The organism is Shimia sp. (genome assembly GCF_965227725.1).
Classification (GTDB): Bacteria; Pseudomonadota; Alphaproteobacteria; order Rhodobacterales; family Rhodobacteraceae; genus Shimia.
In genome coordinates this window covers 1350134-1463468 of the sequence record NZ_CBDDGH010000005.1, presented here as the reverse complement: position 1 = coordinate 1463468, position 113335 = coordinate 1350134, and the positions used below count along the sequence as shown (strand labels likewise).

The following is a 113335-nucleotide window of genomic DNA, read 5'->3' as shown; positions in this document are numbered from 1 at the left end:
AGAGTTCAGCTTGTCCCGAGCGGTCTGTTGGCCAACCGTTTGGGTTGGCATTGAGCGGTTCAATGTCGCGGAAACTGAGAGGGCGTTCGCCGGTCTCTTTGAAAAATCGAATGTCAGAATAGGCCGACTCGGTCATGGTGCCCCAGAGTCCATCAGCCGGGCCTGGATCAAACTCTGCGTCTTTGCAAATCAGTTGAAAGGCGGCGACCCGTTTGCGGGCCGCGCTCCAGTCGTCGGGCGATTTGCTCAAGTCGCTTTTGCGCGCTTCAATAAGGCCGCCGACGGATTTGTCGAGCGCTGCGTTGAGAGTACCGTTGATAGGGCCGGTATACTTTCCAGCCCGATCCAATTCGTCTTGCAATATGCGAATGGCGCCTTGTTTCATAAGCGTTCTCCCAAAATAACTTGTCTGAAATTGGGAGGATCATAGCACAAAGCGCCCTGAGTTTTAAGCGACGGGGCTGAGGACTCGCCCGGCCACTGCGTTGAGTTTCTCGACCATGGCCAGGTCGCGTTTGTCCGGGGCTGTCAAAATCGCAAATTCCAGCGCGCGGTCACAGCCGTGCTCACAAGGTGCTCGCTCGGCACTCAGAAGGGCGGGGAGGCGGCGCACCATGTTGCGGCCTTTGTCGGCGTTGCCCATCAGGATCTTGATGATCTCGGACACATCCACTTCGCCGTGCTCGGGATGCCAGCTGTCATAGTCGGTGACCATGGCGACGGAGGCGTAGCAGAGCTCTGCTTCGCGGGCGAGTTTGGCTTCGGGCATGTTGGTCATGCCGATCACATCCGCGCCCCAGCTTTCGCGGTACATTTTGCTTTCCGCCAAGGTGGAGAACTGTGGGCCTTCCATGGCGAGATATGTGCCGCCTTTGTGTACATTGATGCCTGCGTCCTTGGCGGCGGTGAAGCAGGCTTCTGAGAGGCGCGGGCAGGTTGGGTGCGCGACGCTGACGTGCGCCACCAGGCCGGGGCCAAAGAAGGATTTTTCACGTGCAAAAGTGCGGTCAATGAATTGATCTACAACAACAAAATCGCCCGGTGCCATCTCTTCGCGGAAAGAGCCTGTGGCGGAGACAGAGATCACATCGGTGGCGCCAAGGCGTTTGAGTGCGTCGATGTTGGCGCGGTAGGGCACGGAGGAGGGCGTGTGGACATGGCCGCGGCCGTGACGCGGCAGGAATGCCATTTTGACGCCATCCAAACGACCGGTGAGGATTTCGTCAGACGGGGTGCCGAAGGTGCTTTCGACCGCCTGCCATTTGGCGTCTTCCAGCCCGTCGATGTCATAAATTCCGGAGCCGCCGATCACGGCGATCATGGTCTCTTTGGTGGCCTCAGTCATGGCTGTCTCCCAGTTCCAGATGTTGGAGGCAGTCTTGGGCGGCGGGCCGCGGAATTGCAAGGAAAAGGCGCGGGTGTCACCGCTCTGTCAGAGGCTTTGCTTCGCGGGCCATCACATGGCGCTGTTTATGGCGTTTGCAACCCGCGCTCAGACAGCTGGGCGACATAGTCCGTATAAGCGGCTTCAAACCCTGTGAGCGGCCATGTCAGATCCTGCGAGGTGCCGTGGCGGTCACGGAAGGTGAAACGCAGGTCGCCGCCGGTGCGCATTTCCTGAACCAGCGTATCGGCCGCCGCGCCGTCAAAGCGACAGCCAGCCGCGGTGAGGCAGCCCACGCGGTTGGTGTGCCAGACGGAGGTTTGGTCGCGTTCAATCCGGAAGTTGCCGGGGGCGGTCAGGGTGCCGAGTTCCATGCCAAATTCGATGTCATAGCCGCTCTCAGCCCCGGGGGTGAGGAAGAAGAACTGCGCGGCAAATTTCGGCTGTGGGGAGAAGACATCGACGCGACGGATGTAGCAGCGCTGGGCGAGGGTGCCGCTTTCGTCGCGCTCGTCACAGATGGTGTTCCAGATGTCGTGGATCTCATGATGGGTGACGCGCCAGTTGGAGGGGCGGTCGTTGCCGTCCTGATCTTGAGCGGCCAGGGGGGAAGCGGCGAGTAGCAGTGCGATGAGCCAGCGCATGGTGGGTCCTTTGGCAAGACGGGGAGGGCGTGAGTGGTGGCGTGTGAGTGGTGGGGGCGTGAGTGGTGGCAGCGTGAGTGGGCGAAACTGGCGACAGCTTCTCCCCAAAGGCGTGCATTGTCCAATCACGTGACAACAGGAGTTTGTGATGAGGACCGGGCTGCGCGCCAGAGGGGATGCCGGTTTTGGCAGCAGAGCCAAGCCTATGTGCCCATAAGCGTTGTGGAAATGCCCACCCGAGCCTGCGCCACAGGTGCCTGCTATTGTTTGCAAGGCTCAAACCCGTTAGGGAGGCCACAACAGCGAACATTCCCTGACAGACGTAGGTAGCCATATGAGACGCGCGGCGTTGGCCATGCTGGCCAAGAATATTTCTCCTCCCAACCTTTCCATCATGCAAGATGAGGGGTTCACCCCGAGCCGGATCAAGACCGAGGTGCTTTCGGGCCTGACGGTTGCGCTGGCGCTGGTGCCTGAAGCGGTGGCCTTTGCCTTTGTGGCAGGGGTGCACCCGCTGGTGGGCCTTTATGCAGCCTTTCTTGTGGGCCTGATCACCGCGCTGATCGGTGGCCGACCGGGCATGATCTCCGGTGCGACCGGCGCGTTGGCCGTGGTGATGGTCGCCTTGGTGGCCGAACACGGCGTGGAATACCTCTTTGCGACCGTGATCCTGATGGGGATCTTGCAGGTCTTTGCTGGGGTGATGCATTGGGGCAAGTTCATCCGGCTTGTGCCGCATCCGGTGATGCTGGGCTTTGTGAACGGTCTGGCGATTGTGATTTTCCTCGCGCAGCTGACACAGTTCAAGGATCCGGACACCATCGTGAACACCGGCCATGGGGCTGGTGGCGGCGAGTGGCTGGCCGGGCCGCAGCTGTTCATGATGCTCGGGCTGGTGGCGCTGACCATGGTGATCATCTGGGGTTTACCCAAACTGACCAAAATTGTTCCGGCACCACTGGCGGGCATTGGCATCACGGCGATCCTGGTGATTGGTCTTGGCATTGATGTGCCAACCGTGGGCGATATGGCCTCTATCTCCGGTGGTCTGCCAAGCTTCCACATCCCGTTTGGTGAGGGCGAAGGCATTTACCCGCCTGCGATGCTGGCACCGTTTAACCTCGAAACGCTCTATATTATCCTGCCTTACGCGGTGATCCTTGCAGCCATCGGCCTGATCGAGAGTCTGCTGACCCTGAACCTGGTGGGCGAAATGACCGGCAAGCGCGGTGGCGCGAGCCAGGAATGTATCGCGCAGGGGACAGCCAATGTTGTGACCGGCTTCTTTGGCGGCATGGGCGGCTGTGCGATGATTGGTCAGTCGATGATCAACGTGAAATCCGGTGGCCGCACTCGGATTGCCGGCATCGCGGCGGCGCTGTTCCTGCTGGCCTTCATCGTGGTGGCAAGCCCGCTGATTGAACGTATTCCGCTGGCCGCACTGGTGGGCGTGATGTTCATGGTGGTGATTGGCACATTTGCCTGGAACAGCTTCAAGATCATGCGCCGTGTGCCGCGTATGGATGCTTTTGTGATCGTGCTGGTGACGGTTGTGACCGTGCTCGAAGACCTCGCCGTGGCGGTGGTTGTTGGGGTGATCGTGAGCGCGCTGGCCTACAGCTGGCAGAACGCGCGCCGCATCCATGCCCACACGCGCGAGAGCGAGTCTGATCCCGGTGCGAAGGTCTATGAGATTGAAGGGCCGCTGTTCTTTGGTTCTGCGGATGGCTTTGCCGAGCTGTTTGAGATCGAGAACGATCCGGCGCATGTGATCGTGGACTTTGCCCGCTCCCGCGTGGTGGACCAATCGGCATTGCAGGCGATCGAGGCCGTGGCGGCAAAGTATGAAGAGGCGGGCAAACAGCTGGTGCTGCGTCACCTGAGCCGGGATTGTCATGAGCTGCTGAGCAAGGCAGGCCACCTGATGGTGGATAGCGATGACGACCCGGAATATGAGATCGCCGTGGATTACTCGGTGCGCACGGGCGTGCTGAGCGGCGGGCACTGACCGTTTCTGAGCAAGAAAAGAAGAAGGGCTGGCCAATGGGCCAGCCCTTTTTGTTTGGAGAGGCTTTGATTATGCGGCCTGAAGATCGCCACCGGCAGAACCGCCGAGTGGGTCCGGGCCGTAGCGGTTGTCGCCCTGGGTGCCAGGGACAAACAGAAGCGCGAGGGCAAACAGAATGCCGATGCCCGGGATGATGGTGATCAGGATGGCCCAGCCGGTCCAGCCGAAGTCACGGCAGCGCTGGCTGCCAACGGCCCAGCTTGCCACGAAGAGCGGCAGGATCAGGACCAGCAGGATGAGGCCAAGGCCTGCAGTTGCCGTGGCCAGAGCGGCAATAACGGCACTCAGAACCATGGAGATGATCACCATGGTCAGAACGAAAAGGAAGTAGCTTTTGCGGTTGCGGCGACCGGAAAAGGAAAAGATATCTTGAAAGACGGGCTTGGACATTTCTGCTCCTAATAGTTGAATATTCTGGTCATTAATATTTTTCTAATACCTGTGCTAGTGCAAATTCCCGTAAGTAAAACGCTCTAAAATCCGCTACACAGCTCGGGTAGGTCTTGGGAGGCATGATGCCGTTTTTTGCTATTCTGATCGGGCTGTTGCCGTCGTTTCTTCTGGTGGTTTTGGGCGGTGTGGTGCGCGGGCGTCTCTCGGTGAATGCCTGGCAGGGGCTGGACAGGCTCAACTTTGAAATCCTCTTTCCGGCGCTCTTGTTTGTGGCGGCCAGCCAGCGCCCGCTTGAGCTCGCGCAGGTGGCGGCGATTGCGCCCATCGTCTGGGGGCTGCTGGCGGTGGCGCTGGGCGTGGGCTATCTGGTGCGCCCGTTTGGGCCGGAGGCCTTTCGGGATTTTGCGGCTGGGTGGCAGACCTCCTGGCGGACCAATACGGCTCTGGCGTTTATCGCGGTGGCCACCACCGACACGGCGGGCGTGGGCGAAATGGCCGTGGTGGTGGGCATGGGCGTGCCGATGGCCAATGCGCTGGCGGTGATTGTTCTGAGCCGGGGCGGCAGCCTTGGGCTCTGGGGAACGCTGCGCAAGGTGGCGCTGAACCCGTTTCTGCTGGCGTCGCTGAGTGGCGTGATCGTGGGCTTGTCTGGATTGCGCATTCCGGGGCCGGTGCTGGCACCATTGGAGTTGCTGGCGGCGGCGGCCATTCCGATTGCGTTGATTTCAGTGGGCGCGACGATGAATTGGGGGGCGCTGGCGCGGTTGGACCGGTTCAGCGGAGCGATATGTGCCACCAAGCTGGTTGTGATGCCTGCAAGCGCGCTGACGGTCGCTTTGGCCTTGGGGCTTGAGAGTGGCGTGGCCGCAGCGATGGTGATCTGGGCAGCTCTGCCGACCGCAAGCGCGGCGCATGTTCTGGCGGCGGGCTTTGGGGCGGATCGGGAGCTGGCGGCCACATTGGTGGCGCAGACGACGCTACTGGGCGCGATGAGCCTGACGCTTTGGATCACCTTGGTGGAGGTGGTGTTTTAGCCCGCAAACAGAGACGCGCCTGACCCTGGGTGGGGGCTGAAAGCGCCCTCCCGTGGGGAGGGTCGGGCGCGGCTCGGCGGTGCCGAGCATGTCCTCAGAGACGTTCTAGCGCCTCAACATCTCCCGCCATGATCGCGGGGACGGCGGCCTCGATACGGTCCCGTGGCCAATCCCACCAAGCGACCTCCAACAGGCGGGCAATTGTGGCCTCGTCAAAACGCTTGCGCACAACGGCGGCGGGATTGCCTGTCACGATCCCGTAGGGCGGGACTGTGCCACGCACCACCGCGCCTGCGCCAATGATCGCGCCATGCCCGATCTGCGCGCCGGGCAGCACCATCGCGCCGTAGCCGAGCCAGACGTCATGGCCCACAATCGTGTCACGCTTATCGGGCTGATAGCCTTCTGGCACGGTTTCACCAAAAATCGGGAAAGGATAACAGCTCAGCCCATCCATGGCGTGATTGGCCGAGGAGGTGATGAAGCGCACCCCATGGGCGATCTGGCAGAATTTGCCGATCTGCAGCTTTTCCTGCGAGAAAGGAAAGAGGTAAGGGGCCAGATGGGTGGCCCAATCCTCAGGCGGCGCAAAGTCGGAGGCATAGGTGAAGTCTCCGACAATGAAGTTGGGCTGTTCTATCACAGCGGAGAGCAAAACCGTGCCGGCGTGGCGTGATCCATCCGGGAGCACGATCGGGTGCGGCTGGGTTGGATCGGGCAGGGGCATGGGGCTCTCCGTGTGTTGGGGTCAGCTTTGGCCGGGGCGGGCCAGCGTGAATGTGTTGTCGACCACCGAGTAGTCCTTGTAGCCAAGGCGGGCGAGGGGGCGGAAGGTGGTCACGTCAAAGATGCCGTCCACAAGGCAGTCGTCGCGCAGATGCACGCCGGTGACTTCGCCCAGCACCATAAAGTTGTTTTCCCCCAAGAGCGGCACGATCTGGGTCATGCGGCACTCGAGCGAAGCCGGTGCGCCGATGAGGCGGGGGCAGGCGATGGTGTCGCACTCTGCGGCCTCAAGACCGGCTTTCTCAAACTCGTCCACGTCTTTGTCAAAGCCGTCGGTGGAGATGTTCATCGCATCGCGCATGTCAGAGGCAACAATGTTCACACAGAACACCTCGGTGGCGCGGATGTTGGAGAGGCTGTCTTTGCCCTCGGCCTGATCGGGTTTCGCCCCGGTGGAGGCAAACATCACCTGCGGCGGGTTGTCCGCGAGGCCGTTGAAAAACGAATAAGGCGCGAGGTTGCGCACGCCGTTGGCATCTTGCGTCGACACCCATGCAATCGGGCGCGGGGTGATGATCGCTTTGAACGGGTTGTGCGGCAGGCCGTGGCCGTCCTTTGGCTGATAGAACATGAGGTTTCCCTTATTGGTTTGCAGGAAGTCGTAGCGCCATGTTAGGGGCGAGGGAACCGTAAAAAGACGTCACAATCGGGCAGGGAGCGGGCGGTGTTCACGCTGGCAGTGGAGACAGGTGAGGATTGGTGGGAGGTAGAGGCGCTGTATGACCTCTGCTTTGCGCCGGGGCGTGAGGCGCTGAGTTCTTACCGTTTGCGTGATGGGGTGGACCCTGTGGCCGGGCTGTCGCTGGTGGCGCGGGATGTGGATGGCATTCTGGCGGGGGCGATCCGGTACTGGCCTGTAAAGATTGGCAATATGAAGGCCTTGCTCTTGGGGCCGGTGGCTGTGCACCCGACCCATCAGGGCGAAGGATTGGGCGGTTTGCTGATCGAAGACAGCCTGAGCCGCGCCGCCCCCTTGGGCTGGGAGCGGGTGATGCTGGTGGGCGATGCGCCATACTACCGCCGCTTTGGCTTTGAGAAACTTGCAGATGTTGTGATGCCGCCGCCGACCAACCCGGAGCGGGTGCTGGGGCGGGCGCTGGTGGACGGCGCTTGGGAGGACATCGCGGGGGATGTTGAAAGCGTGGCTGGCTGAGGCTCAGGAAACGCGCTGTTGGGGCCAAAATAGGGGGTAAACCCATGTCAAATGAGCTGACCACCAAGCAGATTGCAGAGCTGACCTCGCTGCGCCACGCGCTGCATGAGACGCCTGAAATCTCCGGTGAAGAGGCGCAGACCGCCGCGCATATTGCGGAGGCGCTGCGCCAAGCGGGGGCTGATCAGATTTGGACCGGTCTTGGTGGGCATGGGGTGGCCGCAGCCTTTGAGGTCAAGGCGACAGGCCCCACGGTGATGATCCGCTGTGAGCTCGATGGCCTGCCGATCCATGAGGTGTCTGATCTGCCTTACCGGTCGCGGATTGATGGCAAAAGTCATGTGTGCGGGCATGACGGGCATATGACGATGGTGATGGGCTGCGCGCTTGCGCTGGCCCGCCGTCCCGCGCGCGGCCGCGTGATTTTGCTGTTTCAACCCGCTGAGGAAACCGGCAGGGGCGCGCCTGCGGTGGTGGATAATCCGCAGTGGCCCGCGCTGAAGCCGGATTATGCTTTTGCGATTCACAACCTGCCGGGCTTGGCGCTGGGCACGGTTGGGCTTTGTGCGGGCACGGCCTGTTGCGCCTCACGGGGGATGCAGATCAGGCTGGCGGGAAAAAGCTCTCATGCGGCCATGCCGGAGGACGGTGTGTCTCCCGCGGGCGCCATGGCGGAGCTGATGACCGCATTGCCCGCGCTGAGCCGTGGGGACGCGCTGGATGAAGCCTTTCGCCTTTGCACGCTGACCCATTGCAGCCTCGGGGAGCCGACCTTTGGCATTGCGCCGGGGGATGGGGAGATCCGCTGCACGCTGCGCTGTGTGAGTGATGCCACCATGCAGGGGCTGATCACAGAGGCGGAAACAGCTGTGACGAATGCGGCTGCGCGCCACGGGCTTCAGGCGGAGATCACCTGGCATGATGTTTTTGCCGCGACGGTCAACGCGGATGAGGCGGTTCAGCTGACACAGCGGGCCGCGCAGGCGACGGGGCTGGCGGTGGAGATGTTGCCGGAGCCGATGCGGTTTTCTGAGGATTTTGGCTGCTTCGGACTGGATGGCGCGACCGCGGCGATGATTTTTCTGGGCTCCGGAGTGGATCAGCCGCAGCTTCACAATCCTGATTTTGATTTCCCCGATGCGCTGATCCCGCGCGGCACGCATCTGTTTCTCAACCTGATCACACAGCTTCTGGACGCTTGAAGCGGCGAGGCGGCTCTGTTCAGGTTGAAGCGCCGGGTAGGATGCCTACCTAGTCTTTATGACCAAAGTAGAGATTTTGCCGGACGCGCCGGTGCGCGAGATTGATCTGGAACGCGAGCTGGATGCGTTGGCCAAGCGGTATCAGGGCGCAAGCGGGCTGGGGATGAAGGTGCTGGGTGTGCTGGGCATCCCTGTCGGCGGCTTGTTAAAATCGCTGCCGCAAGAGGTTCAGACCGGGCTTGGCGGCGCCACGGAATTCGCGCTGACGCAGGCGGTGAAATGGGCCGATGGCAGCCGTGGGGTGATCAAGGATCAGCCGGATTGGATCAACGCCTCGATCACTGCGGCGCTGGGCGCGGCGGGCGGCGCGGGCGGTGTGACCTCATCATTGGCGGAGTTGCCGATCACGGTGACGGTGCTGCTGCGCGCGATCCAAGGCGTGGCGGTGCAGCACGGGTTTGATCCGTCAAAGGAAAGCGTGCGCTTTGATTGCGTGCGTGTGCTGGCGGCCAATGGGCCGTTTGAGGAAGACCGCGGCGCGGATCTGGCGATGTTGGAGCAGCGCGCCGGGCTGGCGGTTGGCGGCGCAAAATGGGTGACATCGGTGATTGTGCCCCGTCTGGCGCCCGTGCTGGGGCAGAAGCTGGCAGCGCAGGCGGTGCCGGTGATTGGCGCCGCTGCTGGTGCGGCGACGAACTACGCTTACACCAGCTACTATCAAGACATCGCCCATGTGCATTTTGGCCTGCGCAAGCTGGCTGTGGAGGCGGATGTTGCACCGGACGTGCTGGTGGCTGGGATGCGGAAGCGGCTGGGGACAGAGTAAGGCGCGCCTTTGCTCCGAACCTAGCCCTTAATTTCCGTTCCGCAGGTACTCCATCACGGCAGGGCGGACGGATTGGTCACCCTGTTCGCGCGCCTGATGGATCACGCGGCGCACCTCGCTGAGGTCCACGCGGCGCAGCAGGCTTTTGACCGGACCGATGGAGGCCGGGCGCATGGAGAGGTGGCGCAGACCCATGGCGGCAAGGCACACCGCCTCGATGGGGCGGCCTGCGTCCTCGCCACAGAAGCTGAGCGGTGTTCCGGTGTCGATGCAGCGGTTCACAATGCCTTCAAGGAAGGTCAGGAAGCTCACATTCAGCGTGTCATAGCGGCGGCGGACCCGTTCGTTTTCCCGGTCTGCAGCGAAGAAGAACTGCTTCAGATCGTTGCCGCCGATGGAGAGGAAGTCGACCTCCTCATAGAACTTCTTGGGGGCAAAGCCGAGGCTTGGAGTTTCCAGCATCGCGCCCACTTCCAGCGTTTCCGGCAGAGGGTGGCCAAGGATGCGCTCGCGCTCCATCGCTTTGTCCACCTCAGCACGGGCTGCGGTGTATTCCTCATATTGGGCGATGAAGGGGAACATGATGGTCAGCGGGCGGCCATTGGCACCGCGCAACAGCGCCTGAAGCTGCATGCGCATGACGCCGGGCTTATCCAGCGCAACACGCACGGCACGCCAGCCAAGGGCCGGGTTGGGCTCATCTTGGGGCGCCATATAGGGCAGCACCTTGTCAGAGCCGATGTCCAGCGTGCGGAACACCACGCGCTTGCCCTCCGCTGCATCCATCACGCGGCCATAAAGCTGTGCCAGTTCGGTGCGTTTGGGCATCTGGTTGCGGATCAGGAATTGCAGCTCGGTGCGGAACAGGCCGACCCCTTCCGCGCCGGAGGTGGGCAGGGAGGGCAGATCGGCCATAAGGCCTGCGTTCATGTGCAGATGCACCAATTGGCCGTCCCGGCTTTCCGCATCCTTGTCGCGGATCGAGGCGTAGCGTTCCTGGGCCTGGGTCGCCATGGCGATCTTGTCGCGGAAGGCGGTGACCACGGTGTCGTCGGGGCGCAGGTGCACAATGCCCTGATCGCCGTCGACCATAATGTGGTCGCCATTGAGCGCTTCGGTCGTGATTTTGTCGGCGTGAATCACCAGCGGGATCGCCAGAGCGCGGGCCACAATGGCGGCGTGGCTGCCAACAGAGCCCTCCTCGAGCACGATGCCCTTGAGCTTGCGGCCATATTCCAGCAGTTCGCCGGGGCCGATGTTGCGGGCGATCAGGATCGGGTCAGAAGGCATTTCCGCGCCGGTTTCGCTGCCCTGACCGGTCAAGATGCGCAGCAGGCGGTTTGAGAGATCATCGAGATCATGCAGGCGTTCGCGCAGGTAGGCATCGGTCACCTGCTCCATGCGGGACCGTGCGGCGGATTGCTCCATCTCCACAGCCGCCTCGGCAGAGAGACCGCGGGAGATGTCCTGCTCCATGCGGCGCATCCAGCCTTTGGAATTGGCAAACATGCGGTAGGCTTCGAGCACGTCGAGCTGTTCTTTGTCGCCGCGGGCCGCCGTATCAAGCATCTTGTCCACGCCCACGCGCAGTTCTTCGACCGCATCATTCAAGCGCTTCAGCTCGACCTCGGGATCATCGGCCACAGGGTTGGTGACCACCACGCGGGGCTCATGCAGCCAGACATGGCCCTCAGACGCCCCCTCCTGACCGGAAGTGCCGCGAAACATCTCTGATTGCTGGTGCAGGGCACTCATGGCCGCGCCTTCGCCGATGAAGGCGCCAAGCTCGGTCATTTCCGCAAGCACCATGGCGACAACTTCCAGCGCGTAGACTTCGTCCAGCGAGAAGGTGCGCTTTTCTTTGGATTGCACCACCAGAACGCCAAGGTTGTCGCCCAGTCGTTGCACCGGCACACCGCAGAAGCTTGAAAAAATCTCTTCGCCGGTTTCCGGCATATAGCGGAAGCCCTTGGCGTTGGGCGCGTCGTCGGTGTTGACCACGGAGGAGGCGCGGGCCACGCGGCCCACAAGCCCTTCGCCCACGCGCATGCGGGTCTGGTGCACCGCTTCGGGGTTCAGGCCTTCGGTGGCGCAGAGCTCAAGCGTTTCATCATCGCGAAACAGATAGATCGAGCACACCTCAGTGCCCATCGAACTGGCGATCAGGCTGGTGATCTTGTCGAGGCGTTCCTGACCGGCACTGTCTTCGGCCAAAGCGTCTCTGAGCCGCCCCAGCAGTTTGCGGCTTTCCGTCTGGGTGTCTTGCGCCATAAACGGTGTGGTCCTTGGTTGTCGCTCATCTTGCGAATAGACCACAACCGATGCGAATGCCAAATGGTTTATAGGCGTTCCCAAGCGGCAAATCGCTGCTGCGCCGCAGCAGGCAAATATGTATTTCGCTCAGATATTTGATGCCGATGCAGCTATTGCGCGCCTGAGAGCGGCGCTGAGCGTAGAAAACGCATGGATCAGGGGCAATGCTGCAGTGAAGCAAGTGACGCGGTGTAAGGGCGGGCAGGGCGTCAGGTTAACGTGATTGTTTTTTGTGCAACACGTCCATTTGGTGCGCAACTGGCCCTTGGGCGCATGGGCCTGCGGCAAAAGAAAAGGCCACGCCGGAGGGCATGGCCTTCTGTAATGTCTGGGAGCGCTTAGCCTTAGGCTTTTTCCAGCTCAAAGGCGTCGTGCAGGGCCTGCACGGCCAGTTCCATGTATTTGCGCTCGATCAGCACGGAGATTTTGATCTCGGAGGTGGTGATCACTTTGATGTTGATGCCTTCGTCAGACAGCACTTTGAAAGCCTTGGCGGCCACGCCGGACTGGCTGCGCATGCCGATGCCGACAACAGAGACCTTGGCCACTTCTTCGTCGATGACCAGCTCGGCAAAGTTCAGGCCACCGGAGGATTTCAGCGCGTCCAGCGCGGCTTCGGCGCGTTTCACCTGATCGGTGGGCAGCGAGTAGGTCATGTCGGTGCGGCCATCTTCAGAGATGTTCTGCACGATCATGTCCACATTCACGCCCGCATCAGACAGGCAGCCAAAGATGATGGATGCGATGCCGGGGCGGTCGGCCACAGACAGCAGGGTCATTTTGGCTTCGTCGCGCGAATAGGCGACACCGGAGACGACGTTGGATTCCATAATTTCCTCCTCATCGCAGACCAGCGTGCCTGCTTCATCGGATTGTTCTTCAAAAGAGCTGAGAACCCTCAGCCGGACTTGGTTGCGCATGGCCAGTTCCACGGAGCGGGTCTGGAGGACCTTGGCGCCGAGGCTGGCCAGCTCGAGCATTTCTTCAAAGGCGATCTTGTCGAGTTTGCGCGCCTTCTGGCAGATGCGCGGGTCGGTGGTGTAGACGCCGTCCACATCGGTGTAGATGTCACAGCGTTCCGCCTCAAAGGCGGCGGCAAAGGCCACGGCTGTGGTGTCAGAGCCGCCACGGCCCAGGGTGGTGATGCGGCCTTCCTCAGAGATGCCCTGAAAACCTGCCACAACGGCAACACGCATGCCTTCGCCAAATTTGGCGTTGATGTTGTCGGTCGGGATTTCCTCGATGCGTGCCTGGCTGTGCGCCGAGGTGGTCTTGAGCGGCACTTGCCAGCCCTGCCAGCTGCGCGCCGGTACATCCATTTCCTGCAGGGTCAGCGCCATCAGGCCTGCGGTGACATTCTCACCGGAGCTGACCACGGCGTCATATTCGCGTGCGTCATAAAGCGGGGAGGTTTCGTCGACATAGCCCACAAGCTTGTTGGTTTCCCCGGACATGGCAGAGACGATGACGATGACGTCATAGCCTTTGGCCACTTCCACGCCGACGCGTTTGGCGGCGCGGCGGATGCGGTCAAGGTTGGCAACAGAGGTGCCGCCGAATTTCATCACAAGTACGGGCATGGCGCGTCCTTAAATCGTAAGTCGGAGGGGGTTTACGCGGTTGGGGGGCGAGAGGCAAGCTTGATTGACTTTATCGGCCCTTGAGGTGGGAAAGAGAGGCGGCGGGGGCGGCATGAGGGGCCAGCCCCTCTGGCGCAGCTGGCTGCGCCATTCACCCCGGGATATTTTGTGAATGAGAAGTTTGTGAATCAGAAGACTGGCGCGCTTAGTAGGCGTGGGCGCGGCCGTCCCAGGTTTCAAAGCAGCCGGTGGTCTCAAGAGACAGGGCGTCAAACCGGTTGATCAGGCCGGAGGCGCTTTCCTCCAAGGTGATGTCTGCCTGTGTGCCGCCCATATCGGTCTGCACCCATCCGGGGTGGTAGATGCCAACGGCAATGCCGATGTGGGCCAGATCGGTCGCCAGATTGCGCCCCAGGTTCAGGGCGGCGGCTTTGGAGGCGCGGTAAATATAGGAGCCCCCCGGCGCGCGGGTGTGGGAGGCCATCTGCGAGGAGATGATTGCGATTTTGGGCGCTTCGGAGAGTTGAAGGTTCGGCAGCAGGTTCTGCACAGTTAAGAAAACGCCGGTGACATTGGTGGCAAAGCTGTCCGCCCACATGTCGGTCGGGTAGCCGTCTGCGAGGTTTTGGCCCTTGTCCAGATAGACGCCGGCATTGCAGATCAGGAGGTCGATGGGCTGGGCATCCAGTGCGGCGGCCATGGCGGCCTGACTGCTTGCGTCGCGCACATCCAGAGGCAGGAAATCCCCTCCGGCGCGGCTGGTGCCGGTGACCTTGTGACCTGCCTTGCGATAGTGATCAGAAAGCGTTGCGCCAATGCCTCTGTTGGCGCCGGTGATCACAATGTGCATGGGAAGGTCCTCTCTGCGTGTCAGTTGGTTTTGCGGCCGATGGAAAAGGGCAGGGGCGCGACCGGCACGCCTTCTTCGATCAGGGCCTTGGCCTCTTCGGGCTTGGCTTCGCCGTAAATGGCGCGCTCCGGGGCGCTGCCTTCATGCATGGCGCGGGCCTCGGAGGCAAAATTCTTGCCGACATAATCGGAGTTGGCCTCAACATGCTGGCGCAGCTCGCGCAGGGCCTGCTCTGCCGGGGAGGCCGGAGCGGAGAGGGCGCCGGGGTTGGGCTTGGGCGCCTCGGCCGGTTGTTCCTGCGGTGCCGGGGCGCTGGCTGCTTTGCGCGCCGGGCGCACGCGGGGTGCCATCATCGCCTTGGTGACATCGGTGTTGCCGCATAGGGCGCAGGCGACCATGCCGCTGGCCTGAAGTTTGTCGAAGGCTTCTGCGGATTGAAACCAGCTGTCAAACCGGTGGTCGTTGGCACATTTTAAGGTGTAGTTGATCATCGCGGTGGCGTGTCTTGGTCAGCTCTTGGGTGGCGCGAACATATGGTGCGTGTTGGGGGTGATCAAGCTTGGCGCGGCTGTTCGGCCCTATGACCTTGCGCGTTTTTTGAGCTGTTTGGTGTCAAAGTTGCGCACGATCTCTGCCAGTTCCGGAATGCGGATGTGTTTGGCGGCCTTTTTCGGGCGCATCCATTTGCGGCGGCGCTGGCCTGCTTCGGGGTAGTGTTTGGCGAGTTTGTCGACCTCCAGAGCAAACACCATCACGCGGATTTTCTGGCCGCGCAATGGGCCGCGGGTTTTGCGGTAGCGGAACTGGCCGATGCTGTGTTTGCCGATCGTGCCGGTGATGCCGGCCTCTTCCCAGGCTTCCTGTGCCGCAGCTTTGTGGGGTTTCATCCCATCCATGGGCCAGCCCTTGGGGATGATCCATTGCTGGGTGCCGCGGGAGGTGACCATCAGGATCTGTGGTTTGCCCTTGCGGATGCGGTAGGGCAGCGCGGCAAATTGCAGGTTTTTCCCGGTTTTGCGGGCTTTCTGGATCATGGCCTCAAGGGCCGAGGGGGCGAGGAGGCTCATCAGCCAACTCCTTGGTTCACGACACGCGCATGAGAGCGTTTGTGAGGAAGGTAGCGCAGATTGGGGAGGGGGCAAGCGCATAGTCGTCGCAGCCCGCGATTTCTCGTGGAGGGTGTGGTTTGGGTCGCGTTTGGGAATTCATGGGGCGCGTGGCCGGTGAAATGTGGGAATGAATGGGATGGATGGCGATTTTCATGGGAACTCACTGCGAATCACGTGGGCGTGACGGCGATTTGTGAGGGTGGTGTGGTGCGTTTTGAAGCAATTTGAGTGCTGGGTGGAAATTTTTTGGGATTTCTTGGGAAGTCGATTTCTGTGGATAAATCACACATTATTTGGTGTTCAGAAGTAAATATCTGTGGATATGTGGTGCTAATCGAATCGATTGGCATCAATTCAGCGCGATTTTTGAGGTGCGAAAATCGTGTATATAGACTCTGTGGGGCAAAATTTGTGTTGCCTTCCATAAATTCCCATGGCATCCCTAAACCCACGATGAGGACGGGAACAAACGAGGCGCTAAGACCTCAAATCCCAAGTCAGGTTTCATACAGGCACCCGCTTTCATCGAAAAAAAAGAGATCCGGTGCGTGGGCGAGCAGAACATCCCCCCAGGTGGCACGCGCAACTGGACACCCGCACAAGCGGGACGAGGGCGGCGGATTGATCAGTGGCAGCAGATCAATCCGCCGTTTCGCTTCCACCGGACCCATTCCGGGTGGTGGGGCAGGCAGAGGTTGAAAGGGGCCATAGGCAGTGGCGCTTATGTTTCGCGGCGAGAGCCGTAACAAGGTGGATACGAAGGGACGGATGTCGATTCCGGCCAAGTTCCGCCGTGTGCTTGAAGCAGGCGACCCAGACTGGAAAAGTGGCGCAAACCCCAACCTCGTGATCGTATACGGCGGCAAGACCCGCGATTATCTGGAATGTTTCACGGTTGAGGCGATGAATGATGTGGTGGCCCGCATCATGAAAATGCCCCGTGGCAGCAAGAAGCGCCTTGCGCTCTCCAATCTCTACCTCACCCTGTCGATTGACGCCTCGGTGGATGACACCGGACGGATCGTGTTGCCCAAAGAGCAGCGTGACAAGATCGGTCTTGCGGACATGGCGGTGTTTGCCGGTAAAGGCGACACCTTTGAGATCTGGAACCCGGAGACCTATGAAGCCACCCAGGCAGAAGCGCTTGAGGCGGATGACGATTTTGATCCTGATGCCGATCCTTCGATTTACCTTGATGGCGACGAGGGGTTCTAAGGATGGCGACCCCTGAAGATCCCGCCGCCAAACGCCCTCACATTCCTGTTCTGCTTGCGCCTTTGCTTCGCGCGGTGGCACCTGTTTCGGGGCGCTGGCTTGATGGCACATTTGGCGCGGGTGGCTATACCCGTGGGCTGATCGAGGCCGGGGCCAGCAAGGTTTACGGCGTGGACCGTGATCCGCTGGCGTTTGAGATGGCAGCCCCGTGGGTGGGCGGCTATGGCGATCAGATCGAGCTGGTGGCCGGTGTGTTTTCCAAAATGGATGAATATGCCGAGGATCTGGATGGCGTGGTGCTCGACCTTGGGGTCAGCTCGATGCAGCTGGATCTGGCAGAGCGCGGCTTTTCCTTCATGAAAGATGGTCCGCTAGACATGCGGATGAGCCAGGACGGGCCCTCGGCCGCAGATCTGGTGAATGAGGCCGGTGAGGCCGAGCTGGCGGATATCATCTACCAGTACGGGGAAGAGCGGGCGAGCCGTCGGATTGCCAAGGCGATTGTGCGGGAGCGGGCGGCTGCGCCGATCACCACCACATTGCGTCTGGCGGAGATTGTCGAGAGTTGCCTGCCGCGCCCGAAGCCGGGGCAGAGCCATCCGGCGACACGCAGCTTTCAGGCGCTGCGGATTGCGGTGAACGATGAATATGGCGAGCTGTTCCGTGGGCTGATGGCGGCAGAGCGGGCGCTGAAACCCGGCGGGCTTCTGGCGGTTGTGACCTTCCATTCGGTGGAAGACCGCATGGTGAAGCGGTTCTTGCAGTCGCGCGCGGGCAAAACCGGCAACGTCAACCGCTATGCCCCTGAGACAGAACAGGAAAAGCCTGCGTTTGAGTTGATCACCCGCAAGGCGGTTGGACCTGATCCGGAAGAGCTTGAAGACAATCCGCGCGCGCGCTCTGCGAAGTTGCGGGTGGCGCGGCGCACCGATGCGCCAGCGGGTGAGATTGCGGGCAAAGCGATTGGTATGCCAACCCTTGGAGGGCGGAAGTAAATGCGGACGGTGTTGTTTGTTTTGGCGGCTGGTATGGTGATTGCGCTGTCCGTGTGGGCCTATCAGGAGAACTATCGCACCCAGGCGATGATCGGCGAGACCGAACGTCTGCAGCGTGAGATTGGCGAGGCGCGGGCGCGTCTGTCGGTGCTGAAGGCGGAGTGGGCCTATCTCAACCGTCCTGACCGTCTGCGCGATCTGGCCGAGATCAACTACAACGATCTGCAGCTTTTGCCGCTGCGCCCCAACCAGTTCGGGCGCGTGGAGCAGGTGGCCTATCCGGCCAGCGGCGTGCTGTTTGACATTGAGAATGCAGTTGAGGTCTCCGCTGAGGAGGTCACGCCATGACACGCACACCGCTGAGACCGCTTGCGTCGATCCTGCGGGCGCGGGATGTGGGGGAGAACCCGGACAGCATTGAACGCGCCAACCTGCGCGCACGCCATGAGGAAATGCGCAGCAAGGGGCGTGCCCGTGCGGAAGGGCGTCTGCTGATCATGGCGGTTCTGTTCACCGGAGCGTTTATCACTGTGGGCGCGCGGATGGGTGTGGTCAGCATGTCTGAAGCCACCGAGCCGCGCACAAGCTATGCCGGGAGCCGCATTCAGGCGGAGCGTGCTGATATTGTCGACCGGCATGGGCGCATTCTGGCGACCAACCTTGAGACCCACGCGCTTTATGCGCAGCCACATCACATGATCGACAAGGAGCGCGCCGCAAAGGAGCTGGTCGCGATCTTTCCGGATCTGGATGAAGAACGTCTGGTTAAGGATTTCACAGGAAAGAGAAAATTCCTCTGGATCAAGAAGAAGATCAGCCCTGAGCAGCAACAGGCTGTGCATGATATCGGCGAGCCGGGGCTGCTGTTTGGCCGCCGCGAAATGCGGCTGTATCCAAACGGGCGTTTGGCGGCGCACATCCTTGGCGGGGCGAGCTTTGGCAAGGAAGACGTGCATGACGCCGAGCTGATCGGCGTCGCGGGTGTTGAAAAGTACTTTGACGATGCGCTGCGTGATCCAGCCAATGGCGACAAATCGCTGACCCTGTCCATTGACCTCACCGTGCAGGCCGCGGCCGAGCGCGTGCTTTGGGGTGGCATGAAGCTGATGAATGCCAAGGGCGCAAGCTCTGTGCTGATGGATGTGAAAACCGGTGAAGTGATCTCCATGGTCAGCCTGCCGGATTTTGACCCCAACAACCGCCCGCGCCCTCCGGTGCAGGGGCAGGCGGCGGACAGCCCGCTGTTTAACCGCGCGGTGCAGGGGCTTTATGAGCTTGGCTCCACCTTCAAGATTTTCACCGCCGCGCAATCCATCGAGCTGGGGATTGCTGCGCCTGAGACGCTGATTGACACCAAAGGGCCGCTGCGCTGGGGCAAATTCCGCATTCGGGATTTCCGCAACTACGGCGCGCAGTTGACGCTGACCAAGGTGATCGTGAAATCCTCCAATATCGGCACCGCGCGAATTGCGCAGCTGATCGGGGCGGCGCGTCAGCAGGATTTCCTGCGCAACCTTGGCTTCTTTGAGCCGACACCGGTTGAGGTGGTCGAGGCGCGTGGCGCACAGCCACTGCTTCCGCGCAATTGGTCTGAGCTGTCGACCATGACAATTTCTTATGGTCATGGCATGTCTGCCAGCCCGCTGCATCTGGCAGCTGGCTATGCGGCGATCGCCAATGGCGGCACCAAAGTCACGCCAACCCTGCTGAAGCAGGATGATGTGGAGATTGGCCCGCGCGTGATGAGCGCAGAAAGCGCCGAAGCCGCGCGCACCATGTTGCGCAAGGTGGTGAGCGAGGGCACGGCCTCCTTTGGTGAGGTGCCGGGCTACGCGGTGGGCGGCAAGACCGGCACGGCTGACAAGCCGAAAGAAAACGGGCGCGGGTACTATGAGGACAAGGTGATCGCCACCTTTGCGGCGATGTTCCCGACCCATGATCCGAAATATGTGCTGATCCTGTCGCTGGATGAGCCGGTGGAAACCACAGGCGATGAGCCGCGCCGCACAGCAGGCTGGACGGCAGTGCCGGTGGCGGCTGAAATGATCGCGCGCGTCGCGCCGCTTTTGGGGCTGCGTCCCGAAGTTGAACCCACGGAGTTGGCTGATATAACGCTGACATCAAACTAAGCCGAGCAAAGGCGGGGCACGGATGGCAGTGGGCGCAAAACATCTTTCTGAATTGGGCCTGACGGCCATTGGCGGGGCAAATCCGGCGATCACCGGCTTGGCGGTGGACAGCCGCGACGTGAAAGAGGGCTTTCTGTTCGCAGCGATGCCCGGCACGCGGGTGCATGGGGGCACTTTCATTCAATTTGCTTTGCGCATGGGCGCGTCTGCGATCCTGACCGACGCGGCGGGCGCAAAGATTGCGGAGCAGGAGCTGGCGGCAAGTGATGCCGCTGTGGTGATTGCGGAAGACCCGCGTCAGGCGCTGGCCTATACGGCGGCGCTGTTTTTTGGCGCACAGCCCGGCATTATGGCGGCCGTCACCGGCACCAATGGCAAAACCTCTGTGGCAACCTTCCTGCGGATGATCTGGCAGGAGATGGGGCTTGAAGCGGTGAACCTTGGCACCACCGGTGTGGAGGGCGATTTCACCGCTCCGCTGCATCACACAACGCCCGAACCAATCACCCTGCACCGCACCTTGGCGGCTGCGGCGGAGGCAGGCATTGGCTTTGCTGCGATGGAGGCCTCTTCGCACGGTCTGGCGCAGTGCCGACTGGACGGGGTGCAGCTGAAGGCGGCAGGCTTCACCAATTTCACGCAGGATCACCTCGACTACCACGAGACCTTTGATGAGTATTTCAACGCCAAGGCCGGGCTTTTTGCGCGCGTCTTGCCGGAAGACGGCACGGCGGTGATCAATGTGGATGACCCACGCGGCATGGAGATGGCGCTGATCGCGGGCGGGCGTGGGCAGGGCGTTCTGACCGTTGGCAAAGGCGATGCAGACCTCGCGCTCACAGCCCAGCGGCTGGATGCGACCGGGCAGGATGTGCGCTTCACCTTCCGGGGCAAAAGCTATCAGACGCGGCTCAATCTGCTTGGCGGGTTTCAGGCGGAGAATGTGCTCTTGGCGGCTGGTCTGGCTGTGGCCTGTGGGGCGGAGCCGGAACGGGTGTTTGAGGTGCTGCATGAGCTGAAAGGCGTGCGCGGGCGGATGCAACTGGCGGCAACGCGGGCCAATGGGGCGGCGGTTTACGTCGACTATTCCCACACGCCGGACAGCGTGGCGACGGCGCTCAAGGCCCTGCGTCCCCATGTGATGGGGCGGCTCATCATTGTGGTTGGCGCAGGTGGGGACCGCGACAAAACCAAACGCCCGCTGATGGGGCAGGCGGCCGCAGAACACGCCGATGTGGTGTTTGTCACCGATGATAATCCGCGCAGCGAGGATCCTGCGGTGATCCGTGCGGCCGTGATGGAGGGCGCGCCCGAGGCCACCGAAGTGGGTGACCGGGCTGAAGCCATCCTGCGCGCGGTGGATGCTTTGGGGGCGGGGGATGCGCTGTTGATTGCCGGCAAGGGCCATGAGACCGGGCAGGAAATCGGCGAAGACATCCTGCCGTTTGATGATTGTGAGCAGGCCAGCGTGGCCGTGGCGGCATTGGATGGAGGTCTGGCATGACGCTTTGGAGCTCTGTCGCTGCTGCAGAGGCAACCGGTGGGCGCAGTACGCGCGATTGGACCTGCAACGGTGTCTCGATTGACACGCGCACCCTTGAGGAAGGCGATCTCTTTGTGGCCCTCACCGCGGCGCGGGATGGCCATGAATTTGTGGCGCAGGCTTTGAAAAAAGGGGCCGCCGCCGCTTTGGTGAGCCGCATTCCGGACGGCCTCACGGAAGATGCGCCCCTGTTGATTGTCGACGATGTGCTGGAAGGTCTGGAGGCTTTGGGCTGTGCCGCACGCGCCCGCACAGAGGCGCGGGTTGTGGCGGTGACCGGCTCCGTTGGCAAAACCTCGACCAAAGAAATGCTGCGCGCCATGCTTGCGGGGCAAGGGCGCACCCATGCCTCCGTGGCGAGCTACAACAACCATTGGGGCGTGCCGCTCACCTTGGCGCGCATGCCCGAAGACACCGAATTTGCGGTGATTGAAATCGGGATGAACCATCCCGGCGAAATCTCGCCGCTTGCCAAAATGGCACGGCCACATGTGGCGTTGGTCACGACCGTCGCCGCTGTGCATCTGGAAGCCTTTGAGGATGTCGCGGGCATCGCGCAGGAAAAAGCGGCGGTGTTTGACGGGTTGGAGCCGGGTGGCATCGCCATCGTGAACGCGGATATCGACACCGCAGATGTGTTGCGCGCTCATGCGGCAGCCCTGGGCTTTGCCAAGCAGGAGTTTGGCGAGAGTGCTAAGGATTGGCAGCTGGGCGAGATCAAGCTGCAGGGCAATGTGACTGTGGCGCGCGCCACGAAGGGCGACGAGGCGTTGCTCTTTAAAGTGCAAAGCGCAGGGCGCCATTTTGCGATGAATGCACTTGGCGCTTTGGCCTCGGTCGATGCGATGGGCGCAGATCTGGCGCTGGCGGTGGCCGATCTTGGCCGCTGGACCCCGTTTGTGGGACGCGGTGCACGCGAAACGCTGGTGCTGGATCCGGTGGAAACCGACCGCACTCTGGAGCTGATTGATGAGGCTTATAATGCCAATCCCACCAGCCTTGGTGCCGCGCTTGAGGTTTTGGCCGCAGCAGAGCCCAAAGATGGTATTGGCCGCATCGGCAAAGGCCGCCGGATCGCCTTTGTCGGGGACATGAAGGAACTGGGGGCGGATGAGGTGGCGATGCACGCGGAGCTTGCCAAACATCCAGCGATGGCGGAAATCGACATTGTGCATTGCGTTGGTCCGCTGATGCAGCACCTGCACGCCGCGCTGCCCGATGAGAAACGCGGGCTTTGGGCTCAGACCAGCGCGGAGCTGGCGGCAGAGGTGCGTCGGCTGGTTGATGCCGGTGATGTGGTCATGGCCAAGGGCAGCCTGTCGATGGCGCTGGCGAAGGTGGTTGACGCCATCCGCAAACTGGGCCATCCCGCCCCGCAATCCAAAAACGAGGACCTGTAATGTTCTATTGGCTGACCGCGCTGTCGGATGGCGGTGATTTCTTCAACCTGTTCCGCTACATCACCTTCCGCGCGGGTGGTGCCTTCATGACGGCGCTGATCTTTGGCTTTCTGTTTGGCCGCCCGCTGATCAATGTGCTGCGCCGCAAGCAGGGCAAAGGCCAGCCGATCCGTGATGACGGCCCCGAGGGGCATTTCGCCAAGGCGGGCACACCCACCATGGGGGGGCTGCTGATTGTGGGCGCTCTGGTCACCTCTACCCTGCTTTGGGCGCGTTGGGACAATGGCTTTGTCTGGCTCGTGCTGTTTGTCACGCTGGCCTATGGCCTCATCGGGTTTGCCGATGACTATGCCAAAGTGTCCAAGCAGAACACCAAAGGTGTGTCGGGCCGCGTGCGCCTGTTGCTGGGCTTTGTTATTGCAGGGATTGCAGGGGTTTGGGCGACATTCTTGCAGCCCGACACGCTGCAGTTTCAGCTCGCTGTTCCGGTCTTCAAAGAGGTGCTCATTAACCTCAGCTGGGCCTATGTGCCTTTTGCCATGTTTGTGGTTGTGGGCGCGGCCAATGCGGTGAACCTGACTGACGGTCTGGACGGGCTTGCCATCATGCCGGTGATGATTGCCGCAGGCGCGCTGGGTGTCATTGCCTATGCGGTGGGCCGTGTCGACTTCACCGAGTATCTGGATGTGCACTATGTGCCCGGCACCGGTGAGATCCTTATCTTTGTGGCCGGTCTGATCGGCGGCGGTCTTGGCTTTCTGTGGTACAACGCCCCGCCCGCAGCGGTCTTCATGGGTGACACCGGCTCGCTGGCGCTTGGTGGCGCACTTGGCGCCATTGCCGTGTCCACCAAACACGAGCTGGTGCTGGGCATCATTGGCGGCCTCTTTGTGGTTGAGGCGCTCAGCGTGATCATTCAGGTGCTCTACTTCAAGCGCACCGGCAAGCGGGTGTTCCTGATGGCGCCGATTCACCACCACTACGAGAAGAAGGGCTGGTCGGAGCCGCAGATCGTGATCCGCTTCTGGATCGTGGCTGTGATCCTCGCGATGATTGGTCTGGCGACGCTGAAGCTGCGCTAAACGGACCCTGCAGTTGAGACAATGAGAGGCGTGCCGATTTTGGCGCGCCTTTTTATTTCTCATTCCCCAAATATCCCCGCCGGAGGCACCCGACGTCTGCGGCTTGTGCCTCCCTCCCGGTCGGGGCACTGTTGGCGCGGAACTTTTTGGGGGTGTCAGATGATTCCAGTACAGGGCTTTGAGGGCGCGAAGGTCGCCGTTTTGGGCTTGGGGCGCTCAGGTCTTGCCACAGCGCGGGCGCTGCGTGCGGGCGGGGCGGAGGCGATCTGTTGGGACGACAACCCCAAAGCGCGCGAGACCGCCGAGGGCGAAGGGTTTCTATGCGCCGATCTGCTCAAGCAAAACGCCTTTGATGGCATCACCAGCCTGATTGTCAGCCCCGGTATTCCGCATCTCTACCCAACCCCCAATCCCGTGGTGGCTGCGGCTTTGGAGGCCGGGGTTGCGGTGGACAATGACATCGGGCTGTTTTTCCGCTCCTTTGCCAATGGCGGCTGGGAGATGTTTGAGACCATGCCCAAAGTGGTTGCGGTCACAGGCTCCAACGGCAAATCCACCACCTCTGCATTGATCCACCATGTGCTGAGCGAGGCCGGGCGGCGCACGCAGCTGGCGGGCAATATTGGCCGTGGGGTGCTGGATCTGGATCCGGCGGAAGATGGCGATGTGATTGTGCTGGAACTGTCCAGCTATCAGACCGATCTGGCGCGCAGCCTCACGCCGGATGTTGCCGTTTTCACCAACCTCAGCCCCGATCATCTGGATCGCCATGCGGGCATGGGGGGCTATTTCGCCGCCAAGCGCCGCCTCTTTGCCGAAGGTGGGCCGGATCGCGCCATTGTGGGCGTTGATGAGATCGAAGGGCGCTATATGGCGGGGCAGCTGTCTGAAGGCCCCTCTGACGACCGGGTGATGCGCATCTCGACCGAGCGCAAACTGACCGGGCCGGGGTGGAACGTTTTTGCCCGCAAAGGATTTCTGAGCGAATACCGCAAGGGGCGGCAGGCCGGCTCGATTGATCTGCGTGCCATCAAAGGGCTGCCCGGTGCGCACAACCATCAGAATGCCTGCGCCGCCTATGCGGTGTGCCGTGCGTTGGGCCTTGCGCCGCGTGTGATTGAAGCGGGTTTTGCCAGCTTTGGCGGCCTGCCGCATCGCAGCCAGATTATCGCGGAGGCACATGGCGTGACCTATGTGAACGACAGCAAGGCCACCAATGTGGATGCGGCGCAAAAGGCGCTGGCGGCATTCAAAAAGATCCGCTGGATCTGTGGCGGGCTGGAGAAAGAGGGCGGTCTGGGCGATCTCGCTGAAAGCGCGGGCGAGGTGGTGAAGGCCTATGTCATCGGGCGTGAGGCGGCCAATTTTGCCATGCAGCTCAAAGGGGTTGAGGCCGAGGTCTGCACAACGATGGAACAGGCGGTGGCGCGCGCCGCCGCAGAGGCGCAGGAAGGCGACACCGTTCTGCTGGCCCCGGCGGCGGCGAGCTTTGACCAGTACGACAGCTTTGAAAAACGCGGTGAGGATTTTGTGGCGCAGGTGCAGGCGGCGACGAAGAAAGCGTCGGGCATCAACTGATGGTTTCTTTTTAGAGACATCCTTGAGGTTTGATCCTCGCGGGCGGCGAAGCCGACCAGCCCCCGACCCTCCCCCAGGGAGGGGGCTTCACCCCCACCCAGGATCGGGGGCTGGCCTATGGGGCTGATTACGGGCGTTGCAGATTTATTGGCGGGGCTTAACCCCGCTTTGCCGCGATCGCCTGACCTGCGGCCCAGCCCGAACTCCAGGCCCATTGGAAGTTGAAGCCGCCGAGCCAGCCTGTCACATCCATGGCTTCGCCGATCACATAGAGGCCGGGCACGGCTTTGGCTTCCATGGTTTTGGACGACAGCCCGCCTGTGTCGATCCCGCCAAGGGTCACTTCGGCGGTGCGGTAGCCTTCGGTGCCGGAAGGCAGTAGCTCCCAGTTTTGCAGCCGATCACAGAGCGCTTGCAGGGCAGCGTCGGACTGATCGGCGAGATTGCCGGACAGATCCATGGTCTCGCTGAGGTGGTCCACCAGACGGGAGGGCAGCAGCGTGGCCAGCTCCGTGGTGAGATTGCGGCGGCCCTGTTCCTGACGGCGGTTGCGCAGGGTGTCAAACGGGCTGCTGTCCGGAAAGAGGTTCACGGAGATCGGCTGACTTTCATGCCAGTAGGAGCTGATTTGCAGCATGGCGGGGCCGGAGAGGCCGCGATGGGTGAACAACATGGCCTCTTCAAAGCTGGTGCCATTTGCCGCCGCGCGCACCGGATGCGCCACGCCGGAAATGGCTTTGAAGCGCCCATCAGAGAAGGTGAAAGGCACAAGGCCCGCGCGGGTGTCAGTGACGGTCAGGCCAAACTGGCGCGCAATGTCATAAGCCAGCCCCGTTGCGCCCATTTTGGGAATGCTTTTGCCACCGGTGGCCAGCACAAGGTTGGTGCAGGTCAGGCTCTCGCGTTTGCCGCTCTTTTCGATCTCCACACTGAAGGTCGTGCCGTCATGGGAGACGCTGACGATCTGGGTTTCAAGCCAGAGCGCGGCACCCGCCTGTGTCATCTCTGCCTGCAGCATCGCGATGATGTCTTTGGCGCTGTTGTCACAGAAAAGCTGTCCGAGGGTTTTCTCGTGATAGGCGATGTTATGGCGCGCCACCATGTCGATGAAATCCCATTGCGTATAACGGCTGAGCGCGGATTTGCAGAAATGCGGGTTGGCGGACAGGAAGTTTTCGGGGCCTGCATACATATTGGTGAAGTTGCAGCGCCCGCCGCCTGAGATGCGAATTTTCTCGCCCGGTGCCTTGGCGTGATCCAGCACCAGCGTGCGGCCGCCGCTCTGTGTGGCGCACATCATGCCCGCCGCACCGGCGCCGAGGATGATACTGTCCCAATGTGTCTGTTTGCTCATGCTGGCGGGGTGCCTGATGATGCGGCCCTGGTCAAGAGGGGCGCTGCCCCTGCCACATCTGCGATGTGGCGACCCCGAGATATTTTGGGAATGAGAAATCCCTGAGGGCTCTCTGGAGCTCAGAGGGCGGGTAAATCGGCCATCTCTATACTTTTCATAAAGCCTGTTGGGTGTTAGACTTTCACCCAGACCCGGAAAACGGGCGTTTTGAGGCAGAGATCGGCGTATTTCGATGACAGAGATGGTTTATGGCGCGTTGCCCGTTCGGGCGCGTGAGCCCGTGCTTCCGAAATGGTGGCAAACACTGGACAAATGGACGATGACATCCATTGTGTTGCTGTTTGTGATTGGCTTGATGCTGGGCATGGCGGCAAGCCCCCCTTTGGCGGCAAAGAACGGGTTTGAGCCGTTTCACTACGTCAAAAAACAAGCTTTCTTTGGCGGATTGGCGATGGTGACCATGGTTGTCACCTCGATGATGTCCCCCACATTGGTGCGCCGTCTTGCGGTGGTTGGCTTTGGCGTGTCCATGGTCGCGCTGGCGCTGTTGCCGGTGTTTGGCACGGATTTTGGCAAAGGCGCGACGCGCTGGTATTCGCTTGGGTTTGCCTCGCTGCAGCCGTCTGAATTCCTCAAGCCGGGATTTGTGGTGGTCGCGGCCTGGTTGATGGCGGCCAATGAAGAAATCAATGGCCCTCCGGGGCGGCGCTGGTCTTTCCTGTTGATGATGACCATTGTGCTGATGCTCGCCATGCAGCCTGACTTTGGCCAGGCCTGTCTGATCCTGTTTGGCTGGAGCGTGATGTATTTTGTCTCTGGCGCGCCGATGATGCTGATTGGCGGGATCATCCTGTCGCTGATCCCGGTGGCGAATTTTGCCTATAACAACTCAGAGCACTTTGCCCGCCGGATCGACGGGTTTCTGGATCGCTCGGTCGATCCGACCACACAGATTGGCTATGCCACCGAGGCGATCCGCGAAGGCGGTCTGTTTGGCGTCGGTGTGGGCGAGGGGCAGGTGAAATGGTCCCTGCCGGATGCGCACACCGATTTCATCATCGCGGTGGCGGCCGAGGAATACGGGCTGATCCTTGTTTTCGCGATTCTCGCACTCTACGCGACCATTGTGCTGCGCTCGTTTTTCCGCCTGATGCGGGAGCGTGATCCGTTCATTCGGCTGGCGGGCACCGGCCTTGTGGCGATTTTCGGCGTACAAGCGCTCATCAATATGGGCGTTGCGGTGCGGCTACTGCCCTCCAAAGGCATGACTTTGCCGTTTGTGAGCTATGGCGGCTCTTCCCTCATCGCCGGGGGGATTGCAGTTGGCATGATTTTGGCGTTTACCCGCAGCCGTCCTCAAGGTGAGATCGGGGACATTCTGCGGGGGCATGGTAGATGAGTAGACAGCCACTTTTGGTGATTGCGGCAGGTGGCACAGGCGGCCATATGTTTCCGGCGCAGGCGCTGGCGGAGGTGATGCTGCGCAAAGGCTGGCGGGTCAAGCTTTCCACGGATGCGCGCGGCGCCCGCTACACCGGAGGCTTTCCCCATACGGTGGAGATTGAGGAGGTCAGCTCGGCCACCTTTGCGCGTGGCGGGGCGCTGGCCAAGCTGGCGGTGCCGTTTCGCATCCTTGGCGGCGTTTTTGGCGCTGCGCTGAAGATGCGCAAAGACCGGCCCGATGTGGTGGTCGGCTTTGGCGGTTATCCGACCATTCCGGCGATGGGGGCGGCCTGGCTGTTGAAGCTGCCGCGGATGATCCATGAGCAGAACGGTGTGTTGGGGCGGGTCAATGAGATCTTTGCCAACCGCGTGGATGTGGTGGCCTGTGGCACCTGGCCAACGGCGCTGCCGGACGGTGTTGAAGGCACGCCGGTGGGCAACCCTGTGCGCAAGGCGGTGATGGATCGTGCGGGTGCAGGCTATATCGCGCCGGGGGATTACCCCATGTCGGTGCTGGTGATTGGCGGCAGCCAAGGCGCGCGCATCTTAAGTGATGTGGTGCCTGCGGCGATTGCCGCTTTGTCGTCTGATATTCTGGGCAACCTGCGCGTGGCGCATCAGGCGCGCGATGAGGATTTTGATCGGGTGTCGGCCTTTTACGCAGAAGCGGGCATTGCGGCGGATGTGCAGCCGTTCTTCACCGATGTTCCGGCACGGATGAGCGAAGCGCAGCTGGTGATTTCACGTTCCGGCGCGAGCTCGGTGGCGGATATCTCCATCATTGGCCGCCCGTCGATCCTTGTGCCTTTTGCAGCAGCGGCGGGCGATCACCAGACGGCCAATGCGCGGGGGCTGGCAGAGGCGGGCGGGGCGATTGTTGTGCCCGAGAGCCTTCTGACGCCGGAGTCACTGACCGAACAAATCACAACCATTTTGAGCAACCCGCAGGGCGCAAGCCAGATGGCGCAGGCCGCGCTGTCGGCGGGCAAGCCGGACGCGACCGAGGCGCTTGTGGCGCTGGTCGAGCAGCTGGCGAACAAGGACCAATAAGATGAACGCAGCAACCAAACTTCCTGGCGACGTGGGCGCCATCCACTTTGTGGGGATTGGCGGCATTGGCATGTCCGGCATTGCCGAGGTGCTGGTGAACCATGGCTATACGGTGCAAGGATCAGACCTGAAAACCACCAAGATCACCCAGCGACTGGCAGGCATGGGGGCGACGGTGTTTGAAGACCAGCGCGCAGAAAATCTGGAAAACGCCGAAGTGGTGGTGATTTCCTCGGCCATCAAACCGGGCAATCCGGAGCTGGATGAGGCGCGCCGCAAAGGCCTGCCTGTAGTGCGCCGCGCGGAAATGCTGGCCGAGCTGATGCGGCTGAAATCCAACATCGCTGTGGCGGGCACTCATGGCAAAACCACCACCACCACCATGGTCGCGGCACTTTTGGATCATGGCCATTTTGACCCGACCGTGGTGAACGGCGGGATCATTCACGCCTATGGCTCTAACGCGCGTGTGGGTGAAGGCGAATGGATGGTTGTGGAGGCTGATGAGAGCGACGGCACGTTCAACCGTCTGCCTGCGACCATTGCGATTGTGACCAATATCGACCCGGAGCATATGGAGCACTGGGGCACCGAGGAGGCGCTGCACAAAGGCTTTTATGATTTTGTCTCCAACATTCCGTTTTACGGGCTGGCGGTCTGTTGCACCGATGATCCGGATGTGCAGACGCTGGTGGGCAAGATCACCGACCGGCGCGTGGTGACCTTTGGCTTCAATGCCCAAGCGGATGTGCGGGCGATCAACCTGACCTATAAAGCGGGCGTGGCGCATTTTGATATCGCGCTGCAGGCTGAGGGCAAGGTGATCGAAGGCTGCACTTTGCCGATGCCGGGGGACCACAATGTGTCCAATGCGCTTTCGGCCGTGGCCATCGCGCGCCATTTGGGCATGAAGCTTGAGGAAATCCGTGCAGCACTTGCCGCCTTTGGCGGGGTGAACCGTCGCTTCACCAAAGTGGGCGAAGTGCTGGGTGGCGTGCCGGTGATTGATGACTATGGTCACCATCCTGTGGAGATCGCCGCAGTGCTGAAGGCTGCGCGGCAGGCGATTGGCGACAGTGGCGGACGGGTCATCGCTGTGCATCAGCCGCACCGTTTCACACGTCTGCATTCGCTGTTTGAGGATTTCTGCACCTGCTTCAATGAGGCTGATGTGGTGGGCATTGCCGATGTCTTTGCCGCCGGTGAGGCCCCGATTGAGGGGGCGAGCCGTGATGATCTGATCAATGGGCTGGTGGCGCATGGGCATCGTCATGCGGTCGCCATCTCTGAGGAAAGCGATCTGATCGCTTTGGTCAAAGACACCGCCAAACCCGGCGACATTGTTGTGTGCCTTGGGGCCGGGTCGATCAGCGCCTGGGCCAATGGGTTGCCGGGGCATCTGGGAGCATAAGCTGTGGTGGCTTGCGCGCGCCTCACAGCGCATTAGAGTGCCTCTGAAAGAGATATGAGGGACATGACGTGAGCCTATCTTTGACCCTTGCCTGCGTTTGGGTACTGGCCGCCGCCGTGGTAGCCATGCTGCCTTTGCAGAAACAATTCGCTGTTGGCTGGGCCTTGTTTGTGGCCGCGATGATCCTGATTGCGGTGATCTTTTATGAGCACGGTTGGCTGTTTGGCGGGCTGGCGCTTTTTGGCTTTGTCTCCATGTTCCGCCGGCCGTTGAATTATTACGTGCGCAAGTGGATGGGATTGCCTGTCGAGAGCGACATTGCCGAGGCTGAGGAATGAGCCTGTCGCTGACCTGTGCCTTCATCTGGCTGATTGCGGCCAATCTGCGCGCGATGTTTCCGTCCAAGGACAATCTCTGGTCTTTTGCTTATGTGATGATTGCGCTTGGCGTGCCGATTGTGATCGGCGTGGCCATCCAGCACAACATCTGGCTGGCGTTGGTGCTGGTGGGGATGGGCGCTTGGATCATGCGGTGGCCGGTGATCTACCTGTGGCGCTGGGTGAAAGGGAAGATCGGATGATCGCCGATCTGATCCTTGATGTGACCCTTGGGCTGAACGCGCTGGTCTGGTTTGCGGTGATGCTGATGCCGCTTTATGGTGCGATCACCGGATTCCGTCGCACCCGACCGCTGCTGAAGCGGGCAAGTCTGATCCTGATCTGTCTGGCGGTTCTGCTGGCCTCGTTGCTGGTGACGCTCAAAACCTTTGACACCGTTTCTGACCCGGAGTCGTTAGTGGCGCTTTATGCCTATAGCGGCTGGCTGGTGCTGGCTTTGCCCGGCGTGCTGGCGATGGGCTGGGGGCTGCATCTTGTAATCTTCCGGCTGCGCAATCGCGCTTAGGCGGGAATTGGCGCCATGCCAGAGGTCAAGGGCTTGCCGGGATAGGGTCGCTTCGGTATCGGTGCAGGGACCACAAGACCCCGAAGGACCCCTGACATGACTGATCTGCCCACACCGCGCGGCAAGCTAACGCCTGGCAAGGAGCTGTCGGGGCTGACGTGGCTGCGTGTGGGTGGACCGGCGGATTATCTGTTTCAGCCCGCGGATGTGCAGGATCTGGCGGATTTCCTCAAAGCGCTGCCCAAAGACGTGGCGGTTTTCCCGATGGGGGTCGGCTCCAATCTGATCGTGCGCGATGGCGGTTTGCGTGCGGTGGTGATCCGTATGGGGCGGGGATTTAATGCCATTGAGATTGAGGGCAATCGCGTGCGCGCCGGTGTGGCTGCGCTGGATGCGCATGTGGCGCGCAAGGCGGCTGCCGAAGGTGTTGATCTGACCTTTCTGCGCACCATTCCCGGCGCGATTGGTGGCGCGGTGCGTATGAATGCAGGATGCTACGGCAGCTATACCGCGGATGTATTTGTGCAGGCGACGGCTGTGACGCGCGCGGGCGAGATCGTGACGCTTACAGCGGAGGATCTGAATTTCCAGTACCGTCAGACCGACCTCCCCGAAGGCTGGGTGATTGTGGAGGCGGTTTTGGAAGGGCCATCCGGTGATCCGGAAGAGTTGGCCGCCCGCATGGAGACGCAATTGGCCAAGCGCGATGCAACACAACCCACCAAGGACCGCTCCGCAGGCAGCACCTTCCGCAATCCGGCTGGCTTCTCTTCTACCGGGAAGGCGGATGATGTGCATGACCTCAAAGCCTGGAAGGTGATTGATGATGCGGGGATGCGTGGCGCACGCATAGGTGGCGCGCAGATGAGCGATATGCATTCCAATTTCATGATCAATACCGGCGACGCCACAGCGGCAGATTTGGAAAATCTGGGCGAGGAAGTGCGAAAAAGGGTTTTCCAAAACAGCGGAATAGAGCTACAGTGGGAAATCATGCGGGTCGGGGAACCGTCCGCTGATTAACTTCTTACCAAATGCTTAATAACAGGCACAAAAAAGCGGTTTGAAGATATCACAACAAGGGCGCAAAGCCCGATAAAACAGGGCAAAGCCCGAACTGAGAGCAGGGCACAAAGCCCAATCCGAGCAGGCATCCCTTGCCTGAATAAAAATGCGGCTGAACAAGGCCGCGATAACGAGTCCGAAGGGCTCAAACCAAAACAGGGCCGAAAACGGCTCGGGACATTGAGGCACGTTGGGTATGTCAGAGCAGACAAACCCCAAAGTTGCAGTTGTGATGGGCGGACCCTCTGCAGAACGCGAGGTTTCGCTTTCCACAGGGCGTGAATGCGCCGCTGCGCTGCGGGAAGCAGGATATGAGACCGTCGAGCTTGATGCCGGGTCGGATCTTGTTGCGCGCCTTAAAGAGATTTCTCCGGATGTGGTTTTCAATGCGCTGCACGGCCGCTGGGGCGAAGACGGCTGTGTGCAGGGCATTTTTGAATGGATGCGCATCCCCTACACCCATTCCGGTGTGCTGGCTTCAGCCCTTGCCATGGACAAGCAGCGCGCCAAAGAGGCTTTCAAAGCCGCCGGTCTGCCGGTGGTGGAAAGCGTGATAGCGGACAAAGCCGATGTGAGTGCGCGCCACGTGATGGAACCGCCCTATGTGGTGAAGCCTAACAATGAAGGCTCCTCGGTTGGCATCTATATCGTCAACGCCGGCGCCAACACGCCGCCCAAACTGGCGGAGACCATGCCCGATGAGGTGATGGTGGAAACCTATGCGCCTGGCCGTGAATTGACGACCACCGTGATGGGCGACCGGGCTTTGGGCGTGACCGATATCATCACCGACGGCTGGTATGATTACGAGGCGAAATACGCCGAGGGCGGATCGCGCCATGAGATCCCCGCGCAGGTGCCGCAAGAGATCTACGACGCCTGCATGGACTATGCCGTGCGCGCGCACAACGCGCTTGGCTGTCGGGGTGTGTCGCGCACCGATTTCCGCTGGGATGAGGCGCGCGGATTGGATGGGTTGATCCTGCTGGAGGTTAACACCCAGCCGGGCATGACCCCCACATCGCTGTCGCCGGAGCAGGCGGCACATTGCGGCATGTCTTTTGCAGAGTTCTGCAGCTGGATGGTGGAGGACGCCTCATGCGACCGCTGAGCGCGCCAAAGCGCAAAAAGCCGCGCCACGATCCCGCGCCGAGCCGGTGGGCCTATCGCTTTGAGCGGCTGATGCTGACGCCGCTCTTTCGCTTTTGCCTGCGTACGGTTGTGCCTTTTGCAGTCGTGGCCGGCGGGACGCTGATTTATTTCTCTGATGAGGATCGTCGGGAGGCGCTGAGCCTTGCGATCAATGATCTGCGCCGCGAGATTGCGACACGCCCCGAGTTCATGGTCAGCGCGATGGCGATTGATGGCGCCTCCGATGGTACCTCCGAGGACATCCGCGATATTCTGTCGTTGAGCTTTCCGGTGAGCTCCTTTGACCTTGATCTGCCCGCCATTCAGGCGCGGGTCAGTGAGCTGCCGTCGATTGCCAGCGCCTCCGTGCGGGTGCGCACCGGCGGGGTGTTGCAGCTTGATATTGCAGAGCGCACGCCAGTTGTTGTTTGGCGCACCCATGAGGGGCTGACGCTTGTGGATCCGGATGGTCATGTGACCGGTCCGGCCGTGTCGCGCAGCGCCCATGCGCAGATGCCGCTGATTGCGGGCGAGGGCGCCGAAGGTCATGTGCGTGAAGCGTTGGAGCTTTTTGCTGCGGCTGATCCGATCGCGGATCGTGTGATCGGCCTTGTGCGTGTCGGGGAGCGGCGCTGGGACGTGGTGCTGACCCGTGAGCAGCGGATTTTGCTGCCGGAGCAGGGGGCTGTGCAGGCGCTTGACCGTGTGGTCGCACTCAACAGCGCGCAGGAGCTTCTGGAGCGCGATATTTCGGTGGTGGACATGCGGCTGACCCGTCGTCCGACCATCCAACTTACAGAAAATGCCGTCGAGGACTGGTGGCGCACCAGTCAGATAACCTTGGGGACAATAGGACAATGACAGAGCTGTATCAAAGCCAGCGCGCCATGCGTGCGATGCGCAAAGCGGCCATGCAACGCGGTGTGATTGCGGTTCTGGATGTGGGAACGTCCAAGATCGCCTGTCTGGTTCTGCGCTTTGACGGCACGGATCGGCTGGCCAGCGTTGAGGGCATCGGCTCCATGGCGGGGCAAAGCGGTTTTCGGGTGATCGGCGCCAACACCATCATGTCCCGTGGTGTGAAGTTTGGCGAAATCGACACCATGCAGGAAACCGAGCGCGCCATTCGCACGGTGGTGCAGGCTGCGCAGAAGATGGCCAAGATCCGCGTGGACCATGTGATCGCCTGTTTCTCTGGCGCTGAGCCGCGCTCCTACGGTCTGGACGGACAGATTGATGTGCATGGCCAAGTGGTTGGCGAGCAGGATGTGGCGCGCGTGCTTGCGGCCTGTGATGTGCCCGACTACGGCGCGGACCGCGAAGTTCTGCACGCACAGCCCGTAAACTTTGCGCTGGATCACCGCTCTGGTCTCAATGATCCGCGCGGGCAGGTGGGGCAGGTGCTGACCACCGACATGCATATGCTGACCGTCGACAAGGCGGCGGTACAGAACCTTGTGCATTGCATCAAACGCTGTGATTTGGAGCTGGCGGGGATTGCCTCTTCGGCCTATGTCTCCGGTCTGTCCGCGCTGGTGGAAGATGAGCAGGAGCTTGGCGCAGCTTGCATCGATATGGGCGGCGGGGCGACCAGTCTGTCGATCTTCATGAAGAAGCACATGATCTTTGCCGACACGGTGCGCATGGGCGGCGATCACGTCACCGGCGACATCTCCATGGGGCTTCAGGTGCCCATGGCCACGGCGGAGCGGATCAAGACCTTCTATGGCGGCGTTGTGGCCACCGGGATGGATGATCGCGACATGATCGAACTGGCCGGGGACACCGGCGATTGGGAGCATGATCGGCGCACGGTGAGTCGCGCAGAATTGATTGGAATCATGCGCCCGCGTGTCGAAGAAATCCTCGAAGAAGTGCGCGCGCGGCTGGATGTGGCCGGGTTTGAGCACCTTCCGAGCCAGCAAATTGTGCTGACCGGCGGCGGCAGCCAGATCCCGGGGTTGGACGGCCTGGCCTCCAAAATCCTGGGTCAGCAGGTGCGCCTTGGTCGCCCGATGCGCGTGCATGGGCTGCCTCAGGCAGCGACCGGACCGGGCTTTGCCGCCACGGTTGGCATGTGCCTTTTTGCAACCCATCCGCAGGACGAATGGTGGGACTTCGACCTGCCGGTGGATCGCTATCACTCGCGCACCATCGGGCGCGCGGTGCGGTGGTTCCGGGAAAATTGGTGAGGCTTTAGTTGGGGATAAAGTGACGAAAGTGACTTTTTGGGGGTGACCTCTTCGGACTGCGCCGTTAAGGTTTTCGTAACCGCCAGAGAACGCGGATCAAGCAGGCCGAGCAGTGGTCTCCGATATAATAGTAGCCAGTCTCGTGACGCCAGAGGTGTCTCGGATGGTTCCGTAGTGTTGTGCTGCGCATGGATTGCCCCGCAAAATATCGCGGTTTCGGCAAGATGCCGCTAGTTTTATAATTTTTCCTCCACATTTTGTGGCGAAATGCGCTTTTTGGGATGACGATTCCGGAAAGCGTGTTTAATAATGTGTTGGAGTAGGCAGAAAATGGCCCGCTGTGGCGGGTAAACAACAGGCGGACAGTTCTATGGCTTTGAATCTGACGATGCCCGATGAGGGTGATCTGAAACCCCGTATCACCGTATTTGGTGTAGGCGGCGCAGGCGGCAACGCGGTTAACAACATGATCGATAAAGCGCTGGAAGGCGTGGAGTTCGTTGTGGCGAACACCGACGCGCAGGCGTTGCAGCAGAGCAAATCTGACAGCCGTGTGCAGCTGGGCGTAAAGGTCACCGAAGGTCTGGGCGCTGGGGCGCGCGCAACCGTTGGCGCCGCGGCCGCTGAGGAAAGCATTGAGGAGATCGTGGATCACCTCGCAGGCGCACACATGTGCTTCATCACCGCAGGTATGGGCGGCGGCACCGGCACCGGCGCGGCACCGATCATCGCACAAGCCGCGCGTGAACTGGGTGTTCTGACGGTGGGTGTTGTCACCAAGCCGTTCCAGTTTGAAGGCGCCAAGCGGATGCGTCAGGCCGAAGAGGGCGTGGAGCAGCTGCAAAAGATGGTCGACACGCTGATCATCATCCCGAACCAGAACCTGTTCCGCCTCGCCAACGAAAAGACCACCTTCACTGAAGCCTTCTCCATGGCGGATGACGTGCTCTATCAGGGCGTGAAAGGTGTGACCGATCTGATGGTGCGTCCGGGCCTGATCAACCTCGACTTCGCGGACGTGCGCGCCGTGATGGACGAGATGGGCAAAGCGATGATGGGCACCGGCGAAGCGACCGGCGAAGATCGTGCGATCCAAGCGGCAGAGAAGGCGATTGCCAACCCGCTGCTGGACGAGATCTCCCTGCGCGGTGCCAAAGGCGTTCTGATCAACATCACCGGCGGTCACGACCTGACCCTGTTCGAACTGGACGAAGCGGCCAACCGCATCCGCGAGGAAGTGGACGCCGACGCCAATATCATCGTGGGTTCCACCATGGACGACACGCTGGAAGGTGGCATGCGCGTATCCGTTGTTGCCACTGGCATCGACGCTGCAGAAGCCAACGCTGCTATGCCGCTGCCACGCCGCTCCATGAAAGCGCCGCTGCCACAGGCCGAAGTTGAAGCAGCACCAGCTGCCGCAGCCCCTGTTGAGCAGGCACCGGTTGCCGCACAGGCCGCACCAGCGGCTGCGCAACCTGCCGCAGCTGCCCCTGCAGAGCCATCCCTGTTCCCGCAGATGGACGCGCAGCGCGCTGCCGCGGAAGAGCAGATGGAAGACATCTTTGAGGCGCCAGCCGCACAGGCCGCCGCACCGGCCGCGCCGACCTTTGATGCCGCTTCCGCAGGTGCCGATGTGCCTCCACCGGCTTATCAGCCGACCGCCGCACAACAGGTGCAACCGCAGATGTTTGAGGAAGAAGAGCCTCAGGATTTCGTTGCGCCACAGCGTCCGGCTCCAGGTACGCCAACTCCACAGCTGATGCAGCGTCTGCAAGCCGCTGTTGAAAAAGCGCCTGCCGCACCGGCCCGTCCTGCCGCAGCAGCGCCTGTGCAGGAGCCGCGTGCCGAAGAGCGTCCGCGCTTTGGCATCAACTCGCTGATCAACAAGATGACCGGCCACGCTGCTGAGCAGCAACCAGCCGCACGTCCGGCACCTGCTGCACCGGTCGCGCGCCAGCAACCTGCGGTTCAGTCGCAGGCACCGGCCACGCAAATGGACGAAGATCAGGAACGTATTGAAATTCCGGCCTTCCTGCGCCGTCAAGCGAACTGATTTATTCAGCTTAACACGTGAAGAGGTCGCCTTTTGCAGGCGGCCTTTTTTCTTTTTATTTGCAACGGCTTGTGGGGTTCGTGGCGGGGTTTCGCCGAACTGTTACAAACATGTTTCAGTCCGTTGCAAAGCTTTATTTGAGGTGACGGGCGGAACCAACTACCTCACTATTGCGGCCAAATGGGGTGCGCCGCGTAACCTTTGAGGATCACCGTGCAAGCCACTTTAAAAACACCAGTTCATTTCGTTGGAACCGGCCTACACTCCGGCGCTGAAGTGCACCTGACCGTGCGCCCGGCATCGGCAGATTACGGCATCTGGTTCAAGCGGACGGACATTCTGGTGGGCGATGCGATGATCCCGGCGCGCTGGGATGTGGTTGAGCAAACCGCACTCTGCACTCGTATTCTCAACACCGCAGGCGTGGCTGTGTCCACCATTGAGCATCTGATGGCGGCTCTGGCGGGCTGTGGCATTCACAACGCGCTGATCGAGATCGACGCGCCTGAAGTGCCGATCCTTGATGGCAGCTCTGCGGAGTTTGTGCGCGGTTTCCTGAAAGCGGGCATCGTGAGCCAGCATGCGTCTGTCTGGGCCATCGAAGTGCTCAAGCCCGTGTCGGTCACCCGCGGCGATGCGGTTGCCGAACTGCTGCCAGCAGATGAAATGCGCATCGATTTTCACATCGACTTTGTTGATGAAGCCATTGGTCAACAGACCAAGACCCTGAGCCTTGCCAACGGCAGCTTTGTGCGTGAGCTGTGTGACAGCCGCACCTTCTGCCGTCAGGCGGATGTCGAAGCCATGCAGGCCAATGGTCTGGCGCTGGGGGGCGACCCAACCGAGAACGCTGTGGTGTTTGACGGCGCCAAAGTCAGTGCGCAGGGTGGTCTGCGCCACTCCGATGAGCCTGTGCGCCACAAGATGCTGGACGCGATGGGCGATCTCTATCTCGCGGGTGCGCCTCTGCTGGCGCAGTATCGCGGCCACCGTGCCGGACACGCGCTGACCAATGCGCTTTTGCGTGAACTTTTTGCGGATCCATCAGCATGGCGTCTGGTGGAATGCACGGCCGCACAGGCCGCACGTTTGCCTGGTGCAGGCGTGCATATGGGCGAGGTTCCTGCGGTCGCCTAAATGTGATTGCAAGATTTGAAGCCAAAGACGTTTTGCCCCGGAAAATTCTGTGCTAACAGCATTCTGGAAGGGTGGGTAAATCCCGCGATGAAGAGAAGGTTGAGCACTATGTCAGGCATCGGGTCGCGGGCACGTCTTCTGGGATCGGTTCTGGCACTGGCCGTTGTGGTGGCCTGTGGCGACAATGACGCAAGCGACGCACGCCGTGGTTTGATCGATCTGGAACAATTCACACCGGAACAGATTTACGAGCGCGGCGAATTCGAGCTGGCACGGAATCGCGGCACGGATGCGGCGTTCTTCTTTTCCGAGATTGAGCGGCTGTACCCTTACTCAGAGCTGTCCCAGCGCGCCTTGATCATGCAGGCGTTTTCTTATCATGCCGATAAGAGCTATCCAGAGAGCCGGGCTGCGGCACAGCGCTATATCGACTTTTATCCGGCGGATGAGGATGCGGCCTATGCGCAGTATCTTCTAGCGCTGAGCTATTATGACCAGATCGACGAAGTGGGCCGTGACCAAGGCCTGACCTTTCAGGCTCTGCAGGAGCTGCGCAAGGTCATCGAGATTTATCCGGACAGCGAATATGCCCGTTCGGCGGCGTTGAAATTTGATCTGGCCTTTGACCACCTCGCCTCCAAAGAGATGGAAATCGGCCGCTACTATCTGCGCCGGGATCACTATGCGGCGGCGATCAAGCGTTTCCGTGTTGTGGTAGAGGATTTCTCCACCACGACCCACACGGCAGAAGCGCTGCACCGTTTGGTTGAGGCGTATCTCTCGCTGGGTCTTGTGCAGCAGGCACAGACCGCAGGGGCCATTCTTGGTTACAACTTCCAGTCCACCGAATGGTATGAAGACAGCTACAAACTGTTGACCGGACGCGGGCTTGAGCTTGAGGCCGCAGGCGACGGCTGGCTCAACCAAGTTTACCGTCAGACCTTGAAGGGGCAATGGCTGTAACGGCGCGCAGGTTGCGCCCTGCCAACTGACCCACATGCTGCGCTCTCTTGATATCCGCGATATGCTGATCATTGATCGGCTCGAGCTGGCGTTTCAGCCTGGCCTCAATGTGCTGACCGGTGAGACCGGGGCAGGCAAATCCATTTTGCTCGACAGTCTGGGCTTTGTGCTGGGCTGGCGCGGGCGTGCCGAGCTGGTGCGCGCGGGGGCGGAGCAGGGTGAGGTTGTGGCAGAGTTTGATCTCCATGAGGGCCATCCGGCCCACGCCATACTCGAAGAGGCTGGGCTGCCCGGCGGCGAAGAACTGATCCTGCGGCGGGTGAACCGCACCGATGGCCGCAAGACGGCCTGGGTGAACGACCGGCGCGTGTCGGGGGAAGTGCTGCGGCGCTTGTCTGAGACTTTGGTGGAGCTGCACGGTCAGCATGATGATCGCGGGCTGTTGAACCCCAAAGGCCACCGCGACCTGCTTGATATCTTTGCGGATACCGAAAAGCTGCGCGGCAAGACCCGCAGCACATGGAGCGCGGTGACTAAGGCGCGCAAGGCGTTGACCGCAGCTGAGGCAGCGCTGGCCGAAGCGAAGGCCGAAGAGGACTTCCTGCGCCATGCGGTGGCCGAGCTGGATAAGCTTGACCCGCAACCGGGTGAAGAAGCTGAGCTCGATACGCGCCGTCGCATGATGCAGGGTGCGGAAAAGGTGCGCGAGGACGTCAGCCGCGCCCATGCGGCGCTTGGCAACGGCGGTGCGGAGAGCGCCATGGGCGACGCCCTGCGCTGGCTGGATGGTGCTTTGGCGGAAACCGGCGGGGCTCTTGACGCGCCGGTCGCGGCATTGGAGCGCGCGCTTAATGAGGTGAGCGATGCGGTCGATGGCATCGAGCGCTGCTTGGAGGCGTTGGATTTCAACCCGCATGAGCTGGAAGAGATCGAAGAGCGCCTGTTTGCGATCCGCGCTTTGGCACGCAAGCATGGCGAAGTGCCGGATGAGCTTGGCACATTTGCGCAAAACCTGCGCACACGTCTGGCCGCGCTCGATGCAGGCGAGGGCAATATTGCAGCGCTGACCGCAGATCTCAATGCGGCAGAGAGCGCTTACGACGCCGCTGCAAACGCCCTGACCAAAGCGCGCCAGACCGCTGCGAAAGGGCTTGATAAGGCTGTCATGGGCGAGCTTGCGCCGCTCAAGATGGAACGCGCAGTGTTTGAGACCCGCATCCGCGAAGGCGACGCCGGTCCGGAAGGCCGCGACGCGGTGGAGTTTGTAGTGGCCACAAACCCCGGTGCTCCGGCAGGCCCGCTTGCCAAGATCGCCTCAGGCGGTGAATTGAGCCGGTTCCTTCTGGCGCTGAAAGTATGCCTGACCAGCGACATCAGTGGCATGACCCTGATCTTTGACGAAATCGACCGTGGTGTGGGCGGGGCAACCGCGGATGCGGTGGGCCGACGCCTGAAGGCATTGGCCGATGGCGGGCAGGTACTTGTGGTGACCCACTCTCCGCAGGTGGCCGCGCTTGGCGCACATCACTGGCGCGTGGAAAAGAGCGTGAAAAACAATCAGACCCTCAGCCGCGTCGTGCCTTTGAGCGCGGATGAGCAGATTGACGAAGTGGCCCGTATGATCTCTGGTGATACGATCACCAGCGAAGCCCGCGCTGCGGCCAGAGCGCTTCTGGGCTGACACAACTGGCTGCGCAGCCCCAGGCGTGGCAGCTGTCGCACAATTGTCCACATTCACGTGAAATGCGGCGCTTACCCCTTTGCTATGACAGCAAAACCCGCGTAGAGCAGAGAAGACCCCCTATGGGTCTGACTCCCGGAGATTTTGCAGCCCAATGGCGAAATCGGTTGGCTCCTTTCTGGCGGAAAGCGCTCAAGACGCGGCAAACACTTGTCGTGGAGGATGGCGCGTGCTGGTCACCAAAGGGCCAAGTCAGTTTCAGTTCTGGATCATCGCGCTTTGTATCGGGATTGCCGCCGGTTTTGCGGCTTTGTTCTTTCGCAAAGGCATCCATTGGCTGCAGTCCACGCTTTATGGCGCAGAGGATCTGACCAAGCTGCACAGCTTTGCCTATACGCTGCCATGGTACTGGCTGCTGGTGATCCCGACCGTCGGTGGCTTGGTGGTTGGATTGATCCTGCACCACTTCACGCCGGATGGGCGGGTGCGTTCTGTGGCGGATGCCATCGAAGGCGCCGCATTGCATGAAGGGCGGGTGGAGAAACGGGCGGGGATTGCCTCTGCCTTTGCCTCTTTGATCACCCTGTCCTCTGGCGGATCCACCGGCCGCGAGGGCCCTGTTGTGCATGTGGCGGGCGTGATTTCCAGCTGGGTTAGCGACCGCATCAATGCCAATGGCATCACGGGGCGCGATCTGTTGGGCTGTGCGGTTGCGGCGGCCGTTTCTGCCTCCTTCAATGCGCCGATTGCCGGGGCGCTCTTTGCGCTGGAAGTGGTGCTGCGCCACTTTGCCGTGCACGCCTTTGCGCCCATCGTGATTGCGGCGGTCGCTGGAACGGTGATCAACCGGCTGGAGTTTGGCGATGTCACGGAATTCATGCTCAACACCGGCACCGAGCTGCAATTTTATCAAGAGCTGCCCGCTTTTCTGATCCTTGGCGGGATTTGTGGTCTGGCGGCCGTGGCGCTGATGTGGACGATCTTCTGGGCCGAAGACATGGCCAACCATGTGCAGGAGGAGCTGCGCATCCCACGGTGGCTGCGTCCCGCGATTTCAGGCATTCTGCTGGGCATTCTGGCGATCTGGTTCCCGCATATTATTGGCGTCGGCTATGAGACCACCTCTGCGGCCCTGACAGGGCAGTTGCTGTTGCATGAGGCGGTGGTCTTTGCGGTGTTGAAGGTGATTGCGGTCTCCATCACCATGGCGGGCCGCATGGGCGGGGGCGTGTTCTCGCCTGCCTTGATGCTGGGCGCTTTGACCGGTTTGGCTTTTGGCATGATTGCCACGGCGATCTTCCCTGATGTGTCCGGCACAACCACGCTTTATGCGCTGGCCGGGATGGGGGCCGTGGCCGCCGCCGTGTTGGGCGCGCCGATTTCCACCACGCTGATCGTGTTTGAAATGACCGGAGACTGGCAGACAGGGCTGGCAGTGATGGTGGCGGTTTCGATCTCCACCGCGCTCAGCTCCCGCCTTGTGGATGGGTCGTTCTTCCTTACCCAGCTGGAGCGGCGCAACGTACATATCGCGGCAGGCCCGCAGGCCTATCTGCTGGCGCTCTGTGGCGTGGCGAAGGTCATGCGCAGCAACGATGACCCCAAAGCCGCCCCGGAGGAGCGGTGCTGGGAGATGGTGGCTGAGGGCTGTTATGTGAGCGGCAATGCCACGCTGGAAAGCCTGATGCCGATGTTTGAAGCCACAGGGGAGGCCTTTATCCCCGTGGTCACGGTGGTGGGCGAAGATGCCTCACCAGAGCTGTTGGGGGCGGTCTTTCACGTGGATGCGCTGCGCGCCTACAACAAAGCGTTGGCGGAGACCGCAGCCGAAGAGCATTCCTGAGCGCTTGCGTGCTTACTCGTAAAACTCGACAGAAGTTGCCCGCAGTTTGTAGGTCGCGCTGACATCAGAATCTCCGTCGACCAGAAACAAAGAGCTTATCGTCGGATCGTTACGCAGCTCGCCAGTAATCCAGACCGGGGTGTAAAGCCCCTCCGGCTCAAAGCCTTCGGGATAGCTCACATGCACAATCTGATTGGCAGGGGGCGGTGGCACATGGATACAGGCGCCGACTGTTGGCACCAGCAGGAATTCGGTCGCCGCGTCGCCGTTCATCTCAAGCGGCAGCAGATAGCCGGGCAGGCGGATGGACTGGCCCACCACAGCGTCATTGGGTGCGCTGGCCTCAGCCTCCAGCTGCGCCATGATGCGCAGGCGCTCAGACAGCAGGAAATCCACCTTCACGCCCTGATCATAGAGCACCCCGCGCAGGGCCTTGGCATCTGCGGCGGCGTCTTTGTCATTGTCTTCTTCGGCAATGGTGTCGAGCCGCAGCACGCGGGCGAGGTTTTCCATCTGTTCGTTGGTGAGAGTTTCAAATGGGTTTTTGATCGGTGTGGTTGGCCCCACCAGATCATCCCAGCCCAGCTCACGCGGCTCTGAAGCAAGGCTAGCGGTGCTCAGGCCCGCACAGATCAGCGCTGCTGCGGCTGCAGTGAATAGCGGTTTCATCGTTGGTGTCCTCACCCTCAAAGCCGTGTTGCCAGCCCATCTGCCAACGCCATGCGGTATATACCCCAAGCTGGCAGAAAACTGACCAAGAGGCCAAAACAAAAGATCGCGATCAGGAAGCGCAGATCCTACGCCGAGATCCCGGAAAAAAACCAATGCGGAAGCCGACAGCAGGTTGGATATTCTGCTCCTGTGCAGGAGCACACGTTCGCCAGCCTTTATGCAAAGCGACACCTGCGTGATCGCAGGTGTCTTCTTCTCCGGCCACCCTTATGTGTGGGCCTCAATCTTCATGCCCGCCACCGTCCCAGCCTTCTTGGCGAGAAGACGAGCGGCGGGAAGATGAGATCAGACGCGCTCGACCGTCACCAAATCGGAGCCGTGAAAGGCAATATGCGCCTTGATCCGCTCGACTGCTTCAATCGGGGCCTCATAGCTCCAGGCGGCATCCTTGATGGTCGTGCTCTTGGTCACGATGGAATAATAGGAGGCGTCGCCCTTATGCGGGCAATGCGTGGTCTTTTCACTGTCGTCCAGAAAGGCTGTCGCGATGTCGGCGCGGGGGAAATAGATCACAGGCGCATGACCCTCTTCGCTCAGCTCCAGTGCTGCGCTGCTTTCGCCCAGAATGGCGCCGCCAGCCCGCACTACCCAATTGCCGTCTGCCTTGCGAATGGTGATATTGCCGCTCATCAAATTTCCCCTTTTCCTCATCCTGTTGCCACTATCGCCGCTTTGTGACAGCGCTATGTCAGCTCAAACGACCTGCCGCACAGTCAAAGCGGCGCAGTTGCGCCATCCAACCACACATTCTCCTCTGGTGCGAGACGTGGTGACAAAAGCTGACGACACGTCGCATGGTAGTCATTGAGCCAGTCACGCTCATCAGCGCTCAGCATGTCGGGCACAATCAGCTCGCGGGAAATGGGTGTGTAGGTCAGGGTACGGAACTGCAGCATCTCGCGGTGATCGTCGCCACCGGGCAGAGCCGGGGCCTCCTCAACCACAATCAGATTCTCGATACGAATGCCAAAGGCACCGGGGCGATAATAGCCCGGCTCATTGGACAGGATCATACCGGCCTCAAGCGGCACATCACTCACCCGGCTGAGGCGCTGGGGGCCTTCATGCACACAGAGATACGCGCCAACACCATGGCCCAATCCGTGGTCGAAATCCTGACCCGCCATCCAGAGCGGCAAACGGCCAATGGCCTCGATATGGCTGCCTGCGACGCCTTTGGGGAAGCGCATGCGCGACACGGCAATCATACCCTGCAGCACGCGGGTGAAGGCCACTTTCACCTCTGTATCAACGTCGCCAACCGGCAAGGTGCGGGTGATATCCGTGGTGCCATCGGCATATTGCCCGCCGCTGTCGAGCACCATCAGCTCGCCCTCTTGCAACTGGCGGTTGGTGTCTTCCGTGACGCGGTAATGCATGATCGCGCCGTGCGGGCCGGAGCCGGCAATGGTGTCAAAGCTGATGTCCAGAAGCGCATTGGTGGCGCGGCGGCTGTCTTCCAGTTTGCGCACCACGTCGATTTCGGTGAGGGCGGTTTTCTCCTGCGCGTCAAACCAGCTCAGGAATGTGCTGACGGCCGCGCCATCCCGCAGGTGCGCCTCCACCATGCCTGCAATTTCTGCGGCGTTCTTGCGCGCTTTTGGCATCACGCAGGGATCCTGATCATAGGCGATCTCTGCCGCGCTCTGGGCCACGGCGGCCTGCACCGCGATTGGTGCGCTTGCTTTGTCCAGTCGCACGGTGCCGCTGGATTTGGTCAGATGCGCAATAAAGCCTGCTGGATCATGGATACGCACCTCTGCGCCCAGATGGTCCTGAACCGCTGCAAGTTTTGCCTCTGCCATGAACAGATCCACGCTGGCATCTGCGTTGAGGATGGCAAACCCATGGGCCAGCGGGTTGCGCGGAATGTCGGCGCCGCGGATGTTGAGCAGCCAGGCGATGCTGTCCGGAAGCGTGATCACTGCGGCGTCATGGCCTGCCGAAGACAGCTCGGCGGCCAAACGGGTACGTTTCTGGGCGTGGCTTTCCCCTGCAATATCAGTGGGATGGGCTTTCACAGCAGCCATTGGCGCGTCAGGCTGATCTTCCCAGATTGCGTCAATCGGGTTGGCGATGGGTACAAAGCTGATGTCGGTGCCAGCCACCGCCTTTTGCAGCGCTTCAAGCTGGCCAATTGTGTAAAGCCAAGGGTCAAAGCCAACGCGCCCCGCGCCCAGATGCTCCACAATCCAAGGCCCCGGCAGAACCTCAGGCCAGTCCACTGGGGTGTAGCAGCCCGCCACCTGTTCTTTGACCTGTGTGCGGTAGCGCCCGTCGACAAAGACGCCGGCAATATCGCTCAGCACCACGCAGAACCCGGCAGAGCCGGTAAAGCCCGTCAGCCAGGCCAGACGATCGTCACGTGGCGCGACATATTCCCCCTGATGGGCATCCGCGCGCGGTACCAGAAACCCGTCCAGCCCCCGCGCCTTCAGACCTCCGCGCAGTTTCTCAAGCCGGGCAGGGCCTTGTTCCGGGCGTGCGGTGACGTTGAAATCCTGAAACATGGTGAGGCTCCGTGGCTGTAGGTTGAACGCGCGTTCAGTGATACGCAATCGCTCTGCAATGGCAAGTCAGTAAGAGGGGGAACTGGCATTGCGGGCGCGGGGAGGGGGCAGCCCCCTCAGCCCCAGGATATTGGGTGGGACATTTGGCGCATGAGAAAACCGGCTTCTCATTCGTCAAATATCCCGGGGTAGGCACATCGCAGATGTGACAGGGGCAGAGCCCCTATCCCTTAACCTGCTTTGCGCATGCCCATCACACGTGCACGCGCACGCGGGTCGCTGTCAAACAGAGCCGCCAGCTGTTCAGTCATGGCACCGGCAAGCTGTTCCACATCGGTGATGGTCACCGCGCGGTCGTAGTAGCGGGTCACATCATGGCCGATACCGATGGCAAGCAGTTCAACAAGCTTGCGTTTCTCCACCATCGCGATCACGTCGCGCAGGTGTTTTTCCAGATAGTTGGCGGGGTTGACCGACAGCGTGCTGTCATCCACCGGTGCGCCGTCCGAAATCACCATCAGGATCTTACGCTGCTCTGGCCGCATCATCATCCGGCGGTGCGCCCATTCCAGCGCCTCCCCGTCGATATTTTCCTTGAGCAGGCCTTCTTTCATCATCAGGCCCAGATTTGGGCGCACGCGCCGCCATGGGGCGTCGGCGTGTTTGTAGATGATGTGGCGCAGATCATTGAGGCGACCGGGCTGTTGCGGACGGCCGTCATTGAGCCATTTCTCCCGGGCCAATCCGCCTTTCCAGGCACGCGTCGTGAAGCCGAGGATTTCGACCTTCACGTTGCAGCGCTCAAGCGTGCGCGCAAGCACATCGGCGCAGATCGCGGCAATAGAGATTGGGCGGCCACGCATGGAGCCCGAGTTATCCAGAAGCAGCGTCACCACGGTGTCGCGGAATTCGGTGTCATGCTCCATTTTGAAGCTCAGAGGTGTGGTCGGGTTGGCCACAACCCGCGCCAGACGGCCCGCATCCAGCGTGCCTTCCTCCAGATCAAACTCCCAGCTGCGGTTCTGCTGGGCCTGAAGGCGGCGCTGCAGGCGGTTCGCAAGGCGGCTCACGGCGCCTTTGAGCGGTTCAAGCTGCTGGTCGAGATAGGCGCGCAGGCGCTCAAGCTCGACAGGCTCTGCCAGATCTTCGGCGGCAATCTCTTCGTCGTTTGTGGTGTCAAAAACCACATAGTTCGGGTCAGCCTCAGACACCGGAGGGGGCGGCGGCGGATCAAGCGGGGCCTCGCCATCAGGCATCTCCGCCTCATCAGACATTTCGTCTTCGGCCATGTCATCCATAGTGACCTGAGCTTCGGACATGTCCTGCTGCTCTTCCTGAGACTGCTCAGGGTTGGCTTCCGCGTCTTCTTCGTCCTGATCGTCCTCGCCGGTGCTGTCCGGGTTGTCCTCTTCCTCGGATTCCGGTTCCGCCTCGTCCTGATCATCCTCAAGATCGTCGGGGTCGTCGCCAAGCTGGTCGCCGTAGCCGAGGTCGTCGATGATCTGACGGGCGAATTTCGCAAAAGCCTGCTGATCAGACAGAAGATCCTGCAGATCATCCAGATGTTCGCCGGCGTTTTGCTCGATATAGCCGCGCCAGAGTTCCATCACATTGGCCGCTGCCGGGGGCAGATCGCGGCCGGTTGCCAGGTGGCGGATCAGATAACCTGCGGCGGTGGCCAGAGGGGCCTGATCGCGGGCAGTGATCTCACCATAGCCGCGGCCTGCTGCTTCGTGGCTGATCTTGACGTCAATATTGGTCGCGGTGCCCGGCATCTCGCGCGCACCCATGGCCTCGCAACGCGCGGTTTCCATCGCCTCATAAAGATCACGCGCCATGCCCTGACCGGGCGCGTAGCGCAGGTGGGTCGCGTCATCGTGATATTTGTGCTGCAGCGCCAGCGCATCCGCCGTGCCGCGTGCCAAAAGCACCTCATCGCGGGTCATGCGACGGCTCACTTGCGGCAGGCGTACGCTGTCGCCGGAAATGCCGGAAGGATCAACCGTATAGGTCACCGACAATTCCGGATCGTCGGCCATCACTTTGGTGGCCTCTGCCAAGGCCTTTTTGAACGGATCAGCGGGGTTGTCGGACTTCTTGATCATGCCTGTGATTAATCACGGGAGCAGCGGCATGTGCAAGGCGTGAATGCGATTTCCTATGGTCTGAACGTCGCGGCCAAAGTGGCGGCGCTGGCAAGGTCACAGCACCATGTTGCGGCAATCGGCAATACGCTGGACAAGCGCCGCCTCGGCGCGTTCTGCCACACCGCGATCAAAGCTGTAGAAAGAATGCGCAAGCAGACCGGCGACTTCGCTCCATCCCTGCGCGCGCCACTGCACGGACACCTGCGTGCCATCCTCGTCTGGCAAGGCATCGGGCAACACCGCTTCGAGCATCAGATCAAAGGTTTCCACCAAGGCGGCGTTGCCGTCTGCTTCGGGGTTTTGAACCGCACGCTGATGTGTGGTCAGCGCCGAGATGCGCCCGGAGCAGGTGGCAAAGGCCTGCGCCTGCTGGTGCGGCCAGATTGGCAGAGAAGATGCAGCGGTGCCCATGGTCAGCAGGGCGGCGCCACAGAAAAGGCTGCGGAAGGTCGTGCGTGCTGAATATGTCATGTAACAAGTTTATGGCGCCTCGCCGGTCAGTCAATACTGTATATACAAATGATATTACAAATATATCTCACGTATGGGTGAGTGTGCCTGAGGTATGTGCGTTCTGTGGCTCCGATCTGGAGGCTTTGCTAAACGGGCAATGTTTCAGCCGCAGATAGGTCTTCGCACAAACAAAAAAGCCGCCTCACGGAGGCGGCTTCTCAACTTTCTGACAGCAGGCTTAGCCGAGGCTGACGCTCGCTGCACTTTCCGGCAGTTCTTCGTCAAAGCAGCGCTGGTAGAACTCTGCAACGGTCTGGCGCTCCAGCTCGTCACATTTGTTCAGGAAGCTCAGGCGGAAGGCATAGCCGACATTTCGGAAGATTTCCGCGTTTGCGGCCCAGTTGATCACGGTCCGTGGGCTCATCACAGTGGAGAGATCGCCGTTCATGAAGGCTGTCCGGGTCAGGTCTGCGACGGTGACCATCTGGTTCACAATCTTGCGCCCCTCAGCGGTGTTGTAGTGCGGCGCTTTGGACAGAACGATGGCGGCTTCAGCATCGTGGCTCAGATAGTTGAGCGTGCTGACCAGCGACCAGCGGTCCATCTGGGCTTGGTTGATCTGTTGGGTGCCGTGATAGAGGCCGGTGGTGTCGCCCAGACCAACGGTGTTTGCGGTGGCAAACAGGCGGAAGTAGGGGTTCGGCTTGATCACTTCGTTTTGGTCGAGCAGCGTCAGCTTACCGTCGGCTTCCAGCACACGCTGGATCACAAACATCACGTCCGCACGGCCCGCATCATATTCGTCAAACACGATCGCAGTCGGGTTGCGCAGCGCCCATGGCAGGATGCCTTCGTGGAATTCTGTGACCTGCTTGCCGTCGCGCAGCTTGATCGCGTCCTTACCGATCAGGTCGATACGGCTGATGTGGCTGTCGAGGTTCACACGCACACAGGGCCAGTTCAGACGCGCCGCAACCTGTTCGATGTGGGTGGATTTACCGGTGCCGTGGTAGCCCTGGATCATCACACGACGGTTGTGGCCAAAGCCTGCGAGGATCGCCAGCGTGGTTTCCGGGTCAAACTTATAGGTCGGGTCGATTTCCGGCACACGGTCTGTACGCTCTTCAAAACCCTTGATTTTCATATCGCTGTCGATGCCAAAGACTTCGCGCAGATCAATGTCTTCAGTGGGCTTTGTGTTGCTGTCCATGATGCCGTCGGCCATGCTCGTTGTCCTTCCATGTGCCGCGCAATCAGGGGCGGCTGAAATCTACCGGCCTTTGGTGCATCAAATTGAAAAGGATCACAAGCGAAACCACAAAAAAGACGCGGCGTTGTGCATTGGCTGCAAGAGGCCGCTCTTTTGGCGCGCTATTGATCGGGCAAAAGTGCCAGCCAAAGGCGCTCGCGTTGCGCCCTTAAACCTCGTCCAGCGCGGCGCGCACTGCTGCTGTGATTTTCTCGCGGCTCGCAGCATCCAGCCCCTGCATTTCCACCACAAGCTTGTCGCCTTGCTCGGTGGCGCTGGCGGCGCGGCGGTTGGTGCCGTGGCGCAGCACACGGTAAGGGGTGATGGCGCGCGAGATGCCTTTGAAGTGCTGGGGCTCCAGCGGCTCGGCATCGACCAGATCACGGGCATGGGCGTAGGTTTCATAGCTCATCACAATGCCACCCGGCTCCGCAATGCCTTCCAGTCGCGCGGCCAGATTGGCCTCCGCGCCGATGATTGTGTAGTCCATGCGGGTCTCTGAGCCGAAATTGCCGACGTTACAGTAACCGGTGTTCAAACCCATGCGCGCGCGGAACGGGTGTTCCACGCCGCGCGCGCGCCAGATCTGTTCCAGCTCATCCAAGCGCTGCTGCATTTCAAGCGCCATGCGCACACAGGCACGGGCGTCTTCTGACACGCCTTGGGTCGAGGGGTCGCCCACAAAGGCAACAATCGCATCGCCGATAAACTTGTCGATGGTGGCGCCGTGCTTGGCCGCGATCAGCCCCATCTCCGAGAAATATTCATTCAGCAACGCGGTCAGCTCTTCGGGCTGCATCCGTTCCGTGGTGGCGGTGAAGTCTTTGATGTCGCTGAAGAACACCGTCAGCTTTTTGCGCTCAGTACTGATGGAGGCGTCTTTCTCCCCCTCAAAAATCGAGCGGTAGACCTGCGGTTCCAGATATTTGGAGATCTTGAGGGAGACATCGGCCAGAAAGGCGTTGTTCTCTGTCAGCTCTTTGTTGGCGTCGCGGAATTTGCCGGCCAGTTGCAGCTGGTGGCGCGCAAAGGTCACCACCAAAAAGCCAGCCACCAGCATATAAGTCAGCAGGAATTTGAATGAGCTCAGGTTCAGCGAAAGCGGCTGTCGTACATGCACGATTTGCAAGCCGCGCACCGCTTCAGGGGGCCAGGAGGCTGCGGTGTCGGTGCCACCAACCGCGACACAATCCGGGCAGTCCTCAGCGTGGATCAGCGGCGTTGCCATGGTCAGTCGGTGACCAAAGAGGCCGCCTTGTTCCTGCACAAGATGAGTGCGCTTGTTGTCAGGATCACGCAGGGTGGTGAGCGCATTGCGTTCAAACGGGCTCAACTCTGAGGCTGATGCCTCGGTCCCTAAATCATCAAACACATAGCGGAAAGTCACACCGGGCAGGATTTCTGAGAAGCGTTCTGACAGCGCGATCGCGGCGGTTTCCGCTGACGGGACACCGGCGTCAAGCTGCTCCGGACCTGAGACCTCTTGGCGGTAGAGCAATGTCGCCTGTTGTGCGCCATCTGCATCGCGCACAAAGACCTCAACATTGCTGGCGTAGTAGCTGCGGATATTGTCCATCAGCCGGTTCAGACCAGTCGCCTGCCGATGCAGGTTGTGATGGGAGAGACTGTTCAAATCGAGCCACAGGGCCACAGGCAAGAGCGTGATCGCGGTGGCCGCCACCAGATAGAGCTGCCTTGGGTGGGCTGTAAGGTGGTCGATCAGTTTCTGCATAAGTGTCCCCAACTGGATAAGGGTGGTGCGGCGGGTGGTGCGGCAAAGGTCTCCTGCCATCGTAGCGGGACTTTGGCGCGGGTCCACCGGTGAAAGAGCACAGAGGTACAAACGCAAAAGGCGCGGCCAATCGGCCACGCCCTTTGGTGAAGTTTGCCATGCAACTATTTGAAGTTGCGGCTTTCCTTGATCTGATCCCAGGCCCAAACAACTTCTTGAAGCTGTTCTTCCTGGCTCCGGTCGCCGCCGTTCATATCCGGGTGCAAAACCTTGATGAGCTTTTTGTAGGCTTTGCGCACCTCGGCCTTGGTCCAATGGTCTTTGGCGTCCAAAATTTCGATCGCACGGCGCTCTGTCGGAGGCAGGCGTCGCCCGCCGCCGCCACCTTTGCCGGGGTTCTGCGTGGCGTTGCCGCCCAGCACCTGATGGGGGTCTTCAATGCCCAGTCGCGCCCATGCGCGCGTTTCTGGGTCAACAAACTTCTTGGTTTCGCGCTCCCAGACTTTGTCCTTGGAGTTCTGCGCGTTCATTTCGGCTTCGGTCTTGCCGTCAAAGAAGTTCCACTTGAGGTTATACTCGCGCACGTGGTCCTTGCAGAACCACTTGAACTCATCAAGCACATCCGGCGCGCGTGGGGCGCGGTAGGCGCCAGCCTCTTCGCAGCCGGGGTGCTCGCAGGTGCGGGTCGATGTCTCTGACGCACCAGTCATGCCACGGCGGCCGCGCGGGTTTTTCTTCTTCGCCGACTTCACGGACATATCGAAACCAAAGGGATCTGATTTGGTCATGAACTCACCTTTTCGACTCGGAGCAGAGAGTTTACCCTAACCAGAGGCAGATTGAAGAGGCTGGACGTAGAAAAATGAGCGTTGCACAAGAAATTCACAATAAGTTGGTGAGCGCTTTTTCGCCTGCTGAACTTGAGGTCGTTAATGATAGTGCGCGCCATGCTGGCCATGCGGGTGCCCCTGATGGCGGGGAAAGCCATTTTAATGTGCGTATCCGCGCATCGGCCTTTGCAGGCAAGTCCCGTCTCGCGCGTCACCGCGCCATTCACGCGGCTTTGGGGGAGGCGCTGATCGGCCGTATTCACGCGCTGGCCTTGGACGTTGATACGCCCAAAGACTAGGCGTTTGGCTGCCGCTCACTCTTGTTTAAGGGACTGCACGCCAGCACGCACCACTTCGTCCTGATCCCGCTCGGCAGGCTCCTCCGCATCTGTTTCCGGTGCTTCGGATGGCAGGTCCGCCGCTGGTTCAGCGGGGGCTTCTGACTGCTCGGGAGAAGGCAGTGCGGCGGGCTCGGGTGTCTCCGTCTCATCGAGCGGTTCCGCGAGGGCGGGGCGGCGGTACACAAGGATCGTGCGATAGGTGGTTGTGGTGCTGGTCAACCCGCTGCGCTCTTCATGGGGCAGGGTTTCGGCGCGCACAAACTCCCATCCCTCAGCGGCAAGGTCATTCATGTGCAGCTCAAGCGCATTGGCAAACCGGCCCTCAGGCCCTTTGATGCCTTTGCCCTTTTGTCCACGGGTTGGGGAGGGGACCACCTTATATTCATACGTCATATGTGTATTCCAGCGCCTAAAATAACTTGATCAGATCCGTCTGCGGCCGCTAGCCGCGCATTTTCTTGGGCAAGAGGCGCAGCCGCTCCGGGTAGTCGGGCACCTCTGCATGTTCTTTGAAGAGCGCCCAGCTGGGGAATTTGTCCTGCGGGTCGCGTTTCTTGGACAGGGCCGTGCGCATGACCGACTGACCAAGCTCTTTGGCCAAGGCGTCAACACAGATCTGCACAAGCGGCCACTTCTTGTGGTAGTCATGCCCGGCGATCATGCCGCCGACTTTCACCTTGGCGAGCCAGTCAAACATGGTTTTGCCGCGCTCTTCGCCCGTATGGGCATAGCCATCAATATATACAAAATCGAAGAACTCATCAGGGAAAGCATCCAGCGCGTCTTCAAAGCTCATGCGCAGCAGCCAGTAAGGCTTGCCCATCCCGACGTTTTTGAGCGCGTCGATGTATTCCTTGGTGTCGTGATGATCTCCGTAAAGATCCACACCATAGAGTTCTTTGAAAAGGCCACTTTCCATCAAACGCTTGGAATACCAGCCGCCTGCAACGCCAAGTTCAATGCCGATCAGCCCGTCACGTTCCAGGAACTGCGGCAACTCTTTGCGCTCTTGCAGAATGTCGATCACGTCTACCATTTGAAGTCAGCTATTCACGTAATTTCACCAAGGGTCCAGCATGCAGGAGACCGTCTGCGGCCTTTGCGCCAAAACGTGGCGCGGCTGCATCGTCCTCATAGCGAGGCCCACTTAGTTCCGGTTTACTTTTTCGCCGCTTTTGCGGTTTTGCGGCGAATGCCCATCTGCCGGCCGACCCGCTCAGGGCGGCGCAATTTGCTATGGGCCTCGGCAAGCTTGGCAAAGTTGGCTCGTATGTCCTCAGGCATCGGCGTGACGTTTGGGCCGGACCGATCAATATGAAGCCCGAGACCTTCGCCTGTCGCCGCAAGCCAGCCGTCTTCGTGCCAAAGCTCCTGATAGAAGTGGAAGCTCTTCTCATCATGATCGAGCAGCTGGAATGTCGCTTGCACCCAGTCGCTGACATACAGCTCACGGATATAGCAAAGATGGAACTCTGCCGAGAAGGTCGTATTGCCCGTCGCGGTGCGATACTCCGCGTTCAATCCCAATTGGTCAAAAATCTGATCCACGCCGCGGTCAAACAGAACATTATAAAACGCCATGTTCAGGTGGCCGTTAAAGTCGAGCCATTGCGCCTCGACAACCATCGGGGTGGAGAAAAACGGGGCCTTAAAAGTCATGCTTGGGTTCCTCAAAACGTGACAGAACTTATGCGGCGCTGGGGGCGATGCATCAAGAGCAAGTCGCCTTTTACGGGCGGGCAAACTGACGGTTTTGATGCGAACGCAGGTTCTGTCAGGCGTAACTCTTCTGGAACAACGATCCGTGGATCACGCTACTGCCGAACACAATTCTGCGAGGAGTTTCAAATTGGTTAATTCGTGTCTTGATATAGGGCTGTGCCGCTCTATACCACCTCTCACTTATTGGAGCAGGTACATGACTTACTTAAGGTTTTTCTTTCCGTGGACGTCAGGAATGGCGCTCAAGATTGACGTATCTCTGCTCCGAAAGCAGATCCGCGCCACCTAGCGCGCGATCTCAGGCTATGAGCGCTTTCGCCTCAGCGGGTGTTTCAATGGACCCGCTGCAGGGAAGGCACTCCCGCACTTTCTCTCAGGCACAGCCACCCCAAATGGTGCGTTTTTACCCAGGAGGACTTCGCGCCAGCGACACATGTCTTCGATACGCTGGCGTGTAACGGTACTAAGATTAAAGAGGAAATCACCGAATGTTTGACCTTTCTTATGCGCGGTTTTGGTCCGCCGCTGCATTTTGTGCGATGGCAGGGGCGTCACAGCCCGCGCTGGCGCAAGACACCGCCATGAGCAGCGAGGCGGTCGCCTTGCAAGAGAGCTGTGAGGCGGGGGAAATGGAGAGCTGTTATGAGCTCGGCCATCTATTCTACAGCGGCGAGGGCGTCGAGTGGGACGAAACCAGGGCTGCGGAACTTTATGTTCAGGCCTGCGACGCAGGGTTTGAGCGCAGCTGTGCTGATGCGGGATACATGTTTCGACACGCGCGGGGTGTGGAGCTCGATTTGACACGTGCAGCGGGCTATGACGTGAGAGGCTGCGAAGCTGGAGAAGCCTGGGCCTGCACATCGGTTGGCCGCAGTTATGAGCTTGGCAACCGTGTCGATGAAGGCGATGTTGCGCAGGATATCGCGAAGGCGGCACATCTGTACAATCTGGCGTGTGAGGGCGGTCGGGCCGAAGGCTGCACATACCTCGGCATCTTGCAGTCAGAGGGGCGCGGCGTTGCGCAAGACTATGATCTGGCGATCAAGAACTTTGAAGCGGCTTGCTATGATGCAGGCAACTCCCTTGCTTGTTCCAAGCTTGGTTTTCTTGCCCTTGAGGGGGACGGGATGAAGCAAGACTTCATCCAAGCCACGATACTGCATTCCTATGGGTGTGACAGCGAACAATGGGCAAGCTGTCGTGCGCTGGGCGAGATTTATGAACATGGTTACACGGGAATTGAAAATAAACGTTTGGGATTGAGCAAGTATATCCAGGCCTGCGAAGGGCGCTATGGCTATGATGCCGACGGCTGCGCCTATGCGGGTATCTTGTATGATTTCGGCACAGGCGTTCCCGTGGATGATCAACGGGCGGTTCATTATTATGAACGCGGCTGTGAAGGTGGATCGGCCACTGGGTGCGCAAGTCTTGGTGGTTCCTATGCCAAAGGGGAAGGTATCGAGCAAGACCATGAGAAAGCTCTGCATTATTCGGTGATGGGCTGTGAGTTGGGCAATGAATATGGCTGTTTCAACAGTGGCCTCGCATACATGTTGGCAAACGGTGTCGAGGAAGATCCAGCGGTTGCGGCGGCTTATTTTGATCAAGCTTGCCAAGGCGGCCACGTTTCGGCCTGCAGCAATCTCGGTACCGCTTACCGGGACGGGGACGGTGTCGAGCAGGACTATCAGAGAGCGTATGAGCTCTATCAGTCCTCCTGTGAGAAAAATGATGGTCGCTCTTGCAGCAACTTAGGCTGGCTCTATCGGAACGCCCAAGGCGTCGAGCGGGACTATGAAAAGTCGCTGGAGATCTTTCTGGACGCTTGTGAGAAAGACTATGCCCATGGCTGCTATGTGGTGGGTTTCCAATATCTGAAAGGGGAAGGGGTCGACAGAGACAAAGAGGTCGCTGAGACCTACCTCAATCAGGGCTGTGAGATGGGCGAGGAATATGCCTGCGAACTGCTCGAAGACGAGTTTGGTGGTTTCAAATTGAAAAAGAAGAAACGCTAAACTGTCTGACAGACCTGTATGCGGCCCGCTGGTTTTTACCGGCGGGCCGTTTTCTTTGGTGGCACCTCCACGCGGACGTGTTGACGATGTTTCGGCGGCTATGCCTTCCCCAAAAGCGGGGCAGGTTCGGCGCGCAGGCGGTTGGTGCATTAACCTTTGAAATGCAAAAACGCGCCGGTTTTTACACCGACGCGTTAAAGTCGCGATACAGACGCAATACCGACGTTGCGGTTTAGCCGTTCAGTTTCTGCGCCACCAATTGGTTAACAGCCTTCGGGTTGGCTTTGCCGCCGGTGGCTTTCATCACCTGACCCACAAACCAGCCAGCCAGTTTCGGGTTTTGTTTGGCTTTCTCCACCTGAGCCGGGTTGGCTGCGATGATCTCATCCAGCGCCGCTTCGATTGCGCCGGTGTCGGTCACCTGCTTGAGGCCTTTTTCTTCAACGATCTTAGCAGGATCGTCTTTGGTCTCGATGTGGATCTCAAGCACGTCTTTGGCGATCTTGGTGCTGATTTCGTCAGAGGCGACCATGGCCAGAATGGCGGCGTTGGCTTCTGGCGCGACCAGCTCTTGCGGGCGAACCTCGGCCTTGTTGGCGCGGCCCAGCACTTCGTTGATCACCCAGTTTGCGGTCTTCTTGCCGTCACCTTTGCCCACGGAGGCTTCAAAGTAGTCGGCCAGATCAACCTCAGCCGTCAGCACGGAGGCATCATATTCGGTCACGCCGTAGTCTTTGATAAAGCGTGCTTTTTTCTGGTCAGGCAGCTCTGGAAGGGTCTTGGCGATATCGTCCACCCAGCCCTGTTCGATCTCCAGCGGCAGAAGGTCAGGATCGGGGAAGTAGCGATAATCATGCGCTTCTTCTTTGGAGCGCATGGAGCGGGTTTCGTTTTTGTCCGGATCATAGAGACGGGTCTCCTGATCAACAGATCCACCGGCCTCCACAATCGCAATCTGACGGCGCGCTTCATATTCGATCGCCGCCTGAATGAAGCGCATGGAGTTCATGTTCTTGATTTCGCAGCGGGTGCCGAGGTGCGAGAAGTCCTGTGTTTCCATGTACTTCTCATACTGGCCCGGACGGCAGATGGAGACGTTTACGTCTGCACGCAGGTTGCCGTTCTGCATGTTGCCATCACAAGTGCCGAGATAACGCAGGATCTGGCGCAGCTTGGTGACATAGGCGGCGGCCTCTTCGGGGCCACGAATGTCAGGGCGGCTCACGATTTCCATCAGCGCCACACCGGTGCGGTTCAGATCCACAAAGGACATGTTCGGATCCATGTCGTGCACGGATTTGCCGGCGTCCTGCTCAAGGTGGATACGCTCAACACGCACCAAGCGTGCAACGCCGGGGCCCATGTCCACAAGGATTTCGCCTTCGCCCACAATGGGTTCATAAAGCTGGGAAATCTGGTAGCCCTGCGGCAGATCGGGGTAGAAGTAGTTCTTGCGGTCAAAGGCGGATTTCAGGTGAATCTCGGCATTCAGGCCAAGACCTGTGCGCACCGCTTGCTCCACGCAATACTCGTTGATGACAGGCAGCATGCCCGGCATCGCGCTGTCCACGAAAGCCACATTGGCGTTGGGCTCTGCACCAAAGGTGGTGGAGGCACCGGAGAACAGTTTCGCATTGGAAGAAACCTGCGCGTGCACCTCCATACCAATGACCAGTTCCCAGTCATGTTTGGCACCCGCGATCACTTTGGGCTTGGGGGTCTCATATGTCAGGTCGAGCATCGCTCACGCTCCTTGAATATCTGGCTGGTCTGCGTTCTAGGCCAGCCAGAAGTGAGGAGCAAGGGGGCAGCCGCCTATGGGTTGGCTTGAGTGATGCCTTCGGGCGTGAAATGCACGGTTTGCCCTGCTTTCAGGCTGCTCATGAAAGGCATGGCCACGGCCTGAAGGGCCACGTCGCGTCCTTTTTCGGAGAGGCGCTCTTTGGAAATCACACGTGAGGTGTTTTCAAAGCCGATTTCCGCATGGCCCCAGATCAGCGGGTGAATTTCACGCAGGTGATCATGGACGACCATGTCAAAACCCTTGCGCAGAGCGGGCGGCAAGTCGCTGTTGAGTGCGCCGGTGTCATATTGCCCGCGGGCATATTGCCAGCTGCGATAGAGGTGTGCCGCCATGAGATTCGCCGCGTGTTGATCGCCACGGCGTTTCAAGGCGTCGGAGACCCCATCAAGGAAGTATTCAATTTCAATGACTTCCAACCCACTTGGGTCAACAAGCAGGGAGTCAAACCAAACCCAAGCATAAGCGCCCGCGCCCCATATGTCATAGGTTTGCGCTGCGATCCGGCGGGCTTGCAGGTCGAGCTGGTCAAAATCACCGTACCAGCGGGGCAACAGATAGTTCCCCAAGGCCCGCATGTGCCGTGGGTTCAACGGGTCGAGCGCGATCAGCGATTCATATTCGGTGCAAAGTGCCTTTGTCGGGTCTTCCAATCCGGGGAGCAACGCGCAGCGGGCCGCTGACAGCGCGGAGGAGTGGTGGATCTTGGGGCAGAAGCGATCCAGAATTTCCGTGGCCCGCGCAAAATGGGAGTGAAACGCCTCGCGATTGATTTCCCGCGTGTCGTCTTTTGCGATTGCACCACGCCACGCCCAGCCGATGTCGATGTGCATATGGGCCACAACCAAGGCAATTGGATAGCTGTCAGCGAAATCCTCCAGCAGATACTCCATGGCCTCGATGCCGTGAAAAAAATCCGCGTCTGAGGCGGGTTTGCCGTGCAGTAGGGCATGTTCTGCGGCACGCACCACATCGGCGCGCGCACCAAACAGCATCAGCTCTGACAAGGGGGCACCGGACGTGGTGGCCGCGCGGTTTTGATCATGTGTGCGGATCAGATCTTCGAGTTCTTCCCAGCGCTCTTGTCGGGCAAGGAACTGGCCCTGCGCGCGGGTGTCTTCGCTCTCCACTTGATCTGGCGTTTCGGCATTGACCGGAATCTGCAGGCGCGTGAGGAGGTCGCGATAGGTCTGCTGAGTGTCAGAAGAGCGACCGGCCGCCGGTGCGGCGCGGGCAGGGGCAAAGGCCTCATTTAGCTTGCGCAGCGCTGGAGCCGCAAATGCGGACGCAGGGCGAACGTTTTGAGGTGTTCGCTTGCGTGTCCGTTCTTTGAAAAAGAATTTCATTGTGGCTCCGTGATCTAACAGAGCCCACTATGATTTCGCTTTCAGGCTAAAAAAGGGCATCAACTTGAAATCATGCCGTCATGTCGGCGTCGATTTTCAAGCAAGGTTCGCGGCTAGATCAGCCGCAAGCGGTCATGTTCCACCGCAACGCCCAGAGTTTGTAGCGCCGCCTCCAGATCTGCTCTGGGTGGTAAAACATCCTGTGGTATCCGCACCTTAGCGCCATCCTGCATGACAAATGTCATGCGAAAAGCCACGTTCAGGCGGGTTGCGATCTGGATGGATTTGATCTGCCCCAGCTCTATTTCCGCCTCCTGAGTGGCGTTTTTCCAGCGCACCTCAGCCTCAGAGAGGGCAAAATTTGCGACCGGATTAAAGAGCACATCCACCAGAGTGGGGAGCGCAAAGAGCGACAAGAAGGCGACAATGGCCCAATGGGTGCCTGCCAGCAACATGCCGCCAAGCGCCATCACCGCCAAAATCAAGACGGTGATGCTGCGCGCGTTGCGGCCCTGCGCTCTGTGCGTGAGGATCGGCTCTGCTGTCATGCGTTCAGGATGCGGGTCACCATTTCGGTGGTGTCCCGGCTGAGACCGTCTTGACCTGCGATGCGCTCAAGTTCGGTGCGGATTTTGCCCTGGCGTGTTTCATCATAGCGCTTCCATGTCTGGAAAGCGCTGCACATGCGGGCGGTGGTTTGCGGGTTCACCGGATCAAGCTTGATCAGCCAGTCCGCCAGCAGGGTGTAGCCTGCGCCATTTTCAAAGTGGAAACCCGCGTGGTGCATGGCCAAGACGCCCATCACCGCGCGGAAGCGGTTCGGGTTTTTCCAATCAAAATCAGCGTGCTGGGTGAGCGCTTGGGCGGTTGATGCGACATTTTCAGGCTTGGCCTGCATGATCTGCATGGAGAACCATTTGTCGATCACAAGGCGATCGTTTTGCCATTGATCATAAAATGCGCTGAGCGCGTCCTCGCCTTTTCCAGCATCCAGCAGTGCGCCAAGCGCGGAAAGTTGTAGGGTCATATTGTCCGCTGCATCATATTGCTTGGCGGCTGTTTCGCCGCCGTCCAGACGTGTCAGCAGCGAGAGCGCAGCATTGGCAAGGCTGCGTTGACCGGCCGGGCCAGCATCCGGGCGATAGGGGCCTTCAACCTGATTGGCCTCATAAAGCGCGGGCAGCAGCTCTGCGAAACTCTGTGCTTTGGCTTCGCGCAGGGCTTCGCTGGCGGCGTGGATGGCCGCAGGATCGGGTGTTTCGCCCATCTTGTGCAGGGTTGCGGCGAGTTCGGATTGGGACGGCTGGCCCAGCATCAACGCGCGATAGGCCGGATCAAGGCTGTCATCACGCAGAAGCGCTTTGAGGCCATCAAGGTAGGCCGCGCTGGGCGCGTCGCCCTGCAGGATCGCCTTCAGCAGGCTGTCACGCGCCAAATCGCGACCCGCTTCCCAGCGGTTGAAGGCGTCTGTGTCATGGGCCAGCAGGAACGCGCGGCGGTCATTGTCGATGTCATGCGTCAGCGTGACCGGCGCCGAAAACCCGCGCAGGATCGAGGGGATAGGGCGGGTGGCGTGGCCGGGGAAGGTGAAGCTTTGCTCTGTTTCCGTCAGCTCTAGCACCTGCGTGGGCAGCACTTCGTCGCCGTTGTCGTTCAGAAGGCCAACTGCCACCGGGATGACCTGTGGTGCCTTTTGATCCTGCCCGGGTGTGGGCGCGCTTTTCTGGCTGAGGTGCAGTGTGAAGGTGTCGCCCTCATAGTCTTCGCGCACGGTCACTTCTGGTGTCCCGGATTGGGAGTACCACAGTTTGAATTGGCTCAGATCACGGCCTGTGCTGTCTTCAAACACCTGGATCCAGTCCTCAATGGTGCAGGCCTGACCATCGTGGCGGTCGAAATAGAGATCCAGCGCCTTGGCGTAGGCTTCATCCCCAACCAGTGTTTTGAGCATGCCGATGACTTCGGCGCCTTTTTCATACACGGTCGCGGTGTAGAAGTTGTTGATTTCCTGAAAGCTTTCTGGACGCACCGGATGGGACAGAGGCCCTTGATCCTCGGGGAACTGGCGCGCGCGCAGGGCGATGACGTCGTCGATCCGTTTGACTGGCTCAGAGCGCATGTCCGCGGTGAACTGGGCGTCGCGGTACACGGTGAGACCTTCTTTGAGGCAGAGTTGGAACCAGTCGCGGCAGGTGATGCGGTTGCCTGTCCAGTTGTGGAAATACTCATGGGCGATGATCGCTTCGATGCGCTCAAAATTGCCATCGGTTGCGGTTTCCGGGGAGGCCAGCACGCAGGAACTGTTGAAGATATTCAGCCCCTTATTCTCCATCGCGCCCATGTTGAAATCATCCACCGCGACGATGTTGAACTCATCAAGATCATATTCGCGGCCATAGACCTCTTCGTCCCAGGTCATGGATTTTTTGAGTGCTTCCATACCGAAGGCACATTTGTGCTCGTCACCCGGACGCACCCAGATGGCCAGCTTGACCGGTTTGCCGGACATGGTGGTGAAGCTGTCTTCATGCGCGATGAGATCGCCGGCGACCAAGGCAAAGAGATAGGCGGGTTTGGGCCAAGGGTCTGTCCAATTTGCAAAACCTGCGCCGCTTTCTGCCCCATTGCCGTTGGACAGCATGACCGGTGTGTTGTCGCCGTCTGCCTCGATCCGCACATCAAAGGTGGACATCACATCGGGGCGGTCGGGGTAGTAGGTGATCTTGCGGAAACCCTCGGCCTCACATTGGGTGCAGTACATGCCGTTTGACATGTAAAGCCCCTCAAGGGCGGTGTTGGCCTGTGGGTTGATCTCGACCTCGGCTTCCCAAGTGAAAGGCGCATTTGGCACGTCTGCCTCAATGCCCCCCTCGACAGTGCGTGGCGTAATCTCAGTGCCGTCAACTTTGGCCGAGATCAGCTTAAGTTGTTCACCATGTAGGAAAAAACGGCTGTCTGTTGCATCCGGATTTGGACGGAACCGGATTTTGGAAAGAACACGTGTCGCCGTTGGGTGCAGGCGGAACGTGAGCGCGACGCTGTCCACGATAAAGCCAAAAGGCGTGTAGTCTTTCAGGTAGATCGTTTGCGGCGCGGCGTCTTTCATGGGGCTCTCCATCCATTGAGTAGCTCTTGGTGTAATCCATCCGTAGCTGCCTGCAAGGGCAGAGTGTATTGGATTTGAGCGCGGAGGCGGGTCGACTGTTTGGCTTTGCCTGAAAATATCTTTGGTAAAAAAAGATAACCAATTTTGTTGCCTATCGGAAACCCATGCACTAATTGGGGGTCATCACAAGCCAAACGGAGAGCCGCGATGACCGATCGGGTGGAGAAACACGGGCTGCAAATTGCGCAGGAACTCTATGATTTCATTGTAAATCAAGCGTTGCCGGGGACGGATGTTGCGGAGGATACCTTTTGGGGAGGGCTGAGTGCGCTTGCGCATGATTTTGGTCCTGAGAACCGCGCGTTGCTTCAAAAACGCGAAGAAATCCAACAGAAATTGGATGACTGGCATCTGGCTCACAAAGGCCAAGCGCATGATGCCGAAGCCTATAAAGCGTTTCTGACCGAGATCGGCTATCTGGTGCCGGAAGGCGCGGATTTCGCGGTTGAGACAGGCAATGTCGATCCTGAGATCGCGGCGATTCCCGGCCCGCAGCTGGTGGTGCCGATCACCAATGCACGCTTTGCACTGAACGCAGCAAACGCGCGTTGGGGCAGTCTTTATGATGCGCTTTATGGCACCGATGCGATGGGCGATCTGCCTGCCGGTGGCGGCTATGATGTGGAACGCGGTGCGCGTGTGATCGCTTGGGGCCGTGACTTCCTGGACCGCTCCGTGCCTCTGGCCGAAGGCTCCTGGAGCGATGTCTCCGCACTGAGCGTTGTCGAAGGTGCTCTGCAGCCTGCGCTGAAAGATGCTGGCGCATTTGCCGGTCACGTTGGCGATGCCTCAGCACCGTCGCGTATCCTGCTGAAAAACAACGGCCTTCACGTCATCGTCGAGATCGATCCGACCGGCAATATTGGCGCAACCGACGCGGCCAACATCAACGACATCACGCTGGAAAGCGCGCTTTCCACCATCATGGACTGCGAAGATTCCGTGGCCTGTGTGGATGCGGAAGACAAGGTTGTCGCCTATGGCAACTGGCTTGGCCTGATGAAACGTGACCTCGCAGAAGAGGTTGCCAAAGGCGGCAAAACCTTCACACGTGTGCTGAATGGTGACGTGACCTTTACCGCAGCGAACGGTGCGGAAAGCGTTCTGAAAGGTCGCTCGCTGATGCTGGTGCGCAACGTTGGCCACCTCATGACCAACCCTGCCATTCTGGATCGCGACGGCAACGAGATTGGCGAAGGCCTGATGGACGCTTTGGTCACTGTGCTGATCGCGATGCACGACCTGAAGCAAGAGGGCGGCAACTCGGTGCATGGCTCGGTCTACATCGTGAAGCCAAAGATGCACGGCCCCGAAGAGGTTGCCTTCTCTGACCGTATTTTTGCGAAGGTCGAAGATGTGCTTGGTCTGCCGCGTCACACGGTGAAAATGGGGATCATGGATGAGGAACGCCGCACCTCGGCCAACCTCAAAGAATGTATCCGCGCGGCAAAGTCCCGTGTGGCCTTCATCAACACCGGCTTCCTTGACCGGACCGGCGACGAGATCCACAGCTCGATGGAAGCAGGCGCTTTCCTGCGCAAAGGCGAGATGAAGACCACCCCTTGGATCCTGTCTTATGAGGATCGCAACGTGGACATCGGTCTGGCCTGCGGTCTGCAGGGCAAGGCGCAAATTGGTAAAGGCATGTGGGCCATGCCGGATCTGATGGGCGCGATGCTGGAGCAGAAGATCGGCCATCCGAAATCCGGCGCGAACTGCGCCTGGGTGCCATCGCCAACCGCAGCCACGCTGCACGCCACGCACTACCACGAAGTTGATGTGCTGGCGCGTCAGGACGAGCTGAAAGCTGGTGGCGCACGTGGCACGCTGGATGATCTGCTGACCATTCCTGTGATGGACGGGCAAAACCTCTCCGAAGAAGAGATCGCGGCGGAAGTCGAAAACAACGCACAGGGCATCCTGGGCTACGTTGTGCGCTGGGTTGATCAGGGCATCGGCTGCTCCAAGGTTCCGGACATCAACAATGTTGGCCTGATGGAAGACCGTGCAACCTGCCGTATCTCCAGCCAGGGTCTGGCAAACTGGCTGCACCAGGGCATCGTGTCTCAGGAGCAGGTGATGGAAGCCATGCAGAAGATGGCGGCCGTTGTGGACGCGCAGAACGCCAATGATCCGCTCTATGTGGCGATGGCGCCGGGCTTTGACGGCGTGGCATTCCAGGCGGCATGTGATCTGGTCTTCAAAGGACGTGTGCAGCCATCGGGTTACACCGAGCCAGTGCTGCATGCGCGGCGCCTGGAACTTAAGGCACAAGCATAAAATTCAAGGTCAGGGCCATGCCCTGACCTTTCTTTATGGGAAGGAAACACCATGACAATCTCTCTGCGCCGCGCGCGTACAATCATCCGTAAGGCCTTGGAAAAAGGCCGTGAAATGGAACTCAAGCCACTGTCCGTTGTGGTTCTGGACGCTGGCGGCCACGTGCAGGCGTTTGAACGCGAAGACGGCGCAGCGCCCGGACGCTTTGCCATCGCACACGGCAAAGCATACGGCGCCGTGATGTTGGGCATGGCGGGCACCGCACAGATGGCGCGTGCCGAGCAGCAGGCCTATTTCATGGCGGCAGTAAACGGCGTTTATGGCGGTCAGGTTGTGCCTGTGCCGGGTGGCGTTCTGCTGCGCGACAAAAAAGGCGCTGTGATCGGTGCTGTGGGCGTGACCGGCGACACGTCTGATAATGATGCAATTGCTGCAATGGCAGGCATCGATGCGGTTGGATTGACCGGCGAAATCTGATCGGGGCTTTCTCTTGAGCTGCGCAGCGCCTATGTTGAGCTGCGCAGCAAGACAAAGAGGCCTACATGACGCGTCCTGTCGTCGGGATTATCGGAAACCACCACCTTATCAATGACGAGTATCCGGCACATGCTGGCGGATCCATGAATTCCGAAGCAGTTTCAATGGTTTCGGGCTGCATGCCACTGCTTATCCCAGCGGACCCGCGCTACCTCTCAGTGGAGGAGTTGCTGGCCACATGTGATGGGTTTCTGCTGACCGGTGGCAGACCCAATGTTCATCCAGAAGAATATGGCGAAGCGGCCACGGAGGCGCATGGTGCGTTTGACCGGGCGCGGGATTCGATTGTGCTGCCCTTGGTGCGGGCCTGTGTGGAAAGCGGACAACCATTTTTTGGAATTTGCCGGGGATTTCAAGAGGTTAATGTTGCCATGGGTGGCAGTCTTTACCCCGAAATCCGCGATCTTCCCGGGCGGGACAATCACCGGATGCCTCCGGATGGGACGCTGGAAGAGAAGTTTGCCCTGCGCCATATCGTGACCTTCAGCGAGGATGGGCCGTTTCATAAGCTGATGGGCGCGCGGGAAGTGATGACCAATACGCTGCATGGTCAAGGCATCAAACGCGCCGGAAACCGTGTGATCATAGATGGTTACGCCCCTGATGGCACACCGGAGGCGATCTATATCGATGGCGCGCCGGGGTTCACCATGTCCGTGCAATGGCATCCGGAGTGGGAGGCGGGCGTTGACCCTGTGAGCCGCCCGTTGTTTGAGGCCTTTGGCGAGGCCGTCCGTGCTTGGGCTGCTAAGAAAGAAGCGCGGCCGGTTCTGAAATCCGCCTGATTTTGCGCAAAGGTTAACGCTGGATTCCGCCTGTTTTGAACGTCGGTATCGCGTCTGTATCGCGGTGGTATTGCGTAGGTGCGAATTTGGGGGCTTAAAAACCTTAATGCGCCGACACCGAGACGTCATTTCGACCGGCTGGTGGCGCAGCTGCGGCCCGCCATTAATACAATTTTCAGAAATTTAGAGCGCTGAACTTAGCGCCGTTTCAAGAATTTAATGCCTAGTGTTGGTCTGACTTTAAAAGACCAGCAAGGACCGGGCCATGCTTGAACAACGCGCGCCACTCATGGCCGAAAGATCAGTAAATACAGATGTGATCCGGCGCGAGCAGATGCTGGAGATCCTCAACAAGATGGAGCAGGGAATCGTTGTCTGGGACAGCGACGAAAACTGCTTGATGTTTAATGAGAGGATCTTTGTGGTTCTGGAGCTGAACCCGACGGATCTGCATATCGGGATGAAACGCGAGGCTTTTCTGGAGACAGCGGTCAGGTTGCAGGTCATTACGGCGGAGAGCAAAGAAGAGGCGCAGGCAAAGTTTAAGTCCGGCCAGCCCTTCAGCTTTGATCGCAGCCTGCCGTCGGGCAAGGTCATTTCCTCCTTTGCGCGGCCGATTTCGGGGGGCGGATATGTGGTGACATTCACGGATGTGACCCAGTTTCGCAAAGACGCTGCCGATCTGGTTGAGGCCAAGAAGACGGCAGAGAGAGCGGAGACCAAGGCGCTGAAGATGCTTGCCAAGGAGCAGGCCTGGCGCGAGGAGGCCAAGCTTCTTGGGGATCTGGATGAGTGGTTGCAGAGCTGCAAATCTCTTTCAGAGCTGTTTGAGGTGGTCACCCAGTTTATGACCAAGCTGCTGCCGGACACGGCTGGGGAGCTTTATCTTTATTCCAACTCGCGGGACGTTCTGGACGGAGCCTGTGTGTGGGGCGGTGGCGAGGTGCATGAGCATATTGCGCCAGACAGTTGTTGGGCCCTGCGTCGCGGGCGGGGCTATCGCTATGACGCGTCGGGTCTTGGGCTGCAGTGCAGCCATGTGAGTGATCATCCCAGAGACAGCAAAGTCGACAACTCCCTTTGTGTGCCGATTGTGGCCCATGGTGACACCGTGGGGCTGATGCATGTGGTCTATCCCAAAGGGGCGTCAGAGGTTGAGGTCAAGCAGGGCTATGAATTTGCCCTGCAGTGTGGGGAGCACATCAGCCTTGCGATTGCCAACGTGAAACTGCGAGATGAGCTGCATGACCAGAGCACGCGGGATTCGCTGACCCGGCTGTACAACCGCCGCTATTTCCTTGAGGCGATGCGCACCGAAGCCAGCATGGCGGCGCGCAAGCGCACGGATTTCTCGCTGTTGTCTTTTGATGCGGATAAATTCAAATCCTTCAACGACAACCACGGCCATGATGCCGGTGATATGGTGCTGCGCGCCATTGCCGACAAAATGCATGAGATGTTCTCGGAAGGGGCGACGCCGTGTCGTTTTGGCGGCGAGGAGTTTTCGGTGCTGCTGCCCAATGTGGCGGCCGAAGAGGCCTACGGAGTGGCAGATGAATTGCGCCGCGCTGTCGAGGAAACAACGGTGCGCTACGGGGCAGGGGAGCTGCCGCCGGTGACGATTTCGATTGGGGTTGCCAGCTTTAGCAACCATGGGCCGCTGTTGCAGGACATCATCAACGCCGCAGATCGCGCGCTCTATCAGGCCAAGAAAGACGGGCGCAATTGCGTGCGCTGCGCCAGCGCGCTTGAAGCGGGCTGACCCGCACGGAACTTTATTGAGGAGGGCGGGCCCAGCGGTGGGCGCGCCCTTTGTTTATCAGACTTCGCCGCCGGAGACCTGAATCATCTGACCACGGATCGAATCCGCGAAATCGGAGCAGAGGTAGAGCGCGGAGTGGGCGACCTCTTCCGGGGTGATCAGGCGGCCATGGGGATTGACGCCGACCATCATGTGACGGGCCTCTTCCTCGGTGCAGCCGGTGCGCGCCATGATGCTTTCGATGTTCTGGTCGATGATGGCGGTTTCCACATAGGCCGGGCAGATCGAATTGAAGGTGATCGGCTTGGTTGCATAGTCCGCAGCCAAGGATTTGATCATCCCGTTCACCGCATGTTTGGTGGTGGAATAAGCTGGCGCGCCCTTCAGGCCACGCAGACCCGCGATGGAGGAAATCACCATGACCCGGCCCCAGTCGGTCTGGGTCATGGATTTGAGGCTCTCGCGTATGGTGAGAAAGACGCCATCAATGTTGATGGACATCATCTTGCGCCAAAATTCCATATCGGTTTTGTGCAGCGCGCGGCCCTCGGCGATGCCTGCGTTGGCCACACAGATCTGGATCGGCCCGCGTGCGGCCACGGCGGCGGCAACCCCTTCGACCACAGAGGATTCTTCTGCGACATCCATGGCAAGCGGGTGCAGGCCCTCGGTGGCGGCCTCCTCAAGCACATTGAGACGACGCCCGGTGATGGTGACCTGCGCGCCCTCAGCCGCGAGTGCTTTGGCGATGGCGAGCCCGATGCCGGTGCCGCCGCCGGTGACCAATGCGTGTTTTCCTTGCAGTGACATTGTGATGCCTCCCTCATACGATTTGCCAAGGAGACTAGCGGGCTGAGGAGGGCAGACAAGCGTGCCGCCCGCAAACGCCGCGCCGTCATTTGGTGCAGAGCGCCGGAACGGCAGCGCGATTCTGCAGAAATTTGTGCGGTTTACGTTTCACTTCGTTGAAAACAGCAGACATTCTGTCCTTTTTGGGGCTTGTGGCATTTTGTTTCGTTGCGCCGACGCCAGACATCGCTAAACCGAAGTGGACGCTTTTGCGTCGGATCCAGACGCACGAAGCGTCGCAAGCCAGTATGAGGAGCCTGTGCATGACAACGACCGCAAGACGGCTGTTTTTTGACCTGCCGCCGGTCTGGCTTGTGTTGGCCCTGCTGATTGCTTGGATTCAGGCGCGACATTTCTCTTTCGGATTGAGCTTTGGCCCGGTGTGGGCAGACCTGCTTGGCGGGCTGCTGGTGGGCGGCGGTGGCGTGCTGATTGTGTTGGCGCTTGCGGAGATGCGCCGCCATCAGACCACGGTGCACCCGCATCACACGCCGGCCCATCTGGTGCAGAGCGGGATTTTCAAACGCTCGCGCAATCCGATTTATCTGGCGGACATGTGCATTCTGACGGGGTTTATCCTGTATTGGGATGCGGTGTTGTCTTTGCCGCTGGTGCCGCTGTTCCTTTGGATGCTGGAGCGGCGCTTTGTGATCCCGGAAGAAAACGGGCTGCGCCGTCAATTCCGCATGGATTTCGCGAAATACTGCGAAAAAACGCGTCGGTGGCTGTGATGCCGTTGCGTCGCAGCAAGATCAGACGCCCCTGTTTGCTTGTGCAGCATAAAAGGTGGCGTTAAAACTTTATGCAAGTGCAGCATGTTCTGCGTGAAACATTATTGCTCTGACTCTTAAGGGGGATAAGAAAGGTGAAAATAGGTACACCAAAAGAGGTGTTTGAGGGCGAAAACCGGGTCGCGATGACTCCGGACTCGGCCAAGCAGCTCCAGAAACTGGGCTACGACTGTGCCATCGAAAGTGGTGCAGGCGCAGGTGCAGGGTTTTCCGATGCGGCCTATGAGGCGGCGGGTGTCGAGGTTATCAAAACCGCGGCAGGCCTTTGGAAAGAGGTCGATATTGTTGCCAAGGTGCGTCAGCCCGATGCGACCGAACTCAAGCGTCTGACCAGCGACAAAACGCTGATCTCCTTCTTCAACCCTGCGGGCAATGAAGAGGGCATGGAAGCAGCCAAAGCCAAGGGCGCCAATGTGATCGCCATGGAAATGGTGCCACGTATCAGCCGCGCCCAGAAGATGGACGCGCTGTCCTCCATGGCCAATATCGCGGGTTACCGCGCGGTGATCGAGGCGGGCAACAACTTTGGCCGATTCTTCACCGGTCAGGTGACCGCTGCAGGTAAAGTGCCACCAGCCAAAGTGCTGGTTGTGGGCGCCGGTGTGGCCGGTCTGGCCGCGATTGGTACCTCCACCAGCCTCGGCGCGATCACCTATGCGTTTGACGTGCGCCCCGAAGTGGCGGAGCAGGTTGAGAGCATGGGCGCCGAGTTTGTCTATCTCGACTTTGAGGAAGAGCAGGCGGATGGCGCGGCCACCGGCGGCTATGCCTCTGTGCAGTCTGATGAATTCCGCGAAGCGCAGCTGGCGAAGTTCCGCGAGCTGGCCCCGGAAGTGGACATCGTGATCACCACCGCGCTGATCCCGAACCGCGCAGCACCGATCCTTTGGACCAAGGATATGGTTGAGGCGATGAAGCCGGGGTCCGTGATTGTTGACCTCGCAGCAGAGCGCGGCGGCAACGTGGAAGGCACCGTGGCGGATGAGAAGGTTGTGACCGACAATGGCGTGACCATTGTGGGCTACACCGACTTCCCAAGCCGGATGGCGGCACAGTCCTCCAGCCTTTATGCGACCAACATCCGTCACATGATGGCCGATCTGACCCCTGAGAAGGACGGCCAGGTCAACCACAACATGGAAGACGATGTGATCCGTGGTGCGACCGTGACCTTTGAAGGTGAGATCACCTTCCCACCGCCCCCTCCGAAGGTGCAGGCGATTGCGGCCAAGCCCAAAGAGGTGGTGCCGGAGCTGACCCCGGAAGAGAAGCGCGCGGCAGAAGTGGCGGCGTTCAAAGCGCAGACCAAACAGCAGGTGACCCTGCTGGGTGTGGGTGGCGCGCTGATGCTGCTCGTTGGTCTGGTGGCCCCGGCAAGCTTCATGCAGCACTTCATCGTGTTTGTTCTGGCGTGTTTCGTGGGCTTCCAGGTGATCTGGGGCGTGGCGCACAGCCTGCACACCCCGCTGATGGCGGTCACAAACGCGATTTCGTCGATCATCATTCTGGGTGCTTTGATGCAGATCGGATCGGGGAGCTTCCTCGTGATCCTGCTCGCGGCGCTCTCTGTTTTCATGGCCGGGATCAATATCTTCGGCGGTTTCCTCGTGACACGGCGCATGCTCGCCATGTTCCAGAAATCCTAAGGAGTAGAGAACCATGATTGGATTTACTACTGCGGCCTATGTTGTTGCCGCTGTCCTTTTCATCCTCTCTCTGGGTGGTCTGAGCAATCAGGAAAGCGCGAAACGCGCTGTGTGGTATGGCATTGTCGGCATGGCGCTGGCGGTGTTTGCAACCCTCATCGGCCCGGGTTCCGGTCTGTGGCTCCTGTCGGTGCCGCTGATCATCGGTGGTGGCCTGATCGGCTATCAGCTGGCGTCCAAGGTCGAGATGACCCAGATGCCGGAACTGGTGGCTGGCATGCACGCGCTGGTTGGTCTGGCGGCTGTGTTTGTGGGCTTCAACGCGCACTTTGAGATCGGCAACGCGGCGGCAGCTGTGGCGGCTGGCGGCGACGCGGTGAAAGAGCTGGGCGCCTTTGGCCAGCTGATCGCCAAGAAGTCTGCGGCGGAAATCAACATCCTTTATGTTGAGCTGTCCCTTGGTGTGTGGATCGGTGCGGTGACCTTCACCGGTTCCGTGATCGCCTATGGCAAGCTGTCTGGCCGTGTGACCTCTGCAGCCGAAAAACTGCCCGGTGGCCACATGCTGAACGCCGGTGCGGCGGCGCTCTCGCTGCTCTGCCTGATCTGGTACCTGAACTCCGGTGGCATCTTCCCGCTGTTGATCCTGACCATCGCGGCGCTGTTCATCGGCTACCACCTGATCATGGGCATCGGTGGCGCGGACATGCCGGTGGTTGTCTCCATGCTGAACAGTTACTCCGGCTGGGCGGCAGCGGCGATCGGCTTCTCCCTTGGCAACGACCTGCTGATCGTTGTGGGTGCGCTGGTGGGCTCCTCGGGTGCGATCCTGTCCTACATCATGTGTAAGGCGATGAACCGCTCCTTTGTGTCGGTGATCCTGGGCGGCTTTGGTGGCGCATCCGGTCCGGCCATGGAAGTGGAAGGTGAGCAGATCGCGATTGAGGCCGACGGTGTGGCGGCAGCGCTGGATGACGCAGACAGCGTTGTGATCATCCCGGGCTACGGCATGGCGGTGGCGCAGGCGCAGCAGAATGTGGCGGAGCTGACCCGTCGTCTGCGCGCCAAAGGCAAGAACGTGCGTTTTGCGATCCACCCGGTTGCAGGCCGTCTGCCAGGCCACATGAACGTGCTGCTGGCGGAAGCGAAAGTGCCTTATGACATCGTGCTGGAGATGGATGAGATCAATGATGACTTCCCGGAAACGGATGTGGCCATCGTGATCGGCTCCAACGACATCGTGAACCCGGCAGCCCAAGAAGATCCGAACAGCCCGATTGCAGGCATGCCGGTTCTGGAATGCTGGAAAGCGAAACAGGTGTTTGTCTCCAAGCGTGGTCAGGGCACCGGCTACTCCGGCATCGAGAACCCACTGTTCTTCAAAGAGAACACCCGGATGTTCTATGGTGACGCGAAGGCGAGCTTGGACAAGCTACTGACGATGATTGAGTGATCAATTAAGGCAGTGAAGATAGGGAAGGCGCTCCGGTTGGGGCGCCTTTTCTTTTGGCTGCTCTGCGCCGCGCTATAGAATGCCTCCGGCGGGGATATTTGGGGAATGAGAATGCGGGGCGGAAGCGAGCGTGCGCGTTGTAAGTGGATGTTTGTTCTGATCTTCCAGAGGGGTAGGCGAAACAGGTCTACGTACTCTGTTCTGTCCTAAGAACTTGCGGGTTTAACCCAACGGTTGCCGTACTCCCGAAGGAGCATGCTCCAATATAAAAAAGAAGGCGCGGCTCTTTTAACTTCATCTTTAGGTGCCCTCCGTTTCCCGTATATTTCTCTGCCCAGCTAATTTCTTCTATTTGGTCCGCAGCAATGTATAGGCCCAGAGGCTCGATGCGGAGGCCAGTACTATCGACCACAATCTCGCGGAATTTTCGGTATTGGACGAAAAGGATCCCGGCGAACAACAGGCAGCCGGTTGCGATGAGGAATTGCTCTGCGCGTTGATAGATCGAATCTGGAGGATCTAAGACCAACTCAATACCCATGCCTGGGCCGCTCAAGCCAAGTAGCAAGAACAAACATAGGTTAAATCGTCTAAACCACGTGCGGTATACATACTTTCCCTGAATTTCTTGAAGGAATTCTGCAGCGTTTGTCGAGGGTTCTGGGGTGGGAGGCATGGAGGCTACCAACTTTCATTCGGGTATAACGTCGCCCTTATTGCAAGAGAATGCGGCAATAATTTGGGCGAACTACCCTCAATCGGTTTCATCTATAGGTTTTATTTTGCCAAGTGGGGAGCAATCAGCGCTATCCTCCTGACAGGAGGTGCATCATGGAAAAGGTGAATGGCATAGGCGGCGTGTTCTTTCGGGCGCGGGACCCTGAGGCATTGGGAGCGTGGTATGAGGCTCATCTGGGGGTGAACCAGCTCAATCCCATGCCCTGGAAACAGCGAGAGGGGTTTACGGTGTTTGCGCCCTTTGCGCAGGACACAGATTATTTCGGCAATGACGAAAAGCAGTGGATGATCAACTTTCGTGTGGATGATCTGGCGGCCATGACGGCGCAGTTGGAGGCGGCGGGGATTGCGGTGGAGACCCATCCGGACTGGGACAGCGAGGTGGGTAAATTTGCCCGCATTCATGATCCCGAAGGCAATCCGATTGAGCTTTGGGAGCCGGCGGCGCCTGCGGCCTGAGCGGCAAAACCTGTTTGCGAATATGCGTTGGTGGAAGGCTCCCAGCGTGGCTTGGTGTCTTCGGCCGCGGCAAAACATGTCCAAATCAAGGGGATAGCCGGTTTGTATACCGCGGTATTCACGTAACATGCTGAAATAAAAGAATAATTGATGTATTGGGTTTCTGTCGTATAGTGCGCCGACTGTCACACGGAGCCAGCTATGACGCCGATCAAGGACGACCCTTTGCGCTACAAGCTTGCCAATGAGCTGCATGCGCGCCCGTTTCCAACTTTGGATGTACCTTGCCGCGCGGTTTTTGTGGCGTGGCGGATTGCGCCGGATCATCTGGGCACCGGGGGGGACGCCGCGCGGGCCCATCTGATTGATTTGCTGGACCGGTTTGGCGTGGCGCATCCCAATCCGGAGGCGACCCATTTCACTTGTCAGATCGGGCGGGACACGTTGAAGTGGGAGCAGCATGCGGAGTTTGTGACCTATACGGTGTTTCTGCCACAGCTGAGCGCGCGGGCGTTTGATCCTGTGGATTTTGATGTGTTTCCAACAGATTGGCTTGCGGCTGCGCCGGGGCAGCGGGTGACCTCGGCGATGATCCGTGTGGCGCCGATGCCCGATGAGGCCGAGATCAATACACAGATCGACAGCTGGTTTTTGCAGGAAGCGGTGGCGATGAACTATGTGCTGGATGGCTCCTGCGTGGTGGCGACTGATTTTCGCATCGCGGCCAATGGGCATCAGTGCATGGCGGTTTTTGTGGCGCCGGATACGGGCGCGCGCCGTGTGGGCCGTGTGGTGCAGCGCTTGTGCGAGATTGAGACCTACAAGTGCATGTCGATGCTGGGCTATTTCCGGGTGAAGGCCATTTCCGGAGAGCTGGGGGCGCTGGAGGCGGATGCCGGGCGTCTGATGGGGCGGTTGCGCAGTGAGGAGGGGGACGCGGCGGCGACGCTGCAAAGCCTGCTGGAGCTGTCCGGTGATCTGGAGCGTCTGATTGCGGACACCTCTTTCCGGTTTGGGGCCACCGGGGCCTATGAAACGATTGTGTTTCAGCGGATTGATGTGCTGCGGGAGGAACGGTTTCAGGGGCGGCAGACGTTTCGCGAGTTTATGACGCGGCGCTATGACCCGGCGATGCGGACGGTGAAGCACAGCCAGAGCCGCTTGCAATCTTTGGCGGAGCGCGTGGGGCGGGCGGCGCAGCTGTTGCGCACCAAGGTGGAGGTCGCCCGTTCGGCGGAAAACCAAGCTTTGCTGGCCAGCATGGACCGGCGCGCGGACCTCGCGCTGCGGTTGCAGGAGACCGTGGAGGGGCTGTCGGTTGTGGCGATCAGCTATTACGCGGTGTCACTGGCCGGATATGTGGTTTACCCGCTGGCGGGGCCATTGGGCCTGAGCAAGGGCATGATGACGGCCATGTTGACCCCGGTGGTGGTGGCGCTGGTTTGGTGGATGGTGCGGCGGATCAAGGCGCGCATGCATTAAACTACGATCACCTCTGCTTTATCGCAGAAGAGGGTAACCCTGCGGAAAGCGCGGCTTTCTGTTGCGAATCAAAGGGTTCTTGCCGCGCTGCGGCAGAGGGTGGGTGTCAAAAGGGGGCTTGCGCTTTGTTGGAAACTGTCAGAAATAGCGGCCTGACCATGCAATTTCTGTGGATTTGAGCGGTTTTCCACCATCGGGCATCGGGTTTCCGTTTCCGTTGAGCCGCTTTCTTCCTATAGTCAGAGAGATGCACGCGGTAAGACCTGCACGCCCTCAGGGAGATAGACACCGATGATCCGTTCGGAATTGATTCAAAAAATTGCAGACGAAAATCCTCATTTGTTTCAGCGCGATGTTGAGCGCATTGTAAACACCATATTTGACGAAATCACCGAAGCCATGAGCCGGGGAGACCGCGTGGAACTGCGCGGTTTTGGCGCTTTTTCCGTAAAACAGCGCGAGGCCCGCACCGGGCGCAACCCGCGCACGGGGGAGTCGGTGGACGTAGAAGAAAAGCACGTGCCGTTCTTTAAGACCGGCAAGTTGTTGCGGGACCGACTAAACGGAAAGTAAGCCATGCGCTACATTCGCTATGCCTTTCTCGGCGCCCTTGGCGCCGCACTCATCTCGGTGGCGCTGGCCAATCGGGATCTCGTCACGCTGACGCTCTTGCCACAAGCATTGAGCGATCTGGCGGGGCTCAACCACAGCATCGAATTGCCTTTGTTCCTCGTGATCCTCGGGGCAATTGTGGTCGGTCTGCTGGTCGGCTTTGTCTGGGAGTGGATGCGGGAGCACCGCATGCGGTCTGACAAGACCAAAGCGGAGCGAGAGCTGCACCAGACCAAACGCGAAGTGCGCCGTCTGAAAGGCCGTGAGGCTGAAAAGAAAGACGAAGTTCTGGCGCTGCTGGATGAGGCAAGCTGAACCCTTTGCTTTGCATGGCAACTGCGGTAGGGCGGTCTCATGGATATTCGGGTCAAGATTTGCGGGCTGAAAGAGCCTGAGCATGTGGTCGCGGCGGCTGAGGCGGGCGCGGCCTATATCGGTCTCAACTTTTTTGCCAAATCGCCACGCTATGTGGATTTTGAGCGGGCGCGTGAGCTGTGTCTTGCGACGCCTGTGGGTGTGGGCAAAGTGGGGCTTGTGGTGAATGTGGACGACGCTTTTCTGGAAGAGCTTGTCGACAAGGTGCCGCTCGATTTCCTGCAGCTGCACGGCAAAGAAACCCCTGAGCGGGTGGTCGAGGTCAAAGCGCGCTTTGGCCTGCCGGTGATCAAGGCGATTGGCATCGCTGAGGCGGCGGATGTGGCGCAGATTGATGCCTTCGGCAGCGTCGCAGATCAGTTGCTGGTGGATGCCAAAGCCCCCAAAGATGCGGTCTTGCCAGGCGGCAATGGGCTGGCCTTTGACTGGCGGCTGGTGAACCGGAAGTACTGGCCTTGCCCTTGGCTGCTGGCCGGTGGCCTGACGGTCGACAATGTGGCTGAGGCGATCCGGATGACCGGCGCGCGGCAGGTGGACCTCTCCTCCGGTGTGGAAAGCGCGCCCGGTGTGAAGGATATCGGCATGATCCGCGCGTTTATGGGTGCGGCGCTGGGCGTGGTATAACGCCGCACCTTATTGCGTGTTTCTGACAGAATGTGCCGCCCCGTCATGAATTACGATTCACCGACCCTCGGGAATCGGCAATGCAGGCAGGCTGGCGCCTTCTAAAGCCGCGTTGATTGCGCCCCAAATCACTTCGACGGAGGCGTTCCAAGCGTTTTGCAGTGTCAGGACGGTGAGGTTTGCAACAGCAATGGCAAAATTCTCGACCTTGTCTTGAAGCTGTTCGATCATGAAGTCGAACATCTCCGGGCTGTCTTTCAGCTCGCCAGAGATTCTGATTTGCACCAACAGCGCGGCCTGCCGCGTGAGCTTTTCGCTTTGCGACTTGTGAAATGCGTCGATCTGATCCCATCCATCGGAAAGTGCGCCTTGCAACGCGCTCAGGATTTGAGCTGCCAATGCTTCCATATCTTCAGTTGTCATTGTTGTACTCCAATATATTATTGCAATGCGGTCTCAACGGTCAGCGCCTGCTCAATTGAGAGCGCATAGTCCCCGATCAGGAATTCGAGTGTCCCTGATCCCAGGCCTTTGGCTTTGTGGCCATCGCGCATCGCTGTTAGGGTTTCAACAATTTCACTCAAAGCGCGAGGCGTTACGACGCCGAGGCAGGGCGGATCTCCGTCCTCTTGGCTCAGCGTGGCGCAGGCCTTTTGTATTGTTGGGATCTGTTTTAGCCGCCTTTCCAGTGTATCGCTGACATTGGGTTGTGGCCGTGTTTTGGCTTGAGCCAAAAGCGCTGAGAATTGTCCTATGGTTTCATGGTATTGCTTTTCTACCTTTGCGAAATTTTGCGGCGTCGCGCCAGTTTCCAGCGCGCTGAAAAGTGTTTGTGCCTTTTCATTCGCATCATTGAGGCCCTTGTGGAGCTCCTCATTGTAGTCTGGAAGAAGGCTAACCGTGCAGGCGGTCAGCGCGAGCATTGCCAATACCAAAATGGCTTTGTGTCTTAAGTGGTAAAGCATCATTCCTCTCAATCAAAAATGTACTGTGATAATCGGTACACAAGACGGTAGAGGTAAATTTGCGAACTGCAATGCTTGTTTGGTTTTGGGTTGTATATGTCTGCTTTGCGGGAATGTAGCGCCAGGTCACCTGGTTTTGTCACGAATAAAAAGACAGGTTTTGGATTTGCAATGGCTTTGCGCTTGCTCTCCTCCGTTGGCACGTTTTAGGTACGAGCGACGCAAAGGAGAGACGCATATGTCCAACGATCTTTTCAACAGCTTTATGACTGGCCCAGATGAAAACGGCCGGTTTGGCGATTTTGGCGGGCGGTTTGTCAGTGAGACGCTGATGCCGCTGATCCTCGATCTGGAAGCGGAATATGAAAAGGCCAAGGATGATCCGACCTTCTGGGCCGAGATGGATGATCTGTGGAAACACTATGTGGGCCGCCCAAGCCCGCTGTATTTCGCCTCCCGCATCACCGAAGAGCTGGGCGGCGCGAAGATCTATCTGAAGCGTGACGAGCTGAACCACACCGGCGCGCATAAGGTGAACAACGTGCTGGGCCAGATCATTCTGGCACGCCGTATGGGCAAGACCCGCATCATTGCTGAAACCGGTGCAGGTCAGCACGGCGTTGCGACCGCGACGGTGTGCGCGAAGTTTGGCCTGAAGTGCGTGGTCTATATGGGCGCGCATGATGTGCAGCGTCAGGCACCAAACGTGTTCCGTATGCGTCTTCTGGGCGCGGAAGTGGTGCCTGTGACCTCCGGCCGTGGCACGCTGAAAGACGCGATGAATGATGCGCTGCGTGACTGGGTGACCAATGTGCGCGACACATTTTACTGCATCGGTACAGTGGCTGGCCCACACCCCTATCCGGCGATGGTGCGTGATTTCCAATCCATCATCGGCAAAGAGGTGCGCTGGCAGCTCGCAGAGCAGGAAGGCGAAGGCCGTCTGCCGGACACTGTGATTGCGGCGATTGGTGGCGGCTCCAACGCGATGGGCCTGTTCTACCCGTTCCTCGATGATCCATCCGTCAACATCATTGGTGTTGAGGCCGGGGGCCGTGGCGTGGATGAGAAGATGGAGCACTGCGCGTCGCTGACCGGTGGCCGCCCGGGAGTGCTGCATGGCAACCGCACCTATCTGTTGCAGGATGACGATGGCCAGATCCTTGAAGGCTATTCGATCTCTGCGGGTCTCGATTATCCGGGCATTGGGCCGGAGCACAGCTGGCTGAATGACACGGGCCGCGCGCAGTATGTCTCCATCACCGACAAAGAAGCGCTGGAGGCGTTCCAGTTCTCCTGTGCGATGGAAGGTATCATCCCGGCGCTTGAGCCAAGCCATGCGCTGGCCCATGTGATGAAGATCGCAGGTGACATGCCCAAGGACCATATCATTGTGATGAACATGTGTGGCCGTGGTGACAAAGACGTGCAGACTGTGGCGCGTCATCTGGGCTTTGACATGTCTGACACCGAAGGTCGCACCGCAGACTGATCCGGCGGACCTCGTGGTTTGAGTTTGGAGCGTCCTTCGGGGCGCTCTCTTCTTTTGTATAGGTGGCTATGCGGAAGCGATGGCCGCTGATCTCCGGTGTGTGCTGGCGCTGAGGCACAACTTGCTAGGGTTTTGAGACAGGCTGCGATGCGGTGTTGAGGTCGCAAGCAGCTGTCCGATCTGCTGGGAAGGAGAGCCAGATGACACAGACCAATGAACAAATCGGCGTGCGTATTTCAGAAAACACCGGGCTTGATCGCGCCAAGCGGCTTGCGGAGCGTGTGGTCACCTCGATGCAGGCGCAGGGCTATCAGGACATTGAGTATATTCTCACGGATTGCCAGCTGACCGTGGTGGCCAGCGCGTCGGGCAAGATGCCGAAGACGCAGTACCTGACCCTGCCGCATGGATCACGCCGGGAGCGGAAAGCGCCCTATGAGCACAGGTTTGTGCTCTGAGCGGGTTGCCCGCGCGGCGCGCGCCAGATGAGGCGCGCCTTGGCAAACAGGGCGTCAGGCTGGGCATCAACCTAAGTTTATGCGCCTAAACCAAAGGCAAATGGCCTGATCCATAAACCGGCGTCCAATAGAGGGACGCCGCCAGCTCTTTCACTGTGGGCATACCGCGTCACCGGCGGCGCGGCCGACCCCATACAGGAGAAAGACCTATGAAACGCATTCTTTTGACCACCTCCCTGATCTCGCTTGGCTTTGTCTCACAGGCGCACGCCCAGAGCTTTGCCGAGCGTGTGGCCGCAGCGATGCTGGAGAACGGCTACACGGATGTGGAAATCGAGATTGAGGGCGGCGAGCTGACGGTGGCGGCGCGGCGCGACGATATCGAAATCGAAACGGTCTATTCGACCACCACGGAAGAAGTCCTTGAGCATCATGCGGCCTATGTCGACGACGATGAAGATGATGACGATGATGAGGATGACGATCACGACGACGATGACCACGATGACGATGATCATGACGAGGATGACTACGAAGACGAGCATGAGGACGATGGCGACGATGACCATGACGAGGATGCGCGCGACGAAGAGGACGATGATGAGGATGACGCCGACGATGCTGATGAAGATGATGAAGGGGACGACGATGATGATGAGGGGGACGACGACGGCGATGATGACGCGGATTCAGGCAATGACGACAGCGGCAATGATGACGCTGAAGACGCCTGAGCGCGCGCGTGTTGCCCTCTAACCTTCGGCAAAACCATGGGCTTTTACGGTTCGGGTTTTGCCTGACAGGCAGGTTTGGGCTACATGACGTCTGAGAAATGAGAGTTGGAAACGGGTCGGCGCGGCGTGGGCAGTGCCGACCTCAGCGGGTGATGTGCATGACGGATAGAAAACTTGGTGCAAAGATCGTGGTGATCTGCCTCGCGCTTGGCGCGACGCCAGCGCTGGCGGAGCAGCGCGTGGACAGCATCACACGCCAGTTGCAGTCGCAGGGTTACACCAACATCGAGGTCAAACGCACCTGGCTGGGACGGGTGCGGATTGAGGCCTATCGCGGCACGCTGGAGCGCGAGATTGTGGTCAATCCCCGCACCGGTGAAATCCTGCGCGACTACTGGGAAGAAGAGGGCGACACGCATCAGGTGCTTGGTCAGCACAATGATAAGGATGACGGCGACGATGATGCGTCAGATGCAGCCAATGACGACGACAGCGGGTTCGACGGCGACGATCACGACGGGGACGATCACGACGACGCAGATGATGACGACGATGGCGACGACGACAGTGACGATGATGGCGGCGACGATGATGACGGCGATGACGATGGTGGTGATGATGACGGGGGCGACGATGATGACTGACCCGCGGATTCCTGACCAGGTGGCGGTCGCGTGAGAGCTGCGTTGAAAACCCCTTGGGTGCTGATCGCGCTGTTGGGGCTGCAATGCCTGTTTGCGCTGTTCTTTCTGAGCGACATCGCGCTGACCATCGTGGGCGCGCGCTCCGCCCCAATTTCCTGGCAAGTGCGCGAGATGCTGGAGATCGGCGCGGCGCTGGGGCTGTTGCTGGGCGCGCTTTTGGGCGGGGTGGCCTTGCGCCAAGCGATGCGGGCGCGGGCACGGGCGGAGGCCTCGCTTGCGCAGGTGCAGCTGGCGTTTCGCGATCACATGGAGGCGCGGTTTGTCGGATGGGCGCTGACCCCGGCAGAGCGGGATGTGGCGCTGTTTTCGATCAAAGGCCTGTCTATTCAGGAAATCGCGGGGCTGCGCGAAACCTCAGAAGGCACGGTCAAGGCACAGTGCAATGCGATCTACCGGAAGGCGGGGGTGAGCGGACGCGCCCAGCTTATGAGCCTGTTCTTGGATGATCTGCTGGCTGAAGAGGCTTAACGGATAACGGAGCGCCCGGTTGTGAGCGCTCCGATAATATTTGCGCTCAGGCCTCGTGCAGCACGGTTTCAAAGCCTTCAAATTCCGGACGGCCGATGATCACGCCTTCGGTTTTGGAGTTGCCGGAGTTGCGGTGGGCGTCGCGGAATTGTTCCGATTTGGTCCAGGCCTGAAAATCAGCCTGTTGGTCCCACAGAACGTGGCTGGAATAGAGGGTGAAGCCGTCGCCCTTTGGGCCTTTCAGCAGGCGAAACTCACGAAATCCGTTGAGCTCTTTGAGGCGGCTTTCGCGCGCTTTCCAGACCTCTTCAAAATCCGCTTCGCGGCCCTCGGCGATTTTGAAGCGGTTCATAGCGATATAGCCCATGGCAATGCCTTTCTGATGCGTGTGTTCTCTGGGGGAATGCAGGCTTGCTGGCCGGACAAAACGGCGGGGCTGGCGCAGAGGCGCAGTAGTGGCACAACTCGCGCGCGCAGGTCAATCGCTCAAGATGTAGGGCATTTTGGCGCGCGGCAGAACGGGCGCCACAGTCTCAAGGCAGGGCGTGTTCCTGCAAGACGCGCAAAGGCACGATATCAAGGGCCTTTTGATGGGTGGCCGCCAGATTGGCCTTGGGCGCGCAGCCTTCGTCATGGGCCTGCAGGAAGCGGGCGGCACACAAGCACCAGTGATCCCCGGGTTTGAGACCCGCAAAGTTGAACTCGGGTCGTGGGGTGGACAGGTCGTTGCCGACATATTTGGAATAGGCGAGGAATTCGGCGGTCATCACCGCACATACGGTGTGGCTGCCCTGATCCTGTGCGCAGGTGTTGCAATGACCGTCGCGAAAGAAGCCGGTGACCGGATTGGTGGAGCAGGGGGCAAGCGTGCCGCCCAGCACATTTACGGAAGCGTCTTTTTCGATCATGGGGTTAGCATTGCATACGTGATGCTCACGGGGCAATGCGCAGTCTGAAAAATTGAATAGCGATTCAAGAAATGAATTGACCCATCGGAGCGGCTGCGCGAAGCATGGCGCCTATGAAACAGATTACCGAACCCGCCCGCCAGATTGATGTGATCCACGAGACCGACGTGCTTGTTGTGGGCTCAGGCCCCGGGGGCTTGTCCGCTGCTTTGGCCGCGGCCCGCGCCGGTGTGGAGGTCACGCTGGTGGAGCGCTTTGGCTGTTTTGGCGGCAATATCACTGTGGTCGGCGTGGAAGGCATGCACTGGTATCGCCACGAACAGACCGTGGAGAGCATGGGCATCCCCAAAGAGTTCGAGGACGCCGCCAAAGAGGCTGGCGCGGCGGTGCCAGAGAGCCAGTCCCTGAGCTATGAGATTGACAGCGAAGGCTTCAAACTGGTGGCAGATCAGATGGTGCAGAAGGCGGGCATTCACCCGATGCTGCACCGCGCCTTTGTGACCCCGATCATGGAAGGCGATGAGATCAAAGGCATCATCACCGAATCCAAGGCAGGCCGCGAGGCGATCCTGGCCAAAGTGGTGATCGATGCCACCGGCGATGCGGATGTGGCGCATCGCGCAGGCGCGCCTTGCCGGATGGCCCCGCGCGAAGATCTGATGGCGGCCTCGGTGATGTTCCACCTCGCGGGTGTGAACAAAAGCGCCTTTATGGAGGGCATCAAGGCCGATCCGCAGACCTACGCCGATTGGGGCGGCGGCGGGGAATGGAACATCGAAACCTCCGGCAAAGAGGATCAGATGTTCTCCCCCTTCCTCTACAAACCCTTTGCGCAGGCGATTGAGGCCGGGCTGATCCCGCCCCATCTGAACACCATCGCGGGCACCTGGGGGGCGATGCATGACACCGGCGAGCTGACCTATATGAACCTCATCCATCTGGACGGGATTGATGGCACCGATCCGGACAGCCTGACCTATGGCGAAATCGAAGGCCGCCGCCAGACCATGCTGGCAATCGAGGCGCTCAAACGCTTCCTGCCGGGCTGTGAGAACGCGCGCCTCAGAAACTTCGGCATGACTTTGGGCATCCGCGACACCCGCAAGGTGGACACGGTCTATGCCATGAGCGAGCTGGATGTGCGTGAGCAGGGGCGCTTTGAAGACAGCATCGGGATTTTCCCGGAGTTCATCGACGGCTATGGGGTTTTGATCCTGCCCACCACGGGGCGCTATTTTGAGGTGCCTTACCGCAACCTGCTGCCGCAGGGGGTGAAAAACCTGCTGATTTCAGGGCGCGCGACTGCGGGGCACAAGATCGCCCATGCGGCCACCCGCAATATGGCCTGCTGTGCGGTGATCGGGCAGGGGGCAGGCGTGGCTGCCGCGCTGGCGGTGAAGCAAAACCGCGCGCTGGATGCGCTCAATATTTCAGACATTCAGGCTGGCTTGGAAGCGCAAGGCGCGCGAGTCCACTAAGGCTTCATTCTGCCAGAAATACTCGCGGGGGGGCGGGGGCAGCCAGCCCCCGTCCGTCCACTTTGTCACTGAGCGGTTTCCGCAATCTCGCGGAACAGGGCGATATTGCCATCGGTGACGCCGCTTTCCTTGAACTTCCGGTCTGCAGAGTTCACCGCGATCACCACGCCCTCAGCGCGGTTGATGTAGATGTACTGACCATAAACACCGATGCCAAAGAACTCCCCCTCACGCGGGTCTTTGGGCATCCACCACTGATAGCCATAGTGCAGTTTGCCGGGCTGGGTGTTGGCGCTGGGCACGGTGGCGGCGGCCAGCCAATCGGCCGGCACGATCTGTTCGCCGCCATATTGGCCCTCTTGCAGGACCATCTGACCAAAGCGGGCATAGTCACGCGTGCGGATATTCAGACCGCCCAAGACAAAGGCCACGCCTTCGCCATCGGTGACGTAGTAAGGCATTTGCTCATAGCCGAGCTTGGAGATGATCTTTTCCCCCAGAAGATCGGGGATAGAACGGCCGGTGGCGCCGCGGATCACCATGCCGATGACATGGGTGTCAATCGAGACATATTGAAACTGCGTGCCGGGTGCGACGAAGGTCTCGGTGAGGCCTGCGGCGAAGCCGTCCAGCGTGCCGCCCAATGCAAGCACCCGGCCCATGCGGTTGATATCAGAATGAAAATCCAGATAGTCCTCGTTGAAAGTCACCCCTGAAGACATTTGAAGCACGTTCTTGATGGTTGCGCCGTCATAGGCGGAGCCTTTGAGCACTGGCGCGTATTTGGTGACCGGATCGTCAAGGCTCTCGATGTGGCCTTCCGCCAGCACAATCCCCATGAGGGAGGACAGATAGGATTTGGCCACCGACCAGCTGATCTTCAGATCCTCAGGCGCGGTGTCCTGATGGTAGCTCTCATGCACAACCGCGCCGTCTTTGAGCACAACGACGCTGGTTACGGCACGCTCTTTGAGCCAGCTGTCAAAGCGGGCTGGCATTTGCATCGCGGTGCCGTTTGGCAAATCGCTGACCGCTGCGTCGCCCTGTGCGATGTCTGCAGTGAGGAACAGCGTGTCCATGTTGGAGAAGTTGGAGACGATCTTTTCTTCGGAGAAGAGGGAGTTCACCGCCAGAAGCCGAGTGATCTCTTCGCGTTTGAGAAAATAGACCGCCACGGCCGCCAGAGCCAGCATCAGCAATATGCGGCCCAGCCACTTCCCGAATGTGCGCATTTTTTCCTCCCCGAAATGCCTCACCTTTTAAATAAGTTGAGCATCTTGCGGGGCCGGGCTGCAATGCTGACGTTAGGTGAGCTTCTCTGGGGCCTGCCAGTCCACCCAGCGGCCGTGAAAGTCAGCGCGCCCGAGATTTATGGTCACATCACCGGGCCAAAGGCGGAGCGTAAGCGCTGCGCCGGGTGTCTGGTCATCGGCCTCATAGGACAGCCATGCGAGGGGCGCGGCTTCGGTGGCCTTGGCCCCTGCGGCTTCCATGATCTTGGTGCCGCGCATCTGGCCCGCTGCAGGAAAATACTGCCAAGCCACGGTGGAGTAGACCAGATGCAGCGCGCCGCTTTGTGGGTCGGCAACGCGTGCTTCCAGCCAGTCTATCGCGTCGCTGGCATCTACCTCGGCGTCCTGCACGGCAATGGCGGCGCGGGTGCGGGTGATGCGCTCGGCTTGATCGGCCCAGAGATAGGCCTGAAGCCGCAGCGCGTGATCGGGGTCATGGCTGTTTAGCGGGTGCAGGTCGACGCCGCGGCGGTCCACCACTGAGAGCGCACCTTGTGGCGGCAGCGCGCCTTGCCAGTCGGGTGTCAGCACCACGTCGCTTTTCGGGCCATAGCCGTCACCCACTGCGAGGTGGAACTGGTCAAACATCAGATTGAGACCGGCAGAAGCCCCAAGCTCGGAAAGTTTTAACGGCAGGCCAAAGCGCGCGGTCAGCAGCTGCGCCGTGGCGATCAGAACGGCGCTGCGGCGCACTTCGTTGGTCTGCGGCGCGTTGGTGATCCAGTCACACAGAAAGGCGTCATGGCGGTGCAGGGCGGCAAGGACTTTGTCTTGCAGCTCTGGCTCCGCCGGTGCGTGGGGCGGATAGACCGCTGCCAGCGCCGGATCCGTTTGGTTCAGCACCAGCGCATGGAGGCCACTGGCGATGCGCAGGGGCAGGCTATGTCCTTTGGGGCCGATGTCGCCCGCAAAGGTGGCGCAATTTTTGGCAAGTGCGGTGTCGGTGGGCCAGTTGGCAGAGAGCATGCGCAGCAGACGGCCCATAAACGGGCTGCCCAAGGCGTCGCAGCTGTCCGCCTGCTCCAAAAACGCCGCACTCAGGGCGTTCATGAGAACTTGTCCATCAGTTTTTGCAAAGGGCTGCGGCTGTCCTCTTCGGGGGCGAGCTTGGCCTCTGCCTTGGGTTTTGAGGTTTCCGCTTTGGCAGGGGCGGGGCTGCCCCCCGCTTTCGGGCCTTTGGTGCCGGTGGAGGGGCGCGGCGGGTTCAGGCGCATGGCTACCGCATTGGAAAACTTCGCGGTGTCCCCTTCGGCCAGATGCGCCGCGCCGTCAGAAATGCCACGCAGCATGTCATCAAGCCAATCCTGATCCGTCTTGGCAAAATCGCGCAGCACATAGCCGCTCACCAGCTCCTTGCGGCCCGGATGGCCAATGCCCATGCGCACGCGGCCATAGGTTTCGCCGATATGCTGATGGATGGAGCGCAGCCCGTTGTGCCCCGCGTGGCCGCCGCCCATTTTGTATTTGAGCTTGCCCGGTGCGAGATCCAGCTCGTCATGAAAGACAACCACATCCTGAGAGGTCAGCTTGTAAAACCGCATCGCCTCGCCAACCGATTGGCCGGAGAGGTTCATGAAGGTTTCAGGCTTCAGCAGAAGCACCTTCTCACGCCCCAGTCGCCCTTCGGTCAGCGCGCCTTGAAACTTGCCTTTGAAAGGCGCAAAGCCGTGGTCAGAGGCAATCTGATCCATCGCCATAAAGCCGATGTTGTGACGGTTTTGCGCGTATTTGGCCCCCGGGTTGCCAAGGCCGACGAAGAGTTTCATGAGATCTGCTCGCTGTGATTTCTGCGCTGCAGTATAGGGATGCTGCGCGGCTGAGGCAAATCACTCCGCGGGTTTGATCTCGCCGCCCTGACAGCGGGTCAGGTGATCTTCGTCATGCAGTTTCAGGCGACGGGAGGCGGTGAAATCATGGCGCACATGATCCCACCACGCGCCAATGTAACTGCGCTCAGCTTCGGCATGAAACACCTCCGGGGCCACGCGGCGCAGGGTGGGCAGGCGCGTCCATGGGACATTGGGAAAGGAGTGATGCTCGTTGTGATAGCCGGTGTTGAACAGCAGCCAGTTGATCGGCCCATAGGTCGAGCGCGTTGGGTTCACATCATCGTCGCCGGGATGTTCGGTGAGGGATTGGCCAAGGTTGGTCACCCCCAGTTTGCCGAGGAAAAAGGACAGGGACCAGAGGTGATAGAGCAGCGCCCAAGGACCAAGCAGGGCGAGCATCACGAGATTTGAGATCACAGAGGTGATGATGAACGGGCGCATTTCGGCCATGTCGGGCGAGGTGCCGGTGAAGCGCGGTTGCGGATCGCGCACCGGGCGGCCAGAGGCCCAAGCATAGAGCGGCGGCAGGATCTTGTCGGCGATGAACACAGAGCCCAACGGCAGAGCGTGCAGGATGAGCGTCAGAACTGTCAGCGCATGTTGCAGCGCGGGGCTGGTTTTGGCGATGGCAAAGCGCGCCTGCAATGCGCAGAGGTCTTCGTGCTCATAGTCATTGTCATAGTCGCCGATGAAAGGATGGTGGCTGGTGACATGCTGATGCTGATAGGTGAGCTGTTTGCCGTAAGAGGTGAGGATGAATTCCAGCCCAAGATCAAAGGCCAGCTTTGGACCCGCGGCGCGGAACACCAGCTTGTGGCAGGTTTCATGGATCAGCGAAGCGGCGGAGTGATAGACCAGTTGCCCGATCAGAAAGGCGGCGAGGCCGATGACCCAGATCGGTTGATCCGAGATCAGCCAAGCGATGCCCCAATGCACCGCCAGCAAGACCGGCAACGCGAGCGCGGTCAGAGGCTGTGGCCCGGACAGGGCGGCCAGCTCTGGGTGCGCGGCCAAAGCGGCTTTGCGCATTTCATTGTGGCGGCGGGAATGCGGCGAGATCCCTTTGGGGCGCGGTGCGGTATCAGACATCGGGTTTTCAGCGTTCAAAATGGTGGTGCCGCCAGCCTAAGCTGCGCAGGGGGAGCGTCAATGTGCAAATCGCCTGCGAGGGGCGCTCACACCGTAACTCGCGTTAACCTGGCGGTTCATAAGGCTCCCAGCCTTTTTCTCAACTGTGCGGTTTTCCGCACAACCCCTGTCTGGCCTGTGCGGGATTTCGCACGTTTTTGAAGTGCGCCTATCGGGGTAATTGGGTATTTTTCCGGTAACCATCTGTTATTGTGATGAAAAAATTTCAAGAGGGGACATATGCAAGAAATTGTTGAGCGGTCCCTTCGGTAAGGCCACAGTCCTGTCATCCAGCGCTTTGAGCACTTCTGGGCGCTGACGGCACTTGAACGAATATCTGGGAGGAAAAAGATATGAAATTCTTGACCACTGCGGCCACAGCGATGGCCCTGACTGTCACCGGCGCGAGCTTTGCGGCTGCGGCCTGTGACGATGGCGAAATCGTCGTCAAATTCAGCCACGTGACCAACACCGACAAGCACCCAAAAGGGATTGCTGCGTCGCTCTTGGAAAAGCGCGTGAACGAAGAGATGGACGGCAAGATGTGCATGGAGGTCTTCCCGAACTCCACACTCTATAACGACAACAAAGTGCTGGAAGCGATGCTGCAGGGTGACGTGCAGCTGGCCGCGCCTTCGCTGTCCAAGTTTGAAAAATTCACCAAACAGTTCCGCCTGTTTGACCTGCCGTTCATGTTCAAAGACATCGCGGCCGTGGATGCGTTCCAAGCCTCTGACAAAGGTCAGGCGATGCTGGACAGCATGCAGCGCCGTGGTCTGCAGGGGCTGGGTTACTGGCACAACGGCATGAAGCAGATGTCTGCAAATGTGCCGCTGGAAACCCCAACGGATGCAAACGGCCTGAAGTTCCGCGTACAGTCCTCTGACGTGCTTGTGGCCCAGATGGAAGCCATGGGTGGTTCCCCGCAGAAGATGGCCTTCTCCGAAGTTTACGGCGCACTGCAGCAGGGCGTTGTGGACGGTCAGGAGAACACCTGGTCCAACATCTACGGCAAGAAGTTCTTTGAGGTGCAGGACGGCATCACCGAGACCAACCACGGCATTCTGGACTATCTGGTTGTGACCTCTGTCGACTGGCTCGACAGCCTGCCAGAAGATGTGCGTACCCAGTTCATCACCATCTTCCAAGAGGTGACCCACACGCGCAATAAAGAAGCGGAAGCGGTGAACCAAGCGGCGCGTCAGTCCATCATCGATGCAGGCGGTACCATTCGTGAGCTGACCCCAGAACAGCGCCTGGCTTGGGTTGAAGCCATGAAGCCGGTTTGGGAGAAATTCACTGACGATGTTGGCCAAGACAACATCGACGCAGCGCAGGCGATCAACGCCGCAGGCTGATTTCAGGGCGTAAATCCTGATCAAATTTGAGCGGGCGGGCCGCCAATGGCCCGCCCGTTTTGCAACCAAAATCCACTCAAAACACAAGCGGGACGCAGGACAATGCAAACCAAGCATAGCTTTGTGGACCGGATCGAAGAGACGCTGATCGCGTTTCTTCTGGGCAGCATGACATTGATCACCTTTGCCAATGTGATTGCCCGGTTCGGTTTCAACTCAAACATTCTCTGGGCGCTGGAGGCGACGGTTTTCCTGTTTGCCTGGCTGGTGCTTTTGGGCGCCTCATATGCCGTCAAGAAACACAGCCATCTGGGCGTCGATGCGATCCTGAACATGGTGAGCCCGGCAACGGCGCGTGTTCTTGGTCTGATCGCGGCTGCGGCCTGCCTGATCTTCTCGCTGCTGATGCTGAAAGGCGCCTATGACTATTGGGCGGTCTTTGCGGATCTGCCGCCGACGTCGGGCCGCTGGTTCCCGACCGGCTTTGATCTGAAGGCGCGCAGCCAGTCTTTCTATGAGGTGCAGGACGTGCCGATGATCAGCGCGTTCAAGTTTCTGGAAGACCTGATCAACTACGGCGACGAATACGAAAAGCTGCCCAAGGTGGTGCCTTATATCGTGCTGCCGATCTCCATGTTCCTGCTGGTGTTCCGGTTTGCACAGGCCTCCATCGCGATCTGGAAAGGCGACACCGACCGTCTGGTGGCGAGCCACGAAGTTGAAGATGAAATTGAAGAAGTGCGCGCACTTCAAGGGGAGCACGACTGATGGCTGTTGTTCTACTATTTGCCACGGTGATTGGCCTCTTGTTGATCGGGGTGCCGATCGCGGTGTCTCTGGGTCTCAGCTCGATCCTGTTCCTGCTGATTTTTGGCGATGCTACGCTGGCCTCTGTGGCAGGCACGCTGTTTGAAGCCTTTGAAGGGCACTTTACCCTGCTGGCGATCCCGTTCTTCATTCTGGCAAGCTCCTTCATGACCACAGGTGGTGTGGCGCGCCGCATCATCCGCTTCTCCATCGCCTGTGTGGGGCATCTGCCCGGCGGTCTGGCGATTGCGGGTGTGTTTGCCTGTATGATGTTTGCCGCACTCTCAGGTTCCTCTCCGGCGACTGTTGTGGCGATTGGTTCCATCGTGATCGCAGGCATGCGTCAGGTCGGCTACTCCAAAGAGTTCGCCGCAGGTGTGATCTGTAACGCAGGTACGCTCGGCATTCTGATCCCGCCCTCCATCGTGATGGTGGTATACGCGGCGGCGGTGGAAGTCTCCGTGGGCCGTATGTTCCTTGCGGGTGTGATTCCGGGCCTTCTGGCGGGTCTCATGCTGATGGTGACCATCTATGTGATGGCGAAGGTGAAGAACCTGCCCAAAGGCGAATGGCGCGGCTTTGGTGAGATTGCACAGAGCGGCATGGAAGCGGGCTGGGGCCTGTTCCTGATCGTGATCATTCTCGGCGGCATCTACGGCGGTGTGTTCACCCCAACCGAAGCGGCGGCGGTGGCGGCGGTCTATGCCTTCTTCATCGCCTGCTTTGTCTACAAAGACATGGGCCCGCTGGCGGCAGACAACAACGGTGGCCAGAAGGTCTCCGTGTTCAAAAAGCCGCACGCGCTGATCACATCCTTCTTCCACGCAGACACCAAACACACGCTGTTTGAGGCGGGCAAACTGACCGTCACCCTGCTGTTTGTGATCGCCAATGCGCTGATCCTGAAGCATGTTCTGACCGAACAGCAGGTGCCACAGACCATTGCCAACGCCATGCTGTCTGCAGGCTTTGGTCCGGTGATGTTCCTGATCGTGGTGAACGTGATCCTGTTGATCGGTGGTCAGTTCATGGAGCCCTCAGGCCTTCTGGTGATTGTGGCACCGCTGGTGTTCCCGATTGCGATTGAGCTGGGCATTGATCCGATCCATCTGGGCATCATCATGGTGGTGAACATGGAGATCGGCATGATCACACCGCCGGTGGGTCTCAACCTCTTTGTGACCTCCGGTGTGGCCGGGATGCCGATGATGGGCGTGGTGCGGGCGGCGCTGCCGTTCCTTGCGGTGCTCTTCGTCTTCCTGATCATGATCACCTATATCCCGTGGATTTCCACCGTGCTGCCCAATGCGGTCATGGGGCCGGAGATCATCACCAACTAGGGGAAGTAAGCGGTGCGCTGCCGCGCGCTCTTATTCTGAAAACAGCAAGGCGACGCTCCGATCTCGGGGCGTCGTTTTTTGTTGTGGGTTAGGATTAGGAAGTTTTGCTGAGAAGCGGTTCAGGGGCAGGTCTGCCCTGAACGCGCCAATCCCAGTGTCAGGCTTGCGCGGCCCGCCTCAAGGCCAGGCCGCTGCGCGGGCGCTCACGCGCGCCACCCAAGCGGTGTCAGGCCGCGTCAAGCGCGGTGATGATGGCGCTGAAGTCCGCTGCTTTGAGGCTTGCGCCGCCCACCAGAGCGCCGTCCACGTTCGAAACCGCAAAGATTTCTGTGGCGTTGGAGGGTTTTACGGAGCCGCCGTAGAGCAGGCGCACGGAGCGGCCAACGCCTTCGCCAAAGCGCATTTCCAATTGGGTGCGCATAAAATCATGGACTTCGCCAATCTGGGACATTGTGGGCACTTTGCCGGTGCCAATCGCCCAGATCGGCTCATAAGCCACCACGAGGTTTTCGCCGGTCGCCTCATCCGGGATGGAACCCGCCAGCTGGCCACCGATGATGTCGAGCGTGTTGTCGGCCTCTCGTTCCGCGAGGCTTTCGCCCACGCAGATCACAGAGATCAGCCCGGCTGACCATGCTGCGGTGGCTTTGCTGCGAACATCCGCATCGGCTTCGCCGTGATCTTCGCGGCGCTCGGAGTGGCCCAGGATCACATGGCTTGCGCCTGCGTCCTTCAGCATCTCGGCGGAAATATCGCCGGTGTGGGCGCCGCTGGCATTGGCGTGGCAGTCCTGACCACCGATGGCGACAGACCCGCTGATCGCGGCGGCGCGGGAAATCAGGGTGGAGGGGGGGCAGATCAGCACATCGGTTTGCGCTTGCGCACCCGCGGCGGCGAGCGTTTCCAGCTCCGCCAGCGCTGTGGCGGTGCCGTTCATTTTCCAGTTTCCTGCTGCCAGTTTGCGACGCATTTCTGCCCCTCCGTGTGTTGACCCGAGCTATCTAGTGTTAGCGCAAGTCATGGGAGTATGGGCGGCTTACGTCAAGCGCTCAGGTGAGTTTCGGCGCTCCGTTAGCGGCAACCTGTTCGGCCAGCTCATCCATGTCTTTGAATTTGATGGATTCGCCGCAGCCACAGGCATCGGCCACATTGGGGTTGTTGAACTGAAAGCCGCTTTCCAGAAGCGAAACGCTGTAGTCAATCTCGGTGCCAAAGAGGAACATCTGCGCCATCGGTGCAATCATCACCACGGCGCCGTCCTGTTCCACACGTTCATCATGCGGGTCGGACTCAGTCACGTAATCCATGGTGTATTCCATGCCCGCGCAGCCGCCTTTTTTGACGCCAATGCGCAGGCCCGCATGGCCTTCTTTGGCCATGAGTTTGGAGATCTGCGCAGCGGCAGATTTGGTCATGGTGACCGCTTGTTTTCCGGGAATGCCAAACATCAGCTTTCCTTTCTAACCCGTTGTGAGATCACATGAAGCCCAGCTCAAGCCGTGCTTCATCGCTCATCATTTCCATACCCCAAGGTGGCGACCAGACAAGCGCCACCTCAACCGTGCGCACACCGCCGACACCGGCGACAGCTTCCTGCACCCAGCCTGGCATTTCACCAGCCACAGGGCAACCGGGTGCGGTGAGGGTCATGATCACATTCACGTCGTTCTCGTCATTGACCAGGATCGTGTAGATCAGGCCCAGATCGTAGATATTCACCGGGATTTCAGGGTCATAGACGCTGCGGCACGCCTCCACGATTTGCTCGTGCAGCGGGTGATCCGTGCTTGACGGAGTGATCAGCGGCGCGCCTTCGACGGGATCGGTGGCGGGATCGGGAGCCTGTGTCATGCTGTGTCCTACATAAATCCTGAGGTTTTCATATAGGAAATTCCCATTCGGAGGTCCAGAGGGGGGAGGGGGCGAAAATGCAGGGTTGGTATCGTGACGGTGTTAGGGGCGGTATCGCAAAGGTGCGGATGTCATCAGTTTTCCGCCGCGCCGGGGAGCGGATCGGTGATCCATTTGCAGTCGGCGGGTGGGGGGGTGGCAGGGACGTCGTGGTATTCGGGTGGGGCGATTTCGGGCCAAAGGGTATCGCTCCAAGCTGGATCGAGCATTAACCACCCACGCCACCGTCCGAAGAAGGCGTCGTCGCCCAGCGGCTCAGGGTTCTCCTGCAGCCAGTTCCAAAGGCAGGGATGGCCAATTTGATTGCGCATCGTTTCGGGAACGGTGACCGAGGCATCGAAGAAGGTATTTCGCCAATCTGTTTGGTCGCTCACAATCGCCTCGGAGAAGTCCACAGACCTGAGCGCGCCGCCATGGTTTATGCTCGCGCTCAGGTCTGTATATTGTAGCAACATGGGGTTATCTATAGACGAGATCAATAGCGCACTACTGAGGTCTGCCCTCTGCAGGTCTGCTTCCCAGAGGTTTGCCCCCTGCAGGTCCGCGCCTAAGAGGACTGCCCCCTGCAGGTCCGCGCCCAAGAGGACTGCCCTCTGCAGGTCCGCGTTCATGAGGTCTGCCCTCTGCAGGTTCGCTTCCCAGAGGTTTGCCCCCTGCAGGTCCGCGTCGCTGAGGTTTGCCCCCTGCAGGTCTGCTGCCCTGAGGTCTGCCCCCTGCAGGTCCGCGCCTAAGAGCACTGCCCCCTGCAGGTCCGCGTTCCTGAGGACTGCCCTCTGCAGGTCCGCGTTCATGAGGTCTGCCCCCTGCAGGTCCGCGTTCATGAGGTTTGCCCCCTGCAGGTCCGCGCCCAAGAGGTCTGCCCCCTGCAGGTCCGCGTCGCTGAGGTTTGCCCCCTGCAGGTCCGCACCACTGAGGTTTGCCCCCTGCAGGTCCGCGCCCAAGAGGTCTGCCCCCTGCAGGTCCGCGTCGCTGAGGTTTGCCCCCTGCAGGTCTGCTTCCCAGAGGTTTGCCCCCTGCAGGTCTGCTTCCCAGAGGTTTGCCCCCTGCAGGTCTGCTTCCCAGAGGTTTGCCCCCTGCAGGTTTGCGTCGCTGAGGTTTGCCCCTGCCAAGAATGTATTGTGCAAACGGGCATCTCGGAAATTTGGTTTCTTCGCCTCTGCTTTGTTCCAGCTTGGTTTCTGCAAACCGTCCACTACGAGGTCAGCCTGTTTTTCCCACGCTGCTACAAAACTCTCCGGAGCAGTGTCTCCGACTTTGCATTTTGGCGTGGTTGCGCGCTTGCACCATTGGTCCAGGAAGGTTTCACGCGCCTGTTCGTATGGCTGCCAGTCCTTTGGTTTGACGACGATTTCTTCGCTGCGTAAGTCAAGTTCTGCCAGGCCAATCCATTCCGAGGGCGCCGTGGTCAGGCTGTGGCTAATGATGAAGGCGAAAGGTGTAGACAGCACAAAAAACAAATTGATCGCCAGGCTGTCCCAAACATTTGCAGAAGCGTCTGCGCCATAGGTCATGCGGCGACGGAGCATTACAAAGCTCGCCCAAGCGAAAATCAAAGAAAACAACAGGCAGGCCACGATCAGGGCAGTCATTAGGTACGCGCGTGCAGCTAGTGATTGCAGCCAGAGAAACACAAGCACCGCCGGACCAAAGGCCCATGCGAGGAGGAAGTTCCAGAATGCGTTGGGGCCTTCCAGAGCGCGGGGGGCGATGCAGCCGTCAGCACGTATGGGTTTTGAGGCGCGGTAATGAAGGGCGCTGTCAGTGAGCAACCAAGGAGCGATTGCTTCAGCCAAAGGACGGCCATCAATCTCCGCGGGGGCTTTGCCCAGTTCATCCCAGAGGCGGATAAGGTAGAGGTGAAAATATGCGTATATGGCGGCAACAAGGACCGGCGCAGCGTAGAAGAACAGTGGCGTCGGGACGGAGACGTTGATTAGTGGGAGCTGGGTGGCGCGGTCTACGCCGTAGAAATCAATGTCGCTCACGCCCATCAGGGTGATGCCGACAAACAGTAGCACAGAGAGCAGGGCGAACCATGTGCTGCGGGCGTTTTGGGTGAGGGCGTTGATCCGCTCGACGGAGGGGTCTGCCATAACAGCTGCTACCAAATAACCTAAACAATAGCGGCAGGGTAGCAAGATGAGGCGTTTCAGACAACTTTGGGCTGCCTGAAACGCTTGGTTGGTCTCAATGGACGTCAGTCGTTGATGTCATGCTTGAAGGTTTTGACCTGGCCTTTGGGCAGCGCGAACAGGCGGCGCAGGATGAGCCATGCGGCCAGGCTGACGGCGGCGAAGATCAGGAGCAGCATGGGCACCGACAGGAGTTGCAGCGGGCCGAGGAGGGCGAGGCCGACCACGGCGGCGGCAATCGCGAAGCCGAGGAAGACAAAGCCCGGGGCGAGCACTTCGAGGATCGCGAGCACCAGCGCGGCGGCGAGCCAGACCCACCATGTTGTCATGAGGTCGGCCATATCCTTATCCTTTCAAGAGCTTAAAGGCGTCGCCAAAGGCTTCGATCGCGGCGGCGGGCAGCACGATGGTCTGTTTGCCTTCGCCATTTCCAAGCGCGTTGAGTGATTCTACCTGCTTCAACGCCACCTGATATTGCGCGGCCTCGATGCCGTTGTTTTTGATCGCTTCGGCCACAACGCCTGTGGCGTAGGCTTCGGCCTCAGCTTCGATGCGGCGGGCTTTGGCGGATTGCTCGGCAGCGTAAAGCTCGGCGTCGGCTTGTAGTTCAACGGCGCGCTTCTGCCCCTCGGCCTCGGTCACCTGGGCGCGACGGGCGCGTTCGGCGTTGAGCTGTTGCAGCATGGCGTCGCGGGTGGCCTGATCGAGGTTTACGTCAAGGATTTCGGCGCGGGTCACTTCGATGCCCCAGTCATCCACGGCGGTTTCGACCATTTTCTGGATCGAAGAGATCAGATGCGCGCGGTTGGATTGCACCTCGTCCAGATCCATTTTGCCGATCTCGGCCCGCACGATCCCGGCGACGGTGGTGGCAATGGCGCCATCCACATCGCGGATGCGGTAAACGGTCTTTTCCGGCTCCAGAATGCGGTAGAACACGGAGGTGTCGATCTGCACCAGAACGTTGTCTTTGGTGATCGCGTCCTGTGTGGCATTGGGCAGCTGGCGCTCCAGAATGGAGATCTGGTGGCGGACCACATCAAGGAAGGGCACGACAAAGTTGATGCCCGGCCCAAGCACCGAATGCAGGCGGCCAAAGCGCTCGACCACGTGTTTTTCGCTCTGCGGCACGATGCGCACGCCTTTCAGAACAACGATGATTAGGAAAATAGCGCCCAAAATCAGGACGATGTTTTGTGATAGCAACGATAAAATCAGATCTTCCATATGTGGTCTGCTCCCCAAAAAATGCTTGTGTTTCTGTGGTTTGCAATATGGGGATTGGGGGATGTTTTACAAGCGAAACGCGAGGGCGTATGGAGGGGGAAAATACGTCAAATGTCCCCGAAAGAAGGTGTGTGATGTCAGAGAAGTTTTCGTTCTCGCTTAAGGCCACGGATGGCAAAGCCCGTACGGGTGTGATCGACACGCCGCGCGGCGAAATTCGCACGCCAGCGTTTATGCCGGTGGGCACGGCGGCCACGGTGAAGGCGATGATGCCGGAAAGTGTGCGCGCAACCGGGGCGGATATCCTGTTGGGCAACACCTATCATTTGATGCTGCGCCCCACAGCGGAGCGGATCGACCGTTTGGGTGGGTTGCACAAGTTCATGAACTGGGAGCGCCCCATTCTGACGGACAGCGGCGGGTTTCAGGTGATGAGCCTTGCGGGGCTGCGCAAGCTAACGGAGAAAGGCGTGACGTTCAAGAGCCACATTGACGGCTCCAAACACGCGCTGACGCCGGAGCGGTCGATGGAGATCCAGAAGCTCTTGGGCAGTGACATTGTCATGTGTTTTGACGAATGCCCGGCGCTGCCGGCGGATCGGGACCGGATTGCAGAGAGCATGCGGCTGTCGATGCGCTGGGCGCAGCGTTCGCGGGATGCCTTTGGGGATCGCCCCGGCCATGCGCTCTTTGGCATTCAGCAGGGCGGTCTGGAGCAGGATTTCCGCGAAGAATCTGCCGAAGCGCTCAAAGAGATCGGCTTTGACGGTTATGCCGTGGGTGGCCTTGCGGTCGGCGAAGGGCAGGAGGCGATGTTTGGCTGTCTGGACTATGCGCCTGACATGCTGCCGGCGGACAAGCCGCGCTATCTCATGGGCGTGGGCAAACCGGATGACATCGTTGGCGCGGTGAAGCGCGGGATCGATATGATGGATTGCGTGCTGCCGTCCCGCTCGGGCCGGACTGGGCAGGTGTTCACACGCCACGGGGTGGTGAACATCAAAAACGCACGCCACGCGGATGATCCGCGCCCGCTGGATGAGCAGTGCAGCTGCCCGGCGTGTTCCAACTATTCACGCGCTTACCTGCATCATGTGTTCCGCAGCAACGAGATGATCTCTGGCATGCTGCTGACCTGGCACAATCTGCACTATTTCCAGGAGATTATGCAGGGCATGCGGGATGCCATCGCGGCGGGCACATTTGCGGCCTGGGAAGCGGACTTCCACGCGCAGCGTGCGCAAGGGGACATTGAGCCGCTGTAAGGCTTGCGCTTTGCTAAGTTTGTTGGCCCTCGCCCTCGGCGGGGGCTTTTTCGTCTTCGCCGCTCTCTGCATCCTCGGCTGGCCGGTCAAAGATCAGATCGATCAGCATCCCGATGCCGCGCAGGATCAGGGTGAAAAAGAGGAATGAGACAATCACCAGCGCGATGTCGCCGTCGCGGGTGGTGGGGTCAACCCACATCATCATGCCAAGCGCCAAAAGCAGCGCGGCGATGGAGGCGGATTTGAGGGAGGTGAGTTTCTTAAGCATCGTCGCTGTCCCCTTCGCCCAAGAGTACATCCGTGATCATTGCCCGAATGGCCCCAATGATGCGCGCGCCGTGATAGTCGCTGTAAAGCCGCAAGGTGCGGCGCAGCTCATACCGATAGATCGGACAATCCCAGCAGGTTGCGGCGATCTTGCGTTTCCACGCGCGGAAATCGGCCTCGGCCTGTTGTTTGGTCACAACGAGGCTCAGGTTCTTGCTCAGCACCGGGGCGCCAATGGTGCCGATGGAATGGCCGGGGTTCCACGCCAGCAGGAAAGGGCCGCGATCTGAGCCGATGTTTTCGCCTGCGGCGCGGGCCGCATCCATGAAGAAATCGCTGTGGGGCAGATTGTAGTGCTTCGCTGCCAGCTCGCATTTTTGCCCGTTCGGGCTTGAGTTCAGTTCATTTGCGATCTCTGCGCTGGAGACCGGCCAGATCGTCACCACCTGCCGGGCTGAAGGGAACGCCGCTGTGGCCCCAGCGACGGAGGAGATGATGCCCTGAAATGCGCGGCACAGCATGGCGAAGCGCGCCTCTGTGTCCGGTGTCGGATTTTGCGGGAAGGCCACCACGCCATAGGCCAGATAGCCCTCGGGCGGAAACTGTCCCGGTGCGGCAAACAGATGGGTGGGGATGATGCGGTCAGATGGAGGCGGACCTGCGGCGGTTGCTGGAAGGAGCTCGCTGAGATCTGCGCCTTGCTCCAGCGCCTCCAATATGGCGTCGACCTCCTCAGAGTCCGTCTCGGCGCGTTCCTCCGCGCCAACCGTGTCAGAAGTCGCTTCCACGGAGATGGTTTCCTCCGCAACAGGGGCGGCAGCGGCCTCTTCGGTTGCGCTGACATCCATTGTTGCGAGCTGTTCGACTGCGCCCTCTGCTGGAATGTCTGAGGCGCTTTCAAACTCGTCGGGGGCCTCTAACACCATTTCAAGCGGGGCATCAAAATCTTCGATCACCGGTGGCTCTTCGGAGGCAAATGGTTCGGGATTGTCTTCGATGCTCAGAAGCGTGCCCGGCTGGATTGAGAGAGCTTCGTCAAAGGGGGCGCTTGCTTGGCTGTCCGGTTGAGTGGTGGTGGTCGAGGGCGCGGCGATGCTTCCCGTGGGAATGTCCATTTGCGCAAGGGCTTCGGGTGTTATCGCGCCGTCTTGGATCATCTGCTCGGCAGTGTTGAGAACCAGACCACGGGTGGGCTGTTGTGTAGATTGGGCCTGCTGTTGAGCGTCGCCAATCTCAGCGCGTAGGGCTGTCATGGCCCGTTGCGAATTTGACGCCTCAGCGCTGGGCTCTGCCACGGTCTCGGGCAAACTTGGTGCGGATGCCGCACTTTCTGTTGCCGGAGCGACCTCTTGTTCCGCGGGCGGGCTTGGGGGAACGCTTGCCACCTCTGACTCGGTGGCCGTTTCTGATGCCTCAGGCGGGATGCCGGACATCGTGATCATAAGCGGAGGATCGTTTTCTGCTGGGCGAGGGCTGAACGTGCCAAGCGCGAGGAAGCCGCCAAGCAACACAACGGCCAAAATCCCAACGATCGCAAACCTGCGCATAAAATCACCTCAAAACCGGATACTTAGCAAATACCCAGAAACATTAGCACAAATGCCATATTTTGCATAACTTCCAGCGCTGTCTGGAATGCGGGGGATCTCAGCTGTGGCGTGGTTGCCGCTACGGCAGTTTTTTGCCGATCAGACGGGGCAAACCTACGTCACGAAAAATCACTTGAGATGGGGCTTTCCGCCTTGTTCCTTACGCTCTGTAAAGGCATTGTGTGCTCCAACGAGCAAAACGCTGTTGAAAGCGGAGGCATCGGCCCCCAAATCAATAAGCCGAGGAAACGGAAAGTGGCCGAGTGGCTGCCTCAAAGAGGGGCCTGTGTCGCTTTGCTAGAACAAGGAAAACTCATGCAAGAGCCTCTCAACACATCTTATCCTGTCCTGCCGCTGCGCGACATTGTGGTCTTCCCACATATGATCGTGCCGCTGTTTGTGGGCCGGGACAAATCGGTCCGCGCGCTGGAAGAGGTGATGGCCGATGACAAGCAGATCCTGCTTTCGAGCCAGATGGATCCCGCTGAGGATGATCCCAACATTGATGGCATCTATCGCACCGGCGTTCTGGCGAATGTGCTGCAGCTCCTGAAGCTGCCCGATGGCACTGTGAAAGTGCTGGTCGAAGGCCAGAGCCGCGTGACAATCACCGACTTTTTGGAAAACGACGATTTCTTTGAAGCGACGGCTGAGCCGCTTGAAGAAATGCCAGGCGACGCCGCCACCATCGAAGCGCTCTTGCGCTCTGTTGGCGATGAGTTTGAGCGTTATGCCAAGGTCAAAAAGAACATCCCAGAAGAGGCGCTGAGCGCGGTGGAAGAAGCCGCTGAGCCGGCGCGTCTGGCCGATCTGGTGGCCGGGCATCTGGGCATAGAAGTGTCTGAGAAGCAGGAGCTTCTGGAGACCCTGTCTGTGAGCGAGCGTCTGGAGAAGGTCTATGGCCTGATGCAGGGCGAGATGAGCGTTCTGCAGGTTGAGAAAAAGATCAAAACCCGCGTCAAATCCCAGATGGAGAAGACCCAGCGCGAGTACTATCTGAATGAGCAGATGAAGGCCATTCAGAAGGAGCTGGGGGATGGCGAAGAGGGCGAAGGCGAAATTGCCGAGCTCGAAGAAAAGATCGCCAAGATCAAGCTCTCCAAAGAGGCTAAGGAAAAGGCTGACGCGGAACTCAAGAAGCTCAAGAACATGAGCCCGATGAGTGCAGAGGCGACTGTGGTGCGCAACTATCTGGATTGGATGCTCTCCATTCCATGGGGCAAGCGCGGCCGCGTTAAAAAAGACCTCAAAGGCGCGCAGGCGGTGCTCGACAAAGACCACTACGGTCTGGAGAAGGTGAAAGAGCGCATCGTCGAGTATCTCGCCGTGCAGCAGCGCTCCTCCAAGCTCAAAGGCCCGATCTTGTGCCTTGTTGGCCCTCCGGGCGTGGGTAAGACCTCGCTGGGCAAATCTGTTGCCAAAGCGACCGGTCGCGAGTTTATCCGCATCAGCCTTGGCGGCGTGCGCGATGAAAGCGAGATCCGCGGTCACCGCCGGACCTACATCGGCTCCATGCCGGGTAAGATCATTCAGGCGCTGAAGAAAGCGAAGACCACCAACCCGCTGATCCTGCTCGATGAAATCGACAAGATGGGGCAGGACTTCCGCGGTGATCCGGCCTCTGCGATGCTTGAGGTGCTCGATCCGGAGCAGAACGGCACCTTTGTGGATCACTACCTCGAGGTGGAATATGATCTGTCCAACGTGATGTTCCTGACCACGGCGAACTCCTACAACATGCCGGGCCCGCTTCTGGACCGGATGGAGATCATTTCGCTGGCCGGGTACACCGAGGACGAAAAGCGTGAGATCGCGCGTCAGCACCTGATCGACAAGCAGATCAAGAACCACGGCCTGAAAAAGGGCGAGTTCGAGGTCTCTGACGAGGCGCTGCAGGAGGTGATCCGCACCTACACCCGTGAGGCGGGCGTGCGGAACCTTGAGCGTGAGCTGGCGAAGCTGACCCGGAAGGCGGTCACTCAGATCGTGAAAGGGGACGCCGAAAGCGTGTCTGTCACACCTGAGAATCTGGATGATTTCCTTGGCGTGAAAAAATACCGCTACGGCCTTGCGGAGGAAGAGCATCAGGTGGGTGTTGTCACCGGTCTGGCCTGGACCAGCGTCGGCGGCGATCTGCTGCATATCGAAGGTTTGAAACTGCCCGGTAAGGGGCGGATGAAGACCACCGGTAAGCTCGGCGATGTGATGAAAGAATCCATCGACGCAGCAAGCTCCTATGTGCGCTCGATCAGCCCGCAGATTGGCGTGAAGCCAACCGTCTTTGACAAGATCGACATCCACGTGCACGTGCCGGATGGCGCTACGCCCAAGGATGGCCCCTCAGCGGGTCTCGCCATGGTGACCTCGATTGTGTCCGTGCTGACAGGTATCCCTGTGCGCAAAGACATTGCCATGACCGGCGAGGTCTCTCTGCGCGGCAATGCGATGCCGATTGGCGGTCTCAAAGAGAAGCTCTTGGCGGCGCTGCGTGGCGGCATCAAAACCGTGTTGATCCCGCAGGAGAACGAGAAGGATCTGGCGGATATTCCGGACAACGTGAAAGACGGTCTGGAAATCATCGCGGTGAAACATGTCTCCGAGGTGCTGAAACTTGCGTTGATCGAAGAGCCAGAAGCGATCGAGTGGGACGAGGCGGCAGAAGAAGCCGCAGCGGCCGCGCTCAAATCTGAAGAGGGCACAGGCGCCCGCGCGCACTAAAAAGACCGCTTAAAGTAAGAGAAAACGCGTCAGGAAACTGGCGCGTTTTTTTATGCGCGGAATGTATCTAATTTTAAGAAAAAATCGTGTGATTTTAATCGGTCACAGCGGGGTTTTGATCCACCGATCATTAATCATATTCCGGCATCCCAGAGGGGCATTTTACATCAGGAGCCAGAATGGAACCTCAAACACGACTCGGCCTTGCACGGCTGACGAAGATGGCCTTTGACGGAATCGATTTGATGCCGCTGCGGGCTGAGCTGCTCACACAATCGGAGCAGAGTGATGACACCGACGGCATTTTTATGGACCTCTCGGTGATTGATCAGCTGCATGGAAATCAGGAGATGGGGCTGGAGTGGCAGGCCAAGGCGCTCAAGGGCCATCGCATGTTCTCCATCAACCGCCGTGAAACCGCGCAGCCCAAGCTCTTGGTTTTTGCGGAACCGAGCCATGTGGGGGGCAATACGCCGATTGAGTTCCTGCTGGAAACCTCTGATTTTGAGATCATCACCTATTACCCTGATCTGACACCGGGCGCGCAGAATGTGCTGCCTGAGCATGATGTGGCGTTCTGTGCGGTGCCGACTGACTCCGACATTGCCACACCGTTTTTTGAGACCGTGCGTGGCCTGACGGCGCAGAGCGGCGTTCATACGTTCAACCTGCCTGACGGGCCGGTTGACCTTGACCGTGACGTGCTGGCACGCATCTTCCCTTACGTGCGCGGGCTGCGCTTCCCGAAGACCACCCGGATCACACGCGACGCGCTGATTGGCGCGCTGGTTGCGGGGCAGGAGGAAGCAGCACTGGCCGGGGTAGGGGGCTATCCCTACATCATCCGTCCGGTGGGCTCCCATGCCGGTCTGGGGCTTGAGAAAGTCGATGATAAGGACGCGCTGGTGGATTACCTGCTGAGCCAACCTGCGCCGGATTTCTTTGTCTCGGAATATGTGGACTATGCGACGCCCGCCGACGGCCAGTTCCGCAAGTACCGGATTGTCTTTGTGAACGGCAAAGCCTTCCCTTGCCACATGGCGATCGCGGATCAGTGGGACGTCTGGTATCTGAACGCGAAGATGGAGCAGCATCCGGAGAAGCGCGCGGAAGAGGCCGCTTGGATGGAGGACTTCGACGCAGATTTCGCAGCGCGCCACAGCCATGCGTTTGAGGCGCTGACCACCGGTATCGGGTTGAACTACTTTGGCATTGATTGCGCCGAGGACCGTGACGGCAATCTGGTGGTGTTTGAAGCGGACAATGCGCTGATCGTGCACGACATGGATTCAGATGCGATTTTCCCTTACAAAAGCAAACACATGCACGAGATTTTTGCGTCTTTTGAAGCGATGCTGAACGCCTATCGCAAAGACGACAAAGCAGCTGTTTCTACCAGTGTTCCGCACTGATTGAGACGCAGGTTTGAGATTGAGAGCGCGCCCTTTAAGTGGCGCGCTTTTTCATGCTTGGTCAGATGTGCCTAGACACCTGACAACAACACATCCATGGCACGCAGAATGAGGTCGCTTTGATCCTTCACGGTTCCAGTGCGCCGCAGGCTTGGCCGATGGACGGATGCGATGAGGCGTGTGGCGAGAATGAAGCGTGCGCCATTGTGGACGATCTCAGGATTTAGGAGCCGCACCGCTGGATAGTCTGTCAGCAGCGGGATGACGACAACAGCGGCATCAGGAGGCAGCAAGTCACTTTCGACAATAACCATGGAAACGCCATTGTATTCGGCCACATCGTAGCGCGTCAGCTTTTCCAAGAGGATGCCCCTGGGGTCGTCATGATGTCAGCCAGCGGATGCCGGTGGCGTTCGTGCCAATCGGATTGATCGGCAAAGGCGCTTTTGTTCTCTTCCAGCCATTGTTTGTGGCGTGCTTCTGCCACGGCCTTGATAAGAGCCGCCTCTGCCACAGCCGAAACATTCACACCCAGTTGTTTGGCGTCGTCGAGCGTCTCTGCATCAAGCGTGAGGGAGGTTTTGCGTTTCGTGATGGTTGCCATGGTCAGATACCCTCAAACATACCGTAAATATATACCGACATTGAGTCTCGGGCAAACGCCCAAGGCTCAGCAGCCAGATCCGCTCGCGTGCATACCCTCAAAAGAAAAAAATTGGGGGGCGCTTGGCCCCCCAGTTTCGCCATTCAGGCTCACTCTATATACCGCTCGATGTTTTTTGCCTGCGGCCTGAATGTCGTCGGAGCGAGCGCACCCGCTCCGGGTATCACCACCACCTGAAATAGGGACGATGGCGGGATATTTCGTCGGGGGCCTCTGCCCCCTACCCAGGTCCCCCCGGGATCTCGTGTGGCGGCGGGGTCAGGCCCGGCGCTGGCTGGCCGCGTAGAGCAGCTGCTCTGCGTAGCCGTTGTCTTTGACTGCTTTGGGGGCGGAGCTCTCCGCACCCAGCAGTTTTTCTTTGGCCCCCTGACGGACCTGCTTGGCCCATTCGCGCCGGACAGAAATACGTCCGACGACGGCGAGATCATCCGTGAGTGGCTTTTCAGCAGGTGAGATCTCGTGAATGCTGGCTGTCATGTCTTCGGCTCGAAGGCTTCTGCGCTTCGTGGTAGTCACATTCTTCTCCTTAGCTGCAGCCGCTTGTCGCGCCACAGGTGTTGCATTTCATGCAGGTGCCGTTGCGCACCAGCGTGTAGTTTCCGCAATCGCCGCAGGGGTCTCCCTCATAGCCCTGCATCTTTGCCTTAGACCGTGCGTCCATCGACAGGGTTGCGACAGGTGCAGCTGCCGGCGCGGCCACCGTTGCGGCGGAGGCGCTGGATGCCACGTCTGATACGCCCGCGCTAGCGGTTTCCGGCACAAGCGTGTTCAATTTTTGGATAGGATCGCCCATTTCCGGCGAGGTCCCGCCGCCGCCGTTCAGAACCACAAGTTCCTGTGGCAGGCGCTTGCGCAGATACCCTGTAGAGGAGATCTGTTTCAGCACTTCCAGAGACCGGCTTGCGGCCGATTCTGACAGCTCTGAGAGGTTGGATACGCCTTCCTCTTCGCCGCGGCCCATATCGTCAAAGCTGGTGCCTTGAGGCTTGATGTGGGCGAGGTCGGTGCGGTCGAGATAAGACACGGCCAGCTCGCGGAAGATATAGTCCAGAATGGAGGTCGCGTTCTTGATGCTGTCGTTGCCCTGCACCATGCCCGCAGGCTCAAATTTGGTGAAGGTGAAGGCATCGACAAACTCTTCCAGCGGCACGCCGTATTGCAGACCCACGGAGACCGCGATGGCGAAGTTGTTCATCATCGCGCGGAAGCCTGCGCCTTCCTTGTGCATATCGATGAAGATTTCGCCCAGCGAGCCGTCGGAGTATTCGCCGGTCCGCAGATAGACCTTGTGGCCGCCCACAACTGCTTTCTGGGTATAGCCTTTGCGGCGCTCGGGCATCTTCTCCCGACCGCGAGCCACTTCTTTGACCACGATCTTCTCGACGATTTTCTCCGCCAGCACCTGTGCTTTTTCAGGCACCGAGCCTGTTTCGAGCACTTCGGCGGCTTCGTCATCATCTTCCACCAGCGCAGCGGCCAGCGGCTGGGACAGTTTGGAGCCGTCGCGATAGAGCGCATTGGCTTTGATGCCGAGGGACCAGGAGAGCTCATAGGCCTTCTGGCAGTCTTCGATGGTGGCATCATTTGGCATGTTGATCGTCTTGGAGATCGCGCCGGAAATGAAGCTCTGTGCGGCGGCCATCATGGTGATGTGGCTGTCCACGGAGAGGTAGCGCTTGCCTTTCTTGCCGCATGGGTTGGCGCAGTCAAAGATCGCGTAGTGCTCTTCTTTGAGGTGCGGTGCGCCTTCCAGGGTCATGGTGCCGCAAACGTGGTCATTGGCGGCCTCTATGTCGGCTTTGGTGAAGCCGAGGTGGGCGAGCAGCTCAAACGACGGATCGTTGAGTTTCTCCGCCGGAATGCCAAGCGCGTTGGTGCAGAACTCTTCGCCCAGCGTCCACTGGTTGAAGACAAAACGGATGTCGAAGGCAGAGCCAAGCGCCGCTTCGATCTTGTCGATCTCATTGGTGGTGAACCCATGACCAATGAGAGAGGTGTGGTTGATGCCCGGCGCGTTGCCGATAGAGCCGTGACCCACCGCGTAGGATACAATCTCTTCGATCTGGGCGGAGGAATAGCCTAGCTTTTCCAATGCGCCGGGGACGGAGCGGTTGATGATCTTGAAGTAACCGCCGCCTGCGAGCTTCTTGAACTTCACCAGCGCGAAGTCAGGTTCGATCCCGGTGGTGTCGCAATCCATCACCAGACCAATGGTGCCGGTGGGGGCGATCACAGAGGTCTGCGCGTTGCGGAAGCCGTTTTTCTCGCCAAGCATCAGCGCTTCGTCCCAGCTGGACTGCGCAAGCGCGACCAGCATCGGATCCGGGCAGTTGGCGGTGTCGAGTGCCACCGGTTTGACCGCGAGGCCTTCGTAGCCTTCGGTTTTGCCATAGGCGGCGCGGCGGTGATTGCGGATCACGCGCAGCATGTGCTGGCTGTTGCGCGCATAGCCGTCAAAGGCGCCCAGCTCACCCGCCATCTCGGCGGAGGTGGCATAAGAAATGCCGGTCATGATCGCGGTGAGGGCACCGGCCAGCGCGCGGCCTTCGGTGCTGTCATAGCCCAGCCCCATGTTCATCAACAGGCCGCCAATGTTGGCATAGCCCAGACCCAGCGTGCGGAAATCATAGCTGAGCTGTGCAATTTCCTTGGACGGGAACTGCGCCATGGTCACGGAGATTTCCAGTGTAACCGTCCAGAGGCGGGTGGCGTGGATGTAGTCTTCTGCCTGAAACTGGCCGTCCTTGAGGAAGGTCAGCAGGTTCATGGAGGCCAGGTTACAGGCCGTGTCATCCAGGAACATATATTCAGAGCAGGGGTTGGAGCCGCGAATCTCGCCGTCCTCGGGGCAGGTGTGCCACGCATTCACGGTGTCGTGGTACTGGATGCCCGGATCGGCACAGGCCCATGCGGCGTGGCCCACATCTTCCCAAAGCTTGCGTGCTTTGATGGTTTTGGCGACCTCGCCGTCGGTGCGGCGGATCAATTCCCAATCGTCGTCATTCTCAACCGCCTTGAGGAAGGCGTCGGTGACACGGATCGAGTTGTTGGAGTTTTGGCCCGACACGGAGGCGTAGGCCTCAGAATCCCAGTCGGTGTCATAGGTCGGGAATTCGATGCTGGCGTAGCCCTGTTTGGCATAATCCAGCACGCGCTTGATGTAAGTCTCCGGGATCATGACGCTTTTGGCGTCACGTACCGCAGCTTTTAGAGCCGGGTTGACCTTGGCGTCATAGGCGTCTGCCTCCGCGCCATCCCAGGAACCGATCGCGGCAAAAATGGCGTTGAGCTTCTGCTCGTGCATCTTGGAGCCGGCCACGATGGAGGCAACCTTCTGCTCCTCTTTGACCTTCCAGTTGATGTATTCTTCGATGTCAGGGTGATCTGCATCCACAATCACCATCTTGGCTGCGCGCCGCGTGGTGCCGCCGGATTTGATCGCGCCAGCGGCACGGTCACCAATCTTCAGAAAGCCCATGAGGCCGGAGGACTTGCCGCCGCCTGAAAGAGATTCGCCGTCTGCGCGCAGCGAGGAGAAGTTGGTGCCGGTGCCGGAGCCGTATTTGAAGAGGCGTGCCTCGCGCACCCAGAGGTCCATGATGCCGCCGTCACCCACCAGATCATCGGCCACAGACTGAATGAAGCAGGCGTGGGGCTGTGGGTGCTCGTAGGCGGATTTGGATTTGGTCAGCTTGCCGGTTTTATAGTCCACATAATAGTGGCCCTGGCTTGGCCCATCGATGCCGTAGGCCCAGTGCAGACCGGTGTTGAACCACTGTGGAGAGTTCGGCGCGGCACGCTGGGTTGCCAGCATAAAGCGCATTTCGTCGAAGTAGGCGCGGGCGTCTTCCTCAGAAGAGAAGTAGCCGCCTTTCCAGCCCCAATAGGTCCAGGCCCCGGCGAGGCGGTCAAAAACCTGCTTGGCGCTGGTTTCGCCGCCTAGTTGTACGTCGTCATTTGCAGGCACAGAGCGCCACAGGAACTCAGGCACGTCCTTTTCACGCACTTTGCGCAGCTTCGCGGGCACGCCTGCTTTGCGGAAATACTTCTGGGCAATCACATCGGAGGCCACCTGAGACCAGCTGGCAGGAACTTCAACATTGTCGAGGCGGAACACGATGGTGCCATCCGGGTTGCGGATTTCCGATTCGGTGGTCACGAAGTTGAGGTCCGCGTATGCGTCCTGTCCGGTCTTGGTGAAACGCCGTTGAATTTTCATGCCCTGCCTCGTTCCCAGTTCCAAATTAACCCCGACACATCACCTGTGCCCTTGCCCTCAGCGGCCTAAAAACATGCGGTTTGGACCACCGGACGGGGTCTCACTTCGAAAGGCAAAAGGAACCGGTGTGCGCACCACACAATATCTGGTGTCGCTAAAGGCCTTAATTGGCGCTGATTTCCGAATTGTCCCTGCCGCCCCTCGCGCCACAACATGTAGTGTGTTTTCTTGGCTGCCCCCACAAACTGGCGTAAATTTACATAGAGGGTCAACGAATTTATTTACAAAAAAGTAGGATTTTCTCTGTTGACCGAATGCAGGCGAGAGGCGGTTTTTGGCCTGCCTACGATTCCTCCACAGAAGGTTAATAGAAGGTTAAAATTGGCTGGCGCCGGTAACCATCTGAAAAACCTTCATGAATCACAAGATCGTGATCTCGGGGCTTGTATTTCTCACTAGATGTTGTGTTGACCTGCGCGGAAACGGCAAAAATGTAGAAATTTTTCCCGATCTGCCCGGATCTGCTCCGGTGGACCCTACGTCAACCAAAAACAGGCCGCCCGAAGGCAGCCTGTTTGATCAAAACTTCAGCGCTGAGGAACTAGGCAGCGGTATTTTTGTTGGCCGGCTTGCGAGTCTGAGGTTCAGAGTTCGCATCAATGAACTCCAGAACCAGCGGGCGGATGTTGTTGCGCCAGCTCTTACCGGCAAAGATGCCGTAGTGCCCTGCGTCTGGCTCGACGTGGCTGGCCTTCTTGCTGTCTGGCAGTCCGGTGCACAGATCGAGTGCTGCCACACATTGGCCCGGCGCGGTGATGTCGTCTTTCGCGCCCTCAACGGTTTTGATCGCAACGGTGGTGATTTTGCCCACATCCACAGGGCGGCCTTTCACCATAAAGGTGTTTTTGGCGATTTCGTTGTTTTTGAAGATTCGCTCTACGGTAGAGAGGTAGAACTCTGCGGTCATATCCATGACCGCGAGATATTCATCATAGAATCGGTTGTGCTGATCGTGGTCGGAGGCTTCGCCGCGGGTCACGCGCATGATCTGGTCGGTGAAGGCCTTGGAGTGGCGCTCCGCATTCATGGACATGAAGGAATGGAGCTGCAGCAGGCCCGGATAGACCATGCGCCCCACGCCGGGGTATTTGAAGCCGACACGTTGGATCATGGTTTGCTCAAGCTGGCCCATGGTCACGCGGTGGCCGAAGTCTGTGACTTCGGTGGCTGCGGCCTCGGTGTCAATCGGCCCGCCGATCAGCGTCAGGGAGCGGGGCTGGGCCTTTGGGTCTTCTCCGGCCAGATAAGCGGTCGCGGCCAACGTCAGCGGCGCGGGCTGGCAGACGGCCATCACATGGATGTCCGGGCCGAGGTGTTTCATAAAATCGACAAGGTAGAGGGTGTAATCCTCGACATCAAACTTGCCTTCGCTGACCGGGATGTCACGTGCGTTATGCCAATCGGTGATAAAGACTTCGCAATCGGAAATGAGGCTTTTGACGGTCGAGCGCAGCAGGGTGGCGTAGTGGCCGGACATGGGCGCGACCAGCAGAACCTTGCGTTTCATCGGAGCGCGGCCGGAGACGTCAAAGTGGATCAGATCGCCGAAGGGACGCTCAACCAAAGTGTTGATGTTGACGATATGGTCCTTGCCGTCCTCGCAAGTGAAGCTGTCGATGCCCCAGTCAGGCTTTACCACCATACGCTGGAATGTGCGCTCTGTGACTTCGCCCCAGGCCCGCATCCATTGCAGGGCCGGATTGGGAACCAATGCCATCGCAGGGTAGGAGGCCATGGCCGAGGCAGTTGCGCCGAGCCATTGGTTGGTATTGCGCATGGTTTCCATAAGATCATACGTGGCCATGTACCGCATGTGTGTATTCCTTACCTTGGGGTATCCAGTAACTTGTTTCCCCATTAGTATTACAGGGGCGGATATTTTTATGCTGCGTAGCAGCGAGAATAGGACGAATGGGTTAATATGACAACAAATGAGACTGAAGCAGGTGAAAAAATGGATCGCCTGAACGCCAACCTCGCAAAAGTCGAGGCGTTGTCATTAAAGCTCGCGGACGTCATGAGCCGCCATAAACCCCTGAGAAATGAACTGAACAGCCCCGAACCCGAAGTCTTTCTGAATGCCGCCACCGCCTATTGGCAGGGCATGATAGAAAATCCGGGCAAAGTGCTCGAAAACCAGCTTGATCTCTGGAGCAAATCGGTCAAAAGCTTTGTTGATGCGCAGAATATGATGCTGAAAGGGCAGTTTGCTGCACCGCAGGATGACACGCCCACAGACCGCCGATTCTCCCATCCATTGTGGAAGAGCCATCCCTATTTCAACCTGCTCAAACAGCAATACATGCGCAATGCGCAGGCCATTCAGACTGCGGTGTCTGAATTGGAGGGGCTTGCCACCAAAGACAAGCAGCGCATCGATTACTTCTCCCAGCAGATCATTGATATGATGTCGCCGACCAATTTTCTGGGCACCAACCCGGAAGCGCTGGAGCGTGCGGTTGAGACCGAAGGCCAGAGCCTTGTGGACGGGCTGGAGAATCTGATCGCGGATCTGGATGCCAACAACGGTGAGTTGCTGGTGAAGCTTGCGGACGAAAGCGCCTTTGAGATTGGCAGCAACATCGCCACGGCGCCGGGCAAGGTGGTGTACCGCTGCCGCATGTTTGAGCTGTTGCAGTTCTCACCCAGCACCGAGACCGTATATGAAACGCCGCTGGTGATCTTCCCGCCGTGGATCAACAAATATTATATTCTCGATCTCAAAGAGCAGAACAGCCTGATCCGTTGGGCCGTGGCGCAGGGCTACACGGTGTTTGTGGTCAGCTGGGTCAATCCGGACCGGTCTTTGGCGGATGTGGGGCTGGATGATTACATCGAGGAGGGGTTCCTGGATGCGATCGCACAGGTCAAAGAGATCACGGCGCAGCCGCAAGTGAACGTGGTTGGCTACTGTATTGCCGGTACCACCATGCATCTGACCCTGTCTCTGATGAAGC

Annotated in this window: 104 protein-coding genes (2 of these 104 cut by a window edge); 55 read left to right on the top strand and 49 right to left on the bottom strand. The window is 59.5% G+C overall.

Annotation, left to right across the window (positions count from 1 at the left end; translation table 11 throughout):
* From ACO07T_RS17435 to ACO07T_RS17425, 3 genes are all read right to left on the bottom strand, one after another.
* Positions 1 to 385, bottom strand: partial view of a hypothetical protein gene (locus ACO07T_RS17435; protein WP_422050415.1) — the beginning only. It extends 455 nt beyond the left edge of the window; only the first 385 of its 840 coding nucleotides appear in the window; its start codon is at positions 383 to 385; the stop codon falls past the left edge of the window.
* A 63-nt stretch (positions 386 to 448) separates the two neighbouring features.
* The gene (locus ACO07T_RS17430; RefSeq protein WP_422050414.1) at positions 449 to 1345 is read right to left on the bottom strand and encodes an S-methyl-5'-thioadenosine phosphorylase; all 897 of its coding nucleotides are present in this window, start codon (positions 1343 to 1345) and stop codon (positions 449 to 451) included.
* Positions 1346 to 1470: 125 nt separating this feature from the next.
* Positions 1471 to 2028, bottom strand: a complete 558-nt coding sequence (locus tag ACO07T_RS17425; protein ID WP_422050413.1) for an invasion associated locus B family protein — start codon at positions 2026 to 2028, stop codon at positions 1471 to 1473.
* 334 nt (positions 2029 to 2362) lie between these two features.
* On the opposite strand from ACO07T_RS17425, the gene ACO07T_RS17420 reads away from it, so the two are divergent.
* Positions 2363 to 4036, top strand: coding sequence for a SulP family inorganic anion transporter (locus ACO07T_RS17420; protein WP_209079390.1), 1674 nt, complete (start codon positions 2363 to 2365; stop codon positions 4034 to 4036).
* 69 nt (positions 4037 to 4105) lie between these two features.
* On the opposite strand, the gene ACO07T_RS17415 is transcribed toward ACO07T_RS17420, so the two are convergent.
* Positions 4106 to 4486, bottom strand: coding sequence for a DUF805 domain-containing protein (locus tag ACO07T_RS17415; protein WP_209063739.1), 381 nt, complete (start codon positions 4484 to 4486; stop codon positions 4106 to 4108).
* A gap of 125 nt (positions 4487 to 4611) precedes the next feature.
* Here ACO07T_RS17415 and ACO07T_RS17410 point away from each other — a divergent pair, with 125 nt between their 5' ends.
* The gene (locus ACO07T_RS17410; protein WP_422050412.1) at positions 4612 to 5523 is read left to right on the top strand and encodes an AEC family transporter; all 912 of its coding nucleotides are present in this window, start codon (positions 4612 to 4614) and stop codon (positions 5521 to 5523) included.
* A 94-nt stretch (positions 5524 to 5617) separates the two neighbouring features.
* On the opposite strand, the gene ACO07T_RS17405 is transcribed toward ACO07T_RS17410, so the two are convergent.
* Positions 5618 to 6250: a CatB-related O-acetyltransferase gene (locus tag ACO07T_RS17405; protein WP_422050411.1), complete on the bottom strand. Its 633-nt coding sequence runs from the start codon at positions 6248 to 6250 to the stop codon at positions 5618 to 5620.
* A 21-nt stretch (positions 6251 to 6271) separates the two neighbouring features.
* Positions 6272 to 6880, bottom strand: coding sequence for a flavin reductase family protein (locus ACO07T_RS17400; protein WP_209086939.1), 609 nt, complete (start codon positions 6878 to 6880; stop codon positions 6272 to 6274).
* 93 nt (positions 6881 to 6973) lie between these two features.
* Between ACO07T_RS17400 and ACO07T_RS17395 the strand changes: the two genes are divergently transcribed.
* The 3 genes from ACO07T_RS17395 to ACO07T_RS17385 are packed head-to-tail and all read left to right on the top strand — an operon-like array spanning position 6974 to position 9490.
* Positions 6974 to 7462: a GNAT family N-acetyltransferase gene (locus ACO07T_RS17395; protein WP_422050410.1), complete on the top strand. Its 489-nt coding sequence runs from the start codon at positions 6974 to 6976 to the stop codon at positions 7460 to 7462.
* Between the two features lie 44 nt (positions 7463 to 7506).
* On the top strand, positions 7507 to 8664 hold the full coding sequence (locus tag ACO07T_RS17390) for an amidohydrolase (protein ID WP_422050409.1): 1158 nt from the start codon (positions 7507 to 7509) through the stop codon (positions 8662 to 8664).
* A gap of 58 nt (positions 8665 to 8722) precedes the next feature.
* Positions 8723 to 9490 (top strand): EcsC family protein, encoded by a 768-nt coding sequence (locus tag ACO07T_RS17385; RefSeq protein ID WP_422050408.1) that lies wholly within the window; start codon positions 8723 to 8725, stop codon positions 9488 to 9490.
* A gap of 27 nt (positions 9491 to 9517) precedes the next feature.
* On the opposite strand, the gene ptsP is transcribed toward ACO07T_RS17385, so the two are convergent.
* The 5 genes from ptsP to ACO07T_RS17360 form a co-directional block, all read right to left on the bottom strand.
* Positions 9518 to 11761 carry a phosphoenolpyruvate--protein phosphotransferase gene (ptsP, locus tag ACO07T_RS17380; protein WP_209063727.1) on the bottom strand — a complete coding sequence of 748 codons (2244 nt, stop codon included), beginning with the start codon at positions 11759 to 11761 and terminating at the stop codon, positions 9518 to 9520.
* Between the two features lie 386 nt (positions 11762 to 12147).
* The gene (locus tag ACO07T_RS17375) at positions 12148 to 13383 is read right to left on the bottom strand and encodes an aspartate kinase (protein WP_209063725.1); all 1236 of its coding nucleotides are present in this window, start codon (positions 13381 to 13383) and stop codon (positions 12148 to 12150) included.
* 205 nt (positions 13384 to 13588) lie between these two features.
* Positions 13589 to 14233 carry an SDR family NAD(P)-dependent oxidoreductase gene (locus ACO07T_RS17370; RefSeq protein WP_422050407.1) on the bottom strand — a complete coding sequence of 215 codons (645 nt, stop codon included), beginning with the start codon at positions 14231 to 14233 and terminating at the stop codon, positions 13589 to 13591.
* Between the two features lie 20 nt (positions 14234 to 14253).
* On the bottom strand, positions 14254 to 14724 hold the full coding sequence (locus tag ACO07T_RS17365) for a DUF1178 family protein (RefSeq protein ID WP_422050406.1): 471 nt from the start codon (positions 14722 to 14724) through the stop codon (positions 14254 to 14256).
* Positions 14725 to 14811: 87 nt separating this feature from the next.
* Positions 14812 to 15300, bottom strand: a complete 489-nt coding sequence (locus tag ACO07T_RS17360) for an NUDIX hydrolase (RefSeq protein WP_422050405.1) — start codon at positions 15298 to 15300, stop codon at positions 14812 to 14814.
* Positions 15301 to 16065: 765 nt separating this feature from the next.
* On the opposite strand from ACO07T_RS17360, the gene mraZ reads away from it, so the two are divergent.
* The 8 genes from mraZ to murD all read left to right on the top strand — a co-directional run bounded on the left by mraZ (position 16066) and on the right by murD (position 25284).
* A complete protein-coding gene (gene mraZ / locus ACO07T_RS17355; RefSeq protein ID WP_247742913.1) occupies positions 16066 to 16557 on the top strand; it encodes a division/cell wall cluster transcriptional repressor MraZ in 492 nt (163 codons plus the stop codon).
* 2 nt (positions 16558 to 16559) lie between these two features.
* Positions 16560 to 17552, top strand: a complete 993-nt coding sequence (gene rsmH / locus ACO07T_RS17350) for a 16S rRNA (cytosine(1402)-N(4))-methyltransferase RsmH (RefSeq protein ID WP_422050404.1) — start codon at positions 16560 to 16562, stop codon at positions 17550 to 17552.
* A complete protein-coding gene (gene ftsL, locus ACO07T_RS17345) occupies positions 17553 to 17900 on the top strand; it encodes a cell division protein FtsL (RefSeq protein ID WP_209063715.1) in 348 nt (115 codons plus the stop codon).
* Positions 17897 to 19681: a peptidoglycan D,D-transpeptidase FtsI family protein gene (locus tag ACO07T_RS17340; protein ID WP_422050403.1), complete on the top strand. Its 1785-nt coding sequence runs from the start codon at positions 17897 to 17899 to the stop codon at positions 19679 to 19681. The genes ftsL and ACO07T_RS17340 overlap by 4 nt, the downstream gene beginning before the upstream one ends.
* Before the next feature lie 22 nt (positions 19682 to 19703).
* A complete protein-coding gene (locus tag ACO07T_RS17335) occupies positions 19704 to 21185 on the top strand; it encodes a UDP-N-acetylmuramoyl-L-alanyl-D-glutamate--2,6-diaminopimelate ligase (protein WP_422050402.1) in 1482 nt (493 codons plus the stop codon).
* Positions 21182 to 22624 (top strand): UDP-N-acetylmuramoyl-tripeptide--D-alanyl-D-alanine ligase, encoded by a 1443-nt coding sequence (locus ACO07T_RS17330; RefSeq protein WP_422050401.1) that lies wholly within the window; start codon positions 21182 to 21184, stop codon positions 22622 to 22624. Before ACO07T_RS17335 ends, ACO07T_RS17330 begins: the two co-directional genes overlap by 4 nt.
* Positions 22624 to 23706, top strand: a complete 1083-nt coding sequence (mraY, locus tag ACO07T_RS17325) for a phospho-N-acetylmuramoyl-pentapeptide-transferase (RefSeq protein WP_209086958.1) — start codon at positions 22624 to 22626, stop codon at positions 23704 to 23706. The genes ACO07T_RS17330 and mraY overlap by 1 nt, the downstream gene beginning before the upstream one ends.
* A 159-nt stretch (positions 23707 to 23865) precedes the next feature.
* Positions 23866 to 25284: a UDP-N-acetylmuramoyl-L-alanine--D-glutamate ligase gene (murD, locus tag ACO07T_RS17320; RefSeq protein ID WP_422050400.1), complete on the top strand. Its 1419-nt coding sequence runs from the start codon at positions 23866 to 23868 to the stop codon at positions 25282 to 25284.
* 157 nt (positions 25285 to 25441) lie between these two features.
* On the opposite strand, the gene ACO07T_RS17315 is transcribed toward murD, so the two are convergent.
* Positions 25442 to 26638 (bottom strand): NAD(P)/FAD-dependent oxidoreductase, encoded by a 1197-nt coding sequence (locus tag ACO07T_RS17315; RefSeq protein WP_422050399.1) that lies wholly within the window; start codon positions 26636 to 26638, stop codon positions 25442 to 25444.
* A 232-nt stretch (positions 26639 to 26870) separates the two neighbouring features.
* On the opposite strand from ACO07T_RS17315, the gene ftsW reads away from it, so the two are divergent.
* The 15 genes from ftsW to ACO07T_RS17240 all read left to right on the top strand — a co-directional run bounded on the left by ftsW (position 26871) and on the right by ACO07T_RS17240 (position 43513).
* Positions 26871 to 28037, top strand: a complete 1167-nt coding sequence (gene ftsW, locus ACO07T_RS17310) for a putative lipid II flippase FtsW (protein WP_209063699.1) — start codon at positions 26871 to 26873, stop codon at positions 28035 to 28037.
* The gene (gene murG / locus ACO07T_RS17305) at positions 28034 to 29131 is read left to right on the top strand and encodes an undecaprenyldiphospho-muramoylpentapeptide beta-N-acetylglucosaminyltransferase (protein ID WP_422050398.1); all 1098 of its coding nucleotides are present in this window, start codon (positions 28034 to 28036) and stop codon (positions 29129 to 29131) included. Before ftsW ends, murG begins: the two co-directional genes overlap by 4 nt.
* A gap of 1 nt (position 29132) precedes the next feature.
* On the top strand, positions 29133 to 30542 hold the full coding sequence (gene murC / locus ACO07T_RS17300; RefSeq protein WP_422050397.1) for a UDP-N-acetylmuramate--L-alanine ligase: 1410 nt from the start codon (positions 29133 to 29135) through the stop codon (positions 30540 to 30542).
* Between the two features lie 68 nt (positions 30543 to 30610).
* A complete protein-coding gene (locus ACO07T_RS17295) occupies positions 30611 to 30880 on the top strand; it encodes a DUF2484 family protein (protein ID WP_209079368.1) in 270 nt (89 codons plus the stop codon).
* Positions 30877 to 31122 (top strand): DUF2484 family protein, encoded by a 246-nt coding sequence (locus ACO07T_RS17290; RefSeq protein ID WP_422050396.1) that lies wholly within the window; start codon positions 30877 to 30879, stop codon positions 31120 to 31122. The genes ACO07T_RS17295 and ACO07T_RS17290 overlap by 4 nt, the downstream gene beginning before the upstream one ends.
* Positions 31119 to 31445, top strand: coding sequence for a hypothetical protein (locus ACO07T_RS17285; RefSeq protein WP_422050395.1), 327 nt, complete (start codon positions 31119 to 31121; stop codon positions 31443 to 31445). Before ACO07T_RS17290 ends, ACO07T_RS17285 begins: the two co-directional genes overlap by 4 nt.
* Before the next feature lie 96 nt (positions 31446 to 31541).
* On the top strand, positions 31542 to 32468 hold the full coding sequence (gene murB, locus ACO07T_RS17280) for a UDP-N-acetylmuramate dehydrogenase (protein ID WP_422050394.1): 927 nt from the start codon (positions 31542 to 31544) through the stop codon (positions 32466 to 32468).
* Between the two features lie 238 nt (positions 32469 to 32706).
* Complete coding sequence (locus ACO07T_RS17275; RefSeq protein ID WP_422050393.1) at positions 32707 to 33621, top strand: D-alanine--D-alanine ligase; 915 nt, start codon at positions 32707 to 32709, stop codon at positions 33619 to 33621.
* Positions 33609 to 34502: a cell division protein FtsQ/DivIB gene (locus tag ACO07T_RS17270; RefSeq protein WP_422050392.1), complete on the top strand. Its 894-nt coding sequence runs from the start codon at positions 33609 to 33611 to the stop codon at positions 34500 to 34502. The genes ACO07T_RS17275 and ACO07T_RS17270 overlap by 13 nt, the downstream gene beginning before the upstream one ends.
* Positions 34499 to 35833, top strand: coding sequence for a cell division protein FtsA (gene ftsA / locus ACO07T_RS17265; protein ID WP_422050391.1), 1335 nt, complete (start codon positions 34499 to 34501; stop codon positions 35831 to 35833). The genes ACO07T_RS17270 and ftsA overlap by 4 nt, the downstream gene beginning before the upstream one ends.
* A gap of 370 nt (positions 35834 to 36203) precedes the next feature.
* Positions 36204 to 37889: a cell division protein FtsZ gene (ftsZ, locus tag ACO07T_RS17260; protein ID WP_422050390.1), complete on the top strand. Its 1686-nt coding sequence runs from the start codon at positions 36204 to 36206 to the stop codon at positions 37887 to 37889.
* A 213-nt stretch (positions 37890 to 38102) separates the two neighbouring features.
* Entirely contained in the window at positions 38103 to 39026 is a 924-nt protein-coding gene (gene lpxC / locus ACO07T_RS17255; protein WP_209063677.1) for a UDP-3-O-acyl-N-acetylglucosamine deacetylase, read from the top strand.
* A gap of 108 nt (positions 39027 to 39134) precedes the next feature.
* A complete protein-coding gene (locus tag ACO07T_RS17250) occupies positions 39135 to 39989 on the top strand; it encodes an outer membrane protein assembly factor BamD (protein ID WP_209063675.1) in 855 nt (284 codons plus the stop codon).
* Between the two features lie 34 nt (positions 39990 to 40023).
* Positions 40024 to 41670, top strand: coding sequence for a DNA repair protein RecN (gene recN, locus ACO07T_RS17245; RefSeq protein ID WP_422050389.1), 1647 nt, complete (start codon positions 40024 to 40026; stop codon positions 41668 to 41670).
* A gap of 154 nt (positions 41671 to 41824) precedes the next feature.
* Positions 41825 to 43513 (top strand): chloride channel protein, encoded by a 1689-nt coding sequence (locus ACO07T_RS17240; RefSeq protein WP_209063671.1) that lies wholly within the window; start codon positions 41825 to 41827, stop codon positions 43511 to 43513.
* A 12-nt stretch (positions 43514 to 43525) separates the two neighbouring features.
* On the opposite strand, the gene ACO07T_RS17235 is transcribed toward ACO07T_RS17240, so the two are convergent.
* The 8 genes from ACO07T_RS17235 to ACO07T_RS17200 all read right to left on the bottom strand — a co-directional run bounded on the left by ACO07T_RS17235 (position 43526) and on the right by ACO07T_RS17200 (position 53124).
* Positions 43526 to 44182, bottom strand: coding sequence for a DUF3299 domain-containing protein (locus tag ACO07T_RS17235; protein ID WP_422050388.1), 657 nt, complete (start codon positions 44180 to 44182; stop codon positions 43526 to 43528).
* 348 nt (positions 44183 to 44530) lie between these two features.
* Complete coding sequence (locus ACO07T_RS17230) at positions 44531 to 44875, bottom strand: DUF427 domain-containing protein (RefSeq protein ID WP_209063667.1); 345 nt, start codon at positions 44873 to 44875, stop codon at positions 44531 to 44533.
* An 83-nt stretch (positions 44876 to 44958) separates the two neighbouring features.
* Positions 44959 to 46755: an aminopeptidase P family protein gene (locus ACO07T_RS17225; protein ID WP_422050387.1), complete on the bottom strand. Its 1797-nt coding sequence runs from the start codon at positions 46753 to 46755 to the stop codon at positions 44959 to 44961.
* Between the two features lie 230 nt (positions 46756 to 46985).
* Positions 46986 to 48860: a cobaltochelatase subunit CobT gene (gene cobT / locus ACO07T_RS17220; protein ID WP_422050386.1), complete on the bottom strand. Its 1875-nt coding sequence runs from the start codon at positions 48858 to 48860 to the stop codon at positions 46986 to 46988.
* 96 nt (positions 48861 to 48956) lie between these two features.
* Entirely contained in the window at positions 48957 to 49373 is a 417-nt protein-coding gene (locus ACO07T_RS17215; protein ID WP_422050385.1) for a hypothetical protein, read from the bottom strand.
* A gap of 220 nt (positions 49374 to 49593) precedes the next feature.
* Positions 49594 to 50580, bottom strand: coding sequence for a cobaltochelatase subunit CobS (gene cobS / locus ACO07T_RS17210; protein ID WP_209063659.1), 987 nt, complete (start codon positions 50578 to 50580; stop codon positions 49594 to 49596).
* 193 nt (positions 50581 to 50773) lie between these two features.
* On the bottom strand, positions 50774 to 52336 hold the full coding sequence (locus tag ACO07T_RS17205) for an adenylate/guanylate cyclase domain-containing protein (RefSeq protein ID WP_422050384.1): 1563 nt from the start codon (positions 52334 to 52336) through the stop codon (positions 50774 to 50776).
* A gap of 164 nt (positions 52337 to 52500) precedes the next feature.
* Positions 52501 to 53124, bottom strand: coding sequence for a J domain-containing protein (locus ACO07T_RS17200; RefSeq protein ID WP_209063655.1), 624 nt, complete (start codon positions 53122 to 53124; stop codon positions 52501 to 52503).
* 74 nt (positions 53125 to 53198) lie between these two features.
* Here ACO07T_RS17200 and ACO07T_RS17195 point away from each other — a divergent pair, with 74 nt between their 5' ends.
* Complete coding sequence (locus ACO07T_RS17195) at positions 53199 to 53465, top strand: BolA family protein (protein ID WP_209063653.1); 267 nt, start codon at positions 53199 to 53201, stop codon at positions 53463 to 53465.
* A gap of 15 nt (positions 53466 to 53480) precedes the next feature.
* On the opposite strand, the gene ACO07T_RS17190 is transcribed toward ACO07T_RS17195, so the two are convergent.
* From ACO07T_RS17190 to ACO07T_RS17180, 3 genes are all read right to left on the bottom strand, one after another.
* Entirely contained in the window at positions 53481 to 53900 is a 420-nt protein-coding gene (locus ACO07T_RS17190) for a DUF4177 domain-containing protein (RefSeq protein WP_422050383.1), read from the bottom strand.
* A 49-nt stretch (positions 53901 to 53949) separates the two neighbouring features.
* Positions 53950 to 54543 carry a class I SAM-dependent methyltransferase gene (locus ACO07T_RS17185; RefSeq protein WP_209079350.1) on the bottom strand — a complete coding sequence of 198 codons (594 nt, stop codon included), beginning with the start codon at positions 54541 to 54543 and terminating at the stop codon, positions 53950 to 53952.
* Positions 54544 to 54665: 122 nt separating this feature from the next.
* Entirely contained in the window at positions 54666 to 55166 is a 501-nt protein-coding gene (locus ACO07T_RS17180) for a thioesterase family protein (protein ID WP_422050382.1), read from the bottom strand.
* 551 nt (positions 55167 to 55717) lie between these two features.
* Here ACO07T_RS17180 and ACO07T_RS17175 point away from each other — a divergent pair.
* The gene (locus ACO07T_RS17175) at positions 55718 to 57247 is read left to right on the top strand and encodes a tetratricopeptide repeat protein (protein WP_422050381.1); all 1530 of its coding nucleotides are present in this window, start codon (positions 55718 to 55720) and stop codon (positions 57245 to 57247) included.
* A gap of 232 nt (positions 57248 to 57479) precedes the next feature.
* Here ACO07T_RS17175 and gatB read toward each other — a convergent pair whose 3' ends face one another.
* From gatB to pepN, 4 genes are all read right to left on the bottom strand, one after another.
* Positions 57480 to 58988 carry an Asp-tRNA(Asn)/Glu-tRNA(Gln) amidotransferase subunit GatB gene (gene gatB / locus ACO07T_RS17170; RefSeq protein WP_271308904.1) on the bottom strand — a complete coding sequence of 503 codons (1509 nt, stop codon included), beginning with the start codon at positions 58986 to 58988 and terminating at the stop codon, positions 57480 to 57482.
* A 74-nt stretch (positions 58989 to 59062) separates the two neighbouring features.
* Positions 59063 to 60394 carry a hypothetical protein gene (locus tag ACO07T_RS17165; RefSeq protein WP_422050380.1) on the bottom strand — a complete coding sequence of 444 codons (1332 nt, stop codon included), beginning with the start codon at positions 60392 to 60394 and terminating at the stop codon, positions 59063 to 59065.
* Between the two features lie 113 nt (positions 60395 to 60507).
* Positions 60508 to 60942 (bottom strand): hypothetical protein, encoded by a 435-nt coding sequence (locus tag ACO07T_RS17160; RefSeq protein WP_422050379.1) that lies wholly within the window; start codon positions 60940 to 60942, stop codon positions 60508 to 60510.
* Positions 60939 to 63500: an aminopeptidase N gene (gene pepN / locus ACO07T_RS17155; protein ID WP_422050378.1), complete on the bottom strand. Its 2562-nt coding sequence runs from the start codon at positions 63498 to 63500 to the stop codon at positions 60939 to 60941. Before pepN ends, ACO07T_RS17160 begins: the two co-directional genes overlap by 4 nt.
* A 207-nt stretch (positions 63501 to 63707) precedes the next feature.
* Here pepN and ACO07T_RS17150 point away from each other — a divergent pair, with 207 nt between their 5' ends.
* The 4 genes from ACO07T_RS17150 (at position 63708) to ACO07T_RS17135 (ending at position 68924) form a co-directional block, all read left to right on the top strand.
* Positions 63708 to 65840 (top strand): malate synthase G, encoded by a 2133-nt coding sequence (locus ACO07T_RS17150; protein ID WP_422050377.1) that lies wholly within the window; start codon positions 63708 to 63710, stop codon positions 65838 to 65840.
* 51 nt (positions 65841 to 65891) lie between these two features.
* Entirely contained in the window at positions 65892 to 66317 is a 426-nt protein-coding gene (locus ACO07T_RS17145) for a GlcG/HbpS family heme-binding protein (protein WP_209063632.1), read from the top strand.
* Positions 66318 to 66382: 65 nt separating this feature from the next.
* Entirely contained in the window at positions 66383 to 67162 is a 780-nt protein-coding gene (locus ACO07T_RS17140) for a gamma-glutamyl-gamma-aminobutyrate hydrolase family protein (protein ID WP_209063630.1), read from the top strand.
* A gap of 265 nt (positions 67163 to 67427) precedes the next feature.
* Positions 67428 to 68924: a diguanylate cyclase gene (locus ACO07T_RS17135; RefSeq protein ID WP_422050376.1), complete on the top strand. Its 1497-nt coding sequence runs from the start codon at positions 67428 to 67430 to the stop codon at positions 68922 to 68924.
* Positions 68925 to 68981: 57 nt separating this feature from the next.
* On the opposite strand, the gene ACO07T_RS17130 is transcribed toward ACO07T_RS17135, so the two are convergent.
* The gene (locus ACO07T_RS17130; RefSeq protein WP_422050375.1) at positions 68982 to 69734 is read right to left on the bottom strand and encodes an SDR family NAD(P)-dependent oxidoreductase; all 753 of its coding nucleotides are present in this window, start codon (positions 69732 to 69734) and stop codon (positions 68982 to 68984) included.
* A gap of 302 nt (positions 69735 to 70036) precedes the next feature.
* On the opposite strand from ACO07T_RS17130, the gene ACO07T_RS17125 reads away from it, so the two are divergent.
* From ACO07T_RS17125 to ACO07T_RS17090, 8 genes are all read left to right on the top strand, one after another.
* Entirely contained in the window at positions 70037 to 70504 is a 468-nt protein-coding gene (locus tag ACO07T_RS17125; RefSeq protein WP_422050374.1) for a methyltransferase family protein, read from the top strand.
* A 134-nt stretch (positions 70505 to 70638) separates the two neighbouring features.
* Complete coding sequence (locus ACO07T_RS17120) at positions 70639 to 72210, top strand: Re/Si-specific NAD(P)(+) transhydrogenase subunit alpha (RefSeq protein ID WP_209063621.1); 1572 nt, start codon at positions 70639 to 70641, stop codon at positions 72208 to 72210.
* A 13-nt stretch (positions 72211 to 72223) separates the two neighbouring features.
* A complete protein-coding gene (locus ACO07T_RS17115; RefSeq protein WP_209063618.1) occupies positions 72224 to 73663 on the top strand; it encodes an NAD(P)(+) transhydrogenase (Re/Si-specific) subunit beta in 1440 nt (479 codons plus the stop codon).
* An 831-nt stretch (positions 73664 to 74494) separates the two neighbouring features.
* Complete coding sequence (locus tag ACO07T_RS17110; protein WP_422050373.1) at positions 74495 to 74860, top strand: VOC family protein; 366 nt, start codon at positions 74495 to 74497, stop codon at positions 74858 to 74860.
* 201 nt (positions 74861 to 75061) lie between these two features.
* Positions 75062 to 76342: a DUF3422 family protein gene (locus ACO07T_RS17105; protein WP_209079336.1), complete on the top strand. Its 1281-nt coding sequence runs from the start codon at positions 75062 to 75064 to the stop codon at positions 76340 to 76342.
* A gap of 291 nt (positions 76343 to 76633) precedes the next feature.
* Positions 76634 to 76915, top strand: a complete 282-nt coding sequence (ihfB, locus tag ACO07T_RS17100) for an integration host factor subunit beta (protein ID WP_209063612.1) — start codon at positions 76634 to 76636, stop codon at positions 76913 to 76915.
* Between the two features lie 3 nt (positions 76916 to 76918).
* Positions 76919 to 77269 (top strand): lipopolysaccharide assembly protein LapA domain-containing protein, encoded by a 351-nt coding sequence (locus ACO07T_RS17095; RefSeq protein WP_209063609.1) that lies wholly within the window; start codon positions 76919 to 76921, stop codon positions 77267 to 77269.
* Positions 77270 to 77308: 39 nt separating this feature from the next.
* Positions 77309 to 77953, top strand: coding sequence for a phosphoribosylanthranilate isomerase (locus ACO07T_RS17090; protein WP_422050372.1), 645 nt, complete (start codon positions 77309 to 77311; stop codon positions 77951 to 77953).
* 57 nt (positions 77954 to 78010) lie between these two features.
* On the opposite strand, the gene ACO07T_RS17085 is transcribed toward ACO07T_RS17090, so the two are convergent.
* Together ACO07T_RS17085 and ACO07T_RS17080 are read right to left on the bottom strand one after the other, a co-directional pair.
* Complete coding sequence (locus ACO07T_RS17085) at positions 78011 to 78376, bottom strand: hypothetical protein (RefSeq protein ID WP_422050371.1); 366 nt, start codon at positions 78374 to 78376, stop codon at positions 78011 to 78013.
* 17 nt (positions 78377 to 78393) lie between these two features.
* Positions 78394 to 78921, bottom strand: a complete 528-nt coding sequence (locus ACO07T_RS17080; RefSeq protein ID WP_422050370.1) for a hypothetical protein — start codon at positions 78919 to 78921, stop codon at positions 78394 to 78396.
* Between the two features lie 235 nt (positions 78922 to 79156).
* Here ACO07T_RS17080 and trpB point away from each other — a divergent pair, with 235 nt between their 5' ends.
* The 5 genes from trpB to ACO07T_RS17055 all read left to right on the top strand — a co-directional run bounded on the left by trpB (position 79157) and on the right by ACO07T_RS17055 (position 82774).
* Entirely contained in the window at positions 79157 to 80410 is a 1254-nt protein-coding gene (gene trpB / locus ACO07T_RS17075; protein ID WP_209063601.1) for a tryptophan synthase subunit beta, read from the top strand.
* A gap of 200 nt (positions 80411 to 80610) precedes the next feature.
* Positions 80611 to 80868, top strand: coding sequence for a hypothetical protein (locus tag ACO07T_RS17070; RefSeq protein ID WP_209063599.1), 258 nt, complete (start codon positions 80611 to 80613; stop codon positions 80866 to 80868).
* Positions 80869 to 81077: 209 nt separating this feature from the next.
* Positions 81078 to 81602 (top strand): PepSY domain-containing protein, encoded by a 525-nt coding sequence (locus tag ACO07T_RS17065; protein WP_422050369.1) that lies wholly within the window; start codon positions 81078 to 81080, stop codon positions 81600 to 81602.
* Between the two features lie 158 nt (positions 81603 to 81760).
* Positions 81761 to 82246, top strand: a complete 486-nt coding sequence (locus ACO07T_RS17060; protein WP_422050368.1) for a hypothetical protein — start codon at positions 81761 to 81763, stop codon at positions 82244 to 82246.
* A 42-nt stretch (positions 82247 to 82288) separates the two neighbouring features.
* A complete protein-coding gene (locus tag ACO07T_RS17055; protein ID WP_209079329.1) occupies positions 82289 to 82774 on the top strand; it encodes a helix-turn-helix transcriptional regulator in 486 nt (161 codons plus the stop codon).
* A gap of 46 nt (positions 82775 to 82820) precedes the next feature.
* Here ACO07T_RS17055 and ACO07T_RS17050 read toward each other — a convergent pair whose 3' ends face one another.
* Positions 82821 to 83141, bottom strand: a complete 321-nt coding sequence (locus ACO07T_RS17050) for an antibiotic biosynthesis monooxygenase family protein (protein ID WP_422050367.1) — start codon at positions 83139 to 83141, stop codon at positions 82821 to 82823.
* A 166-nt stretch (positions 83142 to 83307) separates the two neighbouring features.
* Complete coding sequence (locus ACO07T_RS17045) at positions 83308 to 83682, bottom strand: DUF2237 family protein (RefSeq protein ID WP_422050366.1); 375 nt, start codon at positions 83680 to 83682, stop codon at positions 83308 to 83310.
* A gap of 113 nt (positions 83683 to 83795) precedes the next feature.
* Between ACO07T_RS17045 and ACO07T_RS17040 the strand changes: the two genes are divergently transcribed.
* Positions 83796 to 85160 carry an FAD-dependent oxidoreductase gene (locus ACO07T_RS17040; protein WP_422050365.1) on the top strand — a complete coding sequence of 455 codons (1365 nt, stop codon included), beginning with the start codon at positions 83796 to 83798 and terminating at the stop codon, positions 85158 to 85160.
* A gap of 65 nt (positions 85161 to 85225) precedes the next feature.
* On the opposite strand, the gene ACO07T_RS17035 is transcribed toward ACO07T_RS17040, so the two are convergent.
* The 4 genes from ACO07T_RS17035 to ACO07T_RS17020 all read right to left on the bottom strand — a co-directional run bounded on the left by ACO07T_RS17035 (position 85226) and on the right by ACO07T_RS17020 (position 89370).
* On the bottom strand, positions 85226 to 86392 hold the full coding sequence (locus tag ACO07T_RS17035; protein WP_422050364.1) for a serine hydrolase domain-containing protein: 1167 nt from the start codon (positions 86390 to 86392) through the stop codon (positions 85226 to 85228).
* A gap of 72 nt (positions 86393 to 86464) precedes the next feature.
* Positions 86465 to 87502 (bottom strand): DUF2332 domain-containing protein, encoded by a 1038-nt coding sequence (locus ACO07T_RS17030; protein ID WP_422050363.1) that lies wholly within the window; start codon positions 87500 to 87502, stop codon positions 86465 to 86467.
* The gene (gene pth, locus ACO07T_RS17025) at positions 87499 to 88218 is read right to left on the bottom strand and encodes an aminoacyl-tRNA hydrolase (RefSeq protein ID WP_422050362.1); all 720 of its coding nucleotides are present in this window, start codon (positions 88216 to 88218) and stop codon (positions 87499 to 87501) included. The genes ACO07T_RS17030 and pth overlap by 4 nt, the downstream gene beginning before the upstream one ends.
* Positions 88219 to 88278: 60 nt before the next feature.
* Positions 88279 to 89370, bottom strand: coding sequence for a fatty acid desaturase (locus tag ACO07T_RS17020; protein ID WP_422050361.1), 1092 nt, complete (start codon positions 89368 to 89370; stop codon positions 88279 to 88281).
* 392 nt (positions 89371 to 89762) lie between these two features.
* On the opposite strand from ACO07T_RS17020, the gene ACO07T_RS17015 reads away from it, so the two are divergent.
* The 3 genes from ACO07T_RS17015 (at position 89763) to ACO07T_RS17005 (ending at position 92914) form a co-directional block, all read left to right on the top strand.
* Positions 89763 to 90767, top strand: a complete 1005-nt coding sequence (locus ACO07T_RS17015; protein WP_209079321.1) for a DctP family TRAP transporter solute-binding subunit — start codon at positions 89763 to 89765, stop codon at positions 90765 to 90767.
* Between the two features lie 102 nt (positions 90768 to 90869).
* A complete protein-coding gene (locus ACO07T_RS17010) occupies positions 90870 to 91535 on the top strand; it encodes a TRAP transporter small permease (protein ID WP_209079320.1) in 666 nt (221 codons plus the stop codon).
* On the top strand, positions 91535 to 92914 hold the full coding sequence (locus ACO07T_RS17005) for a TRAP transporter large permease (RefSeq protein ID WP_422050360.1): 1380 nt from the start codon (positions 91535 to 91537) through the stop codon (positions 92912 to 92914). Before ACO07T_RS17010 ends, ACO07T_RS17005 begins: the two co-directional genes overlap by 1 nt.
* A gap of 226 nt (positions 92915 to 93140) precedes the next feature.
* Here ACO07T_RS17005 and tpiA read toward each other — a convergent pair whose 3' ends face one another.
* The 6 genes from tpiA to ACO07T_RS16975 all read right to left on the bottom strand — a co-directional run bounded on the left by tpiA (position 93141) and on the right by ACO07T_RS16975 (position 98184).
* On the bottom strand, positions 93141 to 93884 hold the full coding sequence (tpiA, locus tag ACO07T_RS17000) for a triose-phosphate isomerase (RefSeq protein ID WP_422050359.1): 744 nt from the start codon (positions 93882 to 93884) through the stop codon (positions 93141 to 93143).
* A gap of 79 nt (positions 93885 to 93963) precedes the next feature.
* Positions 93964 to 94362 (bottom strand): HesB/IscA family protein, encoded by a 399-nt coding sequence (locus ACO07T_RS16995; protein ID WP_422050358.1) that lies wholly within the window; start codon positions 94360 to 94362, stop codon positions 93964 to 93966.
* A gap of 28 nt (positions 94363 to 94390) precedes the next feature.
* Complete coding sequence (locus ACO07T_RS16990; protein ID WP_209087031.1) at positions 94391 to 94765, bottom strand: SUF system Fe-S cluster assembly protein; 375 nt, start codon at positions 94763 to 94765, stop codon at positions 94391 to 94393.
* A gap of 134 nt (positions 94766 to 94899) precedes the next feature.
* Positions 94900 to 96918 (bottom strand): pentapeptide repeat-containing protein, encoded by a 2019-nt coding sequence (locus ACO07T_RS16985; protein WP_422050357.1) that lies wholly within the window; start codon positions 96916 to 96918, stop codon positions 94900 to 94902.
* A gap of 104 nt (positions 96919 to 97022) precedes the next feature.
* Positions 97023 to 97298: an NfeD family protein gene (locus ACO07T_RS16980; protein ID WP_209063566.1), complete on the bottom strand. Its 276-nt coding sequence runs from the start codon at positions 97296 to 97298 to the stop codon at positions 97023 to 97025.
* Positions 97299 to 97302: 4 nt separating this feature from the next.
* The gene (locus ACO07T_RS16975; RefSeq protein WP_209087034.1) at positions 97303 to 98184 is read right to left on the bottom strand and encodes an SPFH domain-containing protein; all 882 of its coding nucleotides are present in this window, start codon (positions 98182 to 98184) and stop codon (positions 97303 to 97305) included.
* 134 nt (positions 98185 to 98318) lie between these two features.
* Here ACO07T_RS16975 and tgt point away from each other — a divergent pair, with 134 nt between their 5' ends.
* The gene (gene tgt, locus ACO07T_RS16970; protein ID WP_422050356.1) at positions 98319 to 99449 is read left to right on the top strand and encodes a tRNA guanosine(34) transglycosylase Tgt; all 1131 of its coding nucleotides are present in this window, start codon (positions 98319 to 98321) and stop codon (positions 99447 to 99449) included.
* Between the two features lie 13 nt (positions 99450 to 99462).
* On the opposite strand, the gene ACO07T_RS16965 is transcribed toward tgt, so the two are convergent.
* Both ACO07T_RS16965 and ACO07T_RS16960 read right to left on the bottom strand, forming a co-directional pair.
* On the bottom strand, positions 99463 to 99717 hold the full coding sequence (locus ACO07T_RS16965) for a hypothetical protein (protein WP_422050355.1): 255 nt from the start codon (positions 99715 to 99717) through the stop codon (positions 99463 to 99465).
* A complete protein-coding gene (locus ACO07T_RS16960; RefSeq protein WP_422050354.1) occupies positions 99710 to 101263 on the bottom strand; it encodes a hypothetical protein in 1554 nt (517 codons plus the stop codon). The genes ACO07T_RS16965 and ACO07T_RS16960 overlap by 8 nt, the downstream gene beginning before the upstream one ends.
* A 357-nt stretch (positions 101264 to 101620) precedes the next feature.
* On the opposite strand from ACO07T_RS16960, the gene lon reads away from it, so the two are divergent.
* Together lon and ACO07T_RS16950 are read left to right on the top strand one after the other, a co-directional pair.
* Positions 101621 to 104023: an endopeptidase La gene (lon, locus tag ACO07T_RS16955; protein WP_422050353.1), complete on the top strand. Its 2403-nt coding sequence runs from the start codon at positions 101621 to 101623 to the stop codon at positions 104021 to 104023.
* A 179-nt stretch (positions 104024 to 104202) separates the two neighbouring features.
* Positions 104203 to 105435, top strand: coding sequence for an ATP-grasp domain-containing protein (locus tag ACO07T_RS16950; RefSeq protein ID WP_422050352.1), 1233 nt, complete (start codon positions 104203 to 104205; stop codon positions 105433 to 105435).
* Positions 105436 to 105506: 71 nt separating this feature from the next.
* On the opposite strand, the gene ACO07T_RS16945 is transcribed toward ACO07T_RS16950, so the two are convergent.
* The 5 genes from ACO07T_RS16945 to phaZ form a co-directional block, all read right to left on the bottom strand.
* Complete coding sequence (locus ACO07T_RS16945; protein ID WP_422050351.1) at positions 105507 to 105797, bottom strand: CcdB family protein; 291 nt, start codon at positions 105795 to 105797, stop codon at positions 105507 to 105509.
* Positions 105785 to 106039 (bottom strand): type II toxin-antitoxin system CcdA family antitoxin, encoded by a 255-nt coding sequence (locus tag ACO07T_RS16940; RefSeq protein ID WP_422050350.1) that lies wholly within the window; start codon positions 106037 to 106039, stop codon positions 105785 to 105787. Before ACO07T_RS16940 ends, ACO07T_RS16945 begins: the two co-directional genes overlap by 13 nt.
* Before the next feature lie 318 nt (positions 106040 to 106357).
* The gene (locus ACO07T_RS16935) at positions 106358 to 106615 is read right to left on the bottom strand and encodes a hypothetical protein (RefSeq protein WP_422050349.1); all 258 of its coding nucleotides are present in this window, start codon (positions 106613 to 106615) and stop codon (positions 106358 to 106360) included.
* Between the two features lie 10 nt (positions 106616 to 106625).
* Positions 106626 to 110318, bottom strand: a complete 3693-nt coding sequence (locus ACO07T_RS16930; protein ID WP_422050348.1) for a vitamin B12-dependent ribonucleotide reductase — start codon at positions 110316 to 110318, stop codon at positions 106626 to 106628.
* 601 nt (positions 110319 to 110919) lie between these two features.
* Positions 110920 to 112191, bottom strand: a complete 1272-nt coding sequence (gene phaZ / locus ACO07T_RS16925) for a polyhydroxyalkanoate depolymerase (protein ID WP_422050347.1) — start codon at positions 112189 to 112191, stop codon at positions 110920 to 110922.
* A 108-nt stretch (positions 112192 to 112299) separates the two neighbouring features.
* On the opposite strand from phaZ, the gene ACO07T_RS16920 reads away from it, so the two are divergent.
* On the top strand, positions 112300 to 113335 hold the 5' portion of the coding sequence (locus ACO07T_RS16920) for a PHA/PHB synthase family protein (RefSeq protein ID WP_422050346.1). Its footprint extends 758 nt past the window's final position; only the first 1036 of its 1794 coding nucleotides appear in the window; it begins with the start codon at positions 112300 to 112302; its stop codon lies off the right edge, out of view.

Bases quoted from the DNA above. Each gene is read 5' to 3' on its own strand.
- ACO07T_RS17340 (WP_422050403.1), top strand. From the start codon at position 17,897: ATGACACGCACACCGCTGAGACCGCTTGCGTCGATCCTGCGGGCGCGG.
- ACO07T_RS17225 (WP_422050387.1), bottom strand. From the start codon at position 46,755: ATGTTTCAGGATTTCAACGTCACCGCACGCCCGGAACAAGGCCCTGCC.
- ACO07T_RS16930 (WP_422050348.1), bottom strand. From the start codon at position 110,318: ATGAAAATTCAACGGCGTTTCACCAAGACCGGACAGGACGCATACGCG.
- ACO07T_RS17185 (WP_209079350.1), bottom strand. From the start codon at position 54,543: ATGGTAGACGTGATCGACATTCTGCAAGAGCGCAAAGAGTTGCCGCAG.
- mraZ (WP_247742913.1), top strand. From the start codon at position 16,066: ATGTTTCGCGGCGAGAGCCGTAACAAGGTGGATACGAAGGGACGGATG.
- ACO07T_RS16995 (WP_422050358.1), bottom strand. From the start codon at position 94,362: ATGTTTGGCATTCCCGGAAAACAAGCGGTCACCATGACCAAATCTGCC.
- ACO07T_RS17390 (WP_422050409.1), top strand. From the start codon at position 7,507: ATGTCAAATGAGCTGACCACCAAGCAGATTGCAGAGCTGACCTCGCTG.
- ACO07T_RS17285 (WP_422050395.1), top strand. From the start codon at position 31,119: ATGATCGCCGATCTGATCCTTGATGTGACCCTTGGGCTGAACGCGCTG.
- ACO07T_RS17370 (WP_422050407.1), bottom strand. From the start codon at position 14,233: ATGCACATTGTGATCACCGGCGCCAACAGAGGCATTGGCGCAACGCTT.
- ACO07T_RS16965 (WP_422050355.1), bottom strand. From the start codon at position 99,717: ATGCTTAAGAAACTCACCTCCCTCAAATCCGCCTCCATCGCCGCGCTG.
- ACO07T_RS17365 (WP_422050406.1), bottom strand. From the start codon at position 14,724: ATGATCAACTACACCTTAAAATGTGCCAACGACCACCGGTTTGACAGC.
- ACO07T_RS17195 (WP_209063653.1), top strand. From the start codon at position 53,199: ATGAGCGTTGCACAAGAAATTCACAATAAGTTGGTGAGCGCTTTTTCG.
- ACO07T_RS17240 (WP_209063671.1), top strand. From the start codon at position 41,825: ATGGCGAAATCGGTTGGCTCCTTTCTGGCGGAAAGCGCTCAAGACGCG.
- ACO07T_RS17360 (WP_422050405.1), bottom strand. From the start codon at position 15,300: ATGAGCCTCCTCGCCCCCTCGGCCCTTGAGGCCATGATCCAGAAAGCC.
- ACO07T_RS17020 (WP_422050361.1), bottom strand. From the start codon at position 89,370: ATGTCTGATACCGCACCGCGCCCCAAAGGGATCTCGCCGCATTCCCGC.
- gatB (WP_271308904.1), bottom strand. From the start codon at position 58,988: ATGCTCGACCTGACATATGAGACCCCCAAGCCCAAAGTGATCGCGGGT.
- ACO07T_RS17335 (WP_422050402.1), top strand. From the start codon at position 19,704: ATGGCAGTGGGCGCAAAACATCTTTCTGAATTGGGCCTGACGGCCATT.
- ACO07T_RS17035 (WP_422050364.1), bottom strand. From the start codon at position 86,392: ATGCGCACATTCGGGAAGTGGCTGGGCCGCATATTGCTGATGCTGGCT.
- recN (WP_422050389.1), top strand. From the start codon at position 40,024: ATGCTGCGCTCTCTTGATATCCGCGATATGCTGATCATTGATCGGCTC.
- ACO07T_RS17130 (WP_422050375.1), bottom strand. From the start codon at position 69,734: ATGTCACTGCAAGGAAAACACGCATTGGTCACCGGCGGCGGCACCGGC.
- ACO07T_RS17385 (WP_422050408.1), top strand. From the start codon at position 8,723: ATGACCAAAGTAGAGATTTTGCCGGACGCGCCGGTGCGCGAGATTGAT.
- tgt (WP_422050356.1), top strand. From the start codon at position 98,319: ATGTCAGAGAAGTTTTCGTTCTCGCTTAAGGCCACGGATGGCAAAGCC.
- ACO07T_RS17115 (WP_209063618.1), top strand. From the start codon at position 72,224: ATGATTGGATTTACTACTGCGGCCTATGTTGTTGCCGCTGTCCTTTTC.
- ACO07T_RS17095 (WP_209063609.1), top strand. From the start codon at position 76,919: ATGCGCTACATTCGCTATGCCTTTCTCGGCGCCCTTGGCGCCGCACTC.
- ACO07T_RS17275 (WP_422050393.1), top strand. From the start codon at position 32,707: ATGTCAGAGCAGACAAACCCCAAAGTTGCAGTTGTGATGGGCGGACCC.
- ACO07T_RS16990 (WP_209087031.1), bottom strand. From the start codon at position 94,765: ATGACACAGGCTCCCGATCCCGCCACCGATCCCGTCGAAGGCGCGCCG.
- ACO07T_RS17410 (WP_422050412.1), top strand. From the start codon at position 4,612: ATGCCGTTTTTTGCTATTCTGATCGGGCTGTTGCCGTCGTTTCTTCTG.
- ptsP (WP_209063727.1), bottom strand. From the start codon at position 11,761: ATGGCGCAAGACACCCAGACGGAAAGCCGCAAACTGCTGGGGCGGCTC.
- ACO07T_RS17145 (WP_209063632.1), top strand. From the start codon at position 65,892: ATGACAATCTCTCTGCGCCGCGCGCGTACAATCATCCGTAAGGCCTTG.
- ACO07T_RS17065 (WP_422050369.1), top strand. From the start codon at position 81,078: ATGAAACGCATTCTTTTGACCACCTCCCTGATCTCGCTTGGCTTTGTC.
- ACO07T_RS17425 (WP_422050413.1), bottom strand. From the start codon at position 2,028: ATGCGCTGGCTCATCGCACTGCTACTCGCCGCTTCCCCCCTGGCCGCT.
- ACO07T_RS17030 (WP_422050363.1), bottom strand. From the start codon at position 87,502: ATGAACGCCCTGAGTGCGGCGTTTTTGGAGCAGGCGGACAGCTGCGAC.
- ACO07T_RS17330 (WP_422050401.1), top strand. From the start codon at position 21,182: ATGACGCTTTGGAGCTCTGTCGCTGCTGCAGAGGCAACCGGTGGGCGC.
- ACO07T_RS17420 (WP_209079390.1), top strand. From the start codon at position 2,363: ATGAGACGCGCGGCGTTGGCCATGCTGGCCAAGAATATTTCTCCTCCC.
- ACO07T_RS17400 (WP_209086939.1), bottom strand. From the start codon at position 6,880: ATGTTCTATCAGCCAAAGGACGGCCACGGCCTGCCGCACAACCCGTTC.
- ACO07T_RS17250 (WP_209063675.1), top strand. From the start codon at position 39,135: ATGTCAGGCATCGGGTCGCGGGCACGTCTTCTGGGATCGGTTCTGGCA.
- ACO07T_RS17040 (WP_422050365.1), top strand. From the start codon at position 83,796: ATGAAACAGATTACCGAACCCGCCCGCCAGATTGATGTGATCCACGAG.
- murG (WP_422050398.1), top strand. From the start codon at position 28,034: ATGAGTAGACAGCCACTTTTGGTGATTGCGGCAGGTGGCACAGGCGGC.
- ACO07T_RS16975 (WP_209087034.1), bottom strand. From the start codon at position 98,184: ATGGAAGATCTGATTTTATCGTTGCTATCACAAAACATCGTCCTGATT.
- ACO07T_RS17085 (WP_422050371.1), bottom strand. From the start codon at position 78,376: ATGACAACTGAAGATATGGAAGCATTGGCAGCTCAAATCCTGAGCGCG.
- ACO07T_RS17315 (WP_422050399.1), bottom strand. From the start codon at position 26,638: ATGAGCAAACAGACACATTGGGACAGTATCATCCTCGGCGCCGGTGCG.
- ACO07T_RS17045 (WP_422050366.1), bottom strand. From the start codon at position 83,682: ATGATCGAAAAAGACGCTTCCGTAAATGTGCTGGGCGGCACGCTTGCC.
- ACO07T_RS17060 (WP_422050368.1), top strand. From the start codon at position 81,761: ATGACGGATAGAAAACTTGGTGCAAAGATCGTGGTGATCTGCCTCGCG.
- ACO07T_RS17090 (WP_422050372.1), top strand. From the start codon at position 77,309: ATGGATATTCGGGTCAAGATTTGCGGGCTGAAAGAGCCTGAGCATGTG.
- ACO07T_RS17105 (WP_209079336.1), top strand. From the start codon at position 75,062: ATGACGCCGATCAAGGACGACCCTTTGCGCTACAAGCTTGCCAATGAG.
- murB (WP_422050394.1), top strand. From the start codon at position 31,542: ATGACTGATCTGCCCACACCGCGCGGCAAGCTAACGCCTGGCAAGGAG.
- ACO07T_RS17005 (WP_422050360.1), top strand. From the start codon at position 91,535: ATGGCTGTTGTTCTACTATTTGCCACGGTGATTGGCCTCTTGTTGATC.
- ACO07T_RS17215 (WP_422050385.1), bottom strand. From the start codon at position 49,373: ATGACATATTCAGCACGCACGACCTTCCGCAGCCTTTTCTGTGGCGCC.
- ACO07T_RS17270 (WP_422050392.1), top strand. From the start codon at position 33,609: ATGCGACCGCTGAGCGCGCCAAAGCGCAAAAAGCCGCGCCACGATCCC.
- pepN (WP_422050378.1), bottom strand. From the start codon at position 63,500: ATGAAAGACGCCGCGCCGCAAACGATCTACCTGAAAGACTACACGCCT.
- ACO07T_RS17160 (WP_422050379.1), bottom strand. From the start codon at position 60,942: ATGACAGCAGAGCCGATCCTCACGCACAGAGCGCAGGGCCGCAACGCG.
- ACO07T_RS17125 (WP_422050374.1), top strand. From the start codon at position 70,037: ATGACAACGACCGCAAGACGGCTGTTTTTTGACCTGCCGCCGGTCTGG.
- ACO07T_RS17135 (WP_422050376.1), top strand. From the start codon at position 67,428: ATGCTTGAACAACGCGCGCCACTCATGGCCGAAAGATCAGTAAATACA.
- ACO07T_RS17165 (WP_422050380.1), bottom strand. From the start codon at position 60,394: ATGAAATTCTTTTTCAAAGAACGGACACGCAAGCGAACACCTCAAAAC.
- ACO07T_RS16980 (WP_209063566.1), bottom strand. From the start codon at position 97,298: ATGGCCGACCTCATGACAACATGGTGGGTCTGGCTCGCCGCCGCGCTG.
- ACO07T_RS17110 (WP_422050373.1), top strand. From the start codon at position 74,495: ATGGAAAAGGTGAATGGCATAGGCGGCGTGTTCTTTCGGGCGCGGGAC.
- ACO07T_RS17205 (WP_422050384.1), bottom strand. From the start codon at position 52,336: ATGCAGAAACTGATCGACCACCTTACAGCCCACCCAAGGCAGCTCTAT.
- ACO07T_RS17430 (WP_422050414.1), bottom strand. From the start codon at position 1,345: ATGACTGAGGCCACCAAAGAGACCATGATCGCCGTGATCGGCGGCTCC.
- rsmH (WP_422050404.1), top strand. From the start codon at position 16,560: ATGGCGACCCCTGAAGATCCCGCCGCCAAACGCCCTCACATTCCTGTT.
- murD (WP_422050400.1), top strand. From the start codon at position 23,866: ATGATTCCAGTACAGGGCTTTGAGGGCGCGAAGGTCGCCGTTTTGGGC.
- ACO07T_RS17375 (WP_209063725.1), bottom strand. From the start codon at position 13,383: ATGCCCGTACTTGTGATGAAATTCGGCGGCACCTCTGTTGCCAACCTT.
- ACO07T_RS17050 (WP_422050367.1), bottom strand. From the start codon at position 83,141: ATGGGCTATATCGCTATGAACCGCTTCAAAATCGCCGAGGGCCGCGAA.
- pth (WP_422050362.1), bottom strand. From the start codon at position 88,218: ATGAAACTCTTCGTCGGCCTTGGCAACCCGGGGGCCAAATACGCGCAA.
- trpB (WP_209063601.1), top strand. From the start codon at position 79,157: ATGTCCAACGATCTTTTCAACAGCTTTATGACTGGCCCAGATGAAAAC.
- ftsZ (WP_422050390.1), top strand. From the start codon at position 36,204: ATGGCTTTGAATCTGACGATGCCCGATGAGGGTGATCTGAAACCCCGT.
- ACO07T_RS17190 (WP_422050383.1), bottom strand. From the start codon at position 53,900: ATGACGTATGAATATAAGGTGGTCCCCTCCCCAACCCGTGGACAAAAG.
- ftsW (WP_209063699.1), top strand. From the start codon at position 26,871: ATGACAGAGATGGTTTATGGCGCGTTGCCCGTTCGGGCGCGTGAGCCC.
- ACO07T_RS17010 (WP_209079320.1), top strand. From the start codon at position 90,870: ATGCAAACCAAGCATAGCTTTGTGGACCGGATCGAAGAGACGCTGATC.
- ACO07T_RS17290 (WP_422050396.1), top strand. From the start codon at position 30,877: ATGAGCCTGTCGCTGACCTGTGCCTTCATCTGGCTGATTGCGGCCAAT.
- murC (WP_422050397.1), top strand. From the start codon at position 29,133: ATGAACGCAGCAACCAAACTTCCTGGCGACGTGGGCGCCATCCACTTT.
- ACO07T_RS17405 (WP_422050411.1), bottom strand. From the start codon at position 6,250: ATGCCCCTGCCCGATCCAACCCAGCCGCACCCGATCGTGCTCCCGGAT.
- ihfB (WP_209063612.1), top strand. From the start codon at position 76,634: ATGATCCGTTCGGAATTGATTCAAAAAATTGCAGACGAAAATCCTCAT.
- cobT (WP_422050386.1), bottom strand. From the start codon at position 48,860: ATGATCAAGAAGTCCGACAACCCCGCTGATCCGTTCAAAAAGGCCTTG.
- ACO07T_RS17140 (WP_209063630.1), top strand. From the start codon at position 66,383: ATGACGCGTCCTGTCGTCGGGATTATCGGAAACCACCACCTTATCAAT.
- ACO07T_RS17415 (WP_209063739.1), bottom strand. From the start codon at position 4,486: ATGTCCAAGCCCGTCTTTCAAGATATCTTTTCCTTTTCCGGTCGCCGC.
- ACO07T_RS16960 (WP_422050354.1), bottom strand. From the start codon at position 101,263: ATGCGCAGGTTTGCGATCGTTGGGATTTTGGCCGTTGTGTTGCTTGGC.
- lon (WP_422050353.1), top strand. From the start codon at position 101,621: ATGCAAGAGCCTCTCAACACATCTTATCCTGTCCTGCCGCTGCGCGAC.
- ACO07T_RS17230 (WP_209063667.1), bottom strand. From the start codon at position 44,875: ATGAGCGGCAATATCACCATTCGCAAGGCAGACGGCAATTGGGTAGTG.
- ftsL (WP_209063715.1), top strand. From the start codon at position 17,553: ATGCGGACGGTGTTGTTTGTTTTGGCGGCTGGTATGGTGATTGCGCTG.
- ACO07T_RS17070 (WP_209063599.1), top strand. From the start codon at position 80,611: ATGACACAGACCAATGAACAAATCGGCGTGCGTATTTCAGAAAACACC.
- ACO07T_RS17080 (WP_422050370.1), bottom strand. From the start codon at position 78,921: ATGATGCTTTACCACTTAAGACACAAAGCCATTTTGGTATTGGCAATG.
- ACO07T_RS17150 (WP_422050377.1), top strand. From the start codon at position 63,708: ATGACCGATCGGGTGGAGAAACACGGGCTGCAAATTGCGCAGGAACTC.
- ACO07T_RS17235 (WP_422050388.1), bottom strand. From the start codon at position 44,182: ATGAAACCGCTATTCACTGCAGCCGCAGCAGCGCTGATCTGTGCGGGC.
- ACO07T_RS17200 (WP_209063655.1), bottom strand. From the start codon at position 53,124: ATGACCAAATCAGATCCCTTTGGTTTCGATATGTCCGTGAAGTCGGCG.
- ACO07T_RS17015 (WP_209079321.1), top strand. From the start codon at position 89,763: ATGAAATTCTTGACCACTGCGGCCACAGCGATGGCCCTGACTGTCACC.
- ACO07T_RS16950 (WP_422050352.1), top strand. From the start codon at position 104,203: ATGGAACCTCAAACACGACTCGGCCTTGCACGGCTGACGAAGATGGCC.
- ftsA (WP_422050391.1), top strand. From the start codon at position 34,499: ATGACAGAGCTGTATCAAAGCCAGCGCGCCATGCGTGCGATGCGCAAA.
- cobS (WP_209063659.1), bottom strand. From the start codon at position 50,580: ATGGCCGACGGCATCATGGACAGCAACACAAAGCCCACTGAAGACATT.
- ACO07T_RS16985 (WP_422050357.1), bottom strand. From the start codon at position 96,918: ATGGCAGACCCCTCCGTCGAGCGGATCAACGCCCTCACCCAAAACGCC.
- ACO07T_RS16940 (WP_422050350.1), bottom strand. From the start codon at position 106,039: ATGGCAACCATCACGAAACGCAAAACCTCCCTCACGCTTGATGCAGAG.
- phaZ (WP_422050347.1), bottom strand. From the start codon at position 112,191: ATGCGGTACATGGCCACGTATGATCTTATGGAAACCATGCGCAATACC.
- ACO07T_RS17175 (WP_422050381.1), top strand. From the start codon at position 55,718: ATGTTTGACCTTTCTTATGCGCGGTTTTGGTCCGCCGCTGCATTTTGT.
- ACO07T_RS17180 (WP_422050382.1), bottom strand. From the start codon at position 55,166: ATGACTTTTAAGGCCCCGTTTTTCTCCACCCCGATGGTTGTCGAGGCG.
- mraY (WP_209086958.1), top strand. From the start codon at position 22,624: ATGTTCTATTGGCTGACCGCGCTGTCGGATGGCGGTGATTTCTTCAAC.
- tpiA (WP_422050359.1), bottom strand. From the start codon at position 93,884: ATGCGTCGCAAACTGGCAGCAGGAAACTGGAAAATGAACGGCACCGCC.